The organism is Thermomicrobiales bacterium, from assembly GCA_041390825.1.
In the GTDB taxonomy this organism is placed as follows: Bacteria; Chloroflexota; Chloroflexia; order Thermomicrobiales; family UBA6265; genus JAMLHN01.
On sequence record JAWKPF010000006.1, the window covers coordinates 1 to 115,343 of the forward strand.

Here is a 115,343-nt window from a genome sequence, read left to right on the forward strand (position 1 = left end):
CGGTTTGCGCCCAATCTCCCGCAGGCGCTGGCTGGCGCCCTGGACAACGCCAAGCAGGCGCTTGTGGACTATCTCCGCAGTGTCACGCTCGAATCGATGCTCGAGTCAGTAGAACAGTTCACCGCGCAAGGCAACGTGGCCAACCAACCCGCCGGACATTGTCGAACCGGCGAACGTATCTAACGAATCGACCGAATAACCGTCCTAAGAACGGCGCTTGGCGGCCGGATGTTCCCGGTTCTGCGCTTCGCGATAAGTGAAAGGTAAGACTTGGAATGGCAAGTATTGGATTGTCGAATCGCGTCAATGACAGCAACGTCAAGTGGTATACGTTGATCGCCGCCTGCTTCGCGCTCTTCATGGCGATGCTCGATAACCTCGTCGTCAACATTGCCCTGCCAACTATCTCGCGTGACCTCGATGCCCGCGCCACTCAGCTCCAGTGGGTCATTTCGGCCTATACGCTGGTCTTCGCCTCGTTGCAGATCACTGCAGGCGGTCTGGGCGACAAGTTCGGCCGGAAACGCTGGTTCATGATCGGATTGGTGATCTTCACCGTTGTTTCGGCAATCGCGGCGTTCTCCAACAGCATGAACATGCTCATCACCATGCGCGCCCTGCAGGGATTGGGCGCGGCGTTGATCATGCCGCTGTCGCTTTCGCTGATCTCCAACGCGTTCCCGCCGGAAGAGCGCGGCCGCGCCATCGGCATCTGGAGCGCGGTTTCCGTCTCGTCCATCGCTCTCGGTCCCGTCATCGGCGGCGCCATCGTGGAGTATTTCCACTGGGGCTGGATCTTCCTGATCAATGTGCCAATCGGCATCATTGCCCTGTTGGTGACCCAGGCAGTGGTGCGTGAATCGCGCGACGAGTCGGGCACGGTGGCGACCGATGTTCCGGGCACCATCCTCATCACCGCCGGGATCGCTGCGCTCACATGGGGCCTCATTCAGGCAGGAGAGCGCGGATGGACCGACACCTGGATCCTCATCGCCTTCCTGGCCGCGGCCATCATTCTGCCGGTCTTCGTCTGGGTGGAGATGCGCGCCGAGCGCCCGATGATCCCGATGAGCTTCTTCCGCTCGCGCACCTTCGTCGGGGCCAATATCGACTCGTTCATGATCGCGTTCCTGATCACCGGCGTCTCGTTCTTCATGACGCTCTATCAGCAGAACATCCACGGCTTCTCGCCCATCCGCACCGGTCTCGCACTGGTGCCGATGGTGGCGGTCATGATGGTCTTCTCTCCGCTCTCTGGCTCGATGGTCAACAAGCTCGGACCGCGCCGCCTCATCTCCTTCGGCATGATCGTGACCGGCATCGGCACGGGGCTCTTCCTCATGTCGGGCGTCGGGGTTTCCTACTGGCGCATCCTGCCGGCCTTCCTGGTGATGGGCTTCGGCATGAGTTTCATCTGGGCGCCCATGACCACTGCTGTCCTGAACAGTGTGAGTTCCGAGAAGAGCGGTATCGCCTCGGCAGTCAATGGCTCTCTGCGCGAGATCGGCACCGCGTTCGGCGTTGCCCTGCTGGGTACACTGGCCAACCGCGCCTACAAGAGCGAGTTCAATGGGAACTCGGACGTTCAGGCGCTGCGCGCCTCCGGCGGCGAGGCAATCGCGCCGGTCATCGATCTGGTTGGCGCGGGGATGAACAACGCCGGCCGGGTGCTGGGTCAGTTGATCGACAGTGGCGACTATCCGCAGTTGTCCGCAATCCCTGCTCAGGTAGTCCAAACCCTGGAGCATGTCAGCGCGGAAGCATTCATGGTGGGCATGGACCGCGCCATCATCTTTTCGACCGCTGGCATTATCATCGCCGCCGTCGTCTCCTACTTCCTCATCGAGGATGCGGTGGTGGAGCGTGCGCTGGAGCCGGATGGCGATCGCGAACCGCGCCCGGGGGATGTCGAATTTGCCCCCGGCGCAGCCGACTAGTTAGGAACAGTTGCCGGGACGGACGCGTGCCTCTGTCCGTCCCGGCTTCCCATTCGGGGGAACGCCCGATACCCGCTCGGGCAGCAAGCGAGCAGTGTGTGGGCAGGAGGAACACGTGGCAACGACATACGATCAATCGAACCGAAAAACACCGTCCAACAACGGCAAACCGGGGCTGTTGCGTCGCTGGATCGATACGGTCACCGCTCATCCAAAACGGGTGTTGCTGGTCTTCTTCGTGTTGATGGCCATTCTCATCGCAGTGGCATCCAGCGTGCGTGGCCATTTCGTCGATTCGTTCAGCCTGCCGGGCGCGGAATCGCAACGCGCCTACGACCTGCTCGCCGAGCGGTTTCCGGGAGCGTCGGGCATCACCGCCCAGGTGGTCTTCCAGGTCGACGAAGGCGGGAGCTTCCAGGATCCAGCGGTGCAGGAGCAAATCGAGACCCTGCTCGCCGAGATCGAACAACTCCCGCACGTCGCCTCGACTGTGTCACCCTATGAAGCTGAGTATCAGATCAGCCAGAACGGCAACATCGCCTACGCAACGGTCAATTACGACGTGCAGTTCGATGAGCTGTCGATTCCCGAAGCCGAAAAGCTGGTCGAGCTCACCGACGCCGCCAACAACGATCAACTGCGCGTGGTCGCCGGTGGCGACGCGACTTCGGTCACGGAGCAAGAATTCGGAAACACGGCCGAATTGGTCGGCATCATCGCAGCCGCCATCATCCTGTTGATCGCCTTTGGTTCCGTGGTCGCCATGGGCCTGCCGATCGCCACCGCGCTGATCGGTCTGACCATCGGCTTCATGGGCATCTTCATCGCCACCCGCTGGCTCGACATCGCAACTTTCGCGCCCCAGTTCGCCTCGATGATCGGTATCGGCGTTGGTATCGACTACGCGCTCTTCGTCGTGACCCGTTTCCGCGAAGGTATCCATGATGGGCTCACCCCGCGGGAGGCTACCGGACGCGCGCTCGATACCGCGGGCCGCGCGGTCATCTTCGCCGGCTCAGTCGTCGTCATCTCGATGCTCGGTCTCTCGGCCGTCGGCATCAAGTTCGTCGCCGCGCTGGGCGTCGCCGCTGCGATTGTGGTTGCAACAGCCGTGCTCGTGGCCTTCACCGTCTTGCCCGCGTTGCTCACGCTGGTCGGAACCCGTATCGACAAGTGGTCGGTCCGTCGCCCGGGCAGCAAGAACCGAGCGCCCGGGGAGCCATTTGGCCGCAAGATCAGCCGGCGCATTCAGGCCAAGCCCTGGCTCTATGCCATCCTCTCGGCCGGCTTCTTGATCCTGCTGGCCTTGCCAGTGCTCAAGATGGATCTTGGGTTCCCCGATGCCAGCGCCAATCCGTCCGACTTCCACACCCGGCAGGCCTACGATCTGTTGACCGAAGGCTTCGGCGAAGGTTTCAACAATCCGCTGCTGCTGGTGCTGGACGATAAGGACGGGGTGCAGCAGGAGACGATCGATTCGGTTACGAGCGCCGTCGCGCAAGTTCCGGGGGTCGTCCAGGTCGCGCAGCCGTTCACGAACGAAGCGGGCGACACCACGGTCATCACCGTGATTCCGACCGGAAACGCGAACAGCGACGAAGTGCTCGATCTCGTCCACGAATTACGTGATACCACGTTGCCGGCTGCCGTCGACGGTAGCGGCACGACCGCTTATGTCGGTGGCGGAACCGCATCATTCCTCGACTTCTCGGAAAAGATGGTCGAGCGCACCCCCTGGGTCTTTGTCGTCATCATCGGATTGAGCTTCATCTTGCTCACCATCGTCTTCCGCTCACCGGTGATCGCATTGAAGGCCGCCATCATGAACATCCTCTCGATCGCGGCTGCCTTTGGCGTGATCGTGGCGGTCTTTCAGCTCGGGTGGGGTCACCAGCTTTTCGGCATCGAAGAATCCCAACCCATCGCGGTCTTCCTGCCGATCTTCCTCTTCGCCATCCTCTTTGGGTTGTCGATGGACTATGAGGTCTTCCTGCTGAGCCGCATCCGGGAGTTCTGGGCGCATGGCCGCAACACCAGCGATGCCGTCGCCGACGGGCTCTCCGTTACCGCCCGGGTGATTACCGCTGCAGCCGCCATCATGATCTGCGTCTTCCTGGCGTTCGTGATGAACCCGGTCCCCGTCGTCAAGCAGATGGGCTTCGGCCTGGCGGTCGCCATCCTGATCGACGCCACCGTCGTCCGGCTGGTGCTGGTTCCGTCCACCATGGAACTGCTGGGCGATCGCAACTGGTGGTTCCCCTCATGGCTCGACCGCATTACTCCGCATGTCAACATCGAAGGGAAGACCGAACCCGCTCCACACGAGTTCGATCCTCTTCCGGGTTCCGCTGACTGATCTCCTCATTCAGCCGCACGGCAACACCCCAGATCTATTCGATCCGGGGTGTTGTCTCGCTCCCCTCAAAGCGACGGCCAGAGTGCCACCGCAAGCGTGACCGTTCCGGCCACCGCCATCGATCCGACCCAGACCAGATCGAGATTGAACCAGGCGCGCCGCAGGATGCCTACTCCGATCCAGCGATAGACGGCGATGGCCATGAGCCCCATCACCAGCAACATCGCCAGCGTGTGCAATGAAACCGCAGCCAACGCCTCGCCAAGCGCGCGCAAGCTGGAATCGCTTTCGGCCACCATGGGCATATGGTGCGCATGTCCCTCGGGCATCGGGCTCGCCATCGCCGCTGACGGCCCGTCATCTGAAAGTCCCGCCAGCGCGGGAATCAGCATCAATCCGGCGCCATGCGCCGCCGCCATAAGTGCCGACCAGGAAACCAGTTCGAGCGATGTCACGCGCATCCCCACCCAACGCGGATGCCGAAAGCGGGTCAGCACTTTGTAGGCAGCATATGCGAGCAGGATGAGCCCTCCAGCCGCCATCACGATCCGCTCCGGAAGAACGACCTGCAAGAGCCCGACCGGTATCGCAATGGCCGCAATCGCCAGCAGATGCCCTACCGCGATCGGTCCCAGCGCTTTCACTACCGCGCCCGTACGCCGCTCCTGAAAACCGATCGAGACGGCAAAGAGCCAGCCCATGGCCGGGTTGAGCCCGTGAAACGCGCCAAGCAGGGCCAACGTAACCCAGGGCAAGAGCAGAGAGATGTGATCCATCTGGAATCTCCTCCGTACCCACCTGAAGACGGTGCCGGGCCAGGCGAATTGCATCGCGTCTGGCCCGGCGCCGGTCGATCAGGCGAAGCAGTAGGAATCGGTCGAGGCGTCACCGCCCTGGAGCCGAACCTGATGCGGACGCTGGTCGCCGAAATCGACGAAGAAGTCGGGATCGAGCGTCATTCCGCCATCGGCATCGACGTTCGCCATCGCCATCCATCCCTTGACGCCATCCGGATAGAACTGGGCGTCCCACGGGAGGTAGAGCGAGTTCGTGAAGTAGACGCGGCGACCGTCGCGGCTCAGCTCGATCATCTGCGGAGCGCCATTGAGCGGTCCATCCGCGGCCGGATGCCCAGCTCGGCGCACGATGCCTCCGATCTGGATCGAGCCGGTCAACTTCGGCTCTTCCGGGTTGGAGACATCGTACTGGCGTAGCTCGCCGGTACCCCAACACGGCACGTAGAGGAAGCGATCGTCGAGGCTCAACGCAATGTCGGTCACCAGAGGTGGGACCGCCTTGAACGGTTGCAGCGCCGGCGGAAGCTGATCCTCCTCGGCCGGCTCAGCCATGATCTCGATGACCTTCTTGGCGTCCCAGGTCCCGTCGTCGTTGCGCTTCCACATGAAGATCGACGACGACAGATCCTTCAGGCTGAGAACGACATTGACGAACCCGTACGCCTTGGTCGGATTGTGTGCTGGACGCAACTCCAATACGATCTGGTTTTCCTTGCCCAGATCGATTGTCTGCGTGAGTTTTCGGTCGCGCAGGTTCCAGAAGTGCAGCTGGTGACCATACTGACCATCCAGCAACAGATCGGGCTGCACGCCGGTTTCGACCATGTTCGGAGTGCCCCATTCACTGGTGACCATGGTGTCATAGCCGAGATGCCACCAGAAGTCGTAGTGCAGATACTGGTCACCGCGATCGAGCTCCCATGGGCCCAACACGTCGAACGAGTCGTGATCGAGGACGACCACGCCACCGGGGCCATCGCCATCGGGCGCGCCGAGCGCGCTCACATAGATGCCATCGGTCCCACAATGGACGGTGTGACCGCGAGAATAGCCCGACCGCTCGGCCAGCTCGTCCGCTTCGATGGTCTTGACGATGCGCGGACGCGTTGGGTCTGGCTTCGTGTCGATGATGTAGATGCGGGACGACTTCAGCGCTGGAACGATGAGGTAGCGCCGCTCGACATGGGGATGCGCCGCATTGGGACAGAGCATCGAGCTGCAAGCATTCCAGTTGAAATGGTGCAGCTCATCCCCGGCATAGGACATCTCGACCTCGCCAATCTGCTGACCGTAGGTCGAGGAAGTTGGATTGGTGTCGATCACAACGATCGCGTCGGGGCGTTCGTCCCCATTGGGATTGACCCGCACAACATACGCGAACTCCTCCGGCGGGGCAGTCATTGCCAACCTGGCCGATGGATAGAACGTGGGGTCAGGGCGCCATACGGTCATCGATTGACTCCTTGTAATGGATGATGAAACCGGCTCGGACGCGGCAGCAGGATTCCCGCCGCCAAGCCGCAGTGAGAGCGCGGTCAACAAACCGCTGCCAGCAATTCCACCGAGAACGGTTCGGCGGGTGACGTCGGGCAACGCGGAAGATTGGTCCCTTTTTTCTCCGGTGAACATTGAAACGCTGTCCTTTCTTAGTTCACTGGCGTGCATCGGATCTCCTGGAGAACCAGCAGACTAGGCCTATCCCGGTGCAATCCAGCGATCGACAGAGCACTTATGAACAAACCGGCGATCGCGAATCGGCCGCCAACATCGTCATGCAGCGACTGCTCGGTAGCTATGGCAATGTGTGCCTAGTTTGGGGAGGTGAGCTACCTAGATTGGGGAGCGATGCCGACTTCCACGGCCTTCCGGGCAGCTTCGTCTCGTGAGCGGACGTCGAGCTTTGCCAGGATGGCGGTGATGTGGTGGCCGACAGTGCGCGGCGAGAGATAGAGCGCATCCGCGATGTCATTGGTGCGCCGGCCCTGCACGAGCATGGCCAGCACCTCCATCTCGCGACTCGTCAACTGGAAGGGGTTGGCTTGCGTGGTCGGGCGCGGCCCCCGCGGGAGTCGCTCGGCGCCAATTGCGCGCAACCGTTGGGTGGTGACGGCCGCGGCGCGCGTTGCGCCGAGCCGCACGAACTCCGCATACGCGTAGCGCAGCTCGGGTTCGGATTCGCTGTCGACCAGTGCCCAGGCAGCCTCGTGTGGACACCCAAGTTCTCGCCACCTGGCGGCGGCGGCCCGCCAATTCCCTGCGATCTGCAGCGCAAATGGCTCGAACGCATTCGTCGGTGCTTCCTCCAGCGCACCCGCTCGCCAGAGCCAATAGGCAAGCTGGCCGATATACCAACGATGCCCGCTTTCGAGAGCCAGATCGTAGATCGAAGCGGCTTCAGCCCGTGTGCGCTCCAGGTCGCCGTCGAGCCAAGCGGATTCGGCTCGAGCTGTGCGAACCGGGCAGAGCCGTTGCAACTCTCCCGTTCGCTCGGCCAGTTCCAGTGCTTCATCGAGGAGAAGTGACGCTGCAGGATCGCCGGTCCTCGCGTGTACTCGGCCAAGAACTGCCAGCGCCACGATCTTGCTTATGGGCGCCAGCCTGCGCTGCCGGAGAACGGCGTTTTCCTGTTCCACCGCCGCGGACCACTGTCCCTGATAGAGGTACGAGACACCACGCCATGCGTTGAGGTAGTTCGTGTAGGTGTCGATATCCCGATCTGAACAGTAGACAATCCCTTCGTCCAGCCAGGGATCGGAGTCTGCGAAGTCGTACATCTCACAGCGGCCGGTCGAAAGCAGGGTGTAGGCTCGGGCGGCATGCTCTTCGAGATTCCTGCTCTTGGCAATGTCCAGGCTGCGTTTGACAAGCGCTACTCCTCGCGGCACGTCGTCGGTGAGGAAGTAGGAGGCGCCGACGTTGGCAAGCGCATGTGCCAGCGTTTCCTGCTCGTCCATTTGCTCAGCCAGCGCGATCGCCTGTTGCCCCCGGGCGATGGCTTCCGGCGCATCCCACGCGAGCATGCTGAGCTGGGACTGCGCGCTATATGCCATCGCGAGTTCTGGCGACGGGGGCAACGCTTCGAGGATGCGCACCGCTTCCGCCAGGGTGTTTTCGGATTCCAGATTGTTCCCAGCGTACCAATGGAGCCTGGATAACCAACGTAGCGCGTCTCCCATCCGCAGTTGATCATTCTCAGCACGCCAGATTTCGATCGCTTCCTCGCATTTCGCAATCGCCCGTTCACTTTCATCCAGCACATAGATTTCGAACGACCACGCCAGGAGCAGCTCAGCCCGCGCCGCAGGTTCCAATGACCCGGCGAACTCCATCACACGCTGATACTGAGCCGCTGCCTCGCGATGTGACCGAAGCGCCGCTGCCCGGCGAGCCGCCGCAGGCCCATAGTCCAGCACCGCATCACGATCGAATCCGCATGCCGCATGATGGGTCAGGCGTACCAGGTCAGTCGATCCCGCGGCTCGCAACGCGGCAAGGACGCGCCGGTGCAGTTCGATCTGCCGCGGAGGGGAGATCTCTGCCAATACGGCAACGCGCGCAAGCTCGTGGCGAAATGCAAGCGCATCCCCCTGCGTACGCAACAATCCCTGGGCGATGCATTCCTCGGTCGATTCTGGTTGCGCCTGACTTACCTGTGACGCCAGCCACGACTCCGCTGGTGAGCCGATGACCGCAACGGCATCGAGGAGTTGCCTGGCAGCCGGTGACAGCCGATCTGCCCGGGCCAGAACGACATCCCGCACTGTGGCTGGCAATCCTTCGACCTTGCTTTCGAGAATCTCAGAAACAAAGAACGGATTGCCATTGGTCAGCCGAAAGAGCTCGTTCGGATCGATTCCCGATCCCTCGGAGAGTTGCGTGACGCCGGCCAACGAGAGTGGCGGCAAGTGCATCCGGCTAACGGCTGAAGCGGTGGCGAGATCCCCAAGCAGCCGGCGCATCGGGTGCCCCATGCCAATCTCATCGTCGCGGAAGGTGATGATCATGAGGATGGGAGCCGATCCAATCCGGCGACCCAGATAGCGAATCCCGTCGACGGCCGCGTCGTCGATCCAGTGCGCGTCCTCGATCACCATGATGGTGGTGGGGCCGCACGCGAGCGTAGTCAGGACCGTGCGAGCGATTTCGACTGGCGATGCAGACTGGTCGAGCAATGCGCTGATCTGTCCCTGCATCAACTCATCCATGTCGGCAAGGAGGCCATGCGGGCGCGGGGCAGTCAGCGGCTCGCAGGCGCCAACGAGCACGCGTTCAGAGGCGGAGCGACTGACGAATGCCTGCACGAGGCTCGTCTTGCCAACACCCGCTTCGCCGCCCAGAAGGAGCATGCGTCCATGTCCGTGGCTCGCCTGGGAGAGCAACGCGTTCAGATCGTCAAGGTAGGGGGTTCGCTCTAGGAGTTGCATCGATGTCTGCGATGTCGCCTCGGATCGGAACCCGTGAGGCTCACGACATTCAATTCCGGAACCTGAGCATGGCTCTGAACGTCGTTCGATAGCACCATCCTACCCCAGCGTGGCAACCATCGCAGTCACGGAATCGAGACCAAACTGCCTGTTGCGTGAGCCCTTTGAAATGAAATGCGCGTCTGCGCTGGTTGCCAGCACAGACGCACATTCAGAATCACTACGTGTATTCGCTACCCGTCCAGGCGGTAGAAGCGGAAGAAATCTGTCTCCACCGGCAGAATCTGGAAGCGCGTGAATCCGGCCGCTTCGGCATATTGCCGCATCGTCGAGCTGCGCATCACCGTCCCGGTTCCCACCGAACCTTCGTCCGCCATGCCAACCGGCAGACAGTGCAGCACGCTCCAGCCATACATGAAGCGCTCGACATCGTCGCCAGGAGCGACGAATTCGTCCTGCACTTTTTCGTCCATGACCAACACCGTGCCGTTCGGCGAGACCATGCGCCGCATCGAGCGCAGAACGCCGACAGGGTCGGACATGTCATGCACGCATTCGAAGGCGCAGGCGAGATCGTACTTGCCTTCGAGCGTGGGATCGCCCGCATCGCGCGCGATGGCGCGCACCCGATCGCTCATCCCCTCGGCCGCGATGTTCGCATTCGCTCGTTCGACCGACGCGACGTCGCTGTCGATTCCATCGACGATCGCATTCGGAAACGCTTTGGCCAACGCGATGCTCGACCAGGCGAATCCCATGCCAATATCGGCAATACGCGCATCGGGTTTGGCACGCAACGTCGCATAGACGTCCGGCATCGCAGGAATCCATTCCGAACCGAGTAGTTCAGTGAAGGCCGGCCGGTTGAACGCCGCTTGCCCTTCGAGAAACGTCTCGCCATAGAGCTCGTACGGCACACCGCCACCGCTCTTGAACGCCTCGACCACCAATTCGATCGGACGTCCGGCGCCAACCATTGCCTTTCCTGCGGCCGCCATGTAGTACGGACTGACTTCGTCGACCAACACCGGAACGAACGCGTCCGGTAGCCGAAACGACCGTCCTGCGAAGTCATCGCTTGCGCGCTCGACCTCGAGAATGCCCGTCACCGCCTGATGCTCGAGCCACTCACGCACATAACGCTCGGCCAAACCGGTGCGCGCGGCCAGCTCGACCGAGGTGGCCGGACCAAGTTCCGCAAGCGATCGATACATCCCAAGCCGGTCGCCCAGATAGACTGAACCCAAATCCTGGAAGGCGACCAGCGATTCGAACAATCGTCCCGCCAGCGCCTCCGCTCGCTCCGTATCGGAAACCACCGGTTCGAATACTGCAACCATCGTTCTGTTTACCCCTTACGTGACGCTTAATCGCATAGCGCGATTCCATTAAGAAACGGTCGCTCCAACGACCTTCCCTATGGTGCGGGCAACCAGGCGCCGGCAACATCGGCAAATCTGCTTAATTCAGGTCGGCCTTCTCAATAGCCTCGTCATACAAATGCACTACATCTCCCTGATCGGCGCCGACTTAATGTCGAGATAACCATCGAAGGGTCGCCGGCGGGAATGCTTATCGCAGTGATACGTCGGCTCCGAACAAAATGGACGGGAGAATGCGAATGGCCACGATCCTCACCGAAGTCGAGCTGCAGGACGCTGTGCTCCCACTGAGCCGGGAGCCATTTGCCTTTTGGCAATTCATCCGGCAGTTGGAAGCCACAGGCATGCAGGGCGAGATGCGCATGGTCGACGAGCAAACTGGCTGCGTGCTGCGCCGTTATCGCCTCGGGCAGCATCCGGAGGAAGGGGACCAGGTTCAGCCGCTTTCGGCGTAACGTCGATCGAGTCGGCGCTCCGCGCAGCTCTTCCACGTCCGCGGAGCAAGCAGGTTCCGATGCGGACGTGTGTGCATGGCCCTGAGCCGGCGGGCGATTGCCGGCTCAGGATTCCTTGCCACGGCTAGTGGTGATGCGCTCCGTCATCGCTCATGTCAGACTCCAGCTCGGCCTGCATCTCCGCGACATCCTCCCAGGACTGGACCATGAAGGCCCGCTCGTTGAACTGGGTGGTTTGCACACCAGTGGAATCGACGATCGAGATATCGATTCCAAGTGTCGCGGGGTCACCGGTCGACGCCAGCATCCGGGTCGAAAAGTGATTGGCGACACCATAGTCGTTGACGCCCGTGAAGATCTGCTCGCCACCGGCTGGCAATGTCACTTCTTCATCGACAACCGATTCGTTGTGATGTTTGGCGTGATCCATGATGATGATCGAGGGCCAAATGGTTACCTCGCTCTGCCCTCGGTTCGTGATGACGGCCGTGAAGGTATCGCCCAGGTGAATCGAGGGAGACGTTGCTCTCCAGAGATAGCCGAGTTCCTCGAAACGCGCCCGGCGAGCGATTCTCTCCTGGTCGCTATCGCTTCGAGGGTCCTGAGCCATCACCGCATCTGGCCCAAACCGAATCAATGCCGCCGCAGCCACACTTCCAGCCAGGAGGGTCCTGCGATCGAGTTTCTGACGAGTGATCTCTACCATGACAATCCCCTTTCTTCGTCGAATCGGGAGCTAACCGAACGCATCGGCTGGTACCAATGACCATGCTCACCGTAGGCAGCAATCGTGAAGTCCGTGTGAATCAGTCTCGATCAATTCGTGATGCGCCCAAGCCAGAACCGACATTCCTGCTTCGTTTCTGACGCCCTGCCACCGGGAGAAGCCGCACAAACCGGTGTGCCTGCTTGTCCATGTCAACCCACCATGCTACAGTGCAAAGGGCATCCGTACGTACACTCGGACCTTCCCGCATGCACGAGTGGAGCTGTTCTCGATGACTCGCCTCATCGCCTTCTTCAATCAAAAAGGTGGCACCGCCAAGACCACCAGCACCCTCAATGTCGCCGCCGCGTTGGCGGAACGAGGTCGACGTGTGCTCATGGTCGATCTCGATCCGCAAGCGAGTCTGACGATGGCCGTCGGGGCCGACATCGCTTCGATGGACGGCTCGGTCTATGACGTGCTGCTGGATGAGTCGGTCGATGTGCAGTCGGTCATCACCGGCACCACGATCGGTTCGGTCGAGCTGTTGCCGGCCCATCCCGATCTCGCGGCCGCCGAACTGGAGCTCCTGAACGAACTGGAACGCGAGCGCGTACTGGCGCACCGGCTGGAAACGCTCGATCTCTCCGCATGGGACTACGTGCTGATCGATTCACCCCCGGCGTTGAACATCATTTCGATCAATATCCTGGTCGCGGCTGACGCGCTCATCATTCCCATCGAACCGCATCCTCTTTCATTGATGGTGCTGAAGCGGCTCTTCGAAACGCTGGCCAAGATTCGCCGCCTCAATCCGAATCTGGAAATCCTCGGTTTCCTGCCGACCAAGGTGCATTCCAATTCCCGGCTGGCGACCGATATGCTGATCAGCCTCGAGGAGCAGTTTCCCGATCTGCCGTTGCTTCCGCAGATTCCCCTGTCGGTGCGCAGCGCGGAATCGGCCGCGGAACGCACCAGCGTCCTGGCTTATATGCCACGCTCTCCAGTGGCAGCGGCCTACCGTTCCGTCGCGGCCTGGATCGACGAGGACGGCATCGATGAACCCGTACCAGCAACGATCATGCTGACCGCGGAGGAGCTGCATGTCTAGCAGCACCGCCGGCCAGTCGGCCAAAGCGACCGCCAAGTCCGCCAAAGGCAAGCGCCGCTTCACGGTCGATTCGCTCTTCGAGGACAACCGCGCGCAAGCAGTGGGCGTCACCGATCTGCCGACCGCCAAGGAAATTCGGCTCGATCGCATCATGCCCGATCCGGTGCAGCCGCGCCGCACCTTCGATCCGATCCGCCTGGAGGAGCTCGCCGCCAGCATCACGCTGGAAGGTGTGTTGCAGCCGATCGTGGTGCGCTATGACACCGAGCAGGACATCTACATCATCGTGCACGGTGAGCGGCGATGGCGCGCATCGCGCGATGCCGGCCAGAAAACCATTCCCGCCATCGTGCGGGACGTGGCCGACGAGCACCGACTGATTCAGCAACTGATGGAAAACGTCGTTCGCGAAGACCTCAACGCTATCGACCGCGCTGCCGCGCTTCGCGCGCTCAAGTTGCAGATGGACGATGCCGCGTGGGAACAGGTCGCGGCTGCAGTCGGAATCCGCCGTAGCCGCTTGTTTCAATTGCTCGGCACGGAGAAACTTCCCGACTCCATCCAGGAAGACATTCGGGCGGGACGCCTCAGCGAAAAGCAGAGCCGTGCGTTGCAGGGACTCTCGCCGGATGCGCAGATCGCCTTGCGCGACTCGATCGTCGCCGACGATCTTCCTGCCGATGTCGCCATGAAACTGGCCCGCGCGCTGAAGAAAGCCAGCGCGCAACCCGGAGCGTTGCCGCCGGTGCTTTTGCTGGCCGAACTACGCGGCAAGCAGCCATCCCCTCCTCCCGAGGTTCCCACGTCAGCGCTCTTGAAGGCTGTCTCCGCTGCGGCCACCGGCACGGCCAGCGATCGCAAGCAGCTCGCCGAACTGGCGGACGCCGCATGGGCCACCCCGTACGAGCACGACCGGTTCGAAATGCAGGTAGCAGCGTTGGCCCGTTCGCTGGCACGGATGCCAGCCGCAGAGCTCCATCCTGGACGCCCAGCGCATACCCGTCTCCTCGAGCTGGACGCCGCGCTCCGGTCCATGACCGGGCACTAGCGCGAGGGGCGACTGAATCCGGCATCGCATATCGCCATGCACTTGTTCGCTGTGTCAGTCGACCAGAATCAGCCGCAAATGCAGCCGCGCATCAGCGCTGCCTTTGGGATCTGTGCCAGTTGCCTCGGTGCTCTTTGAAACTGGGCAACCCGGATTCATCTTCGAGGAAGGAACGCCGACCGCAGGGCACATGCCTATGAACTAGTGCGTTTAGCTTCGGATCACCAGTCGAACGCGTCCGGAATCGCTCCGGGCGCGTTCGTCGTTTAGCCCGTGTGAAGTCCGACTTTCCCTCCTGACTAAGCCGGTTGCCACGATCTAGACTCCATTTGCCGGCTGTTCCCGGCGGAATGAGTCGTCCACTGGCAACGCACGCGGCCAACTCGGCCAACACCTCTCTGCTCAAATGGGGCTGGCTCTCGATCGGGGCGGCCATCGTCACGATCGCGCTCAAGTTCGGCGCGTACTTCATCACCGACTCGATCGGTCTCCTGTCCGACGCGGTCGAATCGCTGGTCAATCTGGTCGCTGCCGGAACCGCGCTCTTCGCGCTGTGGTATTCCACCCGTCCCGTCGACCGCAGTCACAATTACGGGCACCAAAAGATCGAGTTCTTTTCCGCGGCCATCGAGGGCGCGCTCATCCTGGTGGCTGCTGGCTCCATCGTCTGGTTCTCGATTCAACGGCTAGCCGATCCACGGCCAATCGAATCGGTCAGTTTGGGTCTCTTCATCGCTGTGCTGGCGTCACTGATCAATTTGCTCCTGGCGCGCTCCATGCTCCGCGTCGGCCGTCGGCATGAATCGGTCGTGCTGGAAGCGGACGGTCAACACCTCATGACCGATGTTTGGACGACCGTTGGCGTCGTTGCCGCGTTGATCGTGGCAAGCGTCAGCGGGTGGCAGTGGGTCGACCCGGTGATCGGGTTGCTCGTGGCGGGCAACATCATTCGCATCGGTCTTGGGTTGCTGCGCGGTTCGTTCGATGGATTGATGGACCGCGCGGTCTCGCCAACCGAAGAACACCAGATTCGGCTGGCGATCGAAACCATGCTCCCCCCCGATGTCACCTACCATGCGCTGCGTACCCGCCGGGCAGGATCGCACCGTGTGGTCGATCTGCACCTGCTGGTGCCCGGCGCGCAACGGGTCCGCGACGCGCATCATCTGTCCAAGCGAATCGAAGACGCCATCGCAGGAACCTATCCGGGCACCGAAACGGTCGTTCACATCGAACCGGTGGAAGATCCGGACGCATGGCGTGATAGCGACCTGATCGACATCGAAGATGCGCGGCCCGTCTTCGACTTGCCAGACTTCCTTCAGGGTCCACCGAACATCGCCAACGGTGGAAATCCAGTTGCCGAAGAGCGTGCCAAGTAGTTGCATGCCCGATCCTGTGCGAAACTGACCAACACACACAGTGGATGAGCGAAAGGATTCACAATGGGCGTCATCAAGTATCGATTTGGACCAGCACTTCTCGCGGTTTGCGCGTTTGCGCTCGCTGGCGTTCTGACGCAACTCTCCGCTGGGGCGCAGGCGGTGAGCTCACTGCCAGTCGCGATCTATTCCGGCACCTGCGATTCGGAAACCATCCAGCACGTCGTCGATCTGGAGCCCATCGTCCCGGCGGCTTCTGTGGCTGGCGCGACCTTCGCCGGTAGCGATGCAGCCATCGACGTCGCTTCCTCGGTAACGACACTGGAGGGCAGCTTCGACGATGTCATGGCGAATGCGCCCTTGGCGATCATCGTCGCTTCCGGAACTGGCGCAGACGCGACTGAGCTCGCCTGCGGCGTGATCGGCGGGTTCGTTGCCAATGACTCTGTGGTCTTCGGCATCGACGACGCCAACAATTCCGGCATCTCCGGAATCGGCAGCGTGGCCGATCTTGGCGGTTCCGTGTCGATCACGGTGGTCCTGGGCGAGTTCCCGGTGAGTGATGCCGCCGGGACGGATGTGGCTGCTGCCGCTGCCACCGGTACAGCATGCGTGGATGCCACCGTGGCCATGGCCACCACGCCACACGGTCCGGCAACGAGCGACGATGCCGACGGCGATGGCATTGCAGACTCGACGGAAGCGTCGCTGGGCACCAACCCGAACAATCCGGACTCCGATGGCGACGGTATGCTCGACGGTCTCGAGACCGATTTCGATGCAACCGATCCGCTCGATGCCGATTCGTTTGCCATCGATTCCGATCTCGATGGACTTTCGGACGCGTTCGAAGCCGCTGTCGGTTCTGACCCGGCGCTCGCCGATACCGATGGAGATGGCGTTCCGGACGGCTGGGATATCTTCCTGGGCGGCGACCCACTCGATCCCGCATCGCCGGCAGCAACGGCCGATGCCGATCAGGATGGTCTCACCGATCTCGACGAGCTGCGGCTTGGCACCGATCCGGCGAACCCGGATAGCGACGGCGACGGAGTCCCTGATGGCGCCGAGGTTCAGGCCGGCACCAATCCAACCTCGGCCAACTGCTAGATTCTTGCGCCAACGGCTCCCGGTTTTTCCGGGAGCCGTTTTTCGTGCCTCCCGCCGTTGGTACCATTGCCAACCTCGAGGCCAATGTTCCCGCAGAGAGGCAATCATTCCGACATGAATCGACAGGCGCCCCTCATCACTGCGGACGCTTTCTTCACATCGTTGCGCGATCGAAGCGCAAGCGGGGTCTCCCTGATCGCCTGCGACGGCGGAGAAATGCCTGTGTCGGTCCGCATGGGAGACCCGTCCACGCTGGTCTATTCCTTCACCGGAGCCGCCGCCAACCGGGGTAACTTCACCTTGCCGCACTTTGCCGTGCATGGCTTGTCTAGCTACGTTCCCGCAACCATCATCGGCTTTTCCGATCCGTCGCTGACGCGGGACGATGCGCTCAAGACGGCGTGGTTTTCCGGGCATGAGGGTTTTCCGCTGCAGCGCATCTTGCCTGACCTGATCGAGGGAATGATCGAAAGCTTGGGGGCCCGTCGGGTCGTGTTCGTTGGCGGATCGAGCGGCGGGTTCGCGGCGCTCTACTACTCGTGGCACATTCCCGGCAGCGTCGCGGTCGTGACCAATCCGCAAACGAACTTTCAACGCTACATCCAACCGCCCATCGCCGACTACCGCACGGTCTGCTGGCCGTCACTGGCGGACAACCAGGCGCTGCCGACGGTGATCGATACCGATCTTTGCGCACTCTACGCCACGCGATTCGACAACTCAGTGATCTACCTGCAAGTGGCCAGCGACTATTCGCATCTGCAGGGGCAATTCGCGCCCTTCGTTGCCACGCTTCCAATCGGTTTCACCCGCCGCCTGATCGTCCGCATGGCGAACTGGGGACGGTGGGGGCACAAACCGGCTCCGGCGAGTATCTGGGTCCCCTGGGTGAAAGCCGCGTTGTCCGCCCCGGACACAACCGCCGCATCCCTCGAGCAAACCTGGGCGGAGCAGAATCCGCTTCAGCTCCCGTCACTGCCACCCAGTACTCGGCCATCCAGTAGAGATGAGCAGATCGCCGCGGAGCTTGCCCGGGCCGCCAGCCGACGAGTCATTCGATCCCAACCGACGAACTAGATCTTTCCCAGCCATCGTCGTTTTGAGGCTAAACGGGCAGTCCGTTCGGCAGAACGCTACTATTCCGCCTCGATGGCAGCTCGCCAGAAGCAGAGACGCCAGGACGGGCATGGGGCAATCCGAAAATCTTCTCGATACAGCGGCATTTCTCGCGGCGCTACGCGACCGTACCGCGCAAGGCGTCTGCACGATCGCACTCGACCACGGCGAGCTCCCGGTTTGGGTTTCCCTCCAGGATTCACCATCGGTCATTTTCACCTTCACCGGCGCTGCGAACCGAAACAAGCCGTTGCCGCAGTTCGCCTCGACCGGACTCGGAAAACGGGTTTCGGCTTCGGTCATTGCTCTGGCAGACCCGTCGCTCGACCGGCATGACGAGATGCGGCTCGCCTGGTACGCCGGGCACGAGGGCTTCGAGCTTCAGAGGATGCTGCCCGATCTCTTGCGGCAGATCATCGACAGCCTGGGAGCCACGCGCGTCGCGTTCGTCGGTGGATCGGGGGGCGGATTCGCCGCGCTCTATTACTCATCGAAAATCCCGGACAGTGTTGCCATTGTGCTCAATCCCCAAACGGACCTGAATCAGTATCACTGGGGTCACCGGCGGCGATATCGCGAGGTCTGCTGGCCCACCCTCGACCGCTACGCCGATCTGAACTCGGTAATCGATGCCAATCTGGCCCCGCTCTATGACGAGAACAGCACGAACACCGCGATTTTCATTCAAATCGCAAGCGACTATTTCCACTTGACCAAGCAGTTCGCTCCGTTTGTTGCCGCCCTGCGGCCTGGGTTTCGCAACCGGCTGATCGTGCGGGTGGCCAACTGGGGCGTGGAGGGGCACAAGCCCGCGCCGACCAGTGTCTGGATTCCCTGGTTGGTGGCCGCGCTCACTGCTCCGGACACATCCGCCACGTCTATCGAAGAAACCTGGAACGTGCAAAACCCGGTGCCACTCCCCCCACCCCGTGCGACCGCGCGGAGCAACGGCTCGGGTGCTGCCGCTGCGCAAGCGCCGGGCGCCGCGGATGTCGAACTCCCGATCAGACGCGCGGCATCGACTGTTCGTCCTGCGAATCGGGATGAGGAGATTGCCGCGTGGATCGCGCACAGCGCGACTGGGGCGTTGCTTGGGCGGCTCGCAACGCCGGACGACTCGGCGTGAATCGATTGGGTCGAGCCATCTCGACAGACGCCTATCTCGCGTCGCTGCTCGATCGAACCGCTGGTGGCGTCGCCACCATTGCCGTCGACGGAGGCGAGATCCCTCTGCTGACACAGCTCCAGGATTCATCGACCGTGGTGTTCTCGTTCTCCGGAGCAGTCGACCGCGCCAGGCACCCGCTGCCGTTCTTCACCTCGACCAGTCTGCACAAGCATGCGCCCGCGTCCATCATCGGCATTTCCGACCCCTCACTGGTCCGGGGCGAAGAGCTGAAACTCGCCTGGTACGCGGGAGACGACCGCTTCGCGGTGCAGCCGGCGCTCACCGAACTCATTCACCGGATCGTCGATGTCCTCGACGCAACCCGGGTCGTGTTTCTTGGCGGATCCGGTGGCGGATTTGCCGCGCTCTACTATGCCTGGCGCCTTCCCGGCAGCGTCGCGCTCGTTTCCAATCCGCAAACGAACCTGAATCACGCGATTCGCCTCCATCGGGATCGCTACCGGGCCGCATGCTGGCCGTCGCTTCCTGAACAGACATCACTGGCCCAGACAATCGATGTCGATCTCGGCGCGCTCTATGCCAGTCGCTGCGATACCTCGGTGATCTATCTCCAGGAAGCGAGCGACTTCTACCATGTCAAATGGCACTTCGGGCCCTTCGTTTCCCAGCTTCCGCGCGAGTACTCGGATCGACTGGTCATCCGCATGGCGCACTGGGGAAGACGTGGGCATCAGGCCGTCCCGGCCTACGTTTGGATTCCCTGGCTTCTCGCCGCGCTGACCGCTCCAAACACATCCGCGGCCGCTATCGAGCAGACGTGGGCCGAGCAAAACGCTGCCAGTCCAATCGAAGAACCGCGAGTCCCCAAACCCAAACTCGTCACCCGCGCCGCCAATCGCGATGAGCAGATTGCCGCCCGGTTGGCTCGTTCCGCGGCCAGAGTGCTACAGAAATCACCATCGTCTGAAAGGCTCCCGTCATGACATCCCCGTATTCCAATCTTCCCAGGCGCGCATTCTGGCGGCCAGCGGTAGCCGATCGGCACATCGCCGATTTCGAAGAGGTCGCGATCGGGCCGTTCTTCCACCCGGAGGACAAGATCGCCACCGCCGGGAGTTGTTTCGCGCAGCACATCGGCCGCAACCTCCGCAAGCGCGGGGTCGACTATCTCGATCTGGAACCCGCACCCTCCGGCTGCACACCGGAAGAAGCGCATCGCCACGGATTCGGGATCTTCTCCTGCCGCTATGGCAACATCTACACCGTTCGGCAGTTGCTGCAGCTCTTCCAGGAGGCGTTCGAGCTGCGCATTGCTGCTGACTTCGTCTGGGAAAAGGACGGACGCTTCTGGGACGCGCTGCGGCCGGGCGTCGACCCGGTTGGACATGCCCGGGCGGAAGACGTTTGGGCGTTGCGGGAAGTTCATCTGACCAAGGTGCAGGAGCTCTTCGAAACGGCGACCCTCTTCGTCTTCACGCTGGGGCTCACCGAAGCCTGGGAGTCGATCGAGGACGAAACCGTGTTCCCCACTGCGCCGGGCACGATCGCCGGGACCTTCGATGCGCAGAAGTACCGGTTCCACAACTTCCGCTATCCGGAAATCGCCGCCGATCTCGAACTGCTTTGGATCATGATGCGTGAGGTGAACCCCAGCATCCGCATGCTGTTGACTGTCTCACCAGTGCCCCTCACGGCAACCGCCTCGGACGATCATGTGCTGGTGGCGACGACGCAATCGAAAGCAACCTTGCGGGCGATCGCCGGCGACTTTGCCGCGACGCATGAGGACATCAGCTACTTTCCGTCCTATGAGCTCATTTCGACCCACCCGATCCGCGGTCAGTTCTTCAATCCCGACTTGCGGAATGTCAACGACGCCGGGGTCGACTACGTGATGTCGCACTTCTTCGGGAATGCAGCCGCGCCGGTAAGCTCCACCGTCGCGCCAGCAGCCCCTGCGGCGCCTGCTTCCCAAGAGAACGATGAAGAAGACGACCTCGAGCTCATTTGCGAGGAAGGACTGCTGGACCAGTTCGCCGACGAATAGCAGTTCGTCGTCCCACAAAAGAAAACGCCCCCGGCGGTCCCGGGAGCGTTTCCTTGAGAAGGGTGGGAAGGAAGAAGAACCTGTGTCGAACGGGGAGGGCCTGGCGGCCTACCACCAGTTGCGGCCGCCGTCGCGCGAATCGAAGCCAAACCGCAACGCGGCCAGATCGAGCGCAACCAGCGCTGCAATGATTCCAATGACGACGATAATCGCGCTATCCATCTAGATACGTATCCTCTCCTGCTTACCGGACCCAGCCGGCGCCATGCATGATTCGGTGAACATCATTGCCGATTCGCTCTGCCGCGCCGATGCCCACTTTGTTGAGTCGGGCGAGTTCGCGATCGGTGGCCGCATAGGCCATGGGGTACCGATCGGCTGGATCGGCGGGGCGATCCGACGTCACACTAATAATAAGTCGCTTACGTCCAAAAACCAAGGTCATTTCGGTGCCTCCTTTGCCGCTGGCCGCGATCACATTTCGACCCGCGAGACCTGCCGATTACCGCGCCGTCTGGCGATCTCATGTTCGCCTCGGCAGTCACAGATAGAACGTGGCATGACCGCGCGTGTGAGATCGATTTGGGATGAAATCCTCCGCAAGCTGTGCGGACAATCTCTCCACCTCGATTGTGCATTCGGCGCGGAGTGTGGATGGTCAAGCGAGGGTTATCTCTGGCGGCTTTCGGGCGCGCATAGACCCGGATCGAGAAACGGCTCCCGGGTGTTTCCGGAAGCCGTTTCTTCGTCGAGAGGGTGGGAAGGGAGAAGAAATCTGAATCAGTCGCGGCTCGCCCGGCGGCTTACCACCAATTGCGGCCACCGTCGCGGGTGTCCGCGCCGAAGCGCAGCGCCACGAGATCGAACAGGATGAGAGCGGTCAACGCTCCAAGCAACAACGCAAAACCACTATCCACAGCCTTATTTCCTCGCTGATTATCGGGTCGAACCAACACCGCGCATGAGGCGATGAATGTCCTGGTCGATACGGCCCACCGCCCCGAGGTCCAACGTGTTGAGCCGGGCAAGCTCGTGATCGGTGGCCGCATAGGCCATGGGGTATCGGTCCTCAGTCCTTTCGGGCTGCCCCGGTGAAAAGCTAATCGTCAGCCGGCGACGTCCAACAACCAGTGTCATATCAACACCTCCTACTGCCGCAAATCGTTGTCAATTGCGATTCGCGAAACCTGCCGATTACCGCGTCGTTTGGCGCTTTTTCATGCGCCCCGGCAGACATACATAGGACGTGGCGAGGTCACGGATGTGAGATCCGCTTGGTCCTCTTCTCGACCGTCTCAGGCCCCAGGACTCCGGACTCCGGACCCCGCACCCGCTAATCCACCTTAACCCAGTCGCCTGCGAATCGACGGATGCGGGACTCGTCCAGGGCGATACCGAGTCCGGGGGCGTCGGGGATGGAGATGGTGTGCGAGGAGTACCACGATCGGGCATTCCCAATATCCTCCGCCAGCATGATCGGTCCGCCCATCTCGACCGTTTGCACATTGCCGCGCGAAGCGGCGAAATGGAGTCCGGCAGCCGAAGCGATCGAGCTTTCCACCATGGTGCCAACCTGCGACGCGATCCCCGCCGCGCGTGCGATCGCATCGACCGACAACGCCGGATAGAGTCCGCCGGTTTTCATCAGCTTGATGTTGACCAGGTCGGCGGCTTCCAGTTGCACGACCTGCAGCATGTCGGCCGGCCCGTGACATGCTTCGTCCACCATCGTGCGCGCGCCACTTCCTTTGCGCGCCGCGGCAAGCTCATCCAGATCGTGTTGCGACACGGGTTGCTCGATGTAGTCGGGCGCGAACTCCTGCACGGCGATCATGGCGGGAATGGCGGTTTCGGCATCGACCCATCCCTGATTGACATCGATCTTGATACCAATGTCGGGGCCGATTGCGTCGCGCACAGCGCGCACCCGAGCGATGTCCTTGGCGACATCGTCTTTCTGCCCGACCTTGAGTTTGACCGTGGTGAACCCATTGGCGACGTGGCGCATTGCGTCGGCGGCCATCTCCTCCGGTTCGCGCATGCTGACGACGCGGGAGATTTGGACCGTCGATTTCGAGCCACCGAGCAGCGCCCAAACCGGGAGCCCGGCCGCGCGTCCGGCAAGATCGTGCAAGGCAATATCGATGGCGCAGCGGGCGGTCGGCTTGCCGGGCAGCAGCCGCTCGAGCTCGCTCATGGCGAGATCGCGGCGACGGCTGTCGAAGCCGAGCATGCCGGGCGCGCCAGTTTCCAGCAGGTCTTCCAGCAACGTGGCCGGAGTTTCGCCGGTGACGGTTTCGTCCGGAGTGCCTTCGCCCCAGCCAGTGTTTCCCGCCCGGTCGGTGATGCGCACGAGCACCGATTCCACACCCGCCGCCGCGCCGTACGAAATGATGAACGGTTCGATCAGCGGCAACTCGATGGGAATGACCTCGATGGAAACGATCTCGCGCGAGTTCATCATTCGTTCTCCGTTTCTTCGATCGTTTCCTCGAACATTGCCGCCGGTTCCAGCAGCAGGCGGGACTGGCTTCCCGTTCGGGCCGCGCCAGAGACGAAATAGCCCGCAGCGAAGGCCAACTCGATCTTCTCGCGGGTTTCCATGCGATAGCGCATGGCGGTGTCGAATTCGGCTTTGACCAGGGTGTCGATATCGCCCGGGATGGTGACGACCAACTGCGGCGCCCCCAGCGATCTGGCCGAAACCTCCTCCAACCCATCGAGCGCCTGGTCGGGGATTGGCACGTACGAACCGGTCAACCGCTCCAGCGTGCGTTCGGTGCGCAAGGGCCAGCGCAGAAGCAGGCGGTCGGTCGGCATGCCGCCGTAGAGCCCCGCCGCGAAGTTCGCGCCGTATTTGTCGCGGGTGTACGACACCCCCAACGCGCCCAACCGCTCGAAGTTGAGGCGGGCATTGGCGGCGCGCAACGGATCGACCGTCCAGCGAATCGATCCCAGCCCGCGTTCTCGCCCAATCAGCGCCTGCAACCGTTTCATTTCGAAACCAATGCCGAGCGAGCGCGCGTCTTCCACGACGACCAGGAAGTCGGAATAGAGAAACGGCTCCGGATGCAGATAACCACCGTATCCGAACGCGACCGCAATCTCGCGCTCGCCCTCGTAACACCCAATGACGAAACCGCCGGTATCGGGGAGAAACCACCAGAAACGACGCCATCACCACGTCGGAACCTTCGATCTTCATGACGTCGCGTTGCATGCGTTCGGCGATCTCGAGTTCGTCCAGGGCGCGCAACTCGCGGAAGGTGAATACCCGGCCGCGAATGCTCTTCTGCCAGGTCCGTTCATCGATGCGCGCGAAACCAACGGATTCGTAATCGACCAGCTCGTTCATCCATTCTCCGCGGGAGCTGGCGCCGGCGAGGCCGGAATTGCGATCTCCGCCGGTTGGTCGTAGGTGTAGACGGTCAGGGTGGTCGAACTGCCGGCTGTGGTCTGAATCGAGCAGACCAATCCCGATTCCTGCAGCGCGATCAGAATCTCGATGCGCTGTCCGCTCTGGCTCTGTCGACGATGCGGTACTGCTCGCAGGCACGCCCCCCGACATCCACGCTGCCCAATTCCTCCACGGGGCGTGCCCGTCGGTGTCGCTCAGACCAGAATAGGGCGGCTCGACCGGCAGCAGGAGCGACTGATAGAAGCCGGATTGCGGATTGTTCGGGCCGAGCACATTGCCGTTGATGGTGATCCAGACGTTCGGGTCGCGATTCGGCTGCGAGACACCGGGAATGGCCGGACCACGGCCATAGATGTTGCCACCGGCCGCGACGATTTCCGACTGCATTTCGCCGTCGACGGTCACGACCTGGTGGCGCTGATCGGGCAAGATCGCCTCTTCCACGATCTGCATGGTCGGATCGCCAGCAGCGGGACTGGCGACCGTGTAGGTCGAGGTCTCCGCCCGGTAGCGGTCGATAGCCTCCCAGCCGACGGCGATACGGTCGGCGAGCTGCCCGGCGGTGAGCCCGGCCGGCGTGGCCTCCCGCGGAACGGTTGGAACAGCGGTGGGCGAACGCTCGATCTCCTTGCCGCACGCGGACAGCGCGAGCGCGATCATGATCGATGCAATGAGAAGGTGGAAGCGGCGTACGTTCATACCGCAAACATACCGCACCCGCCTGAGCATCCGGTGCGGTATGATCCGCCCCGAGATGAACGATGGCCCGCTGCTCTTCAATGAACTGAACCGCACCCAGTTGGCGGCGCTCGCGCCATCGAGTTTGGTGGTGCTACCGGTTGGCGCCACGGAGCAGCGGTCCGCATCTGGTGACCGGCACCGACACCTTCGCGGTGGAAGCGATCAGCCGGGCAGCAGCGGTTCAGGCAGGAGATAGCGGCTCGATCGTGGTCGCGCCCACCCTCCCCTTCGGGTCCTCAGACCATCATCTCGCCTTTGGCGGCACGCTGTCGTTGAGCACACAGACCTACTACGCGGTGATCCGCGATCTGGTCTCCTCGCTCATCACCGACGGGTTCCGCAAGATCCTGATCGTCAATGGGCATGGAGGAAATCACGAGCTGGTGCAGCTGGTCGCGCGCGACTTAGCCCTGCCATCCGGTGCAGATCGGCGCGCTTTCCTATTGGCAACCATCGCAAGGGAAGCTCGACGGCGGCGAGGAAGGCAGGGCATCCGCCGCCTGGTCACGCGGGAGAGTTCGAAACCTCGGTCGTCATGCACCTGCGGCCGGATTTGCCGCCGGTCGATCCCCACCCGAAAAGTTGCGGAATCGAAGCGCTTCCGCCGCGTGTGATCGGCTGGCGGCTGGAACGCAACGACTGGTGGCAGGCAATCGACGGCTATACCGATAGCCCCGCCGCTGCGACCGCCGAATCCGGCGCACGCTTCGTGGAGATCGTGGTCGATGGCCTGGCCCAGGTGATGCGGGAATTCCTGGCGAGCTGAACCGTCGCGAAATGCATTCCCCCACGGATCTCCCGCAACGAGTACGTTTGCGGCCGCGGTCCGGCATCACGCATGGAGCAAGCTCGATCGCTTCCCACCAAAGCGACACCCCCGTCCGTCATCCCGAACTCCCCACCATGATGTCGCCCCACCGTCATCCCGAGCTTGTCGAGGGATCTCTTGTTGCCCAAGGCTCGGCTTCCGGACTTGAGCCATGCGTCGATGGGAACAAGAGATTCCTCCACTTCGGTCGGAATGACGAAGGGGAGACGGAAGGACGAACAGGTTGGAGCCGAATGACGAAACGGGCGGGCCGAATGACGAACCGGAGAGGGTCGGAGACCCTTGGCTTCTCGTAGCCCCGCCGTTCAGGGCGGGGCGAGACCACCAGCGCACGACGGACACGACAACGGCGGACCCCAGCCGGTCCGCCGTTGTCATCGGTCATCCCATGGCGGGATGCGGGATGGTCAGGACTCTGATGCGGCCAATTCGATCAGCAGCTTGACCGCGGCTTCGGTCAGAATGCCAGCCGCTTCCGGGGTGAACGGCGAGGTATCGACCTCATACCCCTTGGCTGGATAGTCCGCCGGCATGGGGATATACCCCGCCCAGCCACCGACATAGCCGCCGAACCAGGTAAAGGGGAAGGGCGAACGGCGCTTGATCTCCTTGCCGATGTCCTGGAAGGGCTCGCCCTCGGTACCGACGAAGACCGCCGGTCCGATCTGCAGAATGTTGATCTCCACGTCGGCTTCCGTCTTGCCTGCGAAGGCTTGCACATGCCGGAACGCCATGTTGGCCCGTTTCACCACGAAGGTGGCGGCTTCGATTTCTTTCGGGTCCGCTCCGGCGGCCTTGAGCGAATCGAGCGCTTCTTGCGCCTGGGTCACGCGCTCTTCCGCCATGTCGAAGGGCATCAGCTCGATCAACGGCAACTTGACGATGGTCGTCGAGCCGCGCACGATCGGATCGGGGCCCTCCTCGGCGTCGTAGGTCCACTTGCCAAGCGGCGCGCCCGACTCCCAGACCTTCTCATGCCGATAGGCGCGCTTTGGGAGGAGGATCTCCTCGTACGCCACAATCGCCGACGCGCCAACACTCTTGCCGAGCCGTTGAATCACCGCGATGTCGTCCGTGAACCCATCCGGGCCGGGGCCGATATCGCCGGTCGCGCCCTGGGCGAACATGGTCGGCGCGCCGGTGACCAGTTCGACGGTTTCCTTGAGATACCCTGGCCAGTCGGCGGAGAGCCGCTTGTTGCTCGGACCGAGCGTGGTTGGATGCATGGTGTAGCCGACCGCCGCCACAATGGGTGATCCGTCAAGCGCATCGATGCGCATGACGAAGACCTCGGGATCGATCGGGCCGTCTGGATTCGTGCCGGTGACAGTACGGCCATCCGGCGCGGTTTCCCGCCGGTTGACTGCCACATGGCTCTCACCCCGGGCAACGCCGACCCGTGCGGGTTCCAGCTTCTCGACCGCCAATCGGGCCGCGCCGGCCGCGTAGTCGGGCAGGAGCGCGTAGTACGCCTTCATCGCGTCGATGCCCGCTTTCGCCCAGTCCCAGCTGCTGGGCGGCGGACCGGCATGGTTGTGCGTCACGCTCACGCGCACCATTTCCGGGGGAATTCCGGTTTCGTCAGCAACTCGTTGCTGCACCTTCTGAGTTTCAGGGGTCGAGAGAATGATGAGATCGAAATCGACCCAGGCCGCGCGGTTGGTTCCGTCATCGACGACCAGCACCGTGCAGGTCAGCGGGAGATCGACATCCTCAGCGAAGACATGCACCTGCGCGCCCCAGCTGGCATGCGGCGCCGACAGCGGCGGTGTGATATCGACCCGTCCGACACCTGCCTGAAACGATCCCATTCCGCTCAATCTCCCTCGTTGTCGCGCGACGATCAACAGTTGCTCTGGCCAGGAGCCACGCTCGGCCGTGCTAGAAACCGAACGGCATGGGCTCGGTTCGCTCATTGGCGTGATGGTCGCGGCGTGGGCGCACCGGTCTGCTCTGCAACCACTGGACCAGGTCGATCAGCTCAGTGACCACATGCTCGAAGAGCTTCTCGCCTTTCTCCGCCGAACCGAGCTCGGGGGCGCCGATGGAGCCCGTTTCCGACATCTGCGAGGTCCAGCCCACGATGCCAGCCGGACCGCTGCCCATGGTCAGGTCGACCCACTGCCATTTGTCCGCGCCGGGGATTTCCAGCACGTCCTCGTGCACCGTGCCGCGGATGCGGTCTTTGCGGACACCGGCCTCGTCGAGATGCAGATACATCGAGGTTTCCAGCTCGCAGGCGTGCGCCGAGCCACCGGGACCCGATTCGCGCAATTCGCTGTTCCAGTAGCTTGCGCCGAGCTGCCACCAGGAAAGAAACGCGCAGAGCGCATCGGTCTGCAGGATAGTTTGCCGGCCAACCTGCTCCACCAACGGATGATTCGAGCCATGGCCGTTGATGACAATGATGCGCTCGAACCCGTGCCAGGCCAATGAGCGTGTGATATCGAGGAGGTAGTTCACGAATGTCGTCGGCTGGATGCTGATGGTGCCGGGAAAGTCGAGCACATGATGGCAGTAGCCGTATTGCACTGGAGGCATGACCAGCATCGATTCCGGAGCGCGGCGACCCGCTTCGCGGCAGATCGACTCGACCTGCAAGACATCGACATCGAGCGGCAGGTGGTGTCCATGCTGCTCGACCGCGGCAACCGGCAGGATGACGACCTTCTTCTGGGCGATCGCCTCATTGATCTCAGGCCAGGTCAGCTTGTCGTAGCGATATTCGCCCCGCACATACCCGGAATCGACCACGTCCATTTCCGGCCCAGCAGCCATATTCGTGCCCTCTATCGCTCCCGCAGACGCGGATCGAGAATGTCGCGCAAACCGTCACCCAGGAAGTTGAAACCAAGCACCAGAATGGCGATCGCCAATCCCGGGAAGATCGCCATCCAGGGGGAGATTTCCATGTAGGTGCGCGCGATGTTGAGCATGCCGCCCCAGGTGGGTTCCGGGGGTTGCGTGCCAAGCCCGAGGAAGCTGAGCGCCGCCTCGGAGAGGATCGCGCTGGAAAGGTAGACGGTGGTGAGCACGATCATGGGGGCCATGATGTTCGGCACGACATGTTGCCGCACCATGCGCCAGTTGCTCGAACCGAGCACCCGGGCGGCTTCGATATACGCCTCGCCTTTGACGGAGAGCACGGTCCCGCGCACGACGCGCGCAAAGGCCGGGGCATAGATGATGCCAATGGCGATCATGGCGTTGCGCCGGCTGGGGCCGAGCAAACCGGCGATCACGATGGCCAACACGATGCCTGGGAAGGCAAACATGATATCGACGACGCGCATCGTCCAGGTGTCGGTGCGGCCGCCGAAGTACCCGGAAAGCAACCCGAGAAAGCCGCCGATCGCCAACGCGATGACCACCGAGATGATGCCGACCTGCAGCGAGACGCGCGCGCCGTAGACGATGCGGGAGAACGTATCGCGGCCAAGCTCGTCGGTGCCCATCAGATGTTCCCGGCTGGGCGGGAGCAGGCGGATCGAGCCTTGCGCCGCGGGGTCATAGGGCGCGATGAGCGGCGCGAAGATCGCGATCAGAATCGTGGTCAACACGATGATGGCGCCAACGATGCCGATCGGGTTGCGATAGCGCTTGGGAAACTTCCACCATGGGGTGGTCGCGCGCGCCACGCGCCCTTCGGTGATGACATCGGGCGTAGTAGTGACGACGCTCATCCGAGTTTGATCCGTGGGTCGAGCCATGCGTAGAGCACGTCGACGATAAGGTTGATGCTGACGAACGCGACCGCCAGATAGAGCGTGGCCGCCTGCACGAGCGGATAGTCGCGATTGAAGATGCCCTGCAAGAGGGTATTGCCAACGCCATTCAGTCCGAACACGACCTCGACCACCGCGGCCGAGCCCATCAGACCGCCAAGCTGGAAGCCGATGACGGTGATGACCGGGATGAGCGCATTCTTGAGCGCATGGCGGTAGAGCACGGGCTGGGGCGCCAGGCCTTTGGCCTTGGCGGTGCGCACATAGTCCTGCCCGAGCACTTCGAGCATGGTAGTGCGCGTCATGCGCATGGTGATCGCCATCAAAGGGACCGCCAGCGCAATGGCCGGAAGAATCATCTGCTGCAGGTTACCGATTGGATCGCTCGTGAAGGGGATGAAGCGGATCGAGGGGGTCCAACCGAAGACTTTCGAGGTGAAGAGGAGCATCAGGGTGGCGACCCAGAAGTTGGGCAGCGAGAGCCCGACGAGCCCGGCGACACGCGCGCCGAAATCGAAGGCGGTGTCCCGCTTGACAGCCGAAATCACCCCAAGCGGAATGGAGACAACGGTCGAAATGATCAGCGCCAGGATGGCGAGTTCGATGGTGATGGGCAGCGCCGCGGCCAGAATCTCGCCAACTGGCTTGCCCGAACGCATGGACGTGCCCGGGTCGCCCTGCAGCAGGTTGCCCATCCACTTGATGTATTGCACCGGGATGGGGTCGTTCAACCCCATCGATTCACGCAGCTTTTCTTTCGCCGCGGACGAGGCCGTGCCATCGGTGCCGGCCAGAATGTCGACTATGTCGCCTGGCAGCAGCCGCAACATCGCGAAGATGAGCAGGCTCATACCGATCAGCGTGGGAACGAGCAGCGCCAGGCGCTGCAGGATGTACTTCGACAACGACGTGTTTCCTAAACGTGCGAACTGTCAGGTGATTCTTCGTGAAATGAAGGCAGGAGCCGCGGTGGCGGCTCCTGCCCAGAAAGCGGATCGTCCTACTCCGCGTCGGCCACGCAAACCGTGCGCAGACCCGGGTTCGTGTTTCCGAAGAACACATACATGCCGGTGAGCCGGTTGTTGACCGCCTGGAACTTGAACGGCTGCACCAAGTAGAGATGCGCCGCATCTTCGGCAATGATCTCCTGCAAGCGTTGGTACATCGGCACGCGGGCGGCCGTGTCGGTCTCGGCAAGCGCCTGATCGTAGAGGGTATTGAACTCCTCGTTGTTGTAGCCATCACCGAACCAGACCACGTTCTGCGTGGTTCCCTGGCGGAAGTCGATGACATAGCCCGACGGGTCACCGCGCATACCGCGGCCGGTGGCTCCCCACTGGTAGGCGCCGGTGCCGATGTTGTCGGCGAAGGTGCCAATTTCCAGCGGAACGACGCTAACGTTGATGTTGAGCTGCTTGACCGCCTCGGCCACGATCTCGGCGTTCTGCGTGTAGGAACGCGGCGCCGCGATCGCCTGCAGCTCGACCTCGAAACCGTCGGCGTAGCCGGCCTCTTCCATGAGCGCCTTGGCAGCCTCGACGTCGTTGGCATAGAGCTCGGCCAGCCGCTCCGGCGTGAGCGGGTATTCGCCGTAGCCGGGAGGAATCGCGCCGGTGATCGCCGCGCTGCCGCCAAAGACGTTCTGCCGGATCAATTCACGGTCGACGACCTTGTTGATCGCCTGGCGCACCCGGGTGTCGCGCCATGGCACGTCGGCCTCAGCGGTCTGGAACTGGATGACGTTCGGCGTCGAAACCGCGCCCTCGAGGATGGTGATGGTGTCATCGCCCTCGAGCGTGATGACCACGTCCGCCGAGAAGGTGCCTCCGTCGATCTCGCCAGAGCGCAGCGCCGCGACGCGGGTCTGCTCTTCGGTCAGCGTCTTGAGGGTCAGCTTGGAGATGCAGGGAATCCCGGCGTTCCAGTAGTCCGGATTGGCTTCCATGACGACCACGTCGTCCTGGACATACTCGACCAGCTTCATCGGGCCGGTGCCAATCGCCTCGCTGAGCGGGTTGTAGTCGTCGTAGAAGTTCTCGGGAACGATCGGGGTGTAGCCGCCCCAGGCCATCGTGCCCGGCAGGGTGGGATCGAGCTTCGACATCGTCACCTTGACGGTGTAGTCGTCGACGATCTCGGTGCCGGTGATGTTGGCGAGGTAGGAAACGGCAACGCCTGGCTCCGGCGGGGTAACCGCCAGGTCCATCGAGTACTTCACGTCGGCCGCGGTCATCTCTTTACCGTTGTGGAAGAGAACGCCCTTGCGGAGATTGAAGATGTAGCTGTTGTCCGCATCGACCTCCCACGTCTCGGCAAGTCCCGGGACGAAGTTGAGATCCTGGTCCCACATCACGAGGGTGTCGTAGAAGAATTCGCGGCCCTGCCAGTGCGCCAGGGAGATGGCGCCGAATGGCAGCAGGTTGGGCGGAGGGGCATCGAGCGCCCAGATGACCTCGCCGGCCGGTTCGGCATCTTGTGCCGAGACATCGGCCAACTGCCGGATCGTAAGCCCGCCGCCGAGCGCAGCGCCAGCGCCAAGAGCGCCGCTTGCCTTCAGCATGTCGCGCCGGGAGAACCGGCCACGGGCAAGGTCGATCAAAAACCGGAGGTCGTTATCGTTTTCGGTCATGATGTTCCTTTCGAAGATCGGTATCCGGTCGTCGTGACCGGTTGTCGGGTTAGCTCGACTCGACCCAACGAGTCTCAGTTCGCTCGATTACCTTGCATACCGGCGCTCTGCGGACCGCGGCCCTCCTCTCATGGAAATGGTCACGAAAGTAATTTAGCAGCTTCTGGTAAACAGTCACCAGTCTTTGTTTGAGCGGTCATGATACCAGCACAGTTCGCAGTGTGGACAGGTTCGACTCGAATGACATCTATGCGGACGAACGGCCTGCCAAGTCGGGCCCACGCTGGCGCCGATTTGTTCCCCTGAACACGATGGCGCGTCAGCGACCACGTGCTGCGCGCACTCCATGCTCTACGTGCGGTTGACGCTTCCAGGAACAGAATCGAGTCGATGCCGGGACGATGCGAGCTGCGCTGGCAATGCGAAGGAGCCGCCCTCCGGGCGACTCCTTGCTCGATACGCCAGAGAGCAAATGCTATTCGGCGTCGGAGACGCACGCCGTGCGCAGGCCCCGATTGGTGTCGGTGAAGGTGACATACATTCCAGTCAATCTGCTGTTGACCACCTGGAACTTGTATGGCTGCACCAAATAGAGATGCGCCGCATCTTCGGCAATGATCTCCTGCATGCGCTGGTACATCGGCACGCGTGCCGCCTGATCGAGTTCGGCCAGCGCCTGATCGTAGAGTTCGTTGAACTCGTCATTGTTCCAGCCATCGCCGAACCAGGTCACGTTCTGTGTGGTGCCCTGGCGGAAATCGATGACGTAGCCCGACGGGTCGCCGCGCATTCCGCGGCCGGTGGCTCCCCACTGGTAGGCGCCAGTGCCGATGTTGTCGGCAAAGGTGCCAATTTCCAGCGGAACCACCTTGGCGTCGATATTGAGCTGCTTGACCGCCTCGGCCACGATCTCGGCGTTCTGCGTGTAGGAACGCGGCGCCGCGATCGCCTGCAGCTCGACCTCGAAACCGTCGGCGTAGCCGGCCTCTTCCATGAGCGCCTTGGCGGCCTCGACATCGTTGGCATAGAGCTCGGCAAGCTTCTCGGGCGTGAGCGGGTATTCGCCGTAGCCGGGCGGAATCGCGCCGGTAATCTCGGCCTTCCCACCGAACACATTCTGGCGAATCAGCTCGCGGTCGACCACTTTGTTGATCGCCTGGCGCACACGCGTATCACGCCATGGCACGTCGGCCTCAGCGGTCTGGAACTGGATCACGTTTGGCGTGGAGACGAGACCCTCCAGGATCGTAACGCTATCGTCGCCCTCCAGTGTCATAGCCACGTCGGCGCTGAACGAGCCGCCGTCGATTTCGCCGGAACGGAGCGCCGCCACGCGGGTCTGTTCTTCGCTGAGCGTCTTGAGAGTCAGCTTGGCGATGCAGGGAATCCCGTCTCCCCAGAAATCGGGAAACGCTTCCATCACGACGACGTCATCCTGGACGTACTCGACCAGCTTCATCGGGCCGGTGCCGACCGCCTCGCTGAGCGCGTTGTAGTCGTCGTAGAAGTTCTCCGGAACGATCGCCGTGTATCTACCCCAGGCCAGGTTTCCCAGCAGGGTGGGATCGACCGTCGCCGTGTTGATCTTGACCGTGTAGTCGTCCACGATGTCGGCGCCGGTGATATTCGCAAGAATCCCGATCGCCACACCTGGCTCGGGCGGCGCGATCGCCATCTCGACGGAGTACTTCACATCGGCGGCAGTCATCTCTTTGCCGTTGTGGAACTTCACACCCTTGCGGAGGTGAAAGATGTGACTACCCGATTCGTCGGTCTCCCACGATTCGGCCAGTGCCGGCATTGGGTTGAGATCCCGATCCCACTCCAGGAGCGAGTCATAAAAGAACTCTCTCCCATTCCAGGCCGGCTGCGAGACAGCGCCAAAGGGAATCAGGTTGGGCGGCGGAGAGTCGAGCGCCCAAACGACCTCTCCGGACGGAGCGGCGCCGGCTTCTGGCGACTGCGCGGAAACATCGGCGAGTTGGCGAATGGTCAGGCCGCCTCCGAGAGCAGCGCCGGCAGCAAGCGCGCCGCTGGCCTTGAGCGCATCGCGGCGGGAGAACCGTCCACGGGCGAGATCGATCAGAAACCTCAGGTCGTTGTCTTGGTCGGCCATGGTTGTCCTTTCAATGAACGTTGATCCAGTCGATGTGACCGGGTCTCGGGTTACTGCGACTCGACGGTGAGTCAAAGTTCGCGCGTGGAACCGGCAGCAAAGCCGGGCGGTCCGGTGCCCTCCTCTCTTGAGATACGTCTTCGAGAGCAATCTAGCAGTTTCTGGTCAACAGTCACCAGTCGTTGTGTGAGCCGTCATGATACCAGCCGCGTTCGCCGCGTGGACCGGTACGCCCTGATTGGTGTCCATGCGGACGAAGGAGACGCTTGGCACGCGGGAGGCAGCAGGCAGGTCGATCCTTCCTCCGTTCCACCGCTTATACGACTCGATCGGTCCTACGGCTCGATGTTCAGCACTCGATTCAGGACGTTCTTCGTGATTTGTGACGTGAACTCGTCCACGAGCAATGACGCTGGCCAGGTGATGGAGCCAACCGAGAAGACGGACCCTCCGGAGGGGGTGTCGTACTGCACGATCTCGGCGCCGCCGTCATCCGGGTTGAGCCCTTTGGCCAGGAGGCGCGCTGCGACCGGCGAGGAGCCGCTCATCTTGTCCGTTTCATGGCCGGAAGCGCCGCCCCAACAGCGTTCCTGCAACCCGTTGCGGCCGAAGATGTCGCCGTCCCGGAGACCCGTGCCTTCGTAAATCCAGTGATCGGTGTCGACTGCCCGGTACGGAGCGGCGGTCATGATGCCCGACTCGGTGGTGACTACGCCCAACAACTCGGCTTCGCTCCGGTAGCGCCGGTGCATGCGGCTCTCGATGAAAACACCGGTGTCGGGATCGGTGTACCCCATATCGCCGCCGGAGGTCGGCATGTAGTTGTAGAACTTCAGCGCCGCGCCGTCGGCCAGGAACTCGACCTCGCAGTTGAGCCCATTGCCACCCAGGTAGAGGAAGTTCCCGCCCTCGTTCTTGACCCATTCGTCGATGCGGCGGTACTGCTCCCGTGACCAGTACTCCGGATGCACACTGGCGATCGCGGCCCGGTGTCCTGTCAGTTGGAGCTCACCGGTGTGCAGCTGATGATCGCTGTATACGTCGTAGCCGTACCCTTCCCGTTCCAGCCAGGCCAGCAAGCGCCACTCTGCCGGAGCAAGATGACACCCCTGCCGCCCCACGATTGGATCGGTGGCCTGGGTTCCCTCGGGAATGCTGTTGGCCGGGTTCGGACGCTCGAAATGAACGGGAGGATAGGCGTCGTCGGGAAAGCTCCACTCGCCAAACGTATCGATCGAGGAATAGCGGAGCATGTCTTGCCGCGCATTGACCGCGGGGGCTAGAGGCATGCCTGCCGAGTTGACGTAGTTGCTACGGCCGCCAAAGTTGTTGTAGGCATTCCAGGTATTGGTCGACAGGATGACCGCAATCGGGTTCGACGGCGCGGCGGGCGCGACGATCCAGGGAAAGGAAAAGAACCGGCCGGTGTTGCTCTTCGCTTCCAGATAGTAGAGTCCTGAACGCTCCGGCCCGGTGACGAACTGGGTCAGATGCGGGTTGCCATACCCGGTCTTGTTCCACCGAACGCCCGTTTGCACGTAGTCGCCATCTGGGGTGATTTGCATGACCGCCCGGGGACCGTGCTCGTCGAACCAACCGAGCTTGGCGATGAACTCCTTCTCCAGCCCGTAGCGCCAGAGGCTGAGTTGGTAGGGTTCGTGGGAATGAACGCGAAACTCAGAACGCTCTCCGGTCTTGACCCAATTCGGCCAGACATAGCCAAGCAGGCAATCGGAGAGCAAGCGAAACTGATAGGGCTCAGCCAGCGGCAGATCGAGGGTGACACTCTTCGAGCCAAACCCAGGCTTGACCAAGCTGAAGCGATGGCGGCCCGCGCCCAGATCGGCATACACCCCGCCACGCGGGGTGGAACGGATCACCTCGATCAGCTCGCCGTCCTGGTCGATCTCGATCGCCACATCGCTCTGGGCCACATAGTTCTCGTCGCTCACGTATCCGATCAGCACCGCGTTTCTCTCCGCTCCTCGATGTGAACTCCTGCCGGGCGTTGCTCTCGCCGCGCGCAGGGTATCGGAAACGGGGATATCTCGCAGGCGACGCGCGGCGCACGAGATGCGCCCTCTACCCGGGCTCCTGCGTACCAATGCAAAGGGCGTCCTGCGCACGCTCGCCGGGTGATACCAGCCCCGTGCGTTCCCCCACCCGACGCCCTGCCGTATTCAGTCCCGATCGATCAGCCGCTGGGAACGTCCAGAATGTCCGTCGGGAAGATCCACCAATTGCTATAGAGAACCGTACGCCCGGCGACCGAGTATCCCTGGAAGAACCCTGTCCCGATGTAGATATCGCCTCGATTCGTGATCGTCGACAGATCGAACTGCGGCAACAGCACCCCATTGATGGCGATCGTGCCGGTACCGCCCTGCACCAGGAGCTCGATGGTGTTCGATGCGCCAGGAGCGATATCGAATCCGGTGGCAGCGCCCGTGGCATACGGGTCCTGTCCAGGAATGAGCATGTACCAGGTTCCGGTCGAGTCGATCACGAAACGCACGCCGCCTTCGGAATCGCGGTCGTCTCGGAATCCGATGCCGATATCGCTCGGAGTCGTGAGATCGGTCGGGTTGGTAAGGGTCACGATGGTGTAGAAGTCGCTGACATTGATGCCGGCCGTAACCCACATATACCCCGCTGGGTCTTGCGATATCGTATCGGCGTACTCACCACCGAGCGGCGGGTGGAGCATCGCAGCCGCGCGCGCCTGATCGAACGACGCGGCAACGCTATCAGTTCCCTGAAGCGGGGGCACGATCGGCGCGGAAGTCGTTATCGGAGCGGTTGTGGGCACCGTTGTATCCACCGGCGGCTCGGTCGCCACGGCGATGGCATCTTCCGCCACCGGAACCATTCCCGACGAGAGATCCCAAACGGCGAAATCCGAGGTCGACATCGCCAACGGATCGGCGACGCCAACGTTGCCCGAATCGAGAAACCCGATCTCCGATTGGACGTCACCAGCGATCGGTGTCCCGCCGAGCGGAATGACCGCACCCACATCGTACGTGTTCCCGCTCAGGATGGCAGTGCCCTGATAGACCGTCAGGCCGAGGAAATTCGTCGCTCCCGGCGTGGGGTCGACCGAACCCGCTGGCAGTTCGCCAGACTGCAATTGCTGATAGTCGCCGCTCGCGGAGTCATAGCCGTATCCCCAGGTGGCAGTTCCGTTGCCATGATCCTGGAGATAGATGTCATAGCAATTCCCAGCGGAATCGGTCCAGAAGCAGTAGCCGACCAGATACGTCGTTCCCGCGGGCAGGGCCGGAGTCGTGTAGTAAATCTCGGCATAGAAGTCGGCCAGTTGCACGCCCGCTGGCAGTTTGGCCAACCCGTCGAGATCGACGTCTGCATCGCCGCCCAAACCCGAAACCACTGGGGCGCTCTCCAACGAGACCGTGAAGGCATCAGAAAGCGCGCCGGCCGCATCGACGGCCGGATCCCGCATCGGGGTGGATTGACCGGTGGTCGCGCCAACGGCGGTCGGTTCCCAGACCGGGGTTTCCGGACCGAGTTCCAGATTGCCATTGTCGGTCACGGTCAGGTTGTCGAACGCCACCTTGAGACCATCGGTCTCCTGCCCATTCGCGCCCAAACCGATGAAGGGGAGTCCCACGGCATACGTCGCATCGAATGCGCTCGCCACGGGCTGCCCGTTGACGATGCCGGTGATGATGCCGGTCCAGCAATCGATTCCGATCTGATACATCGTGTTGGCGGGCGCGATCAACGACGGGTCGACCGACTGGGCGATATTGGTGTCCCCGGTGGAGTCCCGCCGCCAGATGATGATTTCCCCGGTGGCTGGCAGATAGCCAAAGTAGTACCCCTCGCCGGCATCGGTGCGGCGACAGCCGGCAATGACGTATTTATTGGCCGGATCGCCCTCGATGAACGCATCGACCGTCAGGCGCGAACTCGCCATCTCGGGGAGATTCAGTATCGAAGTGATGTCGCCTCGAAACGAGGGCTGCTGAACATCGACGACGAACTGACTGTTCTGGTAGGTAAAGCTGACCGTGGGGTCGAACGTTTCGGTGCTCAACAGCCCGGTTTCCGCCGAGTCCATGGTATCGGTGTAGACCGTGCCTTGAGCCAAGCCAACATCTGGCAGGGGGAACCCTGCTCCAATCAGTACGAGCAGCAACACGATGACCGAACGGATTCTGCGCATGAGGACCTCCGTCTTCTGTCGCACCCTATATTGACTTGTTATGTCGCCCCAGTATACGGAGTTTCGAGCCGTTGGAAAAGCCTCAAACGTTCGGTCGGCCACGCCGGCAAAACGAAACGTACGGGCAGTCGATGACCGCCCGTACCCCGAAAGAGATTGCCCTGAGATATGTCGTGGATTGCTACGCCGTCATCGGGAAGACCCAATAATCCGCGTACGGCACTTGTCGGCCGGCCACGGAGTCGCCCTGGAAGAATCCGGTGCCGATGTACACATCTCCCGGCGCGGCCGCGCTGGAGAGATCGGCTTGTGGCAAGACGACCCCATTGACCGCGATCAAGCCCGCGCCGCCCTGAGCAAGCACTTCGATGGTATTCGTCGCTCCCGCGGCCGCGTCGAAGTTCGTCACGACGCCACTGGCGATAGTCGTCACGTTCGGGACGAAGAGATACCACTCACCGGTGGACAAGACGACGAAGCGCAGACCGGACTCGGTCCCTGCGGATGCCCGGAACCCGATTCCGACATCGAACGGCGTGGCGACATCACCCGGATTGGTGAACGTGACAAGCGCATAGAAATCGCCAGCGCTGATGCCGCTCGAGTTCCAGGTGTAGCCCGTCGCTTCCTGGGTCAAGACGCCCGAATTGCCGCCGACCAGCGGCGCGTTCGCAATTGCCGTGGTGCGGCCCCGGTCGAAGATCACGCTCTGGACATCGGTGGATTGCAGCGGCGGCAACGTCGGAGCCACCGCATTCGTGCGAGGCGTCGGTTGCACGATCACGGTCGGCGCTATTGTCGGGAGCGAGGCCACCGTCGGGCTTGGCGGAGCGATGGTGGGGAGGGATGCGCTGGTCGCGGTTGGCAATGCCGCGCTGGGGGTGTCGGTGGCAACCGGACCAACGCTCGGCACCTGACCCGAGCTCAGATCCCAGACAGCAAAGAAGGAGACATCCATTGGCAAGGTGTTCACAGTGGACGGCGCGGCGCTCGCCTGTTGGATGAAGCCGACTTCCGCTTTGACATCGCCGATCACTGGTGTGCCCTGCAACGGAATAACCGCCGCAACCGTGAAGGTGTTTCCACTCAGGATCGCGAGCCCCTTGTAGACCGTGATGCTGAGGAAGTTGTCCGCGCCCGGAGTGGGATCGATGGTCCCCGCGGTGACATCGCCGGTCTGGATTGTGTCGTAGCCCTGGCCGGCCACGTCATACCCATATCCCCACCGGGAAATACCGGTGCCGTCATCCTGCACGTAGATGTCGTAGCAGTTTCCGGCTGGATCGACCCAGAAACAGAATCCGACCAGGTAATAGGTGCCGGCTGGCACCTGGGGCGTGGTGAAGTGAAGCTCGGCATAAAATTCCGCCACCTGCACACCGGCCGGCAGCGTGCGCACGTTGTCGATCGTCACCTCGGCCGAGCCACCGAGATCGGCAACGAGTGGCTGGGCATAGAGCGAGACGTTGAACGCATCCGCCAGGGTAGCTGCAGGATCGATGTTGGGGTCGCGCATCTGGGTGGTGGCGCCGGTGCTCGCTTCCGTCGGCGCCAGTGGAGCCGTGGTCGGAACCGCCAACGTCGGCGCTGCCGCTGTGGGCGCGGCCAGTGTGGGCGCTGCTGGAATGGCAGTTGGCTGAAGGTTGCTTCCTCCGGAGAGATCCGTGACCGTCAAATTGTCGAATCCGACGGCCAGCCCGTCGATCTCATCTCCGCTGGCGCCCGCGCCGATGTACACCCTCCCACTCGCGTAGGTGCTGTCGGTGGCCGTGAGCGCCGCAGTGCCATTGATCAGGGCTGTAATGACGTTGCCGGTGCAATCGATTCCGATCTGGTTGTTGGCATTGCCAGCATTTACCAGCGCTGGGTCCTGCAATCGCTGCAACACCACATCGTCATCTGGATCGGCACGGAAAAGAATCGCCAGACCGCTGACGGGCGCGACGCCGAGCATGTAACCATCGCTGGTATCGTTCGCGCGGCAACCGACGAGGACGTACTTGTTGTTGGTGTCGCCGCCGAGCGCGACGTCGACCGTCACGCGCACATCGCTCATTTCAGGAACGCCGATGAACGAAACCAGTTCGCCCTGGAATGACGGATCGCTGGCCTGCACCAGGAACTGGCCGTCCTGGTAGGAGTAGGTCACTCCGGGGGTCGATGACGCGGTGCCAAGCAACCCGGTTTCTGCCGAGTCCATGGTGTCGGTGTAGACCTGCCCCTGCGCCCTTGCCGGGGAAACCGTCTGCAATCCGGCAAGCGCGAGCAACAGCACTGCCAATACGAATCTCGATAGCCGTCGCATAGTCGCTTCTCCTATGTCGAACGATCGATCTTTTCAGTTGTCCGGTATTGGCAGTATATGGGCAATCGGCGGGTAGCGCACGCGGCGCCGAACCGGCGCTTGCCCATGTCTCGCTGCTGTTGGTTCGCCTATTCGAGCCCCAGCAGCTCCAACGAATTGCGGTGCAGGATGCGTTCGAGCGCATCGAGGGGAACGGGCGGCAGCGCGGTGCCCGCAATCGGATCGTTGACACGCCAAAGCGCATCCATCGTTTCCTGCGGCGACGCGATGGGGTAGTCCGAACCGAAGAGCAGCTTGTCCAGCACGGCCCATTCGGTCGCGATGCGCATGGCGTTGTAGTACGACCAGGGGCGATAGAAATTGGCGGAGATGTCCGCATACACATTCGGATGTTTGCGGATGACGACGTAGCAGTCGGTCTGCCACGGGTGCCCCATATGGGCCAGGATCATCTTGAGGTCCGGGAACGCGGTGGCGACACGGTCGATATGCCGCGGATGCGCGAAATCGAGATCGGCAAAGCGCACCGGCGACGTTCCCTGATGAAAGAGGATCGGCAGCCCAAGTTCCTCGGCACGAGCGAAGACCGCGAACGCCTCCGGTCCGAGCGGATCGAAGTTCTGGTAATTGGGGCCAAGCTTGATACCGCGCAAGCCGAGGTCATGAACGCCGCGCTCGACCTCATCCAGCGCATTCGGATGGAAGGGATGCACGGTCAGGAAGCCAATGAACTTTTCCGGATACGCCCGCACGAACGCCGCGGTATCGTCATTCACCCGTGGGGTTTCGTAGATGAGCTGGCCGTCATCGGGCACATCGCCGCGCGGATCGGACGCGATGTTGAAGACGATGGCGCGATCGACGCATTCGAGCGCGCGCACATGCTCGTCCCAGGTATGCGCGGTGGAGGCAGATTGATCGGGGCGCCATTTGCTATCGAGTTCGGCGCCGGTTCGCTCGGGAGCAATCCGATGTCGTGGGGTGTGGTTGTGAACATCGACGATCATGGTTTTGGGCGCGCTCCTCGGTTCGCAACCGGCGAGTCCGTCTGCCGGGGGATCGAACTTCTCTGGCCGCTGCAGGCGGTTGCGACAGCATAGCGAACTCGAGAGGTGTGCCGGAGCAACAAGACAGGGCGGCCGGGATGGCCGCCCTGCTTCGACTCGCCTTTGCCGTCGCTACGGAGCGACTTGGTAGACAGCGAAGTTCTGGAAGGGAACGACCCGCCCGGCAACTGAACTGGAGATGTACATACCGGCCGCAATATAGACATCGCCGGCAGCCATATTGGCGGAAAGATCGACCTGTTGCAGCGCCTGGCCATTGAACGCGATCATGCCGACCGCACCCTGGGCGATGAACTCAATGGTGTTCGTGCCGCCAGGAGCGGTGTTGAAGGTCGTGACGTTGCCTTCCGCCACAACCGTCCCGGTTCCGATCGTCACCACCCAGGAACCGTCCGAGCGGACAACGAACCGATACTCGGTGTCGTCGGCCCGGTCACGGACGCCCATCCCGATATCCCAGTTGACCGACATGTCGGTTGGATTGACGAACGTTGCAGTGGCATAGACGTCGAGCAGCGAGACGCCGGCCAGTTGCACATTGAAGCTGTCCCCAAGTTGGGTCAACGTTCCGCTCGGCACCCCGGCCACCGGCTGAACTGCGAGCGCCGCCGCGCGCTCGGTCTCGAACGCCTGCTGCAACACAATGTTGCCAGTCGAGCCCGTGGTTGCTGGCAGCGTGGGCTGAACACCGGCCTGGGTCGGCTGGATGGGAGCCTGCGTCGGCTGCAACGGAGCCTGGGTCGGTTGCAACGGAGCCTGGGTCGGTTGCAACGGAGCCTGAGTTGGCTGGACCGGGGCCGCAGGCGTCTCGGTGGCGCTGAAGATGTCCGGGTAGACCCCAGACGACATATCCCAGATGCCGACCGACGTGATGGTGACGGGCAGGGTGCGGGTCTCCGTCTCGACCGATGCAATGAAGCTTGCCGACGCCTTGATATCGCCGCCATACGGAGTGCCCGGCACCGGGAAGCTCACATCGGCTTCATAGGTGTTGGTGCTGAGAATGGCAATGCCCTTGTAAACAACGACGGTCACCTCGTTGACCGCCTCTGGCGCGAGATCGATCGCCCCAGCCGGAAGCGGGCCGCTGTTCACCAGATCGAACCCGTTCGGGCTCCAGTGGCCCAGGCCCCAGTTCATGTTGGTGCGATTGCTGCTGACGAAGAGATCGTAGCAATTGCCATTGGCGTCCGCCCAGAAGCAGAACCCGAATGTCCAAAGCCCGGCCGGGTCGGAGGGAGGCGTGATGAAGTCGAGCTCGGCGTAGAAGTCGAGCAGATTGACACCAGCGGTCAGATATTGTGGGGAACCCGAGCTCAGGTTGCCATTCGCACCGGTCGATTCGTAGGCCACCGGCTGGGCCAGCGTCATGAAGAAGCCTTCATCCAGTGTGGCGGCCGGATCGATGCTTGGATCCGTGTACGGGACCATTGGGAAATCTTCGGTCGTGCCGGTTGTCCCCGTGGTCGGTTGCACCGGAGCCTGCGTCGGCTGGAGTGGGGCCTGCGTCGGCTGCAACGGGGCCTGGGTCGGCTGAAGCGGAGCCTGGGTGGGAGCCACAACGCCCGAAACGAGCTCTGTGATGACCAGATTGTCGAAACCGGTCAGCAGCAGATCGGTGGTCGCGTCGTTCTTGCCGGCGCCAATGAACGGATCGCCAGCGGTATAGGTGGCGTCCTGCACCGTGAGCAGCTGCGTGCCGTTGACAAAGCCGGAAATGGTGCTCCCTTCGCACCGAATCTCGATGGTGTTGTTCCCGCTGCCAACCGTGACGACCGAGGTATTGGTCACACTGGCGATGTTGACGACATCGCTCGGGTCGTATCGCCAAATGTTCGCCAATCCGGTGTCAGGGTGGACCTCGAACATGTACGCGGTGCCCGCATCATCGAAGCGGCAACCGACAAAGGCGTACTTGCCGGTGAGATCGCCGGCAATCGCGAAATCGACCTTTACGCTGACATCCGGCAATGGTGGGACGTTGGCAAAGGCCAACAGGTCGCCAGACCATCCTTGCTCCAGGGTCTGAATGATGAACTGGCTGTTCTGGTATCCATAGAGAAAGCGAGCGGGGTCCGGCGAACCACCGAGCAACCCGGTGGCGGACGAACTACGGTGTCCTGGTAGACCCGACCTTGCGCTGCGATCCCTTGCGCGCCGCCCACCCATGTGATGATCGATGCAAGGAGCGCTATCACGAGCGCAGTACGAATCATCCGATGCATTGCTTCACCTTTCCTTTCAAACAAATAGCGAGAACCTGACTATGTACTCATGCGCGAGTATACCGAGGATCGATGCTCGCTGAAGAGCGCATGAAGTACATAGTCGAACGACCCTCGTGTCCCGAGATCGGTGCAGCGTGTTCCCCGGCTCGACTCCATACGGCTGTCACCGGTCTCCAGACCCGCTACGGAAGCGCCCAGATTCGAAATGGTCACGACCGAGGTTCGGCCGGTCACGATATCGGGCACGTTCAGGCCAGCGGTTACCCACACGTCGCCGGCGTTGGACGAGGGCGAGAGATCGAGAACGGCGACCACGGTGCCGTTGATGGCCAGGTAGCCGGTTTCCATCTGCCACGACTTCGATCAGATTCTGCTCACCTCGGTTCCGACTGGAACCTGTATGCCTTGCCGGTCTGATAGGCCGGTTGATCGCCGATGCCGAGGAACCATTCGTCTTCTGAGCTGATGACGAGGCGCAACTGATTGTTCCCCTCGACATGGCGGGGAACCCGAACCCGATGTCATACGGGGTGCTCATGTCATCAGGATTGGTGAATGTCGCGCGGAAGTAGGAGTTGGTCGTGACGATCTCCGGTAGATGCCCTGAATCACGCCCACGCCTTCGACCACATCACCCGTGACCGGACCGTAGATCGGATCGCTGGCAAGCGCCTCGATCGCGCAACCTCGAACCGATCGACCTGGTCACGATCGACGTATCGATCGCGATCCTCATCGTCCTCGGCATCCTCGTCGTCCGATGATTCTTCGTCCGCCGTTGCCATTGCCTCGGCCGCCTCGCTCTCGCTGGTTTCCTCATCTGGCCCGGCAGTGGCGACCTCGATTTCGACCGGTGATTGCGCCACCGATTCCTGGGTCACGATCGAGGTCGGTTCCACAGCGATCGTCGGCGCCGGCGTTTGCGTCGCCGACTCGGTAGCGGTCGGAAGGGGGTGGTGGTCGGGGTGGCCGATTCGGCCGCCCGGAAGGTGCCGGATTCCCCACCAGACTGACGAAACTGCTTTCGGCTTCCTCGGTCGGTGTGGCAGTAGGTGGCACCGGCGTCGGCGTCTCGGTCGGTGGAACCGGTGTCTCCGTCGGCGGGATCGGGGTTGCCGTCGGAACGGGTGTATCCGTCGGCGTTGCCGTTGGCGTTTCCGTCGGGACTGGTGTCTCCGTGGGAAGCGGCGTCGGCGTCTCCGTCGGTGTATTGGTCGGCGTTGCCGTTGGCGTGTCCGTTGGGACTGGTGTATCCGTCGGCGTTGCCGTTGGCGTGTCCGTCGGTGTATTGGTCGGCGTTGCCGCCGGCGTATTCGTTGGCGTGTCAGTCGGCGCGGTTGCCGCGTGTCAGTCGGTGTCGACGTCGGCGTGTCAGTCGGTGTCGACGTTGGCGTGTCAGTCGGTGTCGACGTCGGCGTGTCAGTCGGTGTCGACGTCGGCGTAACCGTCGGCGTGCTCGTCGACGTGTATTGGTCGGTGTATTCGTCGGCGTATCCGTCGGTGTGTTCGTAGGTGTCGACGTCGGTGTATTGGACGGCGTACTGGCCGTTGCCGTTGCCGTGTTGGTCGGAGTGAATGTTGGTGTATGGGTTGTCGTCGCCGTCGGCGTAGTTGGCGGTCACGGTGTTCGTCGGCGTATGGGTATTGGTCGGCGTGTTCGTCGGAGTGAACGTTGCCGTGGCGGTGAAGGTCATCGACGGGGTCGGCGTGATGCTCGGCGTCAACGTGACACTCGGGGTGAACGTGGCAGTCGGGGTCGGGATGATGACCTCATCGTGTACCCCGAGCAGGTGCAGCGCTTCGTCCCGGCTGCCAAAAAAGACGCCATATTCCGCGATAGCCGGGGATGAGAGGATTTCGTCCAGGTGTCTTCCCAGCGCCAGAGTTCAGCGCCGGATTCAGCATCCAGGGCCACCAGGACGCCGCTGTTCGAGCCGGCGTAAACGATCCTGTCCACGACAGGGTGATGCATAGAAGCCTTGATCGATTGGGAAGCCCAGAGCGGCGTGCCGGTAACGGAATCGAACGCATAGAGGCCCACCGAACTGCCAGCGAACACACGTCCGTCCGCCACAGCAGGCGACGAGGTCTGGCTGTGGCTGCCTGCGTCTGGGCCCAGAGCACTGCCCGCGGTGGCCTCTTGCGCGATGACAACGCCGTCGATGGTGCCGTAGTAGACGATGCCGCTATCGACCGGGCGGCAGTGGAGAAGATGGCCGACGCCCCGGAGGCGGACCAGATCAGCGTGCCGCTGGCGGCATCGACGGCATAGAACGAACTGTCCACTCCGCCGATGTAGATGACGCCTTCTGCGAATGCGGGCGAGGCGTAGAAACTCGCGTTCCCGGCGTAGACCAGCGGCGCTCGCCGGTCGCGAAATCGATCGCGTAGAGCGAGTTGTCGTAGTTGGCGATGTAGACGATGCCATCGACGACCGCCGGAGAGGCGACGATCATGTCACCAGCTCGAAGCGCCAACGCTCGTCGCCGGTAGCCGCATCGAGCGCATAGAGATTGCCGTCCTCGCTGCCGATCAACACAACGCCATCGACGACTGCCGGGGAGGAATACACCTCACCCTCGGTGCGGAAGTGCCAGGCGAGTCGCCCGTTTGCACATCGACCGCGTAGACCAAGCCGTCACCACTGCCGAAATAAACCGTGCCATCGACCACCGCGGCGACGATTCGACATCTCCACCAGCGTCGAAGCTCCAAATCTCCTCGATCTTGCCGGAGTCGCCGGGACCTCGACTGTCCGCCCGGCCGTTACGGCCGGGGTCGTTGCGGAACATTTCCGGCGGTTGGGGTACGGGTGAGGCCGCGTCAGAGAGCCAGGACTCTGGACTGCCGGCGATCGGCGAACCGGCATCCCAGCCGCGGTCGCAGCCGGGAGCGCACTCCAGGCCAGCATCGCCACCAGAACAACTGCCATCAGGAGCGATGCGCCCCGGTTCCACCGAATCGGTCGACGTCCAGCCTGCACGCTTCCCGCCGATCTACCGTCGAAACCCGCTGCATGCGCACTGCCAGACGGGTGACCGGTCTTCCAATCTCCGAACGTTTCTCGCATTCTCTCACACCGCGCAAGTCCAATCACTCGCGCTTGCCAACGCTGTCCTCTGCTGGTGTGTCGGCTACCATTGATCGGTATCGTTCGATCCACGAACCGCCACGGAAAGGATGGGTTCTCATGACATCGAAGGCCGACCGCTTCAAGACAAGCATCGATATTCCCGCTGGCACGCGAGCCGAAATGATCGATTCGCAATCAGCAGCTCGCCGACACGGCGGACCTGCAAACACAGATCAAACAGGCGCATTGGAATGTCAAGGGGCCGGAATTCATTGCGCTGCACAAGCTCTACGACGAACTGGCCGAAGAGGTCGAGGCCATGTCGACGAACGCCGAGCGGGTGACGCAGTTGGGTGGCTATGCGATGGGCACTGCCAGAATGGCGGCCGCAAATTCGCGTCTTCCGAGTTTCGTCGATGCCACCGATGGCATGGATACGGTAAAGGCGCTCGTTGCCCGCTACGCCGACTACGCCGCCAGCACCCGCGCCGCTATCGATGAGGCGGACAAGTCGGGCGACAAGGACACCGCCGATCTCTTCTTACCGAAGTGTCACGCGGGATCGACAAGGCCTCTGGTTCCTGGAAGCGCACCTCCAGAAGTAGCTGAAGCTGTACGGAATCCGGGTGATTGCCAGGGAATGGCCCAGCGTTCGACGGTGGATTCGCGACGAGCGATCGTGTGCCGTCCCCAGGCGCCCATGCGGATTCCGTATCAATGGAAGAACGAAAAACGCCGCCGGGCTCGGGCCCGGCGGCGTGTTCATTCGGTACGCGTTGAAGCAGGTCGCGGTGGCCGTCTATCCGGTCATCCACCGTGCGCTTGCGCCGTCGTTCGGTACGATCTCCCGACACATCGACCAGTGTTCACCAGCACCCATGCTGCAAATCAACAACACCAGGAACCATGCAACATGGTCGAGCCTACTTGGAGAGAACATGCCCAGCCTTTCCAGCGCGTCGACGAACTTGCCACTGGTTCGAGTCTAGTGATGCTGGCATGGCGGCGGGAGCGCCATCTGACCCGAAAACGGGCACGTACGTACAGAACGGGGTCCTGCGCGCCGAGATCTGCGCCCTGAGACGGAACCGAAACACCGCATGGCGTCTGGACCAGGCGCTCGGCCTTCCAGTCCTCGCTCAGGCGTCGGGCGACGTCGATGAGGGTGAGCTGGACTGTCATCATCTGATCTCCGCGCAGAACATCGACCGACACTGTCTCTCCCGGCTGGTGCATGAAGAGCACTTCGGCGAACGCGTTCTGCTCATTCACAGACACGCCATTGATGGCGATCACGATATCGCCGACTTGCAAACCGGCAGCTTCCGCGGGTCCGCCGATGTTAACAACAGAGATGTAGGCTGCAATGTCGATCGCGATTGGCCTGGGCAGCAACTGCCGTTGATGGTCTGATGCGATACCGAAGAACGGAGGATCACGCGTCCATCGGAAATCAGCCGCTGCGCGATGTCCTGCACCTGATTGCCTGGCAGCGAAGAAGAGTCCCTGGATCGACTGTCCTCCCTCTTTCTGATGTACACCCAGCGTGTTGACGCCAACCACGCGGCCATGCAGATCGAACAACGGTCCACCCGAGCTGCTCAAGCTGATGGCCGCGTCGTGCTGGATCAGGTTGTTGTAGTTGGATTGGGCCAGATCGCGGCCAAGCGCGCTGACGATTCCCTGGTGACGGTGTTGGTGTAGGTGCCCAACGGTGAACCGATCGCCAGCACAGTTTCGCCGACCTGCAACCTCGTCCGAATTGCCAAACGTTGCGAACGTCGGCGCCTCGCCATCGATCCTGACCACGGCAAGATCGCTGGATGCGGTCCGAACCCACCAGCGTGGCTGGAAGCCGCTCGCCATTCGAAAGGATGACCTGGAACTCTTGTCCCCCCTCGACGACATGCCAATTGGTGACGACATGTCCTTCGGCATCGATGATGAACCCGGTGCCTGATCCGACTGGCCGTGACCGAGTCGAACCCCCAACATCTGCTGATTGATGACCGTCACCACCGACGGTCCCACTTGCCGCACACCGAGATTGCATCGGTAGGCACGGATCTGTCCTGCGCGGTGGCGGGCGCGTGGGCGCGCCCCGCGAGAGCCCCCAGCCTACGAGCAGCCCAATGGCCAGTCCAAGCACGAAGAGCAGACGGAGGGAGCGATGGGAGTCACCTTTTGCACGTGGCCTGAATCCTCAGCATCGCGACCTGATTCTAGCGGCGACCCCGTCCACGACGGCGCGGCTTCAGCGCTTTTTCAGGCACGGCCACGGGACCTGAGCGCGTGTTTCCCACTACGCAGAACGGCGAGGGCGAAATACGTGGTATTGCTGATGCGCTGGAGATGGGCTACCCCTAGTATGAGATCGTGTTCAGTTCCAGTTGCTGGACGCCGAACGAGATACATGGTCATTAATGGAGGACATCGTGAACGTAATGGAAGCCAAGGGCACAGTCCGGCAATGGTAGCCGCCAACGCCGAAACGCCCGGATTTCGCGCGGCGCATCTGGTGGGTGGGATCACCGCGATGCCGGGATGTGACGCGCTCTTCCAATCACCAAGGACACTGATCTGCATCTACCTCGACAACGAGAGCCCAATGGTCCAGCAACAGGACCGATCTCGAACATTCTGGAAGCGCACGTGGACGGATTGGCGACTGAAGCAGGACTCAAACCAGTTAGCGAGTACGAGCCCGGAAGCGGTTCCGGAATCCGAACTGGCCTTTCACTTCACCGTGGAATCGTCGATCTATGACCCGGACGGCTGGCTTTCCGACTTGAGCCGCCAGGTCATTCCGCGCCATGCCGACCGCGAATGGGTGACGCCCGGTTTGCGCATGAGGTTTTGGGCCAACAGCGGGCATTCGGATTGCGTCCATTGGCACAGGAAGCCGCGCGAAGCCATCGGGCGAGCTTTCCATGCTCGGCTATAGCAGCACTTTCCTGGCGGGCGCGTTCTCCGTGGCGGCATTGCGCTCGCCGAAGATGGGCGGCCGGGTGTCAGACCGTCCGCGAGTACCTCGCGGAGTACGGGCGGCTCGATCTGCAGGAACGTCTGCTGGCGATCTTCGCTCGATCGCTTGTCGCTTCCCGAATCGGTCGAGTTGCTGGAGGAAACCGGTTGGTTCTTCGACCTGGCATTGGAGCGGAAACAGAAACCCCACCCCTTCGATCACAAGCTGCATGCGCATCTGCGGCCATACCTGGTGGATTCCTGCTAGCGTATGATCGACGAGGGGTTCCATCGCGAGTCGGCGGCCTGGATGCTACCGTTCCATCTGGCAGCCACCGACATTCTGTCGATCGACGGCACAGAGACCGAAAGACGCTGGGCCGCGCAACGACAGGCGCGTTTCCTGGTAGAGCGCCGTTTCGATACGGACGAGATGCGCGATGCGCGGTTCGGCGAAATGGCGCAAGCTTTCAGACGAGATCTTCTGCGTTGTGCATCGAAATGATCGCGCGCAATCCGGCCATTCGGCAGACGGACGCCGTCATGCGGTAGCCTGAGGAAATCGCGCCGTGCTCGAAGTCGAATCCGAGGTCACCGTTCAGATCGCCGGCATCGACGATGCGCCGTTGGTGCGCGCGTTGATGCTGGCCGGGTTCGCCCAATTCAAGGACACGCTCGATCCGCCGTCGAGCGCGTTCTGGAAAGCGACGAGGATGTACGCGGCCATCGCGCGTGTGGAGGCGCGGCAATCGCCTGGATTGAGAGAGACGCCGGTCGGATCGGTGCGTTTCGAACCGCAGGGCGCCTGCCCTACCTTGGGCGGCTGGCCGTGATTTCGAAGCGCGCCGACGCGGAGTAGCGCGCGCGTTGATGCTGGCGGTCGAAGCAGAAGCGCCCCGGTTTGGAGTAGGCGAGATTCGGCTGTCCATGCGGGAAGCGCTCCCCGGCAATCGGGCGCTCTTCGAGCAGCTCGGATATGTGGTCATCAGCGTCGACCCGCATCCGCGCAACCCAGCGCAGAACCTGCTCCGCATGCGGAAACGCTTGCCTATTTCTTCTCCGTCACCACCACCGTCTGCGACATGAACGGATGCGGTATGCAGAAGACCGGATAGGTGCCCGGTTTGTCGAAGGTGAAGGAAAAGGATTTTCCCGGCCTTCGATATACGGCGATGCGAAGAGCTGGTCTTCCACCTTGGCTTTGTGCGCATCGAGGTAAGACGACATCGCGATTCTCCCAGATCACCGTGGTGCCAGCCTCGATGTCGATCTCGGGCGGTGTGAACTTCAGCGAAACAATCGTCGAGACAAACGTCGACCCGCTCGCGGCCGGGGAAGCCAAGGCTGGCCACAGGCGTCGCGTCTGCCATACCCGCAGCCGGCCCGGCTGAAGTGGGAGTAGCAGTTGCACCATGTGCAGCGGCACGCTGAAGACCGAGCGACCTTACGAGCGCGCTCATCCCGAGCGCCAGCAACCGGCGACGATCGACTTGCACGTGCTGGCACTCCATGCGCACTCCCCGGCGACTTTCGAATCGGCGGCATCTCGAGGATTGCCGCGCGGATTCTACGCTCATTGCTGGGAATTCGCATGGAGTGCGGCCTGCGCTTCGCTTACTCGCTGAATCGGTCGTAGCTGACCAGTTCGGAAAGCGGCGCTTTCGACCGCCGGATTTCGACCGCGCGCCGCGGACGGGATGTCCGATGGCCACCATCGAGCGAGCGGTGAGCTCAGCCGGGATACCAAGCAGTTCCTTGGCTGCGGCCTGCTGGTCCGCATCGCTAAACCAGGCAGTAATACTGGCGCCGAGCCTAAGCATCCGCGCAGCAATCATGAGGCGCTCGGTCACAATGACCCTCGTCGAATGCTCCGCTGATATCTCCCTTGGCCGAGATGACCAGCGCGATCGCGGAGCGCGCCTGCGCGGCCCACTTGATTGATTCTCCGCGGACCGGAAGCGACCTTCGCCAGCAGATCCTTGTCCCGGATCACGATGAAGTGCCATGGTTGCGTGTTCTGGGGAACTCCCGGTCCACTGCGCAACTTCGAGCAGCTGCTGCAATTGTTCTTCGGTCACCGGTTCGGCGGTGAACTGCCGCGATTGGCGGACTTTGCGCAGTTCTTCGATGGATGCCGTCATACGTCTGCCTGTCGATAGCGAGTCCTGGGCCCAAGACGCCTACGTCCGTCTCCGGCCCCTGGACTCTGAACCCGAACTCCGGACTCCGGACTCCGGACTATGGGCTCTGAACCTTCGCCCTACATCGATTCGTAGCCGACGATCTCGCTCAGTGGCTTGCGGCCGACGTAGTTGCGGCCGGAAGCTGATTGGCATCCTTGTCCACGTACCCCAGCGCGACCATCGAATGCATGGTGCGTTCCGCCGGCACACCGAGTAAGCATGCGCTTGGCAGCGGCTTCTTCCGCTTCACCCAGGAACTTCAGGGCGGTGCCCGCGCCAAGCCCGAGCAGCTTCGCGCCGATGGCCAGTCGTTCTGGAAGATCCGTCCTTCGTCGAATGATTCCAGCACCGTGTCGTGCCCATCGAAGACGAGCGCGATGGCGACCGGCATTGGCCAGCCAATCGATATTGGGACGCAGCGCCGCCAGCTTGCCCAATGTCTGCTTGTCCTGCACGACGATGAAATGCCACGGTTGGGTGCTGCGGGCGCTGCCGGTCCACTGCGCGACCTCGAGCAGGGTATCGAGATCCTGCTTCGAGACAGGGCTTTGTCGAGATAGATGCTGTCTGGCGCACCCTTGTTCATTGCGTCGATCGTGGCGGAACTACCCAATGTGCTTCTCCTTCGGATATCGACCATCGGTCGCTCCATCGTAAGCGACTTTGGCGCCGCGTGACAGGCTTACCGCTCGTGCTACGCTGCCGCGGCTTCGCATCAAAGGTCGTTGGTCTGCCGCGCGGGGGTCGCAGATCGGTGGCAGTTCGGTATCTCTTTTCCTGGATGAATCGGGTGACCTTGTGTTTGCACCCAAGGGCACTCGATTTTCACCGTCACCTCGATCGCAATAGAGGCGTGTGAGGTTGGCAGCGATCTCCTCGAGTCTTCGACGAACGCTTGCACGCGAGGAAGCGGGATCTGATCAGTTTCACGCCACAGAGGATGCTCAGTCCGTACGAGACCGTGTCTTCGAAGCTATCGGAAATCATCGATTCCGGCTCGATGTCACGATCCTCGAAGAGTCCAGGACCGATGCGCATCTGGTCATCGACCCCGATCGTCTCTATCGCCTCGCCATCTATTCCCACCTTCGACACGCGATTCTGCCGTTTTCCAGCCAGGAGATGACGGACTGGTCGTCTGCGCCGCCCTGGGCACAAAACGGCAACGGCGGCGCACCTCCACCATTTGCGCTTACGTCGTCCGCGAGGTGACTCCGCCAGACCTCAAAGTGGGATCGGCGCTTCTGGAGAGCCGCGGCCGAGCCATGCCTACAAGTAGCTGACTACCGTTGCTGGGCAATCCACCGAAAATGGGAGCGCAACGACAATCTGCTCATACGACCTGATTTCAGATCGCATCCAATCGGAGTTCTTGTTCGCCGACTGAGGAATAGGTTCTCGAAGGAGAGAGGGGAGGCCAGCCATCTGAGCTTGCAACTCAGAAGCGCCCAGGGCACCCTGTCACTGGCCAGTGCAACCATCGTGATCTTAGCATATTCGCTTTGATATTCGGCTCGCGTGCCCCACGAGCAGTTCCTTTCCGTCGACTAGAATCGGGATGCTGCATGACCGGAATTCGCTCCGGTCTCCAGAGAGTCACGGTTTCACGAGGATCGCCCAGCCCATGGCCGAATTCCGGCATCCCCTTTCCTTCGGCGTCGTCATCGCCCAGCATCAATACACCTGGCCTGGAGCTGGTTTCCCAATGGAAACTGGCAGAGGATGGCTTCGATTCGATCTGGCTCTTCGACCATTTCATGGCGCTCTCATGCCGATCCGGACGGTCCGTGCCTCGAGACGTCCACCTCCTCTCTGCGCTGGCGTTGAGACAACCGCGCCAGGATCGGCGTGCTGGTCTACGGCAACACACACCGGCATCCGTCAGTGCTGGCCAAAGAGATTGTGACCGTCGACCACATCAGCAAGGGACGCGCGATTCTGGGTATTGGCGCAGGGTGGGAATGAGCGAGAGCATCGCGCATACGGGATCCCCTTCCCGTCCGCCGGCGACCGGGTGGACATGCTCGACGAAGCGCTCCAGATCATGGAATCGCTCTTCACCGAAACACGCACAACCTTCCATGGCCAGCATTACGATCTGCGGATGCGCCCCTGCCCCAAAACCAGTGCAGCAGAAGCTGCCGGTGCTCATCGGTGGCAAACGCCCACGCATGCTCAAGGTCATCGCCCGTCACGCCGATCTCTGGGATACCGGCAACGATCCGGAAGGCATCCGGGAAGCGCTGGCGCAGATCCAGGCGCATTGCCGGGAAGATTCTGGCCGCGATCCCGGCGAGATCGCGGCTTCTTCCAGCTTCGGCGCAGACCGGCTGGAACACGGCGACAGTTTCGAAGACTCATCCGCGCCTATCGCGCCGCCGGCACCAGCCAGTTTCTTCGACTTCCCCGAGGAGAAGGACTGGAATCGGCCAAGCGCCTGGCCACTGATGTCATGCCGCGCCTGCGTGACGAACTCGCCTGAACGCTGGAAGGACACCAATCCGCGACATGGACTCGCAAACGACTACCAACGACCGCCCGATCGAACTCGTTACCTGATCTTTTATGACACGTTGATCGAATTGTATCCCAACGCTGGAGATGCTGGCAGCGGCGCGCTTCGCCGCATCGGCACGAGTCCGATCTGGAAGCCCTGCGCCAATCCGATCTCATCGCCGAGGACTACTTCACGATCGTCAATGGAGCAATTCCGATTCGCGACCGGCCACCCGCCGACCGTGAGCGGATCCGGCTCGCATATATGAACGTCTGGCTGGAAGCCGCCGGCATCCCGCACGATGAGCTGGTGGTGCGCGAAGCGCGGCAACACTACCTGGCCGAATACGAAACTCCGGCGGTCGAGGATTCTCCCTTCGGCGGGTATCTCGTGTTCCGTGATGTGATGGACGCCACCTCCCGCTTGCGCGAGGCTGGCATCAAGACAGCCATCATCTCCAATGCCGATAGCGATGTCACTGCGCTCTCTGCCGGCATCTCGAGTTTGCCGAAGGCATGGATCTCATCGTGACCTCGGCGTTGATCGGCTATGAGAAGCCGCATATCAACACCTTCCGGGCGGCATTCGAACCGCTCGGCGTCGACCCCGCGAACACGCTGCACATTGGCGACCAGCCAAAGTCCGACGTGGTCGGAGCGCTGAATGCGGGCATGCGCGCGGCGCTGATCGATCGCTACGAACGCCAGGATCCGGCTCTGCACGACGTTCCCATCTTCGTCGGACTCGATGCGCTGGTCGATCATGTGCTGGCGATCAACGCACAGGCGGCGGTGGCGTCGTGACCGTGATCGAGCTGCTCTCGGTCAATGTGGCGCTCCCAGGCTATCTCTGCGAACGGCATGGCCAGATGATCGAAAGCGGGATTCGCAAGCGCCCCATTTCGACCGAAACCGTAACCGTCTCCGAGGTCAATATCGAAGGTGACGGCCAGGGTGACCTGGTGGCTCATGGCGGTCCAGAAAAGGCCGTCTACGGCTACCCCTCCGAGCATTGGCCACGCTGGACCGAGGAGATGAGCCCGGCGCTTCCCTACGGCCCGGGATCGTTCGGGGAAAACCTGAGTCTGAAGGGGATACTGGAGGACGAGGCCTGCATCGGCGATATCTGGCGTTGGGGCGATGTGCGGCTGCAAATCCGCCAACCGCGCTACCCCTGTTACAAGTTCGCTGAAAGCCCAGCGGCCGAACGTGGTCAAAGCCATGGTCGATAATGGCCGCACTGGCTGGTACTCGCGTGCTCACCCCCGGGACGGCGCCTGTCTATGGAACGCTCGAACTGGAAGCGCGATCCAGCCGCAGTCACCGTGGCGCTGGCCCATGCCGCCCGGCTTCCCGGAGCGGACCGCGCGCTGGATCGAACGCGCTGCCGCGGTGGATGCGCTGTCGAAGGTCGTCAAGCAGTCGCTGGCTGAAGCGCTGTCATCCTGACCAGAACGCGAGCAATCCGACGACTCGTTCGGCACACACCTGGCGCTACCGTTTCCTTGCCGCATCGTCCATGAGAGAATGAAGCCCGAACCACGTACACGGAGGTGAGCGGCGATGACGGATTTCATGCGAAGATGCTGGCGGTCACCGTGCTCGCGGCGGTTGTGCCTGGGCTCGCAGTGACCGCCGCGCCGGCGATGGCGCAGTCGGGATTGGATGGCGCGGCATGTTGGCCGCAAGGGCGCTGACCGGGGTCTCCGGCGGCCAGATGACCTGGTCGCAGGCGCCGGCAACCATCATCGATCCGGCGCAGTCGATTGTGGCGTCGATGGAAACCACCGCGGGCGCTATCCTGGATCCAGCTCGACCCGGTCAACGCGCCGATCGCAAACTTTCAACAACTTCATCTGCCTGGCGCTCGCCGGCTACTACACCGGCACCGATTCACCGCATTTCGCCGGATATCTCATCCAGGGCGGCGATCCGAGCGGCTCTGGCGCCGGCAAACCCGGCTACTACATTCCCTCCGATCCCACCGTGGGCCAATATCCTGTTGGCTCTGTGGCGATGGCCAACGCCGTTCCGAACCAGAATGGCTCCTCAGTTCTTCATTGCCGCGACCGACCTGACCGACCAGATCCCTGCCGAGTATCCGGGTCTTCGGACAAGTCATCGGCGGAACGGAAGTGGTCACGGCGATCTCACAAGGCGCCGTGCAAGCGCAACCGGACGGTGAGCATCGAAACCGGTCGATCCGGCGATGGTGCTGAGCGTCACGATTCAGACCGGCGCGGGAACAACCAGCCAGGTCGGCCCGTCATTGCGGCTGCGACGCAGACACCAGAAGTAGCCGTTCCGCCACCTCCGGCGCTACCCACTGCTACCCCGCCGCAACCATCCGCGTCCACCGATGCGCAGGGCGACCAGGCAGCTCGACCAACACAACGACCGTGACCGGCACGACGCCTACGGGGGACACCGGTTGCGCTGGTCTGGACGATTACAAAGCCGCATTCGAGGAGAGCTTATACCACCGCGGCGATTGCCAATCCGGAGGCGCTTGCCGTTCTCCTCGAAGCCGCAAAGCAACCCGGAAACCCAGAGTCTCTTCGAGGACCTCACTCCAGAAGAAGCGACCGCGCTCAGCGGGTTTCACGGCTCGCTTGCCGATTCGGTCGCGGCTATCACGCCGTTCGCGTTCGCGGCAGAGTGGCACATGGTGCAGATCGAGATCTTCCGCGCGTTGAGTGAGTTCACCGCGAACATCGCGTCACAGGGCTTGATGTTTACGCCTCGATGCAGGCGTCGACCACCATGAACGATCTGCTGGAGCGCAGCGACGCCGCCGCGATCGCAGCCGAGGCGATCTGTCCGGGATTTGCCGCCTGGGCCGCGGGCGAAGAGGTCGAGTGATCCTCCTTCCCTGAATGGCTCCGATCTGGGAGAATCAAGCGATGAAATAAGCGGTTTTCATGGGAGAGGAATCGAACATGCCAAGACGATTGCTGATGACCGGAATCGCCCCGATGGCGATGCTTGCCGGATCGATCATCCCGCCGGGGAGCGCAGCGCCTGGAGAGGTATTGGCGCAAACCGGATGATTGCACTGGTTTGCAGGCATGGTCGCAAGCCTACCTGGCGGAAGAGCAGCGCTATTTCGACGAGCTGGCCGCAGTCGTCGACATCAGCGATCTGCGCGCCCTGGCCACGGCCACTCCCGCAACAACTCAACCAGATCGTCGAGCTGATCGAAACGCATTCAAGAACATGGACAAGATCGACGCGCCTCGCGTTCGCCGCGAACTGGCAACGCGCCAATATGGAGTCGCTCGATCTGCCCAGGCGCTCTTTGCCGACGGAGCGTTGAACGGGATCTTCACCATCCTCGTCGATTACTACGACCAGTCGCTTCGCCCGACCAGGAGATCGCCCAGGCGCGGCTCGACGCCACTTGCGGCGTGCGCCGACTTCGACACGTTTGCCGTTCCAGGTGACATGATCGATGGCGAACTGGACGACCTGGTGCCCGGGTTCGCATCCTGGTCGAGCTGCGAGGGACTGGACGAACTGGGTATTGCCATCGATCGGGCCAACCTGCAAGCGCTGGTCGAAGTCCCGGCGGCGCTCACCCCGCTGGCCGAATTCGGAGGAGACTGGGATGTCGATCCTCGATCCAATGGAACCAGTTGCAATTCATGAGCCTGGCCGACTACTACGAAGCGGTGTCGCGCATTCTGGACCAGACGCCGGCGCCGGAATATGCGCAAGCGTGGTTCCAGAGCCTGATCGCCTTCAACCGCGCGGTTGGGGAGACTATTCGCACTGGGTACGAGCACGGCGGCATCATGGCGGCCAGCACCGCGAATTCCGACATGCTGGCGGAGGTGACCGCCAACGAGGCCGCTATCCAACAGGGTCAACAGGGGTGCATGACCTTCCTGACTTCGTCGAATACTACGGCTAGTCGTTCGGGACGGGCATCGGCGGTCGAACTGCCGCGTCGAGGCAGGAATGGCAACAGCGAAACGATTCGACGATGTGCCCATGCAGAACACGCTCGACGACGTGCCGCCGATCGGCCGAGGAGATTCGCGGCCGGCAACAGCGCGCGTGAGAAAGCCTCGGCCGCGGGATTGGACGGGTTGCTGGTGGTTGGCCGCTCGTTCTATGACCGGCCCGGCGACCTGGCGTACCTAAGCGGGCACTTTCCTCCCTTCCCCACCACGGTTTTTTCCGAAGGGAACCGGGGCATGGGGCACGCGATGCTGCTCTTGCCGGTGGTTGGCGAACCCGTCTTGCTGACCGGACGCGCGCAAACACCGCCCCGATCTGGTGGTGGTCGACGATGGCGCGCCGCTGGCGATCTGGGATCTGGGCTGATCGATCTCCTGAAAGAGACCTATCTGGAAGACGCCAATATCGGCCTGCGGGCGATGACATTCCCGCCGGCCGCGATCGACCGGCAACGGCTGCGCGAGCTGGCCCGGGCTGACGCTCGATCCGGAGCCGAACATCGTCGCCGAGATGCGCGCCATCAAGAGTCCGGGCGAACTCGACCTGCTGCGCCGGGCGGCACGCTGCGCCGATGCCGCGTTGATGACCGCCAATGTTACGATCCGGCGCGTGCGGTGTGACCGAGCGCGAGGTCTGCGCGGAGGCAATTGCCGCGGCCATGCGCGCCGGGGCCGATTTCGTGCGCTATTTCCGGGTGCACTCTGGTCCGTGGTCGGCGTTCGACTCGCTGGCCACAGGCCACGGACCGGCGCATCGAATCGTAGAGATCGTGGCGTTGGACGTCATCGGCGCATACCAGGGCTATGGGTTCGACGTGAACCGCACGACGGTTTGCGGCGACGCGAGCGCCGAAACCCGCCGCCTGCTGGAAACCACCCTCGAAGCGACCAACGCGGCGGTGGAGCAGATTCGCCCAGGAGTGGCGGTTTCGACCGTGGCGGACGCTGCGGTCGAGGTCATGCAGCGCGGCCGGTATGGCGATTACTTCGCTGGCATGATGGGCCACGGTATCGGGTTGGAGACGGTCGAGCTTCTTATCTGTCGGTGAACCCACCGTACTCGAATCGAACATGGTCCTGTGGAACCCGGCCTGTTCATTCCCGAAGTCGCGGCGCCGCCATCGAACAGGAAGTGGTGGTCCACGCCATCGGACCGAGCGAGATCATTACCCCCACCCCACCGAACCTCTGGAGTGGGACTGAAACAGGCACCGGCGTACAGGGTCCGGTGTCCAGCGCACGCGGAGGCACTGAATTCCGGCCCGCTCGGTTCATTCGACACTGGACCCTGGACCGTCACCTGCCAGGAAGGAGCGCATCCATCGATCCATATCGATGGCGAACGGTTGAACGCGTCGTTGCAGGAGCTGGCACGGGACGGGGCGACCGGATGAGCAGTGGCGTGACGCGCCTGACGCTTTCCGACGAGGACAAGGCGGCCCGCGATTCGCTGGCGCTGGATGACCGAGGCCGGCTGACTGTGCGATCGACGATCTGGGCAACATGTTTGGGATTCGTCCCGGCATCGAGGACGTGCCGCTGCAGGTACATGGGTTCGCATATCGACACCGTCGTGCGCGGGGACGATACGACGGCGCGCTCGGGGTGATGGGCGCCCTGGAAGTGATCCGCACGCTCAACGATCACAACGTTCGCACCCGCCTGCCGGTGGCGCTGGTAAACTGGACGAACGAGAAGGCGTGCGCTTCGAACCGGCCACGCTCTGTTCCGGCGCGGTCGCGGGAGCAAGCTCTATGCGCGACTATGCTCATGGCATCCGGGACCGCAACGGACTCATCTTCGGAGAGGAACTGCAACGCATCGGCTACAAGGGTGACGTCCTGCGCCCGTTACCTGCCAACGCATACCTGGAACTGCATATCGAGCAAGGGCTAGCGTGCTGGAATCGGTCGGCAAACCCGTGGTGGGGTTGTCGGCGGCATCGTTGACTCATTTGGAGCGAGGTCAGGTCACCGGGCAATCGGACCATGCCGGCCCTCGCCCATGAGCACTCCGCAAGGACGCGCTGATGGCCGCGTCCACCATGATCTCCTCGATCGAGCGGCTCGCCCTCGACCGGGACGATATCACGGTAGACCGTCGGTCGGATCAGGGTGGAACCAGGACACCATCAACACGATTCCGGGAGAGCCGTCTTCAGTGTCGATTTCCGGCATCCGGACGGCGAGACGATCGACTTTCTCCCGCGAGCTCGGCAAGCTGGGTGAGACTGTCGCCCGCAACCGGGAGTCGACATCACCGTCGAGCGAATCTGGACCAGCGATCCCACCCCGTTCGATCCAGCCGTGATTGCCGCAATCTGCACCGGCTGTGAATCGCTCGGGCTCCCGTACGAAGAGCTTTGGTCGGGGGCGGGGCACGACGCCAAACACCTGGCCGATCTGGTTCCCACGGGCATTCGTCCGCAGCAGGCGGCGTCAGCCACGCGGAGATCGAGTATTCGACACCGGAAGACATCACCGCCGGCGGCGACGTCCTGCTGCAGGCGGCACCAGCGCCGCGGGCAGGGATCAACAACCCATATCCTGGGCCAGGAATCTTCGCCTTCTTGGACTCTTTTCCAACTATTCTGGGAAACATCCCAATAGAACCAGCTCCCAAAGGGCCTGGAATGCTCGATTCCAACTCTTTCTGCTGGCATGCCCGCAATGTACTCTCGTGCCACCTGGATTTGGCTACAGGAGAGCTGCTCTTTCGTCGACCGCCCTATGAAACAAGAGCGCAATTCGACCCAATTCAGTTCGAACGGCACAAACCTCCGGCCATGCGAGCTAGACCGAGCTTCTCGGGTGATTCGGGAGATCTCCGCGCGTATCCTCCTCGCGCCATCCTCGAGCAGCGTATCAAGAAACCGAAGCACCAAGTAAGTTGGTATTGGGTGGTCGCGCGCGGTTTCTGCAACCCAGGAGAGCGAGACGGCGATCTCTGTGAACCCTGCTGCAGGTGGCTCGAAGGCACTTACTCTGGCACTCAACTTGTTGTAGCGCTTGGCCAGTTCATCGAGTGGGAGCAAGATCAGCGTAGCTTTGAACTGTGCCAATTGCTCCAACCTGGATAGAGTGTTCCCAGTCGTAATTCGTCAGATCTAGTTCCGATCCAAATGGCATTCTCTCGGCCCTTTCCCAAACTTCGCTCCGTCACGCAACAAGACTAGTACGCAGGATGACTACGATCGGGTTACCCAGAGCACTTCGATCTAGGTGCAAGCCATCTACCGTCGAGACAGGCGAGCTTCGCCGGAAATGCCTTCCGAGCAATCCGGGTAACGACAAGGAGACGACGATGGGCAATCACTACGCTTCCGGTGTGAAAGGGAACATCCACGTGGAACTGGCGCGTCCCTGGTGGTGGGACCTGATCGTAGGTCCACCCTCTTCCGACCAGATCCATCTCTATGTGCAGACGCTCTGCGAGCGCTATCCGTGGCTTTGTCAGGACACGCTTCCCGTCGACTGGGACAAGTTCCCACCAGACCCGCGCGAGCTCACCACGCTGGTAACGGTGGCGGGGCTGGATCGGTATCGATGGCTACCCGAACCCCGATGGCACCGGACCGGATCCCGATGGACCGATCGGCCCGATCATGCACGATCTGCTGGTCTCGCTCGTTGCTGGGCAGTTGGCCATGGGAATGGCCGATCGCGAACTGGCTACCAATCTGCAGATGGTCGCCGGAAAAACGGCTCATTCAAGCGCACGCCGGCTCCAGGAGGTTTCCGGCCAAGCGAACCGCGACAACGCATCGTGCCCACGACGCGGGCCGGACGGGAGCACTCCTGTCCGGCCTGTGGCATGCAACGAGGTCGAGTTACGCAGCCGGGGTGGCGATGCCGTCGAAGCGGACCAGCATACCGGCCGGGAACCGGCGCGGAAATGATGGAGTTGGTGACAACGAAGAGGTTGCCCGACTCCTGGGTGGAACGCAATCCCATGCGGGAAGAAGAGGCCCTCCACGACTGGGGTCACGGTGCCATCCGCGTCGACGCGGGAAGACGTTGCCCGGCGCCGGCATTTCGTCGCTAAAGTCCGCTGTCAACTGCGTGACGGTAGAGCGCGCCATCCGGTCCGTATGTCGCATCGACGATCATCGACAGTTGTACATCGCGAACCGTGTAGGTGCCGTCGGCCTGATAGTCCAAGATCGAGGGTCCATTCCACGACTCGGAAAGGAGCACCACGGTGATGGTGCCGTCCGGCGCAATGGCAACGCTGGTCGGGACGGGCTGCCGCGGCCCAGGCTGCATCGCTTCCTCCTCGGCCGTTGGCGTGGCGCCGGTCAGATCGGTCAGATTCGGCACCACCGCGAAGAGCGAGAACTCGCCGGTATCCGGGGCAACCTGGTAGATCGTGTTGCCGCCTGCGTCCGCGACGTAGATGACGCCGTCCTGGCTGATCCCGAGCCCGTAAAGATTCGGGTTGATATCGGTGCCGTCCGGGTTGTTGGCCTCCTCGTAGGGACCGAGCTCGGCGACAAGCCGTGTCTCCTGGGTGTTGATATCGATCGCGCTGATGGTGTTCTCCGACGGCAACGGCACCATGCCGCTCCCAACCGAGCTCCCACCAGTGGAGACGTAGACCGACTGATCGTAATAGTCGATGCCAACGCCGCCAATCGCGGTCGTGAGGACGATCTGCGTGCCGTCCGGCGCGATCGCGGAGATCTGCGGCGGCACGAGCGGCGGAGTGGCGGTCGCAACGACGCCTGGGGTCGCAGCCGGAGGCGGCGCGGTGGGATCGCCACCCGAGACGCCTTGCTCGGCAATGTAGATGGTGCCGTCCTCGCCCAGGGTGATATCACCCGGGTTCCAGAGCCCTTGTCCGACGACAGTGGCGCCCTCCGGCAGCGGCGGCATGCCCCCGCCCTGCTCTTCACCCGCAGCGGGTGATGCGTCCTGCGCGAACGCGCCTGCTGCCGGCAGGGCAACGCCCGCAGCAGCCGCCATGGCCACGCTGCGAATCAACAACTCACGGCGATTGAGCCGCGCTTTTTCCAGCATTAGGTCCATTTCGATTAGCACCTCTTACCTCTTTCGGGCGCTCCCATGAGCGCCCACGAGATTCAAGGTACGCCTCGGGACGGGCTGGGTCCATACGTAATTCTCCCGATATCGACCCGCTGCCCGGCCCGATGGATGCGGTATTTCTGCCTCAGGCGGCGGGTTCGGTTCCGCTCCGCTGCGAGCGGAGCCGGCGGATGATGAACCAGAGCACCGCGATGCCGACGACGCCGATGACCAGGTATTGGAAGAGATCGGCATACTTTTCCACCCGATGCCAGTTCTCACCAAGTTGATAGCCGGCGATCACGAAGATCGAATTCCAGATCAAGCTGCCGGCCAGGGTGAGCCCCAGAAAGATCGGGATCGGCATCCGCTCGATCCCGGCCGGTATCGAGATCAGACTGCGAAAGATCGGCAACATGCGGCCGAAGAAGACCGCCTTGGTGCCATGCTTGTTGAACCAGGCGACGGTCTTGTCGATATCGCTGGTTTGGATCAGGGGAATTCGTTCGGCAATCGCGATCGTGCGCTGCATCCCGAGCGCGGCGCCGATGCCATAGAGCACCATGGCCCCGACAACCGATCCCAGCGTCGTCCAGAGCAGTGCCTCCCATAGATGGAAGTCACCACGACTGGCGGTGAAACCAGCCAGAGGCAAGACCACCTCGCTCGGAAGGGGCGGGAAGATATTCTCCAGGGCGATGAGCACCCCCGCTCCGGGCGCGCCCAGCTTCTCCATGAAGCGGACTGCCCAATCGGCAATGCCCGTCAGTTCAGTTGTTGTCGGGTCGGTGGCAAGCAAGAACAGGGGAAATTCCCTTCCGTCACGATCGGCACAAAGCCGCAATGGTACTCAATTCACAGAATCGGGTTCCCGGGGAGCGCATCCGGGGAACCGCCAGCCTATCGACGAGCACGTTCCGATCGTGGGTGACAGAGCTCTCCGTCGGACCTGGATGAAGACTCGCGCACCGACAGTCGTCGCCCAGCGGTAGCTCCAACGTGCGCCGTTGGATGGGAGGCTCACGAAGCATAGCGTCTCGAGAAGAGTCCGAATCGACGCCTCGACGACTGATATGATGTAAACCTGTCGCCAGGATCCGAAGAGATGCAATGACGCACACGCACGGATCAGCCCAACCGAAGCATCGCTCCGGCTTGTCTGCGAGGGTCAGTCCCGTGCTACCCGTCGGCCAGGATGCCATCCGCGCGATGCTGTTGGACGACCTCTCCGCTGCGGTCGATGGAACCGGAGGAGTGGTGATCGTCGGCGGTGAAGCCGGCATCGGCAAGACCACGCTGGTTCGTTCCCTTGCCCGCGAAGCCGAGCAGCGCAGAGTGCGAGTCGTCGAGGCTGGTTGTTTCGACCTCCACAGCACACCTGCGTTTGGACCGTGGGTCGACGTCTTCGACAACCTGGGGCGCGATCCTTCGACTCCCGCGCCACCGCCGGCGTTCGCGCGCGGCGGAGCGATCGAGAGGGTCGTCGACCAAGCGGCTCTTTTTGCATCGGTGCGGGACTATTTCATCGAGCTCACGCTGACCGGGCCGGTCTTGCTGATCCTTGAAGATCTTCACTGGTCGGATCCGGCAAGTATCGATCTGCTCCGAGAGCTGGGCCGCCGGGCGAGCCAGATGCGCCTGCTGATCGTCGTCACCTATCGAACCGACGATCTGATGCGGCAGAGTCCTTTCTATCTGCGGCTACCGGCGCTCATCCGGGAAACCGGGGGCCACCGTATCGAGCTCCATCGACTCGATCACGATCAGTTGCGCATGCTGGTCGACCGTTGGCTGAAGCTGTCGCCGTCAGATACAGAGCGTCTCGTCGAATATCTGGAGCTTCACTCAGACGGGAACCCATTTTTCGCCACCGAGCTCATTCGAGCATTGGAAGACCGCGGAGTCCTGGCGTGTCCAACCGGGGAGTGGGAACTGGCCGAGCTGGATCAGCTTGTCCTCCCTCCACTTCTCATGCACGTGATCGACTCCCGAGTAAGCCGGCTGGGAAACGCAACGCGTGAGCATCTCGCGATCGCCTCAGTCATCGGCAAGGACGTCCCCCTCTCGATCTGGTCCGACGTGGCCGGGATCGACGACGATGATTTGATCGGTGTGGTTGAACGAGCGGTGGATACGCACCTCATGGAAGCGGACCACCAGGGAACCACCGTTCGGTTCGTCCATGCGTTGACCCGAAACGCGCTCTACGAGAGCGTGCTCCCACCACGCCGTCGGGAATGGCATCGTTCGGTTGCCAACTCGCTCATGGCAACGCCTCATCCGAATCCGGATGCTGTTGCGCACCATCTTCAGATGGCTGGCGATCCCGACGCCTGGCGCTGGTTCGTGAAAGCCGCCGAACGGGCGCGAAGCGCATACGCATGGACGACCGCGACCGAGCGCTACCGGGCCGCGATCGAGCAGCTTCGCGCGTTCGAGCCGGAAGAGCGAACCGTGGAAGGAAAACTCCTGTACACCCTGGCGTTCATCCAGCGATTCTCTGCCCCGGCTGAAGCGCTCGAAGCCGTGGAACAGGCGAGAAGGTTGCCCGGGTTGCGAGACGACCCCCTCCGCAATGCCGAGTCGCTGTGGGCGCTTGGCACCCTGAGCTGCTATGCGAACCGGTTCGGGGATGGTTTCGCGTACTACGACACCATGATCGAGACGCTCCAACCACTAATTGGGAACGTGTCCTTCTCCGGACCTTCGATGGAGCAATTCATGGGAGGCGAGGTCTTTTCCCAGCGGCCGGTAGCGTTTCCGCCCGGCGACCCGGCGCCTCAAGTCTCAGCGGAGATGAGCCTCGCGGACCTCATCGATGCTCATCTGGACTTCACCATCTGGTCAAAGGCTGCTGCTGGCATTCTCGGTCCAGCCAAGGAGCGACTGGTCCTTCCGAGCCGCACGGCCAACGCAATCCAAGAGACCAGAGTCGTGTTGGAATACAGTGCGCCATGGGTTTTTCTCGGACGAGCAATCGGCGCGGCCACACTCGGACTCAAGGAACGCGCGAGCGACGATTTTGCTGAATCGCGTGCGAGATTCAGGCTGCTCTCGCACCATGCCCTGGAAGCTCAGGCCGTGCTGATCGAATCGGCCGATGTCGCGGCAACGTATCGCCTGAACGAGCCATCCTACCGTCGACTGCTTGCATCGGAGGGGGAACTGGCCCTGCGCCGCGCTGGTGGAGCGCTGCGTAGCGGGCTCTCTCCGCGCATTTCATGGCTGCGGAGCCTGGTGCTCGACGGAAACTGGGCCGAGGCAACCGATATCCTGGAGGGCTCCTCGGTCCCCGGCAGCGCTTTCCTTTGGCGCAACGTGCGTTGGGCCACTGCCACGCTGGCGCGTTACCGGGGAGATGCGCAGACCGCATGGGACCAGATCCACCAGATCTTTCCGGATGGCCCCGATCTGCCTCCCGGGCAGGTGATCTTTCACGAGGGATTGGAACTTCAGCGATTGGCGGCCAATCTCTGCCTCGATGCTGGAGACCCTGCGTCCGCTCGCGAATGGTTGCATGCCCACGATCGATGGATCGCATGGTGCGGCTCAGCACTCGGCATCGCGGCCGGTGAGCTGGGCTGGGCTCGGCTTCTCTGGGCCGAATCCAACGACGAGTCCGCAACGTTGCGGGCGAACGATGCTCTGCGGCGCGCGAGCGATCTCGACCAGCCAGGTGTCCGCCTGGACGCGCATCGCCTGCTCGGAGAGATTGCGCTCCGTACGGGACGGATCGATGAGGCTGTGGTTGAGTCGAAAGCCGCTCTCGAGCTTGCAGAGACGTGCGAACTGCCATATGAACGAGCCCTCGCGCAGCTCCTCCTGTCCGAGGCCCGATTGGAGGCCGGAGGCCGTTCCGAAGCGAAGGTTCTGTTGAACGAGGCGATCGCGACACTCTCCCTGCTGGAAGCGGAACCGGCTTTGCGGAACGCGGAAGCCCTGGCATCGAGAATGGGACTGAAACCTCCTGAACTCACGCGAAGCCCGGAGCTATCAGAGCGTGAGCTGGAAGTGCTGCGGCTGATCGTGGCCGGGCGTTCGAACCAGGCGATCGCCGATGACTTGTTCATCTCGTGGACGACCGCGCGCACCCATGTCTCCAACATCTTCCGCAAGCTCGAGGTCAGCAGCCGCGCCGAGGCCGTCGATGCCGCCCACCGGCGCGGACTCATTCAGGCGGAGGATGATCCGGCGTCGCACCGGTAGCCATTCCGCGACTCACAGAAATCGTGCGATCGCACGATTCCGATCTGGACGCCGTTTCCGCACACTCAGAGCAGAACCCGGCAGCACAAGAAGTTCTGACAAGCGATGGCCGCCTTGTCGATCCACGACCATCCTGCCGGCACGCAGATTGGAGGAATGTCATGACTGCCACGTTCATCGACCAGGCTACAGACCAATTGCAGCCGTATTTTCGTGGCGATATTCTCACTCCCTTCTCGCCTGGCTACGACGATGCCCGGCTCGTCTGGAATGGGGTGATCGACCGCAAACCAGCCATCATCGCCCAATGCACGTCGGCGCTGGATGTCGCGGCAGCGGTGAACTTCGCCCGCGCGAACGACTTGCTCGTGTCGATCCGGGGTGGTGGGCATAACGTGGCCGGGAATGCAGTCAATGACGGCGGCCTGGTGATCGATCTCTCGCCCATGCGTGAGGTAACCGTCGACCCGGAAACCATGACCGCCCATGTGCAGGGCGGCGCTACCTGGGCTGACGTCGACAAGGCGACGCAGGCGTTCGGACTGGCCGCGCCGGGAGGGAAGGTTTCGACCACCGGTGTGGCGGGTTTCACTCTGCACGGCGGTATGAGCTGGATGATGCGCGACGTTGGGCTTGCGCTCGACAATCTCCGCTCCGTCCAGATCGTGACCGCCGACGGCGTGCTGCGCACCGCGAGCGAAGCAGAGAATCCCGATCTCTTCTGGGCTATTCGGGGAGCCGGCAGCAACTTCGGCGTGGTGACTTCGTTCGAGTTCGCGTTGCAGCCCATCGGGAACGAGGTAGCCGTGGCCGCGGTGTTCTACGACCTGGAAGACGCGCCGCAGGTGCTGAGCGCATATCTGGAACTGGCGAGCGGGATGCCCGATGAGGCGTCCACCATCGCGGCGTTCTGGAGCGTGCCCGCCCATGAGAATTTCCCGGAAGATCTTCATGGGAAGCCGGTGATCCTTCTTGCCGGGATGTACTCGGGCGACATCGAGAGAGGAGAGGCGCTGATGAAGCCATTCCGTGACGTCGCGAACCCGCTGCTGGATCTCAGCGGCCCATGGCCCTATCAGGCGCTGCAATCAGCATTCGACCCCTTCTTCGCCACCGGGGGTCACTACTACTTCAAGTCGCTCTACCTGAAGGAGTGCGATGAAGCGGCTCAGGCCACCATGATCCGCCATGCCCAAACACGACCAGCCCCGGAAGCATTGATCGTGCTTTGGCAACTTGGCGGCGCGATGGGACGAGTGCCAGACGACGCGACGGCATTCGGGAAACGAGGAGCGCCCTACCTGTATAGCCTCGACACAGTCTGGACCGATCCTGCTGACAATGAACGCTGCATCGCCTGGTCACGTGACGCCTGGGCATCGATGCAACCACATGGCACCGGTGGCCTCTACCTCAACTTTGGCGGGTTCGGCGAGGAGAAAGAAGCGCTGGCGCGTGCTGCCTATGGACCAAACTTCGACCGGCTGGTCGAGCTCAAGACCAAATACGATCCCGGCAACCTCTTCCGCATGAATCAGAACATCCCGCCAAGAACGTGAGCTGCACGGTTGCGACACCCCGATGCGCGCGGCGCATCGGGGTGTCGCGGCAACTGCCAGCCACTCAGGCCGAGATTGCAATGGCGAATGGGAACGGCGCCTCTGTGCGATTGCCGGTGAACGTCAACGCGCCGGTTTCGGGATCGACTGCAAACTGGGTGATCGTGCTATCGGTGTAGTTGGCAGCGAAGAGGTTCGCGCCACCCCTGTCGAACGCGAAGCTCCACGACTGGCCGACTTCATCCATCGTGTGACCGATCATGGTCAACGTGCCGTCGTCCGGGTCGATTGCCCAGCCGACGATCGCGTCCCCTTCCGGGGTCACTGTATCTTCGAAACCGCGGTTGGTGTTGTACAGGAACTTGCCCGATGGGTGGATCGCGATTTCGGCCGTGCTCTTGACGCCCTCGAAGGGATCGGGCACGGTCGAGACGGTCTGCACCAGCTCGCCGATGGCGCCAGAAGCCATGTCATAGGCGTAGACGTTTATGGTCGCGTCGAGCTCGTTGACCACGTACATGATGGTCCCATCCGCATTGAACGCGATATGGCGCGGACCCGAGCCGGGCTGCGATTGCACCGAACTGGTTTCCGTCAGCGTTCCGGTTTCGGAATCGAACGCGTAGGTCACCACCGAGTCGGTCCCCAGATCGGCAACAGCCACGAAGCTGCCGCTCGGATCGAAAACCGCCGCGTGCGGACGGGACTGGTCCTGCCGCTCGGTGTTCGGCCCGGAGCCTTCGCGCTTCACTTCACTGGCCATCTCGCCCAGCGAGCCGTCTTCCTCGATCGGGAAGACCGTGACATTGGCCCCGCTGTAATTTGCGACGACGACCCATTGTCCGGATGGGTCGACCGCGGGTTGGGCCGACACCGCGCCGCCCGAATCGACCCGGTTGAGAAAGGTCAACATCCCGGTTTCGACGTCGCGGGCGTAGGCTTCCACCGATCCGTTCGTGCCACCGTTGTAGTCTCCGATGACGTTGACCGCGTAGAGATGCGTCTGGTCCGGGTCGAAGGCAAAGAAGAACGCGTTGTCGCTCGGGAGCGTTTGAATCGACGAGAAAGCCCCGGTCCCGGGGTCGATCGCATAGACCGAGATGCCAATTGGCTCGGCCACCGGAGTGCCATCGACGATCTGTGAACGGGAATCGGACCCGACATAGGCGAATTGGACGCCTGCGGTCGCCGATGCTTCCGGACTTGCGTCCTGTGCAGCTGCTCGTCGCCCGCCAGCGCCAACCAGAGTCGCCCCCACTCCCATTGCCGATAGTTTCAACACGGTCCGCCGATCAGGTTTGACGTCTTCGATGAACAATCGTCGTCGTGGTTGGTCTGTCACGTCCAGACTCCTTTCGCCATCATCGGACAGCCACGTCCGATGACCACCCTGTCAGCGAGCCAGCACCCGCTTCAGCATCGATGATGCAATATCACTGGTCATCTGTAAACAGGTGGAATTCCTGCGGCGCTCGATCCGAGGGATGCTCGGTTACGGTCGAGACGTTCCCCCAAACCTGAACCCGGTGGCCGTGGCGCTCGCCGTCCCAGAGGAGCTCGGTGCAGGTTTCCTCGAGCAGGTCTTTCCAGAGCTGGACGCTGGCGAAGACGGTTTCGTCAGTGGAAAAGACATCGAAGATGGAGCGCGCGCCGACCAGAATCAGCTTCTGTTTGGCGCGGCTGATGGCAACGTTGAGCCGCCGCGGATCGAAGAGGAATTTGCTGTTGGCCAGCAGGTAGAGGGGGTCGCTCTCGGTCGCGCCGACCACGATCGCGGTGCGCTCGGCCCCCTGGAAGCGCTCGACCGTATCGACCGCTGAGCGCACGATGGCGCCGGTCTCGGGATCGTGATCGGTCAGCGCGGGAATGCCGTCCCGCAACGCGGCCCGCTGCGCGGTGTGCGGCACGACCACGCCGAGCCCCGTTTGCGCATCGAACCCGGCTGAGGAAAGCGTTTCGAGCACCGGGCGCATCAGCTCCTGCTCGAAGGGGTTGTGCTTCTGGCTGGCGACCTCCTCGTGCACGACCACGGTGAGCGGGTGCGCCGGGTGCAGCACGGCAGCGATGAAATCATCCGGCGTCTCTATGCGCGGCAACACGTCTGTTCTCTGGGAGAAGAAGGCGATCTTGTCCTGCTGATAGATCTCCTTGCGCAGGAACTCCGCGATATCGGCGTGCACGCGGAAGCTCTCCTCGAAACGGATCTGGCGCGTTTCGGGGAGTTTGTCCCGCAGGGTGAGAAAGAGCGATTCGTAGCTCTTGAACGCGACAAAGGTGCGGCGCACCTCGCGCTCCCAGTCGTTTTGCACGATGGGCGGCATCTGCCGGTGATCGCCGATGACGATCAGCTGCCCATCGTCCTTGAGCGCAAGCGCGCCCATGATCGCCTCGGGGAGATTGATCTGGGAGGCTTCGTCGAGGACGAGCAGATCGCAGATGCGCGAGTCGAAGAGGGGGATCTTCCGCGTTTTCTCGCGCTCCTTGGCGATGCGATAGACCCCGGCCAGTCCGGCAGCGACCACACAATGCGGAGCGGCATCGATCTGGCGATCGGGCCGGGCATCCCCCTTGTCGTCTCGATGCAGCGAAACGACACCGTCCGGCGGATCGTCCCGGCCCTCGAACCGGAAAATCGGCAGTGAGAGCAACCGGCCATCGAACCAGGCGTCCCAAAGCTCCGTGTTTTCAGCGCGCAATTGCGCCAGCCGGTCGAGTACCTCGACCAGTTTGCGCATCAGCTCGTCGACCGCCGCGTGCGTCTTGCATGCCACGAACACTCGGCAGTCGCGCCCAGCAGCCATGGCGCCTTGCATGCGCGCCAGGATGGCGAAGGCCGCGGTCAGGCTCTTGCCTGTGCCAGGAGGACCCTGCACCAGCAGCGTCGGCGCATCGGCCAGCGAGCCGATCAACCGCTGCTTGCTCTCTTCGAACCCGTGCATTGCTCCCACGGATTCCAGTGCCTGCAGCCCGGCGAGAAACCGCGCCTGACCCGCGACTGCAACGGGATCCGGGTCGAGGGTTGCGGGTCCGCGATCGGTGATGCGGTCGAAGAGCGTGTTCCGCTTTCCTGCGCGCAAACCGGTCACGACCGCACGCTCGAACGAGCCGTACCAATCGTTAGGAGAATCGTCGATCGTCAGGAGCCCGTCCGGCTCGAACCCCACAAAGGGCTGATAGAAGACGAACTCGGCTGACTTGCTGAAAAACCCTCCGATCTCGATATCGAGCCAGGAATAGGGTCCCTTGTCATCGCTCCCCTGGCCCGAATCGACAATCTTTCCGCCTGCCCCGTAGAAGAGTTGGCGCACCGTCGGTGTGAAGCGCTTCCGCTCCGCCACCGGTTTGCGCGTGTCGACTGACCAGCACGGTGAGATCACCACCCCGTCGCCCACGACTCGCCCCCAGAGCTCCAGGGCATGCTCGACCGAGGAGGCGACACCGGTCAGATCGACGCGCAGCCGGATGATCCTGGGGCCATTCGGCCACCCGGGTTTGGGCATGCGCTCTTTCGCCTCATCGACCAACATGTCCCAGTCGTGCAGCGCGCGGTTGAACGCGGCAATCTCCGGCGTTTGATCCTCTTCCCGATACCGGGCCAGCATCGTCGTTCCGCTGAGCACGCGGCGCTCGGGCGTTACGGCTCGCTCATGTTTCCAGGCGCCGAGCTCGACATGCCGTTCGATGGTGATGAATTCATCGAGCGCCACTGCGAAGCTGTCGGCGACATCCTCGAAGTTCTCCAGATTCGCCAGATCGAACGAGGCTTTCATCGCCCAATCGTTCCGTTCGACCTCGGCGGCAATGCGCTCGATCGCGCGCAGCCGCGCATCGTGCAGGGCGCGAAGATCGTCAGTCGTGACGGCGCGAAAGGGCGCGAGCAGATCGGGCGTCTGTGGTTCTCCCAACTGTTCCCAGGCGGCGTAGGCATATTCCAATGGAAGCTGGCTGCTGAATCGGGCGCGTTTAGTGAACCAGGGAGAAGAATCGCCGTCCGGTATCTCCTCATCCTCGAACTTGCCAGCCGCATCGAAATAGCGTTCGCGGAAGATGGTCGTGAGCGGGCGCTCCGCATTCCAGGGGAAGCCGAGATACCGCGCCAGCGACTGCAGGGTTTGGCACAACTGGGGATAGTTGCGCTGCGCCCTGATCTCGTCTTCGAGCACGGTGATCACCGGCGAGGTATAGGCGGCCAGTTGGGATGCGAAGTCGTACAGCGCGGTCGCCCCGAAGACACTGCCCAAATGCCGGCCCAGCGCGGTGAGCAGCACCCGCTGATCGTAGCTGTCGTAGAAGACCAGGTGGATCGGGGCGTTTGGCCGGCCATCGGCATCCGGCGCGGCCACATCCACGACCGCGCGGATCACCCGTTCGATCCAGCGGCGCAGCAGGTCGGCTTCGCGTTCCTCCGTTTCCGGGGGACCGTCCGCCAGCTCGATCACGATGCGGCGGCGCTCCGGCGGCGTTTCCCCCTGCTCCGCCCCAACGACGAGCGCGCCGAGCAGATAGACGCGATCGAACAGATAGTCGTGCTCCACATCGACGTAGATGGTGACCAGATTGGGATGGACCTCCGCGTCGCAGCGCGGCAAGCTGCTCTGGCGGCCATGCGACAGCCGGCGAACGACTGGCCAGTCATCCCCTTTCGACTCCCGATAGGCCCGCGCGCGCTGGATCAGGTCGTCGAGACTGGCCCCGAGCGCCGGCTCCATTGCAAGCGTGCGGTAGTCCTCCGACCAGGTTTCCGACGGCAACGGCGTCTCTGCCAGTTGGGCGCACCGGCGCACCCCTTTGGCGATCAACGCCTGTTTCTGCTCGTTGCGCAGGAACGGAATCAGGGACAGATCGTCGCTCTCGGCCGATTGGCGCAAGCAGAGCTGGTTGTAGAGGCAACCGTCGCAGACATAGTTCAGATGAAACGGCAATTGCCCGAACGGTTGCGCCAGATTGCGCCGTGCTTCCGAGTCTTCGTTCAGCACCAGCGAGCGGACATGGCGGCTGAGCGCGTTGACGTTCTCGATCCGCTCCAGGTACCCCTCGACGCCGAAGGTGGCAAGCGCATCGGCCCGCTGCTCGGCCAGACCGGGATCTTCAGGCTCGGATTCGGCGTGCACGGCGCCACGGAAGAGGATGCCGAGCTCGATCTCGAGCTGGATGCCAGCGTCGCTGGCAAGTCGATCGAGCATTTCCCGGTAGAAGGCGATCTGCAGCCGATGCTCCATGCGCACCGCGCCCGAGCTCTTGAAATCGATGATGAGCGCAGATGGGCGGCCGTGCGCGTCCCGGCGGAAATCGATCGCGTCGGCGACCCCCGTCAGCGCCCAACCGTCGATCTCGACCTGGAGCAACGGTTGAAAAACGACCACCCGGCCACCCGGCGGCAACGATTCGAGCGCGCCGATGACCCGCTCGTTGTCGTTCTCGATACCGAGCGCCACGCGCTCTTCCTGTGAGCATTCGATCGTGGGCGCAATCCGCTTGATTTCGTCTTCGGCCCCGGCTTCGAAGTCACGTCCGGAAGCCGTCAACAACGGCGGAATCGACTGCGACCGCGCATCCCAGGCGCGCATGAACTCTCTTCCGGCGTTGCGCTCGACCAGCCGCAGGCGCAGATAGCGGCGGCATTGGTCGAGCCGGATGTATTGGGCGATGTCGGTGGGACTGAGCCTGAGCGGAACACCATCGACCGGCTGGAGCTCGAGCATGCGTTCGCGCCGGCCGCGCGAGTCCTCCGCGGACGTCACTGGGATCGTCGATTCGTTCTGCATGGGGGCATCGTAGAGTCCGGGCCGGCGCCGCGCAAGCCTTGCCGGCCCGGATGGACCGAGGGAAGAACGAATAGTACGAGCGGACGCACGATCATCGTAGCCCGATGTGTCCCGCGGTCCAACCCTTCGAAAGTAGGGTTTGGGAAACGTCCGTTTCGATCACGCTGCAACCGTGCATCGATCCGGCGAGGTGCCGCTGGTCGTCTGGCGCGACGATCGAACCAAAGAATTATCCGCATTACCCCGACGATTGTGCCCTGCTACCAAGTGCGATTGTGCGCATTTTCACGAACTCACTCGATACGACGGTAACCACCAGCAAGTTGTTACAAAATTTCAGGTTATCCGTATTGCAATCGACAACTCTGACCGGTACACTGCCGACATGGCGACGATGCACGCACATTGCCATCTGAATTCTGGCGCGCCGATGGGATCTCCCCACTCGGTTCGCTTTGCCTACTCCTTTTATTACTACTACGCCTACCAGGCGATGCTGGAGGGACGGTCGAGCGGCGAATAACACAAACGCAGCATGAACCGAACATCCAGTGTCGCAACGAGCCGGGGAGTTTCCCTGGCTCGTTTCGCTATCCGGGACACCTCTGTCCCAACTCGAGGGAAGGAACGTACCGATGAGCGTGACGATGAGCACAAATCAGGTTCGACATTTCCGCGACGGTCATGCCGGGGAGCGCGATCTCCTCGGTGGCAAGGGAGCCAATCTGGCCGAGATGACCCGCATCGGGCTTCCGGTCCCTCCAGGATTCACCATCACCACCGACGCCTTTCGCGCGTTCCGCCAGCACGACGGCCGCGTGCCGGACGAGCTTTGGTGCGAGGTCGCGGCCGCGCTGGGCGAGGTCGAGACGCGGCTCGGCAAGCGCTTCGGCGACCCCACAGCCCCGCTCCTCCTTTCGGTCCGCTCCGGCGCGCGCGATTCGATGCCCGGCATGATGGACACCATCCTCAATGTCGGGTTGAACGCGGAAACCGTCGCGGGGTTGGCGCGTCTCTCCGGCGAACGGTTCGCCTGGGATTCGTGGCGCCGGTTGATCCAGATGTACGGCCGCGTCGTTCTCGGGGCGGACGGCGAGGCGTTCGAACATGCGCTGGCCGCGGCCCGCGCGCGCTCGGGGGTCGAGCACGATCACGAGCTCGATATCGCCGCGTTGCGCGAACTGGTCGATGAATTCCGCGCGATCGTCGCGGCAACCGGCGTGCCCTTCCCGGACGATCCGTGGGATCAGTTGCGTGGCGCCGTGGCGGCCGTCTTCCGCTCGTGGGATTCGCCGCGCGCCATCGCCTACCGGCGTTCGGCCGGCCTGCGCGAGGACGGCGGCACCGCGGTAACGGTGCAAGCCATGGTCTTCGGCAACCTTGGCGCAGGTTGCGCGTCCGGGGTGGCGTTCACCCGCAACCCGAACACGGGCGCTGCCGGCATGTTCGGCGAATACCTGCCCAATGCGCAGGGCGAAGATGTCGTCTCCGGGGTGCGCACACCGCTGCCGGTCGAGCAGATGACCGCCGATCCGTTGTTCGCAGCCGCCCATGCCGAACTGCTGGCGGTCGGCGAGTTGCTGGAGCGGCACTACGCCGACATGCAAGACCTGGAATTCACGGTCGAAGACGGCAAGCTCTGGATGTTGCAAACCCGCACCGGCAAACGGACCGCCACGGCAGCGGTGCGCATGGCCGTCGACATGGTGGATGAGGGCCTGATCGACGAAGCCACCGCGGTACGGCGCATTCGCCCGGCCGAGATCGATGCCCTGCTGCACCCTCAGATCGACCCAGCGTTCACCCGTGATGTCATTGCCACCGGCATGCCGGCCAGTCCGGGCGCGGCGTCGGGCCAGGTTGCCCTCACCCCGGAACGCGCGCAAGCGCTTGGCGAAGCCGGTGAGGCGGTCATTCTGGTGCGGCAGGAAACCGCCGCCGAGGATTTCCCCGGTATGGAACGTTCGCGCGGCATTCTGACCGCGCGTGGCGGAATGACCTCGCACGCGGCCGTGGTGGCCCGCGGGATGGGACTCCCGGCAGTGACCGGGTGCGGCGCGATCGAGATCGATCTTTCAGCCGGAGCCTTCACGGCGAATGGCACGATCGTGCGCGAGGGCGATTCCATCACTATCGACGGCGCGACCGGCGAGGTCTTGCTCGGCACTGCGCCAATGACCGTGGCCGGGCTCGATTGCGCTGCCCACCGCCTGCTTTCCTGGGCCGACCGATTTCGCCGCATGGGCGTGCGCACCAATGCCGATACGCCGGCGGACGCGCTCCGGGCGCGCGCGTTCGGCGCCGAGGGTATTGGGCTCTGCCGCACGGAGCACATGTTCTTCGCTCCGGGCCGTATCGAGGTGATGCGCCGGTTGATCCTGGCGCAATCGGATGCCGAACGCTCCCTGGCGCTCGAAGAACTGGAAGAATTCCAGACTGCCGATTTCGCCGGTATCTTCCGGGCGATGGACGGCTTGCCGGTCACGATCCGGCTGCTCGATCCGCCGCTGCACGAATTCTTGCCCCCGGTCGAGGAGTTGCCGGCGCTGGCCGCCATCATGGGCATCGAACCGGAGGCGCTGGCAAAGCAGGTCGCCGCGCTGCATGAGGTCAATCCGATGCTCGGGTTGCGTGGGGTGCGTCTGGGCATGACCGTGCCCGAGATCACCTGCATGCAAGTGCGCGCCATCTTCACCGCAGCCATCGATGTCGCCCGCGACGGGATCGAAGTGCTGCCGGAGATCATGATCCCGCTGGTATCGACCGCATCCGAACTCGCCAATCAGCGCGAGCATATCGAACGTTGCGCCGCCGAGGTGATGGCGCGCACGGGAATGACGATCCCCTACAAGGTTGGCACCATGATCGAAGTGCCGCGCGCCGCGCTGCTGGCCGCCGATATCGCCCAACATGCCGACTTCTTCAGCCTCGGCACCAACGATCTGACCCAGATGACCTTTGGGCTCAGCCGGGACGATTCCGCCCGTTTTCTCCCGGAGTACTTGCAAACCGGGGTACTGGCGGACGACCCATTCCAGGTGCTGGACGACCAGGGCGTGGGGCAACTGGTGCGCATGGCCACCCGCAACGGCCGCAGCACCAAACCGGCGTTGTCCGTCGGTGTCTGCGGTGAGCATGGCGGCGACCCGCGCTCGATCGCGTTCTGCCACCATGTCGGGCTGAACTACGTCAGTTGCTCGCCCTTCCGCGTGCCGGTGGCGCGGTTGGCCGCGGCGCAGGCGAATATCGGGAGCTAAGCCGAGAACGTCGAGCCGAGCGTGGGAGATGTGGCCAGGTTGAGCCCCGGATCATTCGTATTCGCCGGTCACGCCCATTTCCTCACGTCGTCCCAGGCCCCCGTGCCTGCCAACTTCTTCCTCACGTCGTCGCAGGCCTCTGTGCCTGCCAACTTCTTCCTCACGTCGTCGCAGGCCTCCGTGCCTGCCAACTTCTTCCTCACGTCGTCGCAGGTCTCCGTGCCTGCCCACTTCTTCCTCACGTCGTCGCAGGCCTCGTGCCTGCCACTTCTTCCTCACGTAGTCGCAGGCCTCTGTGCCTGCCAACTTCTTCCTCACGTAGTCGCAGGCCTCTGTGCCTGCCAACTTCCTCCCCTCACGCAGTCGCAGGCCTCCGTGCCTGCCAACTTCTTCCTCACGTCGTCGCAGGTCTCTGTGCCTGCCAACTTCCTCCTCACGTAGTCGCAGGCCCCCGTGCCTGCCCTCCCTTCACGTAGTCGCAGGCCTCCGTGCCTGCTGTCTGGCGCAAGAGCAGCCACGGTGGGCTGCGGCTACGAAGGAGGGCTGCGGCTACGGGTTTGGGGACAGCAGGAATCCAGCATGAATGATCCAGGCCAGGAGCAGCCACGGAGGGCTGCGGCTACGGGGTTTGGGGACAGGAGGAATCCAGCATGAATGATCCGGGCCAGGAGCAGCCACGGTGGGCTGCGGCTACGCGGCGATTCGGTGGTAGCTGGTCACGGCGTCGAACCGATCATGTGGCGAAACGGAAGGATCACGAACTCGGCCGGGCGGATGGGAGCAAAGCCAACCTGGATGTTCAGGATGCCCTGCTCGATGTCCGCCTGCGTCATCGTGTCCAGACCGCAGCGGACGAAAAACGCGTCGTCCGGCGTATGGCCCTGAAACGCTCCCTGCCGGAAGAGCGTGTGGAGGAACTCGCCGACATCTGACCGGATGCGCGACCAGAGCCGCTCGTTGCTCGGCTCGAAGACGGCCCACCGGGTGCCCTCGTCGATGCTTTTCTCGATGAAGAGCGCCAGTCGCTTCACAGAGACGTAGTTCCATTCGGGCGAAAGCCCATCGGCGCCCTGAAGCGTGCGGCCACCCCAGGACACCACCCCAACGGGCGGGACGGTTCGAAGGGAGTTCACGCCGAGACTGGCGAGAGCGGAGCGCTCGGCCTGGGTGAGGTCGCGTTCGAGCCCGACCGCTCCGCGAATGGTTGCGGCGTTCCCGGACGGGCTCGTCCAAACGCCGGAAACCGCGTCGATGCGGCCCATCATTCCGGCAATCGCGCCCGCAGGCGCGAATGGCTGCGTTTGCTGCGTCAACGGATTCTTCGCGGTCACCCGTGGATAGAAGAACGCGGCGTTCTGCGCAGCCGCGCTCGATTGCGGCAAGGACTTCAGCAATGCTGCAAGCCCTATGCCCACGGTATCGACCGCTCCCGATGCGCTTCCAACCGGTGGATCGATCAGCAGGAAGGCGCGCCGCTCCCGGCAATACGCGGCAGCGGCGCTCCAGGTCGAAGGAGTAGGGTCTCGGTCCCAGGCAAACGGAGGAATGACCAGGAGATCGAAGTTCGGCTTGTGCTCGAGGAGATAGATTCCTTGCCGGGTGTCACGTCCGCCGGCGGGAACCAGATCCGCATCATCGATCTGGCTGCCGGGGGTGAACTCGGTTGCGTCTCGCGCGGCCACCCGCGCGACGAGCGCAGAGTGGCCACCATTCTCGAAAAAGTGCTGCACCGCAAAGCTGAGCGGGCTCTCGTCCCAGAGTCCGCCAAATATGGCGCCGAACTCGGCGGCGCTGTCGACCTGCACCGGGCGATCGAGCGGTCCGCGGCGAGTTCTCCCGACGAACGCCGTCACCGCGGTCGACGTGGCGGCGATTGGGTGAGGTTCGAGTGGCTGCATGCGCATCGGATTCTCGCCCTTTCTGGCCATCGCTCAAGACCGAACGCCGGACTCTCAGCCTACACCCAGCCGGCGCAGGTACGCTTGCAGTCTGACGCTCGTTCCGTTGTCCGTCCGGGGTTTCACTATGCTACAAACCTTCTCCCGCAGGACGCTGCTGGCCGCTCTTGGCTCACTCCCCCTGGTTGCGCGTGGCGTGACGCGCGCGCAAGATCTGGCGCCGCTTCCCGATCCGGACTGGACGCTGGTCAGTCCCGGCGAGGTCGGGCTGTCGGATGCGCAGTTGATCGCCGCTGGCGATTACGCCGCGGTCAACATGCCGGATATCACCGGCATCGTGGTGGCGCGCAACAACGGGTTGGCCTACGAACGCTACTTCGGTGACGACTACGGCATCGACGATCCGGTCAATGTGCGTTCGATCACCAAATGCGTCACCGGAACGCTCATCGGCATGGCGATCGACGACGGGCTCCTTTCCCTGAGCAGCACCATCGGGGAAACGATCCCTCACCTGATCCCCGCCAATGCCGATCCGCGCACCGCGGGCATCACGATCGAGAACATCCTCACCATGAGCAGCGGCTGGGCGTGGGACATCAGCACCGACTGGTATACGCTCACAGCCGCGCCGAACTGGACCGAACTCACCCTGAGCCTGCCAGTGGTCTACGAACCCGGCACGTTCTATGCCTACAACACCGGCGGCAGTCACCTGCTCGGGGTCATCGTTCAGGAGCTTGCCGGCGAAGATCTGGCCGACTACGCCGACCGCCGTTTGTGGGCGCCACTGGGCATCGCCAAACCGCGATGGCGGCGCGCGCCGGAAGGGGTCGTCTCAGGGGGCTCGGGTGTCGAGCTGACACCCCGGGATGTCGCGAAGTTCGGATTGCTCTCGCTGCGCAATGGGCAATGGGGTGACCAATCGCTCGTTTCAGAGGGGTGGTTCCCCGAGGCGACCCGGTTCCATCTGCAGGGTGACTCGACCGGCTATGCCGGGTATGGGTACCAGTGGTGGGTGATCGACGACGGCAACGGCTTCCACGCCTATTTCGGGTTGGGTTTCGGCAGCAACTATCTCTATGTCGTGCCGGCGCTCGACCTCGTGGTCGTGGTGCTGAAAGGGTTCGACGATCCGCCCAGTCCCATCTCCATCGTCCGTCCCTTCATCGAAGGTTGGATCCTCCCGGCCGTCATCGCCTGATCCTCACGGACCCTGCTGCGGAATTACCGATGCCCGTACGGGCGGCTACGCAATTCCGCAGCGAACCCGCCTCTCCAGGAAATACGTCGAAACGTGAATGGGCAGTCCTGCATACGCTGACTACCATGACGTTGTCATCGGATGTGACCGCAGGGCACACGATCGAGCATCGAAGGGGAGAAAGGGGCGCGCGGATCGAACGGATTTCGAGCAGATACATGGAGGAGTTCTGTCCGGAACCACCGGACCCGGCTAATGGATCAGCCGGTCGCCCATCGCGGGCGATCGCAAACGCTTCAGGCAGAAAGTAATGGCAATCACAATGACCGCACGCTTCGATCAGCGCAGAGTTACTCGGCGATCGTTTCTCAAGCAACTGGCAGGCGGCGCGGCCGCGCTTGGCGCCGTGGGTGTCCTGACCAACAGCACCCTCGCCTCGGCCGGACCCGAAAAGCTGTACACCACCTCGGCGCTCAATCTTCGCTCGCAGCCGAGTCTCTCCGGCTCGGTGCTGCTGGTCATCCCGGCCGGCGCCGCGGTGGGCGATCAGGGCGAGCAGCAGAACGGTTTCACCAAGGTCTCCTACTCCGGCAGCATCGGCTGGGCCAAGAGCGACTATCTGACTGGCGGCAGCGGCGATAGCTCCGGCAGCGGCAATCCCAACAATGCTGCCTATCGCGGCCAGGCCAAGACGACATCATCGGTCAACATGCGCTCGGGCGCGGGGATGAGCTACGGTGTGAAGCTGGTGATTCCAGCTGGCGCGGTGGTCGACGTCTACGACGATTATGGGTACTACTTCTGGCTGGTGAACTACAACGGCCAGTTCGGTTGGGTGCACGACGATTTCCTCATCATGGACTACGACGAAGGATCGGATATGCCGGCCTATACCGGTATGGGCGTCACGACCGCGACGGTGAATCTGCGCGCCGGTGGAGGCACGGGCTATGAGGTGCTGGCGGTGGTCCCGTCGGGCGCCCAGATCGAGCTTTATGCCGGACCCGCCGGCAGCTGGGGCCGGGTGCGCTACAACGGCCAATTTGGCTACATCCATAGCGACTATATCGCCAGCGTGCTGTAGCCCAGCACGTCCAGCCAGTCTTCCACGCAACGCCCCTGGTTCACTCGACCAGGGGCGTTTCTGGTTGTGGTGACCAGACACGACGCGACGGCCCAAAGTGCCAGTTGGCCCGGCGTGATATTTCGGCTAGATTACGTTCATCAGACAACGCATATCTCCTGGTAGTGCCCCTGTTCTTGCTCGATACGCCGCCAGAAGGTGAAGGCCAGGACCCGTGGACGAGAATCGGCAGATCTACGACCACTTTCGCGCCATCGGCGAACGCCACGCCGCCGAGGTCTACCGGTGCTGGCAAGCGCGCGAGTTTCCCCAGGCGCTTTGGGATGAGCTCGGCCGCGAAGGTGTGCAGTCCGTTGCCACCTCCCGCGGCCAAGGACTCGAAGCGGGCGCGCTCTTTCTCGCCCAGGTGATGGAAGGGGTCACCTATGCCACCCTGGATGGTGGCTTCATGATCTCGGTCGCCGTTCACGGTGTGTTCGGTCTCGGCCTGATCGACCGCTGCCCATCGGAGACGGTCCGGAACCGGTATCTCGACCGGCTCTGCTCCGGGAAAGAGATCCTGGCCTTCGCGGTCACCGAGCCGCACGGCGGCACAGACGCGCTGAACCCGTCGACACGGGTCGTGCACTGCTCATCCGATTGGTGCACAGTCACCGGACGCAAGTGGCATATCACCAACGCTCCGTTTGCGGCAGTGATCCTGGCGCTTGCGAAAGACGAAGAGGGCCGGTTGGTGCTGGCGATTGTCGATCGTGATCTCGAGGGGGTATCGGTGGGTCCGACGCTGGCGCCCGCGGGCGCGCGCACGTCGCCTGTCGCGGAAATCGTCTTCGAGCATGTGCGCATACCGGCAGATCATGTCTTCCGGCCTGTCGGCGGAGTCAACAACGCGCTACGCAAGGTGCTGACCGCGGAAAAGATCCTTGGCGCCTACCCGGCCATCGGCATGATGGACCGCGTTACCGCGGAGTCGGTCGCCTTTGCGCGCTCGCGTTCCGGCAGCGGACAGGCGCTGATCCGGCAACAGTTCATGCAATACCGGCTGACCGAGATGCAAATTGCGATCGAGACGATCCGCGCCTTCGCGCAACGAACCCTGGAGCGGTTCGCGCGGGGAGAGGACGTCACGCTCGAAGCCGCCGCGCTCAAGCTGCAGGCGATGCGCGTGGGCGTGGAAACCGGCATCAACGCCATCCAGGCATGTGGGAGCTACGGGTTGCAGGAAGGATCGCGCCTCCCCATGGCGATGCTCGATGGGTTGAGCGGAACGATCGGCGGGGGCACCGAAGAAGCCCAGCGCATGATCATCATCACCGAGATGATGCGCCGCCGCAGCCGCGGCCAGCCTCGCGGCGAACGCGAACCGAGCGCCTCATAGACCGATTCCACACCCCCGCCGGTCAGAAGCATGCGCCTCAGAACGCCGGCGTGATTGGCGTCAGGTCGAGCGCCTCCGCGGTCAACTGGACCGAGCGCAGCCGGGTTTCGACAGACAACGCCCGATGCGCGGTGATGAGCTCGTCCGCTCCGGTCAACCGTTGGAACTCGTCGAGATAACGGGCGACATCCGCCGGATCGCCTGCCGCGGTGAAGTGGAGCATTTCGTCCACCATGGCTGCGCGCGGAGTGCCGAGCAGCGCGTCGACCTCTTCAAAGGTCAGTTTCGGACCGCCGCCGCGGCTGAGGATCTCGCGCGCCCAGTTGCGGCGCACCAGCGCCAGTTCCGCCAGCGCGACCTCGGTGGTTTCAGCGGCAAGCACGCCCACCCCGGCAATGACGTAGGGCTCGGCCAACTGTTCCGAGGGCTGAAAGCTGCGGCGATAGATGTCGATGGCGGAATGCAGCAGCCGGGGCGCGAAATGCGACGCAAAGGCATACGGCAAGCCGAGCTGGGCGGCCAGTTGCGCGCCAAAGGTCGACGATCCGAGGATATAGATGGGAACACGCGTGCCCTGGCCGGGGAGCGCCTGCACCCCTTCGAACGGGCTTTCATCGCTCAGCCAGGCTTGCAGTTCGAGCACATCTTGCGGGAACCGCTCGGCCGACATGGGATCGCGCCGCAACGCACGCGCGGTCAGTTGATCGCTGCCGGGCGCACGGCCAAGCCCAAGATCGATACGGCCCGGATAGAGCGTTTCCAGCGTGCCGAACTGCTCGGCGATCAGCATGGGCGCATGGTTGGGCAACATGATGCCGCCCGCGCCGAGGCGAATGGTCGAGGTCTGCGCGCCGATATGCGCGATCAGCACCGATGTGGCCGACGACGCGATCGATTCGATGCTGTGATGCTCCGCATACCAGACGCGTTTGTAGCCAGCCTGCTCGGCCAGCTGCGCCAGCCGCACGCTCCCGGCAAAGCTATCGGCAATCGTCTCTCCTTCACCGACCGAGGCAAGATCGAGAATCGAGATGTTGGACAAGTTGGGGTAGGACGTGGGCATGCTTCCTTCTAATACGAAGACGAGTTGCAGCGGCAAACGCCAGTCTGCACGACAACGACGTTCATTCAGGATACCGCCTGCGCGCGATCGGGGACGATCACACCTGCGCGAAGCAGCGCATCCCCGGCTATCGAACGCAGACGGTATGCTTCCGGCAGTTCCCATCCTTACCTGGATGCGCGTCGAGACATCCTGCGCATCCGAAGAGCGACGCACGCGGAGAGCACGATGTCGGTTCCCTACACGAATTGGTCTGGCGCGTTCACGTTCACCGCACCGGAGGCCCGCTCTCCAGCCTCGCTGGACGAACTGCGCCGGATGGTGGCCGATGCCGAGCGAATTCATGCCGTGGGATCGCGCCATTGCTTCAATGGGATCGCAGACTCGGCGGTGATCGTCTCCCTGGCGAACCTGCCAATGCCGGTGGAGATCGACCGGGACGCCATGACCGTGACGATCAATCCGGGCATGCGCTACGCCGAACTGCTGGTGGCGCTGGAAGCCGAAGGTCTGGCAATCCACAACACGGCCTCGCTGCCACACATCACCGTCGGTGGCGCGGTCGCCACGGCCACCCATGGTTCCGGCGACAACCTGGGCAATCTGGCAACCGCGGTTTCGGCGATGGAACTCATCACCGCCGACGGCGATATCGTCCGCTCCCAACGGGGCGATGCCGATTTTCCCGGTCTGGTGGTGCATGTGGGCGCGCTGGGCATCGTTCCCCGGATCACGCTCGATTTGCAACCAAGCTACCGGATGCGGCAAGAGGTCTTTCTCGATCTCGACTGGGACGTGCTCTACGCCCATTTCGACGAAATCATGGCCAGCGGCGACAGTGTCAGCCTCTTCTGCGACTACGGCCCCACCATCAACGAGCTCTGGGTCAAGACCCGCGTGGCTGAGGACGATGCCTGGCAACCCAGACCGGAGTTGTTCGGCGCGCGCGCCGCGACGGAGCAAACCCATCCAGTGCCGCGGTTGGACGGCACGGTCTGCACCGATCAGCTCGGTGCGGTAGGAGCGTGGTGCGATCGGCTGCCGCATTTCAAGCTGCATGCGCTCACCGATGCCGGCAACGAGATGCAAGCCGAGTACATGATCGAACGAAGGCACGCGGTCGACGCGATCAAGGCGTTGCGCGAGCTCGAAGCGCTCACCCGGCCCTACATTCTGGCCGCCGAGGTGCGCAGCGTCGCGCCAGACGATCTCTGGCTCAGCTCATCATACGAGCGCGAGACGATCTGCCTGCACTACGCCTTCGAGCTCGATCACGACATTCCGCGCAACGTGCTTCCCGTCATCGAAGCTGCATTGGCCCCGTATGCGCCGCGTCCCCATTGGGGCAAGCTCTTTGTGGCCACTGCCGAAGAGCTTGCGCCGCGCTATCCGAAAATGGCCGATTTCCGCGCGCTGGCCGCGCGGCTCGATCCGAACGGCAAGTTCCGCAACGCGTTCCTGGATGCGCACGTTCTGGGGTAACCATCCTCACGCTGGAAGGGTATTTCTTTATCCTACCGGTGAGAACAAGACGTTCGATCCAGCAGGACACAGTTGTCCTGCGCGACGCTGACGGTCACGAGACGGGGAGGACGAAATGAGCGGATTGACGGCGGAACAAGTCGAGCAGTTTCACACCGAAGGGTATCTGCTGGTCGAGAACCTGTTCGACCCGGAAGAAGACATCGCCCCGATTCTGGCCGAATATGCTGGTGTGCTCGACACCCTGGCGAACGATCTTTACGCCCAGGGCAAGATTGCCTCGACCTATGCCGATCTCCCCTTCTCCGACCGATTGATCCGAATCTACGAGGAAAGCGGCACGGTGCATCCGCAGTACTTCGATTTCTCGCTGCCGCAGAACGGCGTGACCCATGAGACGCCATTCTGGGCGGGGCCGGCGGTCTTCGACATGATCCGCAATCCTCGCCTGCTCGATGCCATCGAATCGCTGATCGGGCCGGAGATCTACTCCAACCCCGTGCAACACATCCGCATCAAGCCACCCGAATCGAAGACCTTCGAGAAACTCGCGGACTACGAGGTTGCCCAGGTGGGCGCGACACCCTGGCATCAGGACCAGGGCGTCATCACTGCCGAAGCGGACGAGAGCGACATCATCACGGTCTGGTTCCCATTGCGGGACGCCTCGGAACGGCATGGCTGTCTCGCGGTCGCGCCCAGAAGCCACCAGGAAGGACTCGTGCAGCACTGCCCGGCGACACGTGAGAACGCCGCAGGGGTGGGCGTCCATATCCGGCAGCAGATCATCGACGGGCGCGAAGTGGTGCCCATGCCGATGAAAGCCGGTTCGGCGCTTTTCATGACCAAGGAGACGATGCACTGCTCGCTGCGCAACACCAGCGATGAGGTGCGCATCAGCTTCGACCTGCGGTACAACCCGATCGGCCAGCCAACCGGGCGCGAAGCGTTCCCGGGATTCGTCGCCCGCAGCCAGGCGAATCCGGAAACCGAGCTCCACGACGCCGAAGCGTGGAACGCGCTTTGGCATGAAGCCCGTCGCGCGCTGGCCGAGCAGGACACGCCCAGGTTCAACCGTTGGGATCCGAATAGCCCGGCGTGTGCGTAGCGGGTCCAGGGTGCTGAGCCCTGAGTCCGGAGTCCGGAGACGATCGATGCTGCACGGTGGTCAGATCGACGATCGTGTGCGGCGTGAGAATTTGGGAGGCGAAGATCGTTCATGGCGAATTGGCCCCGCAAGACGCGTTCGGTCACGATCGATTACGACGTTTCCATTCCCATGCGGGATGGGGTGAAGCTCGCGGCCGATGTTTTCCGCCCAGCGGGAGGCGACAGATGGCCAGTAGTCATCATTCGCACGCCATACGACCGGCAGCTCGGATCTTCCTTCGGCATGCAGATGAACGCGGTGCAACTGGCGGCCGCGGGATACGCGGTCGTGGTGCAGGACGTGCGCGGACGCTTCGCCTCTGACGGCGACTTCTACCCGTTCGTCAACGAAGGGCAGGACGGGGTCGATTCGATCGCCTGGTGCGCGGAGCAACCATGGTCGACCGGCAAGGTCGGTTCCACCGGATCGAGCTATGTCGGGTTCGTGCAGGTGCTGGCCGCCAAAGAGCGCCCGGACGCCCTGAAAGCATGGGTGCCCGGAGTCACCACGATCGACGCGCGCACTGGCTGGGTCTACGAAGGCGATGCGCTTTGCCTGGGATTCGACCTCTCCTGGGCACTCGGGCTGGCGAGTTCCGATCGGCGCACGCTCGATCCATCGTCGCTGCTTGACGCGCTGGAACACTGGAGCGAAACCACACGCGTTCCGATTTTGGACAATCCCCTCTTCCGGCAACCCTCCGGGCAATGGCTGTGCGACTGGGTGAGCAAACGAGACGATGCTGCGTACTGGGCGGCCCAATCGGGATTCGGCGTCGAGGAAAGCACGGCGCCGGCGTTGCAGATCGGCGGATGGTACGACCTCTTCCATCATGGCTCTTTTGCGCTGCACGCCGCGCTGGCAGGCGGCAACGCGGGGAGCCAGCACCGCTTCGTGATGGGTCCGTGGGATCACGGACCGATGCCGCTCGCATCGGGATCGGGCACGTTCGATTTCGGGCCGCGCGCGGCGTTCGACCTCACCGCAGCGCAGCGGGAGTGGTTCGACTGGCTCTTGCATGAAGGCTCGGAACCGGACTGGCCGGCGAACCGCATGTTCATTACCGGAATCAATCGTTGGGAGAGCTTCGACGCCTGGCCACCACCGGTCGAACCGATCGAGCTGGCGCTGGACGCCCATGGAACCTTGAGCGACCTTGGAATTGGATCCGGTGAAGCGGTCTTCACCACCGCTCCAGACGACCCTACCCCAACCGAAGGTGGCCGGCTCTGCTGCGCGCTCTACCTCCTGCCGGTTGGGTCACGCTGGCAGAACGCGCGTGCGAAACGGCCCGATGTGGTCCGCTTTGCGACCGAAGCCGAAAGCGAACCACGGTGGCTATTGGGACCGGTGACGGCGGACATCTGGTCGACCTCGGATCGGGAGATCGGCGATGTGCATGTGACCCTGGTGGACATCGACCACCGTGGATCGAGCCGCTACCTGGCCGATGGAATCGCGCGCACGCATCTGGTTCCTGGCGAACCGGCGTGTTTCCACATCGACCTCGGCCATGTGGGGCATGTGGTGCTGCCGGGCCATCGCCTGGGGATCGATGTGGCCGCGATGTCCTTTCCCCGTTTCGATGTGACCCCGACGGACGGCAGGTCCCGCCGGTCGATCCTCTTCGGCGGAGAGTTTCCCAGCATGCTGACGATCGGGACCCGCGAATAACCCGCGTTCGCCCAGCGCGACCAGTGCGTTTCTGAGTCGAGAAGCTTCGTACGATTCAGCGGAGATCGCCGAAAGCGCGCCGGCTACCTGCGCGCAGATCTCGCCCCTGCGCAAAAACGCGCAATGCGCCATCCAATTGCGCATCAGCCACCGAATCATTCCGGAAAAATTGCCCCCGGTCAGCAAAGAAGCCTACTTCCCATAACAGGAGTTTCGGTGTACGATGCGACCTACAGACATAACACACGTGGTTCCGTCGGAATGTCCCAGGGTTCACTTCGTCGATGTTCAGGGAATTCAGGAGGGCACACTCGTATGGACGATAGGCGCTTCGATTTACTGGCGCGTTCCCTCGCGGCGGGAGCGTCACGTCGCCTTGTGCTGAAAGGGCTACTGGGCGGACTGATTGGCGGCGTTGCCTTGGGAGGCGCTGGCAAGACGTTCGCGCAGGACGAAGAACCACCGATCGAGGAGGCACCGCCGAGTCAGGAACCGGTTGTAGAGGAAATTCCACCAGCGGAACAGCCGGTCGTCGAAGGCGAACCGCCACCAGCGGAAGCACCGCCAGCAGAACCTCCGCCAACAGAAGCACCACCGGCGGAAACTCCGCCGGCAGAAGTGCCACCAGCCCAGGATCCGCCGGCAGAACCGGCGGTCGTCGAAGGCACACCGGCCGATCCGGCCACTGCCCCGCCCGCGCTTGTCTGTGGCGAAGGGTGGACGCCATGCGAGACGCTTTGTTGCGAACCGGGCTGGCGCTGTTGCGGCGTCTACTGCATACCCGACCAGGAAGACTCGTGTTGCAGTGACAGCGAGTGCTCCGTCTGCGAGATCTGCAGCCTGGATGGTGTTTGCTATCCCGTGTGCGATTACGCCGAGCTGGAGTGCTGCGTCGATGAAAAGACCGGATACTTCACCTGCGCCGAATGCTGCCGCGACGATCCGAGTTGTGAGCCCGTCATCGACTGTGAGTTCTGTCACAGCATCAATCAAGAGTGCTGTGTCGATGACAAGCACCGGGTCACGTGCGGATACTGTTGTGACGACAGTGACTGCGCCAAGTGGGGTTCGTGCCATACCTGCTACGGCGGGTACTGCCTGAGCTGCTTCGATCAGACCGATGGCACTGCGCCGATCTGCGCGATCGATTCCTGCGGCCACTCCGTTGCCGCTGGCAGCGACTCGAGCAGTTATTGCGTGCAATGCTGCGAGGACTACCAATGCCCGCCATGCCATCGCTGCAACGGCGGTTGGTGCGAATACGCCTGTGGCGGGGACGAGCAATGCTGCACCCTCGAGGAGATCGGGCCGGCCGGAGTGATCAACGGCGGCTATTGCGCGCAATGCTGCAGTTATGAAGACTGCGGCGACTGCGAAGACTGCTACGACGGCCACTGCCGGTACCGGTGCGACAAAGGCGAGACTTGCTGCCACGGCGAGTACTGCGCGTACGAGCATGAGGGTTGCTGCGGGGTCCTGGGTGACTGGTGCAACGATGTCCTGCCGTCCGATAACCTGAACGGCTACTGCTGCGACGGGCTCGTCTGCTGCTACGACGAGAAATCCAAGAGCGGCTCTTGCGCCGAATGCTGCGGTGACTGGGACTGCGACGGCGGGTACTGCTGCGGCGGCGTCTGCCATCGAGAGTGCTGCGATGACAAGGACTGCGACGGCGGGTACTGCACTGACGACGGCTACTGCTTCCAATGCCGCGACAACTACGACTGCGGCAAGGGCGAAATCTGCTGTGATAACTACTGCGTCAGCGGGTACGAGTGCTGCTATTACGACTTACCCGATCCGGTCAACTGCGGCGACTGCGGGACCTGCTTCGAGTTCTCGTGCCGGCCGACCGGCGTCGAGCTCTACGGCGCCTGCTTCCCCATGGAAGTCGCCGCAGCAGACGACAGCACCCCGCAGCTCAACTGCTGCGACGGCCTGGTCTGTTGCGATAGCCACAAGTACGGTCTGGTCTGTCTCGAGTGTTGCGCCGATGCGGATTGCGCGGATGGCTGCTACTGCGACGACGGATTCTGCTCGTGCCCGTGCTGGAGCGACAAGGACTGCGCCGACGGCACGTGCTGCTGCAAGAACGGATCGTGCTCGGCGGACTGCTGTCCGACACCGAAGCCGCCGAAGCCACCTGCGCCACCCAAGCCAAGCTCGGGACCAGTCACCACGTTGCCAGCTACGGGCAGTGGCGACTCGCAGAAGGGAAGCGGTTGGTTTGGCGCTGCCGCGCTGGGCGCCGCAGCCGCCTTCTGGGCCAGCCGGAAGTTGAGAGAAGATCAAACGTCCGAGGCGCCCACTCCCGAGGAGTAGACCGCCAAAGGGTCGAGAGGAACATCATTCAGGAAACGGCCGCCCGATCGGGCGGCCGTTTCAGTGTGTTCGAGATCGGCGCTGCGCTCCCCCTACTCCGTGGGAAAGCGGCCCGCATCGACATCGTCGATGAAGTCGATCAGACCGTCCCGGTAGGTCTCGTAGTCGTCATACATGGCCAGATGGCTGCCAGTTGGGCAAGAGAGAAAGCGTCCGTTGGGTAACGTTTCGGCCATCCATCGCATGTGGGCGGGATCCATCGTGTCGTACTGGGCGCCGATGACGAGCGTTGGCGTCTCGATCGTCGGGAGATCGCCGGTGCGGTCCCAATCGAGCAGCTTGCCGCCCAGGCCGAGTTCGCTCGGTCCCTGCATAGGGATGTAGATCTTGGGATTGATATGCCCGAGACCGCGATTGACCGGGTCGGGCCATTCCTCCGCCGGCATGCGCAAGACATGATGGACGTAGTGGTGCTCCATCAGGAGCTCCATGAAACGCGGATTCTCGTAATCCTCCGCGGCTTCGAACGCTTTGATCTCGGCCAGCGCGTCCTGATCCATAGCCGGCATCAAGACCTCATGCGCATAGGTGTTGTAGGCCGATCCACTGGCCATCATGTTGGAGATGATGAGGCCCTTGATGTGCTCCTGGTGGGCGAGCGCGTACTCCATCGCCAGCACCCCGCCCCAGGACGAGCCCAGCAGATAGAAATTGTCCTTGTCGAGTCCGAGCGCCTGGCGAACCTGTTCCACTTCGTCGACGAAGCGGTCGATCTCCCACAGGTCAGGATCGTCCGGCTGGTCGCTATAGAAGGACCCGAGCTGATCGTAGTAGTAGTACTCGATACTCGCGGCGGGGAGATAGCTATCGAAGACCTCGAAGTACTCATGGGTCGAACCGGGGCCGCCATGCAGCAGCAGGAGCTTCTTGGTGGGATTGTTCCCGACGCGCTTGGTCCAGACCTTGAACTCCCCTTTCGGGGTGTCGATGGGAATCATCTTGACCCCACCGGAGAGGAGATCGTCTCGGCCGGTATTGTCGAGATAGGCGTTCGTTGTCATGGAGTCTCCTGCTTGGGAAGTCATTCGCGTCACAACTTGGCGGTCTCAGAATCGAGCGCCGATCCATGGTACTGCGAAGCGCCTGATCGAGTAACGGCTCACCATCGTGCCGCAACACCCCTCCGGGCATGCCCTGGGAACGTGCTAGCCTACCGGATCGAATCCGGTTCCCACAGGCTCGGCCGCTCGTCTTCCCTGGGCGACCTGCGGAAGAATGGAGGATCACAGCCAATGGACCACACCACGAACCGGCGAACGTTGCTGCGTGCCGGAAGCGTCGCTATCGGAGCGGTTGCCGCGCACACGACCGGTTTTGGATCGTTCGCGCAAGGAACGCCCCTGCCCGAAGCGCTGGTCTACCCATCCGATCCGCGCTACGCGGATCTGCGGCATGGCTTCAATCTCCGCTGGGTGGGATCGCCCGCCTATATCGCGCTGTGCAGCACAACCCCCGAGGTCCAGCAGGTCGTTCAGGATGCGGTCGACAAACAGTTGCGCATCACCGTCCGCAGCGGTGGGCATTGCTACGAGGATTTCGCAGTTGGCAACAACGGCGGAGTGATCGTCGATATGTCGCAGATGAACGGGGTGACGAAGGATGCGTCTGGCCGATACGTGATCGATGCCGGCGCGCGGCTCATGGATGTCTACACCACGCTCGCTCAACAGTACGGCGTCACGATTCCGGGTGGAACCTGCGGCACGGTCGGCGCCGGCGGCCACATCTCCGGTGGCGGGTATGGGCTACTTTCGCGGTTGTACGGGTTGACCGTCGACTATCTCGACGCGGTGGAAATCGTGTACGTCACCGCCGAAGGACGCGCCGAAACGATCGTTGCCAGCAAGAACTCCTCCGACCCGGACGAGCAGGATCTGCTCTGGGGTCACACCGGCGGTGGCGGCGGGAACTTCGGGATCGTGACCCGCTTCCTCATGCGCGATCTACCGCCCGCGCCCGAACAGGCGCATATCTTCTTCCACGCCTTCGACTGGCCGGCCCTCGGCGAAACGGGGTTCCGCACGCTGGTGCAAAACTACGGCAACTTCATGGCCGAGAACAGCGGCGTGGACAGCCCGTTCAAGGGTCTCTTCCCCGGACTCGCGGTTCCGCAAGCCGGCGGGCAGATCGGACTCTTCGGACAATACGTTGGCGACCAACCCGACCTGCTGGATCAGTATGCGCAGGCGGTCGAAGCCGGGTTGCCGGCGCCGAGCGCGAATTCCGGCGTGCGGGCGCTTCCCCATCTTCTCGCGCAGTCGTCGGACTTCTCCACCCTCCCTTGGCTCGAAGCAACCAGGAACTCGAGCGGCAGCGGACCGGAGCAGCGCGGGAAATACAAATCGTCCTACATGATCGAACCGTTCCCGGACGCGCAGATCGACGTCATGCTCGAGTACTTCTTGCATTCGAACTTTTCCAGTCCCCAGGCGGTCCTGGGAATCGACGGCTATGGCTGCCAGATCAACGCGGTCGATCCCGCGGCGACCGCCGTGCCGCAACGTTCGTCGATCCTCAAGCTGCAGTTCCAGACATACTGGACCGATCCCGCTGATGACGATGCCAATCTGGAGTGGATTCGGTCGTTCTATACCGCGATGTACGGCGAACAGGGCCCGATGCCGGATGCAGTCATGGACGGCTGTTATGTGAACTACCCCGATGTCGACCTGGTCGACTGGCCAACCCTCTATTACAAGGACAACTATCCCCGGCTTCAACGGGTCAAGGCCCGCTGGGACCCCCTGAACATCTTCAACTACGCACAGTCGATCGAGTTGCCCAGCGCCGCGCCTGCGAGCTGACCGGCTGTTCTCATGCTCTCGGACCAGCTCTGGCGGCCCCTCGGCCTGCGTACGTACGCGCGGGTTGTGACTCTCAGGCCGTTGACGAAGCGCAGCAAATCGGGTAAAGAAGAAGCACCAGCGGTCCCGCTGTCCGTCTCCGCACAAACCGATATGCCTTCGCAAAAGGGGGGAAACGATGCGAAGACTCCTGCTCGCCCTGGCGCTCATGTGCGCGCTCGGCGTGTCGCTCACCGGGATGCAATCGGCTGCGGCCGAGGACGCGTCCACAGGCCCGATCGTGATCACGGTGCATCTGGCCAATTGCCCGATCGATGACGTGAATTCCGATCTCGGGCTCTACGAGGCTTGTCATGGCAACGCGCTTGCCGGCGAAAGCTTGTCGCTGAGCAGTCAGCAAACTGAGCCGCTTGCCTTTGCTACTGACGATGCCGGCGTCGGCGTTGCGGAGGTCGATCTGGACTCGATCGACCAGGTGATTCTGTCGGCCGATCCGGAATTGAACGGCGCGACCGCAGGTTATGCCTATTGCTCCGACCAGACCGATGGCTCGGTGCTCTTCGACAGCCCGCTGGTGGCGGGTGACGCGATTCCACTGTTCACGGTGAATGCCGGTCAGCAGATCGTGTGCGACTGGTACGTCTACTCCGCGGGGTAGACCGTTGCAGGTGTTCTGGCAACGTGAATTCTGCTGGTCATGGGATGACACGTCCTTTGTTCTCGACGTCGGAGCAGCCAGGTGAAGGACCTCGAAAGCGTTCCGGGAGCCTGAGCTCGCGATCCCGAATCCACACGGCACATGCGGCGCGAGTCGATCGGCTCGCGCCGCGTGCTGTGCAGAGCGCAGTGACAGTCGACAGCCGAGCAGGTCATGAGTCCATCTCATCAACCGGCGATGCGCGGACGTCTGGGCAGGAGTAGGATGGGGACCGCAGCCGAGACTGGTTTCGGCGGAGGTTTCCATGGTCGTTGCTCAATCTACCCAACACATGGGCAACATGGCTGGTGGCAGGGATGCGCGGAGCTGGACGAGCCGGGCTACGACCCGTTCGGCCCGGAAGGCGCGAACCTGAACCTGATCGTGAGCAGCGACGCCGCCGATCCGGTGAGCGGCTCGGTGCCGCACCGGTCGTATCTGTGCGAGATACGGATGGCTCGCTCGTTCGAGTCTTCGCGGCGTACCGGGGAGCTCGCGAACGAGACGCATGCTGGTTGGCCGCATGCGTTCAGGTTGCGCCGGCGGGAGTCGGGACCAGACTGAAGCCAGGGACTCACATCTCCGAGGCAGGGCTTTCTGGCAATGGAGTGAATTGTCAGGAACCGGTGTTATCGGCCTGCGGCCGATCGCAGGACACGGAGGTCCTGCGCTACGCACGAATGACTGGGTGCGCAGGTGACCGCAGGACAGGGAAGCGGAACCGCTACGAACGGATTCTCGGGCGGCCGGGTCTTGACAGGGCAGTGCATGGGTGTATGTTGATGGTGTCTCCCGGTGAGCGTTCACCAAATCGTTGTCGCATCATTCACGAAGGAGTCCCCCATGCGCGTGATCATCATTAGTCGACCCAAGTTTCCACCGCCACCCGAAATGATGTCACCGCTGATGGACGCCTTTGCTGACTGGCGCGCGCGGTACAAACCGATCATGGAAAGCTTTGACTTCTTTGTCGCCGGGGGAGGCGGCTGCGGCATCGTCAATGCGCCGGACGACGCCACCCTGGCGACGATGATGATGGAGTATCCCTGGTCTCCGTTCAGCGAGGTCGAGGTAGAGCTCTTGATCGACGGAGACCTTGCCTTGGCCCAATACCGAGACTTCATCCGGCAGCAGTTCGGCGCGCCAAGCTAGGACATTTGGTGTCGCCTATTGCTCGGCGAGTTGTTTGAGCGCAACCAGCGCAGGCGGCCAACCCTCTTCGAACATCCCTGCCCATTCTGGGGCGGTGGTGATGTCGACTGCGAGTCTGGTCGCGCCGTTGTCGCCGGTGAAGGTATAGGTTTCGGTAGAGCCGATCCACTCTTTGGCCATGTCGCTCTCGCGGTCTTCGCTGCCATCCTCGAGCAGGACGGCAATGTGTTCCACCGCGACCTTTGCGTACGGGTCGAGCTCGATGACTTCCCCGAGGGTGCCGCCCTCGCTATCCGCGCCGTTGAACCGGATCTGCGCGCCCTGCGTCCACTCGCCCCGGTAGGTCGATCCTGGCCATGAAGCGCTGACCCATTTGGTGTAGGTCTCATTGCCGAGCATGGTGTCCCAGACCTTTTGCGGTGTGGCGTCGATGACCGTTTCGAAATGCAGTGTTTTCATGACTTGCCTCCTCATCCTGGTTGTACACGCCGTACAGGTAGTAGTCGCGCAGAATGGTTGGGTTTCGACATGGACCTGTTGGGCGAACTGGAAAAGCTGGCGGAAGTGACGGATCCGAGGCTGCGGCGACGGGCGGAGATCCGGTTCGTGCGGAAGCTGGAGTCGGGACGGTATCCGGTGCTCTTTTCGGAGGAGCTGAAGGAGGAGCGGACGTTGATGGAGATCCGCGATTCGAGTGAGATGGCGCGGACGATTGTGCGGTTGAGCGAGGAGAGCCAGAAGGTGGTGGGGCGTTGAAGACGGCCTTCGCACGCTTTGCGGCTGTCTTCAGGCCTGACGATTCAGAGCACCCTTTTTCATGGATCGGAAAGCTCTTGATGCGAAATCAGCATTGGTTGCCACCCTTGACTTGCCTGCTGGGCACTTCCTTTATCGGCCTGCGGCCGATCGCAGGGCACAGGTCCCTGCGCTACGATCGCCGCACGACAGGAGTGTCGCCACCTCATCGGATTTTGCTCCGAACGAGCGAGACGCCGCGCGAGCCTCCGGGAAACAACCCATCGTCTCGCCGAGCTCGTACGTCGCGCAAATGCGCAGCGACTTGGGGTGCCTCCGCATCAATATGTAGACCATCCTTGAGGCTATGGAGAACTGGGAACACTTCAGCCTTGAAGAACGTGACCGGATTTGGGCAACGACGACGGACCCGGTTAGCGTCTCCGGCTGATTAGCAGAAGCAGACATCTCCCAGCGTAATGGTCTTCACACTGGTTATTGCAGTTCGAATATGTTTGATCGCACTCCACGCCGAAGTCGCAGTCCGGCTCGCAGACATCGCACTGCCACCTATCCTTGTTCCAACAGGTACCGACGTGGATGCCGTCGCTTCCGCCGACGGGACACCCGTCGGGCCAGTGACTGGGCAAGTAGCAGCAGTAGATCAAGTCCGGGCAGTCATTGATGAAGAGCGAGGCATGGGCGAACTCGGACGCCAGCTCGTCGTCCTGCTGCCGGTCCGCCACTGGAGTCAGGTTCTCCCCGGTGTACTCGCCCAGGATGTTGGTTTCATAGATCGGCAAGGCGGCCTCGGCGTCGTAGGTTGGATTCGACAGCCCCAGCACCTGGATGTCATCCGTGCCGTCCGGCGTGCTAACCACCAGCGCAGCGTTGGGCGGGTTGTCCGGCATGAAGCCAAGCTGTACCAGAAGGGTCAGGTCGGAGCCTGACCGGATGTGCGTTGGGGCCGGTCCGAGAAGATAATCGTCTGGCCGGGGTGACCCGAAAGCGTGAGCACATGGGAACCGCGATCGCCCGCTTCCGAAGACGCCTCGGTGGTGGGCAGGAAGGTTCCTCCGGCTGCGGTCTGGACGAAGAGGATGGAATTGTCGGCTGCCAGAGAGTCGGTGGCGGTGGGCGTACCCTGCGCTCGGGATATGACCGACCCGGCAAGGGCACCGGCGACGCCCAGCGACGCACCCGATATCGCCGAGCGACGACTCAGTTGGGAGTGCTCGAATGCACGGGCAATGCGATCGAAACGAGTCGATCCATGATGTGTCTCCCCGTGGCTTGGTGACGAGGCTTCTGGTTTGCGGTAGCGTACGGTGAGATCGAGCGATCCACAGAACACTGTCCAGGCAACGGGATGGGCTGCTGGACTGCTGTCGATTTCGTGAGATTGCTCGCATTGGGTAGGGACTTGGTCATTTGAAGGTGCAGAACCATTCGCCTGAGTTTGGTGGCCTTTCTGAAGCATTGAGATCGTGCCAGATGCGCTAGACCCCGCCGAGGCCGACTGGTGTACTCCTCTCCGTACGCGGGAATTCGACTCACGCGATCTGAACGCGTCAAGTACTTTCAGCCGAACCGATCAAACCGGCCGAACCGATCCCGACGTTCGAACCGACCGAACCGACATAGACGGAACTGCGGGACGCGTATATGCGCGCTACCAGCGCTCGCGAGACGCGTTGAAATCCGGTTTAGTCCGCTGGCAAAAATCATGGTCCCGTGCGACGGGATTCGGCGTACCGACTCTTGAAGAGCATCCGCTCATTTCGAAGCTACGACATTTGCCGAATCGCAATCTGAAGAATCACGGCGAAAAGAATCAGGCAAAAGATCAGCAGTAAACCTCCGATGGCGCTGTCGCGGTATTCGTCTCCAGTTTGCGGTTCTGGTTGATCTGCGATCAGCTTTGCCATTTCGTTTGCCGGAGGACTTAGCGCGACGGGCGCCGGCTGGGCCTTCGTGCGCACGCGCCTATCAACGGTTTCACTCCAAGGGGAAGGAACGGGGAAGCTTTCGCTAGCAGTCCGTTGGCGAGCGGCTTCGGCTATTCGCGTGGCTTCGGCGACGCGAGCAGCTTCCAACACACGTTGCAGTTCTAGTTGCCTTTGGCGCTCGGCTTCCTCACGTCGAATCTTTTCTCGGTAGAACGCACCGATCTGGGAACCGTCAACCAAGTCAATATCAAGCTCGTACGCCAATCGTCGTGCAGGACCGGTAAACGTCGAAGAAGTAACAAAGATCCCGCGAGCGGCACGCGCTCTCGCGGTCATGCCGAAAAACGTCTGAATTTCCGGCGATCCGATCTTTGCCCTTGCGCGGTAGCGCTTACATTGCGCCACCACGAGACGGCCGATATCGTCTTTGCAACGGATGTCTACTCCGAGATCACCAGCCTGCCCCACGCGCCGCACGTCGGAAAAGCCTTCGACCGAAGGTACTCGACCGACAGCTCTTCGAACTCTCGTGGACTCAATTCGTAAGGCGAGTTCATTTGGTGCTAATGATTGATAGTAGTTTGACGAACCGAAATGGTAGCACCCAGCAACTCAAGACCCTTTCTACTATGGCCCATCAGTAGAGAAGCGAGCTATGGGCGACGCAGGTTATCGCGCCGGAGCGCGATCGCAGGGCGCGGAGGCATACGGAAAAACGAGAGGGCAGTCACGCCCTCGGCAACGACCGGGGTGCAGAGTCTGGGGCGCTGCGCGGTTTGCGCTAGACCTTGTTCGGGTCGACCATGTACTCCCACCAGTTGTTGGAGATGCCATCGGTTTGCCGGTGACTTTGGGGATGTGCTCGAACCACCAAAGGTGATGGGCGCGCATGTCGCCGTCCCAGGTTTTGGTGGTCATCGTTTTGCCCAGGTGTGGGAGCTTTAGATAGGTGCACCAGGTCACATTCTGAGCTCGTCCAGGAAATCTCTGGGAGTGAGTATCCGAAGTGAACCAAGGCGTGTATCGCCGGCGAGTTCCAAGAGGTCGATGTCGCCGGTGACCAGGATGTCCGCGTTTCCGTTCATGCAGCGGAGAGCAGTTGATCATCGTTCGGATCGCGTGATCGGATGATTGGCTCGATTTTCGATCAATCCAAACAGCGTCGATTGCGAGCAAATGGAGGAAGAGCCTTGCATCGAAGCCCCGAAGTTTCCGCAACCGATTGTTCCGCGCCTCGGAGAGCACACGGTGATATTCGCGATTGACCCGATCCGTGACAATGAGCGTAAAGCGGCGGGCATGCCACAAATGCAAGATCTCGAACGGGGGCCCGGTTCGAGTCAACACCCCGCTTACAACGACGTTGGTATCGAGAACGACGTTAGACGCCGCGCGGGAGGCACGTCTCGTTGCGTAACCTGGTCGACGAGGCGGTCGACTTCTTCAGAAATTTCGTCCGATGAGAGATGCGCGTTTTGCTCGCGTGCTTCTTCGATAGACGCCCAAGCACGGTTCCGAATCAACTCACGATAGAGTTCGAACTCGGAACCGGTGAGCAACGCAGCAACGGCCACGCCTTTGTCGCGGAACAGAAGAGATTCGCTCGTCGATTCCAAATCGGAAAAGACTTCGCCGAGCGGCTTCTTCAAATCTGTCGAAGTTGCGGTACGCACCATGTCAAATGATCCTGATTGGCAGCCGAGCCTAGATTTGCACGAATGGTAGCACCGGCCCTGCCTACACCTTGTTCGGGTCGACCATGTACTCCCACCAGTTGTTGGAGATGCCGTCGGTTTCGCCGGTGGTCTTGGGGATGTGCTCGAACCACCAGAGGTGATGGGCGCGCATGTCGCCGCCGCCCCAGGTCTTGTTGTCCATGGTCTTGGCGACGTGGGGAAGCTCGGGGTAGGTGTACCAGTCGTCGCAGTACGATTCGACCTTGGTGGTGTTGCCCCAGTCGTAGTCCTTGACGCTGTTGGGGGCGTAGTGCATCCAGCCGCATTGCGCGTTGCCGGGGTTCTGCTTTTCGTACTGGGTGAAGAGCTTCCACATATCCTGCTTCTTGCCGCGGCGCTTGTAGAGCTCGGTCATGATCGATTCGGTGCGATGACCGAAGTTCTCCAGCATGCAGTCGACGCCGCGTTCCATGTTGAAGCCCATCATGACGAAACGGCGTTTGAAGCGTTCGGTGTTCTTGATGGCGGGGGCGTTGCACCAGAAGCCGCCGGGACCGCCCATGATCGATTCGTACTCGCCCGCATACGGGAAGGAGAAGACCCAGACCTCGTCGAAGTCGCCGTTGAGAAATCGGTTTTGCAGGTCGAAGGTTTCGATGCGCTTGTGGTAGTCGAGCCAATCGGGATCGTGCGCTTTCTCTTCGCCGCGCATGACCTTCACATACTGGTCGGGCGTGTAGGCGAACCCATCGGTCTTGGGGGGGAGGATGTCAGAATCGATCCGCTCGATGATTTCGTAGTTCACGTAGCCGCCGGAGACCTTCTTCAGGTCTTCGATGTAGCCCTTGGCGAGCTTGTCCGGATCGTGCCACTTGAAGATCTCGGTCAGCCGCTTGTTGCCTTCGGAAGGAACGGGCGGGTTGTGCACGATCATGAGCACCTTGGGATAGACGGGCATGATCTGCCGTTCCTGCGGATCGGGTTCGGGCACGGTGCTGGACGGTCCGTCGGATTGCAGTGTGCGGCCGGTGGCTTCCTTTGCTTTGGCAGGGGGGTCGGCGGCAACAGCCGCGCCGAAGAGTCCCTTGGTGCCGTCGGTGGGTTCGGCTTTGGGCTCGGTCGCGGCAGCGGTTGCGCTGTCGGTCTCGGAACCGCCGAACAGCCCTTTGGTGCTCGGGGCGTCGGTTGTCTTGGTCTTCCCAGCTGGCGCGGTGGCTGTGTCATCGGCGGCGCCAAACAGCCCCTTGGTGCTGGGGGCCTCGGCGGCAGCGGGTTTGGCGCCCGCGGTCGCGGCTGGCTTGGCGGTTTCAGTGGCTTCGCCGCCAAAGAGACCGCCGGTTGGGCTGCCGGTGCTGGCGGACGATGTCTTGGTCGTCGACTTGGGTTCTTCCGCCTGGGTGGGTGATTCCGTTTTCGACGATTCAGACGAACTCGCGCCTTTGAGGACTTTTCCGATACGATCCAGAAGGCTCATGGGGCCATGCTTTCTACGAACGTCAGAACGATCAGGAGAACAGTGCACCAATGGAAACCACCGATAGCCAAACGGCCATGCAGTGGAACCCGGTCTCGTTGGAGGAGGCGCGTGCCGCGCGCGAACGCACTCGCGAAATCACGGTGCGCACTCCATTGGTTCGCTTCGATTATGACACCGATGCGCAAATATACCTGAAGCTGGAGTGCCTCCAGCCTATTCGCTCCTTCAAACTGCGGGGATCGGCAAACGCGATCCTGGCAGCCGGACGCGAGGCGCTGGCCGACGGCGTCTGGACCAGCTCGGCCGGGAACATGGCGCAAGGAGTGGCCTACACCGCGCGGGAGATCGATATTCCGGCAGTGGTCTATATGCCGGACACCGCGCCGCAAGCGAAGATCGACAACGTGAAGCGCTACGGCGGCGAGGTGCGCATCCTGCCGGTGATGGAATGGGCCGAGGTCTTTCGGGACCGGCGCAATCCGGGCGGATCGGGGGTCTATATCCACCCCTACAGCGATCCGCTGGTGATGGCGGGGAACGCGGTGATCGGGCTGGAGTTGCTGGAAGACCTGCCGGATGTGGATGCCGTGGTGGTGCCGTGGGGCGGCGGCGGGTTGTGCTGCGGCATCGCCTCGACCATCAAGGCGTTGAAACCGGAGTGCAAGGTCTATGCCTGCGAAGTCGATACCGGGGCACCACTGGCGGCAGCATTCGCGGCGGGCGAATTGGTGGATGTGCCTTTTACGCCCAGCTTCGTGGACGGCATCAGCTCGCCGTTCGTGAATCAGGAGATGTGGGCGCTGGCGCAGGAGCTGGTGGATGGATCGCTGGTGGCGACACGGGCGCAGATCGCGGCGGCGTTGAAATTGATCGTGGAGCGGAACCGGGTCGTGCCCGAAGGGGCCGGGGCGACAGCGGTTGCCACGGCGCTGGCGGGATTGGCCGGTGGCGGGAAAGTGGCGTGCATCGTTTCGGGCGGGAACATCGACCTGAAGACGTTGATCACGGTGCTGGAGGGCGGGGTTCCGGCGTAAGAAAACCCAGCAGTTCAGAGGTCGAAGTGCCACCGGTGGTACCATACGTTCGAGGTGCCAGATGGAGAAGACGACCGTCTACTTTCCGATCGAACTCAAGCAACGTGTCAAGACGATGGCCCGCCGCAGCGGGAAATCGGACGCAGAGATCATCCGCGCCGCGGTCGAGATGTTTACCGATCCAGCACGCAACCCTGCCCCCTGGCCGAAATCGGCAGGAATTGGGCGCAGCGGTCGTGTCCAGTCTGAGCATGTCGACGACTGGATGAAAGAGACCTGGGACCGCGATTGGTAATTCTCGATACATCCGCTCTGGTTGCATTTCTTGACGCCGAGGATCGGTGGAATGTTCCTGTGACCCGGGCGCTGCGTTCGCACGCAGGCACCCTGGTGATTCCGGTTGCGATCCTGTCAGAGGTTGCTCATTTCATCGAGCGAGACCTTGGGCAACACGCATTGCGCGTTTTCGTCGACGACATTGTTACTGGCTCGTTTAGCGTCGACTGTGGCGAGCAGGATTGGCCGCGTGTGCTCGAACTCGTCGACCGCTACGCTGATCTCGAACTTGGACTCGCCGATGCCGCCGTTATTGCCTGTGCCGAACGCCGAAAGGTTCCTGTGGCGACGCTTGATTTCCGCCACTTTGGCGCGGTTGCTCGTGAAGGCGCCATCGACCTGCTCCCAATTGCGATCCGGCCATAGTCTTTACAGGCTGACACGGCCGACGGCGTCCCGGGTCAGGGCGGTTGTTGTCGCTTCCACACTGCTCTAGAATGCCTCCATGCCATACGTATGGCATGGAGGCATTCTCAATGAAAAAGACGACCCTGTATCTAGAAGAAGAAGTTCTGGCCGAGATCAAGCTCACGTCCCGGTCCGAAGGCCGTTCTGAGGCTGAGATTCTGCGAGAGGCTATAGACGACTATCTCGAACGTCGGCGGTCAGCGCTGCCCTCGATCTTTGGACAAGGCGTTGGCACCAAGTTCACCGCGGCAGAATCCGAGGATTGGTTACGCGAGAACTGGAAGCCGGATTGATAACGCTCGATACCTCAGCGGTCCTGGCATCAATCGACCGAACCGATCCGAACCACGACCGAGTCATTGATGCGTTGGCCCGCGCACGAGGTCCGCTGGTGCTTCCGATTGCGATCCTCTCGGAGGTAACCTACCTCGTCGAGGAGAATCTCGGAACCCATATCCTTGAATCGTTCATCTGGACCATCGTCGAACACCAGTTCATTCTCGATTGCGGCGACCAGGATATCGCCCGTATCCATACACTCGTCGTTCGCTATCGCGACTTGCCGCTTGGATTCTCGGACGCCGCAGTGATCGCTTGTGGGGAGCGAAACGGCGGTCTCATTGCGACGCTGGACTATCGGCACTTTGGCGTGGTTGCCGGTGAGGGTACGATCCGGATCGTGCCCTGAGTCTTCTCGAGGAACTGCCGGACACCTGGACTGACACTGGGGAGAGCGATTGGTCAGCGGTCCTCGATTGGTGAGACTGGTTGCCAGAACGAACCGGCACTGTCGTCCAGCCAGGCGGCGGCTTCGGCGGTGACCTGGGCGAGGGTGAGGGTGCGGCCGGCGGACCAGTTTGGGTCGGCCGGGCCGGTGCGAACGCGCTCCGCGGTGCGCGCGAAGCGCTCCCGCTCGGGTACGGGGAAGTTGAAGCCGTAGATCTCCGCCTGAGCTTCGACCGCGCCGAACCAGCGGCTGGCCCGTTCTGGCTCGTCCACGGCAGCGGCAAGGGTCGCTACCATCGCCATCCAGTCGATCAGGCTCTCGCGCGTGCCGACCGTTCGCCAGTCATCGAGGGAATCCAGCAAGCTCGTAACTGCCTGCGCATAGTCGCCGCACTCGCAATGTGTGAGTCCCAGCATCTCGGACGCGATGGCCCTGTAGTAGACGTCACCCTTTCGGTCGAATCGCGCGAGGGCATCAGTGAAAAAGCGTCTTGCTGAGTCCAGATCATCGAGTTGGCGCGCAAGCATTCCGCGGTTGTAAAGGACAAACCCTGGAACATCGATCCAGTCGTCGGGGTGCGCTCCCCGTGGCTCGACCTCTGCCAGGAACAGGTTGGCCTGCTCGGCATCGCCTGCGTCCACAGCGCCGCCCGCGAGGTGCGCCAGGGCAAACACGATGGTGCGGCGATGATCGAGCGCTCGGGCGAGCGCGAGGCCCTGGAGCCGATACCTGACTCCCAGATCGACATTCCCATAGGTGTGCTCGATCTCACCCAGGTACACCAGCGTGGCAGCGCGTTCCGCAGATGGTTCTCCTCCATCGCGCACCAGCGCGCGTTCGAGCCAGCCGCGGCCCTCGATGCGATGGCTGCGTAGCATCCAGAGTCGAAAAAGGGATTGAGCCAGTCGCAGTCCCAGACGGGTGTCATCGATCTGTTCGGTCCATGCCAACGCAACCCGGAAGTTCGGCAGCTCCCGCTCGATGCGATCCAGCTCACCGTACGCCGTCGGCCCTCCGTCGGTGTCGAGGGTTTCGGCAAGGGCCAGGAACCAGGCTGCATGCGCCCCGTGAACGGCATCCGCTTCGCCAGCGGCAATGAGCTGTTCCAACCCGAACTCCCGGATGGTTTCGAGCATGCCGAAACGGGCATCGCCGTCCGGTTGCTCCGCTTGCCAGACGAGACCGCGGTCGACCAGCGCCGCGAGCAGGTCGAGCTGCGAGACGACAGCCCCTCCGGGCATCTCCTGAGTGCTCGCGGTCATGATCGATTCAGCAGCCTCGAGCGTGAATCCGCCATCGAAGACGGCGAGTTGCCGGAAGGCGGTTTGTTCCTCGGGCGAGAGCAGCTCGTAGCTCCAGGCGATGGCGGCGCGCATGGTTTGCAGCCGCTCGGGCAGGTCGCGCGGACCGCCTGTGAGCACTGGCAGGCGCCGTTCCATGCGCGCGAGCAGCGCCGACGGTGGCAGCAGCGACGTCCGCGCCGCGGCCAGCTCGATAGCGAGTGGCAAGCCATCGAGCCGGCGGCAAATCTCGACCACCGGAGAGACGTTCGTCTCGGTCAGCGCGAAGGCGGGTTGCACCTGCCGGGCACGGTCGATAAAGAGCGCGACCGCTGGAGATCTGGTTGCGTCTTCCATCAGAAGCTGTGCTTCCGGGTCCGGCAAGCGCAGCGTGGGGACTGGGTACAGTTGCTCGCTGGAGAGCCGCAGCGCTCCCCGGCTGGTAACCAGAACCTTGAGCTCGGGGATGCCAGCAAGCAGCGCGGCCACATCGGCGGCAGCATCCGGCACTTGTTCCATGTTATCGAGCACCAACAGCGCGGGGCGATTTCCTAGAGCGTCGCCTATCCGATCGATCAGCGGCCGGTCGCCGGTTTCCTGGACGCCAATGGCCCGCGCGATGGTAGGAACGACCAGGCTCGCGTCACGCACGGGCGCCAACGCGACGAAAACCACGCCACCATCGAACGCAGCGGTCATTTCATGCGCGACTGCGAGGGCGAGCCGAGTCTTGCCGACACCTCCTGGACCAGTCAGGGTGACCAGGCGGACCATGCCGTTGGAGAGCATGGCTGTGAGATCGGCTGTTTCACGCTCGCGGCCGATCAGCTCGCCGGCCGTGCGGGGAAGCTCGGAGCGCCACGCGTCCAGGTCGAGTGATGTCTCGCTGGACTCCACCGGTAGGTGGGGAGCGAGCTCTGGTCTGGCCGCGGCGATGAGGGATGCGCGCTCACTGTCGGAGAGACCGAGCCCTTCGGACAGCATGCGAATGGTTTCGGGTCGTGGTGCGGTGCGCAATCCCCGCTCGAAATCGCTGACCGTGCGCGCGCTCAGACCCGATCGCTCTGCCAGCTCCTCCTGGCTCAATCCAGCAGCCAGCCGGAAATGGCGAACGAGTCCGGCAAGGTGCATCGGCGCTCCCAACGACATCGGAAGACTCCAGCGATCGGACAGCTATCGTGTGCGATTCTGGCTCCATCCTATCACCCGCGATTCCATTGTGACCCATTGGTGAGCTACTGGTGAATCGATTGCGTGGAAGCTCCATTTGGGCGGTCTCATGATCGAGATGCGCCAATCGATCGTTCAGTTGCCAAAGGAGAGCCACGATGCACGCGCTCGGATCGACGTTCAGCCCTATCGCTCGCAGAATCGCGCTCCTGGCGTTGGCCTCGACCCTACTGGTCGTTCCGGTCACGATTGCCAGCTCAGGCCATGCCCGGGCAGCCGATGGAATCGCTACCCAAACGATTGCCTCCGTCGCCGATATCGACAGCGACAGCCAGCTCATCGTGATGCGCATGGTGGTCGAACCCGGCGTCACCCTTGCGGAACACCATCACCCGGGACCGACGTCGTTTGTGGTCATCTCGGGCACGCTGCAAACCACCCTGATCCGCGGTGGAGCTTCCGTGAACCGGAACGGCATGGACCAGGTGGCCGAACTCGGCGACACGATGAACCTTTCGCCCGGGGTCGTCATCTCCTACTCCCCTGACGCCGTGAAGACACTGGCGAACCATGACAGCGCGCCGCTGGTGCTGATGGCAACGATGTTGCTCGATCACGGCCAGCCGATGGTGGCCTTCGAGGATGGACCGGCACTGTTCATATCCAACCTGGGCGCCTCGATGCTGGCGTGACGCGTAGCGCGAACCAATGGGTGCCGGATGCGGCACCCGACATCCCAACACGGCAAGCGCCACGCGGCAAACCGCGTGGTTCTTGCTTACCGGCCGATCGGTCTCCTCACGCCGCGTGGGGACCGGGTGCGGCCGCTTCAGCCTGATCCAGTACCTGCAGCGCAATGTCCATGGCATCGGCCATCGTCATGGCGGCGCCAGCTTTGGACGCGAGCGAGTTTGGCTCTCCCTGCGGCATCGGTCACCCCGAAACTCGGGTCTCTGAAACGAATCGTTCCAGAGCCATCCTATCACCCGTCGATCGACCGTGAGCGACCTGTGCGCGAGGTGTGAGCGTTCTGGCTGGAGTCCCGGGATAGACGAAGGCACGATGGAAGCGCACCAGAATCGACTGGCGAAGGAACGAATACTTTTAGAGGAAAGGAGCAACGGATGAATGCGTCACGCACAACTGCCCGTCGGATCGCCGCCAGCATCGTTGCCATAGCGTTAGTTGCGAGTACGTTCTTCATCCTGCCAACGAGCGAGGCGGCCGCGGAGGGCCGGCTTGCGGGCATGCCGTCAACGGAAACGCTTGCTTCGGTTTCGATGGCGGAAGACGGCAGCCGGTTGGTCTTGCTTAAGATTGCGCTCGCACCGCGCGTCACGATCCGCGCCCACAGTCATTCAGGACCGGCAGTTATCACTGTCATCTCGGGATCCCTGCAGATCGACCTTCTTCGAGGCGCGGCAACCGCCAATCAAGACGGCGCCGAGACATCGGTTGAGGTTGGGGCAACGACGTATCTCTCTGATGGCGACTCGATTGCGTTTGCCCCGAGCGCAGGGGAAACGTTATCGAACCATGGCAATGAACCGCTCCTGCTGGTTGCATCGATTGTGCTCGAACCAAAGGAGCTGATATTCGATTACGACTACTGGACGCCACTTTCCCGCCCCAATCTTCAGTAGGTGGCCGCACCTTCGCGCGGACAGCCAGGCGATCTCGGGACCCGAGATCGCCTGCCACATTGTTGCGTGAACGGGCCACGGTTGTTACGGCAATCGGACTGAAGATCGGTCCGAAGATGCCAGACCGCGCACCGCTACCACTGGCGGTGCGTACCGGACTATCCCTCGAGCTGGGTCACCCGGATCATGAGCGCGGTCACCGGATCGCTGCCGTCGTTCCGAAGGGAATCGGGGAGGTCCCCGGGGTGCTGGTACGACGTGGAGACCGGCTCCGAATCGGTCATGATGTGCGCCAGGGCGCGATCGCCAACCACCGCCGGTGGAAGTGTGGTGCCCGGTCCGAGCACAACCCAGACGATCTCGACCTCCCATTCGCCGGCGGGGATCGGGTAGTTGTCGAAACCGAGCGGACGAACCGTGACGGGGCCAACGATCATGGTGCGGGCCAAGCGCATCGTCGAGAAATGATTGAGCGCTTCTGGCGGACGCGGCCGATCGGCGGGATAGGCTGACAGCATGCCTTGTGAATCCTGCACGAGCGTTGCGATGCGCGCGACGACCGTATCAGGGCTGTCGTTCTGGACGTTCGCGCGGTACGCCGGGATGACAATAGCCTGTCCCGGTTTCGCGGAAACACGTTCGTCTGGACCGGGCGCCGATGCGACACCGGAAACGAGGTCGAGCAACTGGCTGAAGCCATCCCCGATCAGGGTCAGGCTCCCTTGCTCGATCAGCAGCAGCGCAGGCCCGTCGACAGGAAATGCTCCACCCGCGTGCGGAGCGAACGTGAGCTCAGCGATGGCAAGGTGGCCGCCTTGCAGCAAATGGACGGGCGCCGGCGCTGTCGTGAGCGGGTGCGTCAAGACCGTATCGGGTTCGGTCGTCCATTGCTGCGTGACGCGTCCGTCACTCACCCGGAAGAATTCCTGGGAGACTCCGGACGCGCTGCCCAAGGCGGCAAACGGCGCCTCTTCGATTCCTGACCGGCGCACCGTGGCGATGGCAATGTCACCTTCGGATTCGATCTTCTCGACCGTGAACCGAAGGTCCGGCAGCGTCGACCGAAGGGCCATCAGATAGGTGAGCAGACCGGAATCGGCTCCCATCGCGCCATGTGCGGGGACGACCACCAGCGCATCCGGCGCGAGGAGGTTCGAAACGGCGCCGGCATCGCCGGTTTCCATGTACTCGTTGAGTCCGGCGTAGAAGCTGCGGATGGTTTGCGTCGCGTTGGTCGAGCGCGCCAGATACGGAGAGACGAGCGGAATCCTTCTGACCTCCAGCAGCGCCATGAAGCTGACCGCCACCAGGAGCACGACCAACAGCCCGGAAAGGCGCCGCCCAGTCGAGCTGGCATAGCACTGCGCATCGGTGGTGCGTCGATTGCCCTCGCGTGACCTGACACTATCGACCGTGCTCTTGACGATCATCTCGCTGCCTCCACGGTTCGCTTATGTCCATCATGCACGCGTGCCTCAGGGGGCGCTATACGCAAGGCACACCGTTTTCCTGCAGCTTTCGGCGTCAGACCCTGCCGACAATCGACATTGGGACGCAATTCCCGGGTTTCAGGCGCCAAGACCACGCTCGTTCGAACACGCAGCATCACGAGATTCGGTGTGCCGGCGCGCTGTCGCCGAGCAGGTTTCATCCGGCGCATTTCGAGCGAATCATCTGCTCGGAAACACGCACTGACACTCGGATAGAATCCGCGCGACATCGTCGCGTGGAAGGGGAAGCGGGTGAAGGTCGGGTTTGCATCGCTGGTGGGGCTGGAACCGCGCCCGCTGGTGGACGTGGTCGCCTGGGCGGCAGCCAACGGTTTGCAGGGGATGGAGGTCAATGTCGGTCCGGGACACCCCGTGACCGATGGTGGATCGCTCCACGGGCATCTCGATCTGGACGCAATCTTGTTCGATGGTCCGGAACCGGTGCGGGCGCTCTTCGATGACCACGGCATCGAGCTCACCGCGCTGGCCCCGATGATCAATCTGCTGACATCGGACGACGATTTGCGTCGACAACGCATCACCGTTATGGAAAAGACGATCGACGCCGCGGCAGCGCTTGGATGCCCAACGGTGGTGACCTACACCGGTTCGGGCAACGGGATGTACTTCTATGGGCTGCCGGGTGTGGGTGACGCGCATCCGTCGAACACGGTGGCGGAAAACCTCGCCCGGTACGTCGAGGTCTACGGTCCGCTCGCCGAGCGCGCCGAAGCCAGGGGGGTGCGCATCGCGTTCGAGACTGCCGGGCGCGGCGGGGGTGAAGGAAACATCGCCCACAATCCCGAGCTCTGGCAGGCCATGTTTGCCGCGCTTCCCTCCCCGGCGATAGGACTCAGTTTCGATCCATCGCATCTGCTCTGGCTGGGCATCGACGACACTCCCGGATTGATCCGCGAATTCGGCAGCCGGATCTATCACGTCGACGGCAAGGACTGCGAGATCGTGCGCGACCGCTTGCGGCGTCAGGGCATTCTCGGCAGCGGGTGGTGGCGCTACCGGTTGCCCGGCAACGGCGAGCTCGATTGGGTCGCCATCGTCTCCGCGCTGCGCGCCATCGGCTACGACGGCACGATCAGCATCGAACAGGAAGACGATCTCGATCCGGGGTACGACGCGGTGGCCCGTTCGGCCCGCTATCTGCATGAGGTATTGGGCGAATGAGCGAGCAAGCGCTACGCGTTGGCATCATCGGCTGCGGCAAGATCGCGCGCACCCACGCCGAAGCAATTGGAATCACCCCGGGAGCATCGCTGGTCGCATTCTGCGATGCCGATCCGGGCCGGGCAGAGGCGTTCGCAAACGAGTTCGGCGCGGAGATCGCCACCGATTCGCTGGACACCTTCTTTTCAAAGGGAACCCTGGATGCAGCGATGATCTGCACCCCGCATCCGGTTCACGAACAGCTGGTGGTGGCCTGCGCCGAGGCAGGCGTCCACGTGCTCTGCGAAAAACCGATCGCGGTCCGGCTGGAGGAAGCCGACCGGATGATCGAGGCGACCGATGCGGCCGGGGTCGCGTTCGGGGTGATCTTCCAGCGGCGGTTCTGGCCGGCAGCGCAACGCATCCGCCGCGCGATCGACGATGGGCTGCTCGGCACGCTGACCTTTGGATCGTCCTACTCCCATCTCTGGCGCCCGCGGTCGTACTTCGAATCCGATCCCTGGCGCGGGAAATGGGAAACCGAGGGCGGCGGGGTGATGATGAACCAGGCTGTGCACATGGTCGACATGCTGCAGTGGTTCATGGGCCCCGCAGCGGAGGTGTACGGCAAGATCGCGACCCTGCGGCATGGGGCATATATCGACGTAGAAGACACCGTGGCGGCCACGGTCACGTTCCAGAGCGGGGCGCTCGGCGCGATCGAGGCATTCACCACCGTGGAACCCGAGTTCGGGTTCCGCATCATGCTCCGCGGCGACAATGGCGCGACCGTGAGCTTGCTGGAAGCGCCGGAAGGCACCCAGGGGGTCAACGACATCTGGACGTTCGAGCCGGCAGCGACAGAACGCGCGTCCTGGGCCGACGCCGAACAGGGACGCCCCGGCTTCCCGGAGTTTCATCAGCTCCAGATCGCCGAATTCCTGGACGCCATCCGGCATGGCCGCCCACCAGCCGTCACCGGCCGCGACGCGCGTAACTCCCTGGCGATCATTCTGGGAATCTATGAATCGTCGCGGACCGGGAAGCCAGTGGCGCTGCGCTGAGACCGGACCTCATCGCGCGTTCGACTCAGATTCTGGACGAGACGGTCCGTGAGCGCCGCCGGTCACGCGTCGGGTTCGGGTCCGATGACCTCGTCGGCAAACGCCAGCGCATCGGCCAACGTGGTCTCGAACGACTCCGCGCTCCCGATTGCCCATTCGTGGCGAAATGCATCCGTCCCCAGCGCGGATTCGGCAGAGGCAACCGCGTCGTCGAAGAGATGACTGGTCGTGGCCGGAGCATCGGCCCAATTGTTTCTTCGCGCCATGGCCGCACTCAGCAAACGGGTCGCCCGTCCGGCTTCTCCGAGTTGCAATGCCAGGCGAGCCAATCCGTTCACAGCGAACAGCACGGTGCGTTCGTCGTTCGTCTGGCGGCTGAGCTGGATCGATTCCCGATACATCTGCGCGGCGAGGAGATGATCCGCCTCGGCCAGCGACAGGTCGCCGCGAATACCGGTCGTCATGCCGAGCGCCCAGTCGTCGCCCGTGGTGCGCATGAGCGCAATACCCTGATCGATGCTTGCGGCCGCGTTGGCTGAATCCCCGAGCTGTTGGTAGGCGCTGCCGATCTCGACCAACATGAGCGCCAGGTAGTTCATGGCGCCCACTGCCTGGAAACAGGGGACGGCCTCCTGGCAGAGCACCAGCTTTCGCTGGTAGTCGTTCTCCAATTGAGCAAGCAGTGCGCTCCCAAGAAGCGCGCGCCCCCGCAGGAACAGATCGCCGCACGATTCGGCCACGATGAACGCCTCGGCAATCGCGCGCTGGGAGGCTGGAATATCTCCCAGCAGACGCGTAGCGGACGATTCGAGACAGCGCGCCCAACCATCCACCACGGGATCGAGCTCGGGGTCGAGCGCGCGGCCCGCCTTCAACCAGTACATGAACTCCCGGTAGAGCGAATGCGAGAACCAATATTCGTCGAGCGCGGTGGCGATGCGAATGAGGCGTGCTCCGTCGCCGACCGACCGATACCAGGACATTGCCGCGCGCAGATTCCCAAGCTCGTGATCGATCTCCGGGAACCATGCGAACTGGTTCAGGCCAAACCGGAGATCTCCTTCCGCCTCGACGGCCAAATCGTGGAACCACTGGGCATGGGCTCGCCGGGTTTCGTCTTCTTCCTGGGCAGCGTTCAGTCGATCCAGGGCAAACTCGCGAATGACCTCCAACATGCTGAAGCGAGGCCGACCCAATGGGCCCGGCGCCTCATTGACAAGACTCTTTTCGACCAACGAGTAGAGACCGGCCCACGGATCGTCCCCAATGTCGTACGACTCCGGAGCGACGGTGGCCGCTGCCGGCAAGGAGAATCCACCGGAGAAAACGGCCAGCCGGCGAAAGAGCGTCTGCTCGTCGTCAGACAGGAGGCCGTAACTCCACGCGATGGTATCGCGCATGGTTTGATGACGCGAGGGAGCGTCGCGCGCTCCTTCGGTGAGTGTGGAAAGCTTGCGGTCGAGCCGGGTGAGCAATGCGTCCGGATCGAGAAGCCGAATTCTGGAAGCCGCAAGCTCGAGAGCGAGCGGCAGACCGTCCAAGCGCCGGCAGATCTCCGAGACAGCCTGCGCGTTGTCAGCCGTTAGCTCGAAGCCGAAACCCGCTTCCTGGGCTCTGCTCACGAAGAGTTGCACCGCGGGTGTGCGGGCGATGTCCTCCAGCTCCACGTCAGCCCATTCACTCGCATCGGGCGGAAGCTCGAGCGGAATGACTGGTACGACGTGCTCACCCCGCAGGTGAAGCCGCTCGCGGCTCGTGACCACGAACTCGAGATTGGGGCAGGCGCCCATGAGATCGGATACAACAGTGGCGCCGTCGAGAATGTGCTCGAAGTTGTCGACAACCAGCAAGATCGAGCGTTGCTCCAGCGCGAGCGAGAGGGTTTCGACCATGGGCCGCATCGCAACGGAGGTGATGCCAAGCGCTTCCGCGATGGCGTGCGCCACCAGCGTCGGCTCTCTGATCCGCGCGAGATCGACAAAGACCACCCCATCGGCAAAGTCCGTGGCAGCCTGTTCCGCAACCGCGATCGCCAGGCGCGTCTTGCCGACTCCTCCCGGGCCAACGAGCGTGATCAGCCGCACATCCTGACCGTCGAGCAACGCGCCAATCCGGACAACCGCATCGTCGCGCCCAATCAGCTGCGTTGGCGGAATCGGCAGGGAACGCCTTCGTGGGCGATGTATCTGGCCCTGATCCCATTGCCCGTGCCCGTTCCCGTTGCCGTTCCCGTTTCCGTTGCCCGCTTCCGGGTATCGCCAAATGTCGGGCCGGGCCGCCTGCATGAGCTCATCGTGTTGTTCGTCCGAGAGGGAGAGCGCGTCTGTGAGCGCACGCATGGTGTCGGGTCTGGGAGCAGTGCGCAGCCCGCGCTCCAGATCGCTGATCGCGCGCGTGCTCAGCCCCGCACGCTCGGCCAGCGCCTCCTGACTGAGGCCGGCCGCAAGCCGAAAACGCCGGAGAAGATAGGCGAGCGGGAGTGGCCTCAA

General features: G+C 62.6%; 96 protein-coding genes and 2 pseudogenes (1 of these 98 running past the window's edge). 56 read left to right on the forward strand and 42 right to left on the reverse strand.

Going from position 1 to position 115,343, the window contains the following annotated elements:
* From R2855_02480 to R2855_02490, 3 genes are all read left to right on the forward strand, one after another.
* A partial coding sequence (locus R2855_02480) for a hypothetical protein (protein ID MEZ4529873.1) occupies nt 1–183 on the forward strand: 183 nt, incomplete at its 5' end.
* 92 nt (nt 184–275) lie between these two features.
* The gene (locus R2855_02485) at nt 276–1,937 is read left to right on the forward strand and encodes an MFS transporter (GenBank protein ID MEZ4529874.1); all 1,662 of its coding nucleotides are present in this window, start codon (nt 276–278) and stop codon (nt 1,935–1,937) included.
* A 115-nt stretch (nt 1,938–2,052) separates the two neighbouring features.
* Nucleotides 2,053–4,293 carry an MMPL family transporter gene (locus R2855_02490; GenBank protein ID MEZ4529875.1) on the forward strand — a complete coding sequence of 747 codons (2,241 nt, stop codon included), beginning with the start codon at nt 2,053–2,055 and terminating at the stop codon, nt 4,291–4,293.
* Between the two features lie 65 nt (nt 4,294–4,358).
* Here R2855_02490 and R2855_02495 read toward each other — a convergent pair whose 3' ends face one another.
* From R2855_02495 to R2855_02510, 4 genes are all read right to left on the reverse strand, one after another.
* Nucleotides 4,359–5,069 carry a hypothetical protein gene (locus R2855_02495; GenBank protein MEZ4529876.1) on the reverse strand — a complete coding sequence of 237 codons (711 nt, stop codon included), beginning with the start codon at nt 5,067–5,069 and terminating at the stop codon, nt 4,359–4,361.
* Nucleotides 5,070–5,147: 78 nt separating this feature from the next.
* Nucleotides 5,148–6,542: a selenium-binding protein SBP56-related protein gene (locus R2855_02500; protein ID MEZ4529877.1), complete on the reverse strand. Its 1,395-nt coding sequence runs from the start codon at nt 6,540–6,542 to the stop codon at nt 5,148–5,150.
* A gap of 374 nt (nt 6,543–6,916) precedes the next feature.
* Entirely contained in the window at nt 6,917–9,514 is a 2,598-nt protein-coding gene (locus R2855_02505; protein MEZ4529878.1) for a LuxR C-terminal-related transcriptional regulator, read from the reverse strand.
* 233 nt (nt 9,515–9,747) lie between these two features.
* Nucleotides 9,748–10,854 (reverse strand): class I SAM-dependent methyltransferase, encoded by a 1,107-nt coding sequence (locus tag R2855_02510; GenBank protein ID MEZ4529879.1) that lies wholly within the window; start codon nt 10,852–10,854, stop codon nt 9,748–9,750.
* Between the two features lie 281 nt (nt 10,855–11,135).
* Between R2855_02510 and R2855_02515 the strand changes: the two genes are divergently transcribed.
* Nucleotides 11,136–11,351, forward strand: coding sequence for a hypothetical protein (locus tag R2855_02515; protein ID MEZ4529880.1), 216 nt, complete (start codon nt 11,136–11,138; stop codon nt 11,349–11,351).
* A 124-nt stretch (nt 11,352–11,475) separates the two neighbouring features.
* On the opposite strand, the gene R2855_02520 is transcribed toward R2855_02515, so the two are convergent.
* On the reverse strand, nt 11,476–12,057 hold the full coding sequence (locus R2855_02520; GenBank protein ID MEZ4529881.1) for a hypothetical protein: 582 nt from the start codon (nt 12,055–12,057) through the stop codon (nt 11,476–11,478).
* 292 nt (nt 12,058–12,349) lie between these two features.
* Between R2855_02520 and R2855_02525 the strand changes: the two genes are divergently transcribed.
* From R2855_02525 to R2855_02560, 8 genes are all read left to right on the forward strand, one after another.
* A complete protein-coding gene (locus R2855_02525) occupies nt 12,350–13,168 on the forward strand; it encodes a ParA family protein (GenBank protein ID MEZ4529882.1) in 819 nt (272 codons plus the stop codon).
* Complete coding sequence (locus R2855_02530; GenBank protein MEZ4529883.1) at nt 13,161–14,216, forward strand: ParB/RepB/Spo0J family partition protein; 1,056 nt, start codon at nt 13,161–13,163, stop codon at nt 14,214–14,216. Before R2855_02525 ends, R2855_02530 begins: the two co-directional genes overlap by 8 nt.
* A 350-nt stretch (nt 14,217–14,566) precedes the next feature.
* Nucleotides 14,567–15,598 carry a cation diffusion facilitator family transporter gene (locus R2855_02535; GenBank protein MEZ4529884.1) on the forward strand — a complete coding sequence of 344 codons (1,032 nt, stop codon included), beginning with the start codon at nt 14,567–14,569 and terminating at the stop codon, nt 15,596–15,598.
* 63 nt (nt 15,599–15,661) lie between these two features.
* On the forward strand, nt 15,662–16,708 hold the full coding sequence (locus R2855_02540; protein ID MEZ4529885.1) for a hypothetical protein: 1,047 nt from the start codon (nt 15,662–15,664) through the stop codon (nt 16,706–16,708).
* Nucleotides 16,709–16,822: 114 nt separating this feature from the next.
* Complete coding sequence (locus R2855_02545) at nt 16,823–17,785, forward strand: hypothetical protein (GenBank protein MEZ4529886.1); 963 nt, start codon at nt 16,823–16,825, stop codon at nt 17,783–17,785.
* 109 nt (nt 17,786–17,894) lie between these two features.
* Nucleotides 17,895–18,950 carry an alpha/beta hydrolase gene (locus R2855_02550; GenBank protein ID MEZ4529887.1) on the forward strand — a complete coding sequence of 352 codons (1,056 nt, stop codon included), beginning with the start codon at nt 17,895–17,897 and terminating at the stop codon, nt 18,948–18,950.
* On the forward strand, nt 18,884–19,936 hold the full coding sequence (locus tag R2855_02555) for a hypothetical protein (protein MEZ4529888.1): 1,053 nt from the start codon (nt 18,884–18,886) through the stop codon (nt 19,934–19,936). Before R2855_02550 ends, R2855_02555 begins: the two co-directional genes overlap by 67 nt.
* The gene (locus R2855_02560; protein ID MEZ4529889.1) at nt 19,933–21,000 is read left to right on the forward strand and encodes a GSCFA domain-containing protein; all 1,068 of its coding nucleotides are present in this window, start codon (nt 19,933–19,935) and stop codon (nt 20,998–21,000) included. Before R2855_02555 ends, R2855_02560 begins: the two co-directional genes overlap by 4 nt.
* Before the next feature lie 244 nt (nt 21,001–21,244).
* Here R2855_02560 and R2855_02565 read toward each other — a convergent pair whose 3' ends face one another.
* The 4 genes from R2855_02565 to R2855_02580 form a co-directional block, all read right to left on the reverse strand.
* Nucleotides 21,245–21,445, reverse strand: coding sequence for a hypothetical protein (locus R2855_02565; GenBank protein ID MEZ4529890.1), 201 nt, complete (start codon nt 21,443–21,445; stop codon nt 21,245–21,247).
* A 491-nt stretch (nt 21,446–21,936) separates the two neighbouring features.
* Nucleotides 21,937–22,137, reverse strand: a complete 201-nt coding sequence (locus R2855_02570) for a hypothetical protein (GenBank protein ID MEZ4529891.1) — start codon at nt 22,135–22,137, stop codon at nt 21,937–21,939.
* A 196-nt stretch (nt 22,138–22,333) separates the two neighbouring features.
* The gene (locus R2855_02575; protein ID MEZ4529892.1) at nt 22,334–23,464 is read right to left on the reverse strand and encodes a dipeptide epimerase; all 1,131 of its coding nucleotides are present in this window, start codon (nt 23,462–23,464) and stop codon (nt 22,334–22,336) included.
* Complete coding sequence (locus R2855_02580) at nt 23,461–23,997, reverse strand: hypothetical protein (protein MEZ4529893.1); 537 nt, start codon at nt 23,995–23,997, stop codon at nt 23,461–23,463. The genes R2855_02575 and R2855_02580 overlap by 4 nt, the downstream gene beginning before the upstream one ends.
* A 133-nt stretch (nt 23,998–24,130) precedes the next feature.
* Between R2855_02580 and R2855_02585 the strand changes: the two genes are divergently transcribed.
* The 3 genes and pseudogenes from R2855_02585 to R2855_02595 all read left to right on the forward strand — a co-directional run bounded on the left by R2855_02585 (nt 24,131) and on the right by R2855_02595 (nt 25,925).
* The gene (locus R2855_02585; GenBank protein MEZ4529894.1) at nt 24,131–24,418 is read left to right on the forward strand and encodes a hypothetical protein; all 288 of its coding nucleotides are present in this window, start codon (nt 24,131–24,133) and stop codon (nt 24,416–24,418) included.
* A gap of 869 nt (nt 24,419–25,287) precedes the next feature.
* Nucleotides 25,288–25,566: pseudogene (locus R2855_02590) on the forward strand (creatininase family protein).
* Nucleotides 25,567–25,601: 35 nt separating this feature from the next.
* Nucleotides 25,602–25,925, forward strand: coding sequence for a creatininase family protein (locus R2855_02595; GenBank protein MEZ4529895.1), 324 nt, complete (start codon nt 25,602–25,604; stop codon nt 25,923–25,925).
* A gap of 470 nt (nt 25,926–26,395) precedes the next feature.
* On the opposite strand, the gene R2855_02600 is transcribed toward R2855_02595, so the two are convergent.
* The 13 genes from R2855_02600 to R2855_02660 form a co-directional block, all read right to left on the reverse strand.
* Nucleotides 26,396–27,799: a neutral/alkaline non-lysosomal ceramidase N-terminal domain-containing protein gene (locus tag R2855_02600; protein ID MEZ4529896.1), complete on the reverse strand. Its 1,404-nt coding sequence runs from the start codon at nt 27,797–27,799 to the stop codon at nt 26,396–26,398.
* Between the two features lie 70 nt (nt 27,800–27,869).
* Complete coding sequence (locus R2855_02605; GenBank protein ID MEZ4529897.1) at nt 27,870–28,766, reverse strand: creatininase family protein; 897 nt, start codon at nt 28,764–28,766, stop codon at nt 27,870–27,872.
* Nucleotides 28,767–28,777: 11 nt separating this feature from the next.
* Nucleotides 28,778–29,671 carry an ABC transporter permease gene (locus R2855_02610; protein ID MEZ4529898.1) on the reverse strand — a complete coding sequence of 298 codons (894 nt, stop codon included), beginning with the start codon at nt 29,669–29,671 and terminating at the stop codon, nt 28,778–28,780.
* On the reverse strand, nt 29,668–30,618 hold the full coding sequence (locus R2855_02615; GenBank protein ID MEZ4529899.1) for an ABC transporter permease: 951 nt from the start codon (nt 30,616–30,618) through the stop codon (nt 29,668–29,670). Before R2855_02615 ends, R2855_02610 begins: the two co-directional genes overlap by 4 nt.
* Nucleotides 30,619–30,713: 95 nt before the next feature.
* Entirely contained in the window at nt 30,714–32,342 is a 1,629-nt protein-coding gene (locus tag R2855_02620; GenBank protein MEZ4529900.1) for an ABC transporter substrate-binding protein, read from the reverse strand.
* A gap of 475 nt (nt 32,343–32,817) precedes the next feature.
* Nucleotides 32,818–34,458 carry an ABC transporter substrate-binding protein gene (locus tag R2855_02625; GenBank protein MEZ4529901.1) on the reverse strand — a complete coding sequence of 547 codons (1,641 nt, stop codon included), beginning with the start codon at nt 34,456–34,458 and terminating at the stop codon, nt 32,818–32,820.
* A gap of 335 nt (nt 34,459–34,793) precedes the next feature.
* Nucleotides 34,794–36,425, reverse strand: coding sequence for a DUF6605 domain-containing protein (locus R2855_02630; GenBank protein ID MEZ4529902.1), 1,632 nt, complete (start codon nt 36,423–36,425; stop codon nt 34,794–34,796).
* A 227-nt stretch (nt 36,426–36,652) separates the two neighbouring features.
* Nucleotides 36,653–38,647 carry a hypothetical protein gene (locus tag R2855_02635; GenBank protein ID MEZ4529903.1) on the reverse strand — a complete coding sequence of 665 codons (1,995 nt, stop codon included), beginning with the start codon at nt 38,645–38,647 and terminating at the stop codon, nt 36,653–36,655.
* A 181-nt stretch (nt 38,648–38,828) separates the two neighbouring features.
* Nucleotides 38,829–40,952 (reverse strand): hypothetical protein, encoded by a 2,124-nt coding sequence (locus R2855_02640; GenBank protein MEZ4529904.1) that lies wholly within the window; start codon nt 40,950–40,952, stop codon nt 38,829–38,831.
* A gap of 128 nt (nt 40,953–41,080) precedes the next feature.
* Entirely contained in the window at nt 41,081–41,959 is an 879-nt protein-coding gene (locus R2855_02645) for an amidohydrolase family protein (protein ID MEZ4529905.1), read from the reverse strand.
* A 171-nt stretch (nt 41,960–42,130) separates the two neighbouring features.
* A complete protein-coding gene (locus R2855_02650) occupies nt 42,131–44,188 on the reverse strand; it encodes a hypothetical protein (GenBank protein ID MEZ4529906.1) in 2,058 nt (685 codons plus the stop codon).
* A 95-nt stretch (nt 44,189–44,283) separates the two neighbouring features.
* Complete coding sequence (locus tag R2855_02655) at nt 44,284–44,595, reverse strand: hypothetical protein (GenBank protein MEZ4529907.1); 312 nt, start codon at nt 44,593–44,595, stop codon at nt 44,284–44,286.
* Between the two features lie 260 nt (nt 44,596–44,855).
* Nucleotides 44,856–45,146, reverse strand: a complete 291-nt coding sequence (locus tag R2855_02660; GenBank protein MEZ4529908.1) for a hypothetical protein — start codon at nt 45,144–45,146, stop codon at nt 44,856–44,858.
* Between the two features lie 143 nt (nt 45,147–45,289).
* On the opposite strand from R2855_02660, the gene R2855_02665 reads away from it, so the two are divergent.
* Nucleotides 45,290–45,691: a hypothetical protein gene (locus R2855_02665; GenBank protein MEZ4529909.1), complete on the forward strand. Its 402-nt coding sequence runs from the start codon at nt 45,290–45,292 to the stop codon at nt 45,689–45,691.
* A gap of 651 nt (nt 45,692–46,342) precedes the next feature.
* Nucleotides 46,343–46,519 carry a hypothetical protein gene (locus tag R2855_02670; GenBank protein MEZ4529910.1) on the forward strand — a complete coding sequence of 59 codons (177 nt, stop codon included), beginning with the start codon at nt 46,343–46,345 and terminating at the stop codon, nt 46,517–46,519.
* A 180-nt stretch (nt 46,520–46,699) separates the two neighbouring features.
* Here R2855_02670 and R2855_02675 read toward each other — a convergent pair.
* Nucleotides 46,700–46,849: pseudogene (locus R2855_02675) on the reverse strand (PQQ-binding-like beta-propeller repeat protein).
* A 1,359-nt stretch (nt 46,850–48,208) separates the two neighbouring features.
* Nucleotides 48,209–49,315 carry a PDZ domain-containing protein gene (locus tag R2855_02680; GenBank protein ID MEZ4529911.1) on the reverse strand — a complete coding sequence of 369 codons (1,107 nt, stop codon included), beginning with the start codon at nt 49,313–49,315 and terminating at the stop codon, nt 48,209–48,211.
* Between the two features lie 475 nt (nt 49,316–49,790).
* Here R2855_02680 and R2855_02685 point away from each other — a divergent pair, with 475 nt between their 5' ends.
* The 3 genes from R2855_02685 to R2855_02695 all read left to right on the forward strand — a co-directional run bounded on the left by R2855_02685 (nt 49,791) and on the right by R2855_02695 (nt 51,117).
* Complete coding sequence (locus R2855_02685; protein ID MEZ4529912.1) at nt 49,791–50,264, forward strand: hypothetical protein; 474 nt, start codon at nt 49,791–49,793, stop codon at nt 50,262–50,264.
* A gap of 147 nt (nt 50,265–50,411) precedes the next feature.
* Complete coding sequence (locus R2855_02690; GenBank protein MEZ4529913.1) at nt 50,412–50,552, forward strand: hypothetical protein; 141 nt, start codon at nt 50,412–50,414, stop codon at nt 50,550–50,552.
* Between the two features lie 301 nt (nt 50,553–50,853).
* Nucleotides 50,854–51,117 (forward strand): hypothetical protein, encoded by a 264-nt coding sequence (locus R2855_02695; protein ID MEZ4529914.1) that lies wholly within the window; start codon nt 50,854–50,856, stop codon nt 51,115–51,117.
* 215 nt (nt 51,118–51,332) lie between these two features.
* Here the strand turns inward: R2855_02695 and R2855_02700 are convergent, their stop codons facing one another.
* A complete protein-coding gene (locus R2855_02700; protein ID MEZ4529915.1) occupies nt 51,333–51,698 on the reverse strand; it encodes a plastocyanin/azurin family copper-binding protein in 366 nt (121 codons plus the stop codon).
* A gap of 957 nt (nt 51,699–52,655) precedes the next feature.
* Between R2855_02700 and R2855_02705 the strand changes: the two genes are divergently transcribed.
* The 12 genes from R2855_02705 (at nt 52,656) to R2855_02760 (ending at nt 60,874) form a co-directional block, all read left to right on the forward strand.
* Nucleotides 52,656–53,027, forward strand: a complete 372-nt coding sequence (locus R2855_02705; GenBank protein MEZ4529916.1) for a hypothetical protein — start codon at nt 52,656–52,658, stop codon at nt 53,025–53,027.
* Nucleotides 53,028–54,309: 1,282 nt separating this feature from the next.
* Entirely contained in the window at nt 54,310–54,432 is a 123-nt protein-coding gene (locus R2855_02710) for an LLM class flavin-dependent oxidoreductase (protein MEZ4529917.1), read from the forward strand.
* A 116-nt stretch (nt 54,433–54,548) separates the two neighbouring features.
* Nucleotides 54,549–55,232 carry an LLM class flavin-dependent oxidoreductase gene (locus tag R2855_02715; protein ID MEZ4529918.1) on the forward strand — a complete coding sequence of 228 codons (684 nt, stop codon included), beginning with the start codon at nt 54,549–54,551 and terminating at the stop codon, nt 55,230–55,232.
* Nucleotides 55,229–55,495: a hypothetical protein gene (locus R2855_02720; GenBank protein MEZ4529919.1), complete on the forward strand. Its 267-nt coding sequence runs from the start codon at nt 55,229–55,231 to the stop codon at nt 55,493–55,495. Before R2855_02715 ends, R2855_02720 begins: the two co-directional genes overlap by 4 nt.
* On the forward strand, nt 55,492–55,767 hold the full coding sequence (locus R2855_02725) for an HAD-IA family hydrolase (GenBank protein ID MEZ4529920.1): 276 nt from the start codon (nt 55,492–55,494) through the stop codon (nt 55,765–55,767). Before R2855_02720 ends, R2855_02725 begins: the two co-directional genes overlap by 4 nt.
* Complete coding sequence (locus R2855_02730) at nt 55,764–56,195, forward strand: MOSC domain-containing protein (protein MEZ4529921.1); 432 nt, start codon at nt 55,764–55,766, stop codon at nt 56,193–56,195. The genes R2855_02725 and R2855_02730 overlap by 4 nt, the downstream gene beginning before the upstream one ends.
* Before the next feature lie 321 nt (nt 56,196–56,516).
* The gene (locus R2855_02735) at nt 56,517–56,660 is read left to right on the forward strand and encodes a hypothetical protein (protein MEZ4529922.1); all 144 of its coding nucleotides are present in this window, start codon (nt 56,517–56,519) and stop codon (nt 56,658–56,660) included.
* Nucleotides 56,661–57,472: 812 nt separating this feature from the next.
* Entirely contained in the window at nt 57,473–57,730 is a 258-nt protein-coding gene (locus R2855_02740; GenBank protein MEZ4529923.1) for a hypothetical protein, read from the forward strand.
* Nucleotides 57,731–58,023: 293 nt separating this feature from the next.
* Nucleotides 58,024–58,611 carry a hypothetical protein gene (locus tag R2855_02745; GenBank protein MEZ4529924.1) on the forward strand — a complete coding sequence of 196 codons (588 nt, stop codon included), beginning with the start codon at nt 58,024–58,026 and terminating at the stop codon, nt 58,609–58,611.
* A complete protein-coding gene (locus R2855_02750) occupies nt 58,608–59,546 on the forward strand; it encodes a hypothetical protein (GenBank protein ID MEZ4529925.1) in 939 nt (312 codons plus the stop codon). The genes R2855_02745 and R2855_02750 overlap by 4 nt, the downstream gene beginning before the upstream one ends.
* The gene (locus R2855_02755; protein MEZ4529926.1) at nt 59,543–59,974 is read left to right on the forward strand and encodes a M24 family metallopeptidase; all 432 of its coding nucleotides are present in this window, start codon (nt 59,543–59,545) and stop codon (nt 59,972–59,974) included. Before R2855_02750 ends, R2855_02755 begins: the two co-directional genes overlap by 4 nt.
* Before the next feature lie 651 nt (nt 59,975–60,625).
* The gene (locus R2855_02760; protein ID MEZ4529927.1) at nt 60,626–60,874 is read left to right on the forward strand and encodes a hypothetical protein; all 249 of its coding nucleotides are present in this window, start codon (nt 60,626–60,628) and stop codon (nt 60,872–60,874) included.
* 138 nt (nt 60,875–61,012) lie between these two features.
* Here the strand turns inward: R2855_02760 and R2855_02765 are convergent, their stop codons facing one another.
* The 3 genes from R2855_02765 to R2855_02775 form a co-directional block, all read right to left on the reverse strand.
* Nucleotides 61,013–61,306, reverse strand: coding sequence for a hypothetical protein (locus R2855_02765; GenBank protein ID MEZ4529928.1), 294 nt, complete (start codon nt 61,304–61,306; stop codon nt 61,013–61,015).
* Between the two features lie 1,659 nt (nt 61,307–62,965).
* A complete protein-coding gene (locus R2855_02770) occupies nt 62,966–63,964 on the reverse strand; it encodes a ScyD/ScyE family protein (protein ID MEZ4529929.1) in 999 nt (332 codons plus the stop codon).
* Nucleotides 63,965–64,094: 130 nt separating this feature from the next.
* Complete coding sequence (locus tag R2855_02775) at nt 64,095–64,748, reverse strand: DedA family protein (protein ID MEZ4529930.1); 654 nt, start codon at nt 64,746–64,748, stop codon at nt 64,095–64,097.
* Between the two features lie 377 nt (nt 64,749–65,125).
* On the opposite strand from R2855_02775, the gene R2855_02780 reads away from it, so the two are divergent.
* The gene (locus R2855_02780) at nt 65,126–68,155 is read left to right on the forward strand and encodes an AAA family ATPase (protein MEZ4529931.1); all 3,030 of its coding nucleotides are present in this window, start codon (nt 65,126–65,128) and stop codon (nt 68,153–68,155) included.
* A gap of 161 nt (nt 68,156–68,316) precedes the next feature.
* Nucleotides 68,317–69,714: an FAD-binding oxidoreductase gene (locus R2855_02785; GenBank protein MEZ4529932.1), complete on the forward strand. Its 1,398-nt coding sequence runs from the start codon at nt 68,317–68,319 to the stop codon at nt 69,712–69,714.
* 64 nt (nt 69,715–69,778) lie between these two features.
* On the opposite strand, the gene R2855_02790 is transcribed toward R2855_02785, so the two are convergent.
* Both R2855_02790 and R2855_02795 read right to left on the reverse strand, forming a co-directional pair.
* Complete coding sequence (locus R2855_02790) at nt 69,779–71,056, reverse strand: lactonase family protein (protein ID MEZ4529933.1); 1,278 nt, start codon at nt 71,054–71,056, stop codon at nt 69,779–69,781.
* A 91-nt stretch (nt 71,057–71,147) separates the two neighbouring features.
* A complete protein-coding gene (locus tag R2855_02795) occupies nt 71,148–75,479 on the reverse strand; it encodes an AAA domain-containing protein (protein ID MEZ4529934.1) in 4,332 nt (1,443 codons plus the stop codon).
* 635 nt (nt 75,480–76,114) lie between these two features.
* On the opposite strand from R2855_02795, the gene ppdK reads away from it, so the two are divergent.
* A complete protein-coding gene (gene ppdK, locus R2855_02800; GenBank protein ID MEZ4529935.1) occupies nt 76,115–78,736 on the forward strand; it encodes a pyruvate, phosphate dikinase in 2,622 nt (873 codons plus the stop codon).
* Nucleotides 78,737–78,804: 68 nt separating this feature from the next.
* On the opposite strand, the gene R2855_02805 is transcribed toward ppdK, so the two are convergent.
* Together R2855_02805 and R2855_02810 are read right to left on the reverse strand one after the other, a co-directional pair.
* On the reverse strand, nt 78,805–78,978 hold the full coding sequence (locus R2855_02805; GenBank protein ID MEZ4529936.1) for a hypothetical protein: 174 nt from the start codon (nt 78,976–78,978) through the stop codon (nt 78,805–78,807).
* Nucleotides 78,979–79,452: 474 nt separating this feature from the next.
* Nucleotides 79,453–80,640: a phage tail sheath subtilisin-like domain-containing protein gene (locus R2855_02810; protein ID MEZ4529937.1), complete on the reverse strand. Its 1,188-nt coding sequence runs from the start codon at nt 80,638–80,640 to the stop codon at nt 79,453–79,455.
* A 121-nt stretch (nt 80,641–80,761) separates the two neighbouring features.
* On the opposite strand from R2855_02810, the gene R2855_02815 reads away from it, so the two are divergent.
* From R2855_02815 to R2855_02825, 3 genes are all read left to right on the forward strand, one after another.
* Nucleotides 80,762–81,838 (forward strand): serine hydrolase, encoded by a 1,077-nt coding sequence (locus tag R2855_02815; protein MEZ4529938.1) that lies wholly within the window; start codon nt 80,762–80,764, stop codon nt 81,836–81,838.
* 310 nt (nt 81,839–82,148) lie between these two features.
* Complete coding sequence (locus R2855_02820; GenBank protein ID MEZ4529939.1) at nt 82,149–82,922, forward strand: SH3 domain-containing protein; 774 nt, start codon at nt 82,149–82,151, stop codon at nt 82,920–82,922.
* Between the two features lie 214 nt (nt 82,923–83,136).
* Complete coding sequence (locus tag R2855_02825; GenBank protein ID MEZ4529940.1) at nt 83,137–84,300, forward strand: acyl-CoA dehydrogenase family protein; 1,164 nt, start codon at nt 83,137–83,139, stop codon at nt 84,298–84,300.
* Between the two features lie 37 nt (nt 84,301–84,337).
* Here the strand turns inward: R2855_02825 and R2855_02830 are convergent, their stop codons facing one another.
* The gene (locus tag R2855_02830) at nt 84,338–85,363 is read right to left on the reverse strand and encodes an LLM class flavin-dependent oxidoreductase (GenBank protein MEZ4529941.1); all 1,026 of its coding nucleotides are present in this window, start codon (nt 85,361–85,363) and stop codon (nt 84,338–84,340) included.
* A 228-nt stretch (nt 85,364–85,591) separates the two neighbouring features.
* Here R2855_02830 and R2855_02835 point away from each other — a divergent pair, with 228 nt between their 5' ends.
* From R2855_02835 to R2855_02850, 4 genes are all read left to right on the forward strand, one after another.
* Nucleotides 85,592–86,845: an FAD-binding protein gene (locus tag R2855_02835; GenBank protein ID MEZ4529942.1), complete on the forward strand. Its 1,254-nt coding sequence runs from the start codon at nt 85,592–85,594 to the stop codon at nt 86,843–86,845.
* Nucleotides 86,846–86,960: 115 nt separating this feature from the next.
* Nucleotides 86,961–87,953, forward strand: coding sequence for a phytanoyl-CoA dioxygenase family protein (locus tag R2855_02840; protein MEZ4529943.1), 993 nt, complete (start codon nt 86,961–86,963; stop codon nt 87,951–87,953).
* Nucleotides 87,954–88,064: 111 nt separating this feature from the next.
* Entirely contained in the window at nt 88,065–89,669 is a 1,605-nt protein-coding gene (locus R2855_02845) for a CocE/NonD family hydrolase (GenBank protein ID MEZ4529944.1), read from the forward strand.
* 315 nt (nt 89,670–89,984) lie between these two features.
* Nucleotides 89,985–91,991 (forward strand): LPXTG cell wall anchor domain-containing protein, encoded by a 2,007-nt coding sequence (locus tag R2855_02850; protein MEZ4529945.1) that lies wholly within the window; start codon nt 89,985–89,987, stop codon nt 91,989–91,991.
* Between the two features lie 92 nt (nt 91,992–92,083).
* Here the strand turns inward: R2855_02850 and R2855_02855 are convergent, their stop codons facing one another.
* Nucleotides 92,084–93,052 (reverse strand): proline iminopeptidase-family hydrolase, encoded by a 969-nt coding sequence (locus R2855_02855; GenBank protein ID MEZ4529946.1) that lies wholly within the window; start codon nt 93,050–93,052, stop codon nt 92,084–92,086.
* Nucleotides 93,053–93,283: 231 nt separating this feature from the next.
* On the opposite strand from R2855_02855, the gene R2855_02860 reads away from it, so the two are divergent.
* From R2855_02860 to R2855_02875, 4 genes are all read left to right on the forward strand, one after another.
* A complete protein-coding gene (locus tag R2855_02860; protein ID MEZ4529947.1) occupies nt 93,284–94,855 on the forward strand; it encodes an FAD-binding oxidoreductase in 1,572 nt (523 codons plus the stop codon).
* 178 nt (nt 94,856–95,033) lie between these two features.
* Nucleotides 95,034–95,513: a hypothetical protein gene (locus R2855_02865; protein MEZ4529948.1), complete on the forward strand. Its 480-nt coding sequence runs from the start codon at nt 95,034–95,036 to the stop codon at nt 95,511–95,513.
* A gap of 264 nt (nt 95,514–95,777) precedes the next feature.
* Nucleotides 95,778–96,116, forward strand: a complete 339-nt coding sequence (locus R2855_02870; GenBank protein ID MEZ4529949.1) for a hypothetical protein — start codon at nt 95,778–95,780, stop codon at nt 96,114–96,116.
* 279 nt (nt 96,117–96,395) lie between these two features.
* Entirely contained in the window at nt 96,396–96,704 is a 309-nt protein-coding gene (locus tag R2855_02875; protein MEZ4529950.1) for a hypothetical protein, read from the forward strand.
* A 15-nt stretch (nt 96,705–96,719) separates the two neighbouring features.
* Here the strand turns inward: R2855_02875 and R2855_02880 are convergent, their stop codons facing one another.
* Nucleotides 96,720–97,163: an SRPBCC domain-containing protein gene (locus tag R2855_02880; GenBank protein ID MEZ4529951.1), complete on the reverse strand. Its 444-nt coding sequence runs from the start codon at nt 97,161–97,163 to the stop codon at nt 96,720–96,722.
* Nucleotides 97,164–97,232: 69 nt separating this feature from the next.
* Here R2855_02880 and R2855_02885 point away from each other — a divergent pair, with 69 nt between their 5' ends.
* Nucleotides 97,233–97,460 (forward strand): hypothetical protein, encoded by a 228-nt coding sequence (locus R2855_02885; protein ID MEZ4529952.1) that lies wholly within the window; start codon nt 97,233–97,235, stop codon nt 97,458–97,460.
* 413 nt (nt 97,461–97,873) lie between these two features.
* On the opposite strand, the gene R2855_02890 is transcribed toward R2855_02885, so the two are convergent.
* From R2855_02890 to R2855_02905, 4 genes are all read right to left on the reverse strand, one after another.
* Complete coding sequence (locus R2855_02890) at nt 97,874–98,350, reverse strand: hypothetical protein (protein MEZ4529953.1); 477 nt, start codon at nt 98,348–98,350, stop codon at nt 97,874–97,876.
* A gap of 876 nt (nt 98,351–99,226) precedes the next feature.
* A complete protein-coding gene (locus tag R2855_02895) occupies nt 99,227–99,928 on the reverse strand; it encodes a restriction endonuclease (GenBank protein MEZ4529954.1) in 702 nt (233 codons plus the stop codon).
* An 812-nt stretch (nt 99,929–100,740) separates the two neighbouring features.
* On the reverse strand, nt 100,741–101,064 hold the full coding sequence (locus tag R2855_02900) for a hypothetical protein (protein MEZ4529955.1): 324 nt from the start codon (nt 101,062–101,064) through the stop codon (nt 100,741–100,743).
* Nucleotides 101,065–101,125: 61 nt separating this feature from the next.
* Nucleotides 101,126–102,538, reverse strand: coding sequence for a nucleoporin (locus tag R2855_02905; GenBank protein MEZ4529956.1), 1,413 nt, complete (start codon nt 102,536–102,538; stop codon nt 101,126–101,128).
* Between the two features lie 50 nt (nt 102,539–102,588).
* On the opposite strand from R2855_02905, the gene R2855_02910 reads away from it, so the two are divergent.
* The 5 genes from R2855_02910 to R2855_02930 all read left to right on the forward strand — a co-directional run bounded on the left by R2855_02910 (nt 102,589) and on the right by R2855_02930 (nt 105,007).
* On the forward strand, nt 102,589–103,575 hold the full coding sequence (locus R2855_02910) for a threonine/serine dehydratase (protein MEZ4529957.1): 987 nt from the start codon (nt 102,589–102,591) through the stop codon (nt 103,573–103,575).
* A 61-nt stretch (nt 103,576–103,636) separates the two neighbouring features.
* Nucleotides 103,637–103,870 carry a CopG family transcriptional regulator gene (locus R2855_02915; GenBank protein MEZ4529958.1) on the forward strand — a complete coding sequence of 78 codons (234 nt, stop codon included), beginning with the start codon at nt 103,637–103,639 and terminating at the stop codon, nt 103,868–103,870.
* The gene (locus tag R2855_02920) at nt 103,864–104,277 is read left to right on the forward strand and encodes a PIN domain-containing protein (protein ID MEZ4529959.1); all 414 of its coding nucleotides are present in this window, start codon (nt 103,864–103,866) and stop codon (nt 104,275–104,277) included. Before R2855_02915 ends, R2855_02920 begins: the two co-directional genes overlap by 7 nt.
* A 110-nt stretch (nt 104,278–104,387) precedes the next feature.
* Nucleotides 104,388–104,612: a CopG family transcriptional regulator gene (locus R2855_02925; protein MEZ4529960.1), complete on the forward strand. Its 225-nt coding sequence runs from the start codon at nt 104,388–104,390 to the stop codon at nt 104,610–104,612.
* On the forward strand, nt 104,609–105,007 hold the full coding sequence (locus tag R2855_02930) for a PIN domain-containing protein (GenBank protein MEZ4529961.1): 399 nt from the start codon (nt 104,609–104,611) through the stop codon (nt 105,005–105,007). Before R2855_02925 ends, R2855_02930 begins: the two co-directional genes overlap by 4 nt.
* A 53-nt stretch (nt 105,008–105,060) precedes the next feature.
* Here R2855_02930 and R2855_02935 read toward each other — a convergent pair whose 3' ends face one another.
* Nucleotides 105,061–107,475 carry a helix-turn-helix domain-containing protein gene (locus R2855_02935; GenBank protein MEZ4529962.1) on the reverse strand — a complete coding sequence of 805 codons (2,415 nt, stop codon included), beginning with the start codon at nt 107,473–107,475 and terminating at the stop codon, nt 105,061–105,063.
* Nucleotides 107,476–107,654: 179 nt separating this feature from the next.
* On the opposite strand from R2855_02935, the gene R2855_02940 reads away from it, so the two are divergent.
* Together R2855_02940 and R2855_02945 are read left to right on the forward strand one after the other, a co-directional pair.
* Nucleotides 107,655–108,188 (forward strand): hypothetical protein, encoded by a 534-nt coding sequence (locus R2855_02940; protein MEZ4529963.1) that lies wholly within the window; start codon nt 107,655–107,657, stop codon nt 108,186–108,188.
* 432 nt (nt 108,189–108,620) lie between these two features.
* On the forward strand, nt 108,621–109,139 hold the full coding sequence (locus R2855_02945; GenBank protein MEZ4529964.1) for a hypothetical protein: 519 nt from the start codon (nt 108,621–108,623) through the stop codon (nt 109,137–109,139).
* A gap of 158 nt (nt 109,140–109,297) precedes the next feature.
* Here the strand turns inward: R2855_02945 and R2855_02950 are convergent, their stop codons facing one another.
* Nucleotides 109,298–110,569: a nuclear transport factor 2 family protein gene (locus R2855_02950; protein MEZ4529965.1), complete on the reverse strand. Its 1,272-nt coding sequence runs from the start codon at nt 110,567–110,569 to the stop codon at nt 109,298–109,300.
* Between the two features lie 312 nt (nt 110,570–110,881).
* Here R2855_02950 and R2855_02955 point away from each other — a divergent pair, with 312 nt between their 5' ends.
* Entirely contained in the window at nt 110,882–111,811 is a 930-nt protein-coding gene (locus R2855_02955) for a sugar phosphate isomerase/epimerase (protein ID MEZ4529966.1), read from the forward strand.
* Nucleotides 111,808–112,854 (forward strand): Gfo/Idh/MocA family oxidoreductase, encoded by a 1,047-nt coding sequence (locus R2855_02960; protein ID MEZ4529967.1) that lies wholly within the window; start codon nt 111,808–111,810, stop codon nt 112,852–112,854. The genes R2855_02955 and R2855_02960 overlap by 4 nt, the downstream gene beginning before the upstream one ends.
* 62 nt (nt 112,855–112,916) lie before the next feature.
* Here the strand turns inward: R2855_02960 and R2855_02965 are convergent, their stop codons facing one another.
* Nucleotides 112,917–115,343, reverse strand: partial view of a helix-turn-helix domain-containing protein gene (locus tag R2855_02965; GenBank protein MEZ4529968.1) — the 3' portion only. It continues 9 nt past the right edge of the window; 2,427 of the gene's 2,436 nt are visible here — the last part of the coding sequence; its start codon lies beyond the right edge, outside the window; it ends in the stop codon at nt 112,917–112,919.

What these genes read in the sequence shown, in the direction of transcription:
- R2855_02485 (MEZ4529874.1), top strand. Translation starts at nt 276, where the DNA reads ATGGCAAGTATTGGATTGTCGAATCGCGTCAATGACAGCAACGTCAAG.
- R2855_02495 (MEZ4529876.1), bottom strand. Translation starts at nt 5,069, where the DNA reads ATGGATCACATCTCTCTGCTCTTGCCCTGGGTTACGTTGGCCCTGCTT.
- R2855_02500 (MEZ4529877.1), bottom strand. Translation starts at nt 6,542, where the DNA reads ATGACCGTATGGCGCCCTGACCCCACGTTCTATCCATCGGCCAGGTTG.
- R2855_02505 (MEZ4529878.1), bottom strand. Translation starts at nt 9,514, where the DNA reads ATGCAACTCCTAGAGCGAACCCCCTACCTTGACGATCTGAACGCGTTG.
- R2855_02510 (MEZ4529879.1), bottom strand. Translation starts at nt 10,854, where the DNA reads ATGGTTGCAGTATTCGAACCGGTGGTTTCCGATACGGAGCGAGCGGAG.
- R2855_02515 (MEZ4529880.1), top strand. Translation starts at nt 11,136, where the DNA reads ATGGCCACGATCCTCACCGAAGTCGAGCTGCAGGACGCTGTGCTCCCA.
- R2855_02520 (MEZ4529881.1), bottom strand. Translation starts at nt 12,057, where the DNA reads ATGGTAGAGATCACTCGTCAGAAACTCGATCGCAGGACCCTCCTGGCT.
- R2855_02525 (MEZ4529882.1), top strand. Translation starts at nt 12,350, where the DNA reads ATGACTCGCCTCATCGCCTTCTTCAATCAAAAAGGTGGCACCGCCAAG.
- R2855_02530 (MEZ4529883.1), top strand. Translation starts at nt 13,161, where the DNA reads ATGTCTAGCAGCACCGCCGGCCAGTCGGCCAAAGCGACCGCCAAGTCC.
- R2855_02535 (MEZ4529884.1), top strand. Translation starts at nt 14,567, where the DNA reads ATGAGTCGTCCACTGGCAACGCACGCGGCCAACTCGGCCAACACCTCT.
- R2855_02540 (MEZ4529885.1), top strand. Translation starts at nt 15,662, where the DNA reads ATGGGCGTCATCAAGTATCGATTTGGACCAGCACTTCTCGCGGTTTGC.
- R2855_02545 (MEZ4529886.1), top strand. Translation starts at nt 16,823, where the DNA reads ATGAATCGACAGGCGCCCCTCATCACTGCGGACGCTTTCTTCACATCG.
- R2855_02550 (MEZ4529887.1), top strand. Translation starts at nt 17,895, where the DNA reads ATGGGGCAATCCGAAAATCTTCTCGATACAGCGGCATTTCTCGCGGCG.
- R2855_02560 (MEZ4529889.1), top strand. Translation starts at nt 19,933, where the DNA reads ATGACATCCCCGTATTCCAATCTTCCCAGGCGCGCATTCTGGCGGCCA.
- R2855_02565 (MEZ4529890.1), bottom strand. Translation starts at nt 21,445, where the DNA reads ATGACCTTGGTTTTTGGACGTAAGCGACTTATTATTAGTGTGACGTCG.
- R2855_02570 (MEZ4529891.1), bottom strand. Translation starts at nt 22,137, where the DNA reads ATGACACTGGTTGTTGGACGTCGCCGGCTGACGATTAGCTTTTCACCG.
- R2855_02575 (MEZ4529892.1), bottom strand. Translation starts at nt 23,464, where the DNA reads ATGATGAACTCGCGCGAGATCGTTTCCATCGAGGTCATTCCCATCGAG.
- R2855_02580 (MEZ4529893.1), bottom strand. Translation starts at nt 23,997, where the DNA reads ATGAAACGGTTGCAGGCGCTGATTGGGCGAGAACGCGGGCTGGGATCG.
- R2855_02585 (MEZ4529894.1), top strand. Translation starts at nt 24,131, where the DNA reads ATGACGAAACCGCCGGTATCGGGGAGAAACCACCAGAAACGACGCCAT.
- R2855_02600 (MEZ4529896.1), bottom strand. Translation starts at nt 27,799, where the DNA reads ATGGGATCGTTTCAGGCAGGTGTCGGACGGGTCGATATCACACCGCCG.
- R2855_02605 (MEZ4529897.1), bottom strand. Translation starts at nt 28,766, where the DNA reads ATGGCTGCTGGGCCGGAAATGGACGTGGTCGATTCCGGGTATGTGCGG.
- R2855_02610 (MEZ4529898.1), bottom strand. Translation starts at nt 29,671, where the DNA reads ATGAGCGTCGTCACTACTACGCCCGATGTCATCACCGAAGGGCGCGTG.
- R2855_02620 (MEZ4529900.1), bottom strand. Translation starts at nt 32,342, where the DNA reads ATGACCGAAAACGATAACGACCTCCGGTTTTTGATCGACCTTGCCCGT.
- R2855_02625 (MEZ4529901.1), bottom strand. Translation starts at nt 34,458, where the DNA reads ATGGCCGACCAAGACAACGACCTGAGGTTTCTGATCGATCTCGCCCGT.
- R2855_02635 (MEZ4529903.1), bottom strand. Translation starts at nt 38,647, where the DNA reads ATGCGCAGAATCCGTTCGGTCATCGTGTTGCTGCTCGTACTGATTGGA.
- R2855_02640 (MEZ4529904.1), bottom strand. Translation starts at nt 40,952, where the DNA reads ATGCGACGGCTATCGAGATTCGTATTGGCAGTGCTGTTGCTCGCGCTT.
- R2855_02645 (MEZ4529905.1), bottom strand. Translation starts at nt 41,959, where the DNA reads ATGATCGTCGATGTTCACAACCACACCCCACGACATCGGATTGCTCCC.
- R2855_02650 (MEZ4529906.1), bottom strand. Translation starts at nt 44,188, where the DNA reads ATGGGTGGGCGGCGCGCAAGGGATCGCAGCGCAAGGTCGGGTCTACCA.
- R2855_02655 (MEZ4529907.1), bottom strand. Translation starts at nt 44,595, where the DNA reads ATGGAAACCGGCTACCTGGCCATCAACGGCACCGTGGTCGCCGTTCTC.
- R2855_02680 (MEZ4529911.1), bottom strand. Translation starts at nt 49,315, where the DNA reads ATGTTGGGGGTTCGACTCGGTCACGGCCAGTCGGATCAGGCACCGGGT.
- R2855_02685 (MEZ4529912.1), top strand. Translation starts at nt 49,791, where the DNA reads ATGGTAGCCGCCAACGCCGAAACGCCCGGATTTCGCGCGGCGCATCTG.
- R2855_02700 (MEZ4529915.1), bottom strand. Translation starts at nt 51,698, where the DNA reads ATGGTGCAACTGCTACTCCCACTTCAGCCGGGCCGGCTGCGGGTATGG.
- R2855_02705 (MEZ4529916.1), top strand. Translation starts at nt 52,656, where the DNA reads ATGGTGCGTTCCGCCGGCACACCGAGTAAGCATGCGCTTGGCAGCGGC.
- R2855_02715 (MEZ4529918.1), top strand. Translation starts at nt 54,549, where the DNA reads ATGGCCAGCATTACGATCTGCGGATGCGCCCCTGCCCCAAAACCAGTG.
- R2855_02720 (MEZ4529919.1), top strand. Translation starts at nt 55,229, where the DNA reads ATGAACGTCTGGCTGGAAGCCGCCGGCATCCCGCACGATGAGCTGGTG.
- R2855_02750 (MEZ4529925.1), top strand. Translation starts at nt 58,608, where the DNA reads ATGAGCCTGGCCGACTACTACGAAGCGGTGTCGCGCATTCTGGACCAG.
- R2855_02785 (MEZ4529932.1), top strand. Translation starts at nt 68,317, where the DNA reads ATGACTGCCACGTTCATCGACCAGGCTACAGACCAATTGCAGCCGTAT.
- R2855_02795 (MEZ4529934.1), bottom strand. Translation starts at nt 75,479, where the DNA reads ATGCAGAACGAATCGACGATCCCAGTGACGTCCGCGGAGGACTCGCGC.
- ppdK (MEZ4529935.1), top strand. Translation starts at nt 76,115, where the DNA reads ATGAGCGTGACGATGAGCACAAATCAGGTTCGACATTTCCGCGACGGT.
- R2855_02810 (MEZ4529937.1), bottom strand. Translation starts at nt 80,640, where the DNA reads ATGCGCATGCAGCCACTCGAACCTCACCCAATCGCCGCCACGTCGACC.
- R2855_02815 (MEZ4529938.1), top strand. Translation starts at nt 80,762, where the DNA reads ATGCTACAAACCTTCTCCCGCAGGACGCTGCTGGCCGCTCTTGGCTCA.
- R2855_02820 (MEZ4529939.1), top strand. Translation starts at nt 82,149, where the DNA reads ATGGCAATCACAATGACCGCACGCTTCGATCAGCGCAGAGTTACTCGG.
- R2855_02830 (MEZ4529941.1), bottom strand. Translation starts at nt 85,363, where the DNA reads ATGCCCACGTCCTACCCCAACTTGTCCAACATCTCGATTCTCGATCTT.
- R2855_02835 (MEZ4529942.1), top strand. Translation starts at nt 85,592, where the DNA reads ATGTCGGTTCCCTACACGAATTGGTCTGGCGCGTTCACGTTCACCGCA.
- R2855_02840 (MEZ4529943.1), top strand. Translation starts at nt 86,961, where the DNA reads ATGAGCGGATTGACGGCGGAACAAGTCGAGCAGTTTCACACCGAAGGG.
- R2855_02845 (MEZ4529944.1), top strand. Translation starts at nt 88,065, where the DNA reads ATGGCGAATTGGCCCCGCAAGACGCGTTCGGTCACGATCGATTACGAC.
- R2855_02850 (MEZ4529945.1), top strand. Translation starts at nt 89,985, where the DNA reads ATGGACGATAGGCGCTTCGATTTACTGGCGCGTTCCCTCGCGGCGGGA.
- R2855_02855 (MEZ4529946.1), bottom strand. Translation starts at nt 93,052, where the DNA reads ATGACAACGAACGCCTATCTCGACAATACCGGCCGAGACGATCTCCTC.
- R2855_02860 (MEZ4529947.1), top strand. Translation starts at nt 93,284, where the DNA reads ATGGACCACACCACGAACCGGCGAACGTTGCTGCGTGCCGGAAGCGTC.
- R2855_02865 (MEZ4529948.1), top strand. Translation starts at nt 95,034, where the DNA reads ATGCGAAGACTCCTGCTCGCCCTGGCGCTCATGTGCGCGCTCGGCGTG.
- R2855_02870 (MEZ4529949.1), top strand. Translation starts at nt 95,778, where the DNA reads ATGGGGACCGCAGCCGAGACTGGTTTCGGCGGAGGTTTCCATGGTCGT.
- R2855_02875 (MEZ4529950.1), top strand. Translation starts at nt 96,396, where the DNA reads ATGCGCGTGATCATCATTAGTCGACCCAAGTTTCCACCGCCACCCGAA.
- R2855_02880 (MEZ4529951.1), bottom strand. Translation starts at nt 97,163, where the DNA reads ATGAAAACACTGCATTTCGAAACGGTCATCGACGCCACACCGCAAAAG.
- R2855_02885 (MEZ4529952.1), top strand. Translation starts at nt 97,233, where the DNA reads ATGGACCTGTTGGGCGAACTGGAAAAGCTGGCGGAAGTGACGGATCCG.
- R2855_02890 (MEZ4529953.1), bottom strand. Translation starts at nt 98,350, where the DNA reads ATGCCGGACAACCCGCCCAACGCTGCGCTGGTGGTTAGCACGCCGGAC.
- R2855_02900 (MEZ4529955.1), bottom strand. Translation starts at nt 101,064, where the DNA reads ATGGTGCGTACCGCAACTTCGACAGATTTGAAGAAGCCGCTCGGCGAA.
- R2855_02905 (MEZ4529956.1), bottom strand. Translation starts at nt 102,538, where the DNA reads ATGAGCCTTCTGGATCGTATCGGAAAAGTCCTCAAAGGCGCGAGTTCG.
- R2855_02910 (MEZ4529957.1), top strand. Translation starts at nt 102,589, where the DNA reads ATGGAAACCACCGATAGCCAAACGGCCATGCAGTGGAACCCGGTCTCG.
- R2855_02915 (MEZ4529958.1), top strand. Translation starts at nt 103,637, where the DNA reads ATGGAGAAGACGACCGTCTACTTTCCGATCGAACTCAAGCAACGTGTC.
- R2855_02925 (MEZ4529960.1), top strand. Translation starts at nt 104,388, where the DNA reads ATGAAAAAGACGACCCTGTATCTAGAAGAAGAAGTTCTGGCCGAGATC.
- R2855_02935 (MEZ4529962.1), bottom strand. Translation starts at nt 107,475, where the DNA reads ATGTCGTTGGGAGCGCCGATGCACCTTGCCGGACTCGTTCGCCATTTC.
- R2855_02940 (MEZ4529963.1), top strand. Translation starts at nt 107,655, where the DNA reads ATGCACGCGCTCGGATCGACGTTCAGCCCTATCGCTCGCAGAATCGCG.
- R2855_02945 (MEZ4529964.1), top strand. Translation starts at nt 108,621, where the DNA reads ATGAATGCGTCACGCACAACTGCCCGTCGGATCGCCGCCAGCATCGTT.
- R2855_02950 (MEZ4529965.1), bottom strand. Translation starts at nt 110,569, where the DNA reads ATGATCGTCAAGAGCACGGTCGATAGTGTCAGGTCACGCGAGGGCAAT.
- R2855_02960 (MEZ4529967.1), top strand. Translation starts at nt 111,808, where the DNA reads ATGAGCGAGCAAGCGCTACGCGTTGGCATCATCGGCTGCGGCAAGATC.